This window comes from Micromonospora endolithica, from assembly GCF_003626595.1.
GTDB lineage: Bacteria > Actinomycetota > Actinomycetes > Mycobacteriales > Micromonosporaceae > Micromonospora > Micromonospora endolithica.
In genome coordinates this window covers 1-114667 of sequence record NZ_RBAK01000009.1, presented here as the reverse complement: position 1 = coordinate 114667, position 114667 = coordinate 1, and the positions used below count along the sequence as shown (strand labels likewise).

111 protein-coding genes, 1 rRNA gene and 1 riboswitch (1 of these 113 cut by a window edge) are annotated in these 114667 nt (G+C 72.9%); of the genes, 44 read left to right on the top strand and 68 right to left on the bottom strand.

All coding sequences use genetic code 11. From position 1 onward, the window contains the following. Together D7223_RS21980 and D7223_RS21975 are read right to left on the bottom strand one after the other, a co-directional pair. A protein-coding gene (locus D7223_RS21980; protein WP_186832322.1) for an NADH-quinone oxidoreductase subunit D crosses the window boundary here: on the bottom strand, positions 1–440 show its 5' end (the start). The gene continues 727 nt to the left of window position 1, outside the view; only the first 440 of its 1167 coding nucleotides appear in the window; the start codon lies at positions 438–440; the stop codon falls past the left edge of the window. Then, positions 437–1414, bottom strand: coding sequence for an SAM-dependent methyltransferase (locus tag D7223_RS21975; RefSeq protein WP_120730425.1), 978 nt, complete (start codon positions 1412–1414; stop codon positions 437–439). Before D7223_RS21975 ends, D7223_RS21980 begins: the two co-directional genes overlap by 4 nt. Positions 1415–1607: 193 nt before the next feature. On the opposite strand from D7223_RS21975, the gene D7223_RS21970 reads away from it, so the two are divergent. The 7 genes from D7223_RS21970 to D7223_RS21940 all read left to right on the top strand — a co-directional run bounded on the left by D7223_RS21970 (position 1608) and on the right by D7223_RS21940 (position 8393). Next, positions 1608–2552, top strand: coding sequence for a Rossmann-like and DUF2520 domain-containing protein (locus D7223_RS21970; RefSeq protein ID WP_120730309.1), 945 nt, complete (start codon positions 1608–1610; stop codon positions 2550–2552). Further along, positions 2549–3397 carry a pantoate--beta-alanine ligase gene (gene panC / locus D7223_RS21965; RefSeq protein WP_120730308.1) on the top strand — a complete coding sequence of 283 codons (849 nt, stop codon included), beginning with the start codon at positions 2549–2551 and terminating at the stop codon, positions 3395–3397. The genes D7223_RS21970 and panC overlap by 4 nt, the downstream gene beginning before the upstream one ends. A gap of 27 nt (positions 3398–3424) precedes the next feature. Continuing rightward, positions 3425–3853 carry an aspartate 1-decarboxylase gene (panD, locus tag D7223_RS21960; RefSeq protein WP_120730307.1) on the top strand — a complete coding sequence of 143 codons (429 nt, stop codon included), beginning with the start codon at positions 3425–3427 and terminating at the stop codon, positions 3851–3853. Positions 3854–3971: 118 nt separating this feature from the next. Then, positions 3972–4868, top strand: a complete 897-nt coding sequence (locus tag D7223_RS21955; RefSeq protein ID WP_120730306.1) for a septum formation family protein — start codon at positions 3972–3974, stop codon at positions 4866–4868. A 110-nt stretch (positions 4869–4978) separates the two neighbouring features. Next, a complete protein-coding gene (locus D7223_RS21950; RefSeq protein ID WP_120730305.1) occupies positions 4979–6673 on the top strand; it encodes an L-aspartate oxidase in 1695 nt (564 codons plus the stop codon). Continuing rightward, on the top strand, positions 6670–7566 hold the full coding sequence (gene nadC / locus D7223_RS21945) for a carboxylating nicotinate-nucleotide diphosphorylase (protein WP_120730304.1): 897 nt from the start codon (positions 6670–6672) through the stop codon (positions 7564–7566). Before D7223_RS21950 ends, nadC begins: the two co-directional genes overlap by 4 nt. 68 nt (positions 7567–7634) lie before the next feature. Beyond that, on the top strand, positions 7635–8393 hold the full coding sequence (locus tag D7223_RS21940) for a type III pantothenate kinase (protein ID WP_120730303.1): 759 nt from the start codon (positions 7635–7637) through the stop codon (positions 8391–8393). Between the two features lie 82 nt (positions 8394–8475). Here the strand turns inward: D7223_RS21940 and D7223_RS21935 are convergent, their stop codons facing one another. After that, positions 8476–9216 carry a class I SAM-dependent methyltransferase gene (locus tag D7223_RS21935; RefSeq protein ID WP_120730302.1) on the bottom strand — a complete coding sequence of 247 codons (741 nt, stop codon included), beginning with the start codon at positions 9214–9216 and terminating at the stop codon, positions 8476–8478. A gap of 91 nt (positions 9217–9307) precedes the next feature. Between D7223_RS21935 and lysS the strand changes: the two genes are divergently transcribed. The 4 genes from lysS to D7223_RS21915 all read left to right on the top strand — a co-directional run bounded on the left by lysS (position 9308) and on the right by D7223_RS21915 (position 15896). Continuing rightward, positions 9308–10816: a lysine--tRNA ligase gene (lysS, locus tag D7223_RS21930; protein ID WP_120730301.1), complete on the top strand. Its 1509-nt coding sequence runs from the start codon at positions 9308–9310 to the stop codon at positions 10814–10816. Positions 10817–10921: 105 nt separating this feature from the next. Beyond that, positions 10922–11272 carry a histone-like nucleoid-structuring protein Lsr2 gene (locus tag D7223_RS21925; protein WP_120730424.1) on the top strand — a complete coding sequence of 117 codons (351 nt, stop codon included), beginning with the start codon at positions 10922–10924 and terminating at the stop codon, positions 11270–11272. A gap of 471 nt (positions 11273–11743) precedes the next feature. After that, positions 11744–14275: an ATP-dependent Clp protease ATP-binding subunit gene (locus D7223_RS21920; protein ID WP_120730300.1), complete on the top strand. Its 2532-nt coding sequence runs from the start codon at positions 11744–11746 to the stop codon at positions 14273–14275. Between the two features lie 967 nt (positions 14276–15242). Further along, positions 15243–15896 (top strand): C39 family peptidase, encoded by a 654-nt coding sequence (locus D7223_RS21915; RefSeq protein ID WP_120725265.1) that lies wholly within the window; start codon positions 15243–15245, stop codon positions 15894–15896. Positions 15897–15959: 63 nt separating this feature from the next. Here D7223_RS21915 and dusB read toward each other — a convergent pair whose 3' ends face one another. Continuing rightward, the gene (dusB, locus tag D7223_RS21910; RefSeq protein WP_120730299.1) at positions 15960–17132 is read right to left on the bottom strand and encodes a tRNA dihydrouridine synthase DusB; all 1173 of its coding nucleotides are present in this window, start codon (positions 17130–17132) and stop codon (positions 15960–15962) included. 178 nt (positions 17133–17310) lie between these two features. Here dusB and D7223_RS21905 point away from each other — a divergent pair, with 178 nt between their 5' ends. Further along, a complete protein-coding gene (locus D7223_RS21905; protein WP_120730298.1) occupies positions 17311–18282 on the top strand; it encodes a type IV toxin-antitoxin system AbiEi family antitoxin domain-containing protein in 972 nt (323 codons plus the stop codon). 195 nt (positions 18283–18477) lie between these two features. Here the strand turns inward: D7223_RS21905 and D7223_RS21900 are convergent, their stop codons facing one another. The 3 genes from D7223_RS21900 to D7223_RS21890 form a co-directional block, all read right to left on the bottom strand. Further along, entirely contained in the window at positions 18478–19857 is a 1380-nt protein-coding gene (locus tag D7223_RS21900) for a glycine--tRNA ligase (protein WP_120730297.1), read from the bottom strand. A 116-nt stretch (positions 19858–19973) separates the two neighbouring features. Then, positions 19974–20552, bottom strand: a complete 579-nt coding sequence (locus D7223_RS21895; protein WP_238162157.1) for an Rv0361 family membrane protein — start codon at positions 20550–20552, stop codon at positions 19974–19976. 24 nt (positions 20553–20576) lie between these two features. Continuing rightward, positions 20577–20918 (bottom strand): antibiotic biosynthesis monooxygenase family protein, encoded by a 342-nt coding sequence (locus D7223_RS21890; protein WP_120730296.1) that lies wholly within the window; start codon positions 20916–20918, stop codon positions 20577–20579. Between the two features lie 28 nt (positions 20919–20946). Here D7223_RS21890 and D7223_RS21885 point away from each other — a divergent pair, with 28 nt between their 5' ends. The 7 genes from D7223_RS21885 to D7223_RS33075 all read left to right on the top strand — a co-directional run bounded on the left by D7223_RS21885 (position 20947) and on the right by D7223_RS33075 (position 25387). Continuing rightward, complete coding sequence (locus tag D7223_RS21885) at positions 20947–21204, top strand: hypothetical protein (protein WP_120730295.1); 258 nt, start codon at positions 20947–20949, stop codon at positions 21202–21204. 54 nt (positions 21205–21258) lie between these two features. Next, the gene (locus D7223_RS21880) at positions 21259–22260 is read left to right on the top strand and encodes a metal ABC transporter substrate-binding protein (protein ID WP_120730294.1); all 1002 of its coding nucleotides are present in this window, start codon (positions 21259–21261) and stop codon (positions 22258–22260) included. Next, complete coding sequence (locus tag D7223_RS21875) at positions 22257–23018, top strand: metal ABC transporter ATP-binding protein (RefSeq protein WP_120730293.1); 762 nt, start codon at positions 22257–22259, stop codon at positions 23016–23018. Before D7223_RS21880 ends, D7223_RS21875 begins: the two co-directional genes overlap by 4 nt. A 3-nt stretch (positions 23019–23021) precedes the next feature. Beyond that, entirely contained in the window at positions 23022–23894 is an 873-nt protein-coding gene (locus tag D7223_RS21870; RefSeq protein ID WP_120730292.1) for a metal ABC transporter permease, read from the top strand. Between the two features lie 37 nt (positions 23895–23931). Beyond that, positions 23932–24234, top strand: a complete 303-nt coding sequence (locus D7223_RS21865; RefSeq protein WP_120730291.1) for an ArsR/SmtB family transcription factor — start codon at positions 23932–23934, stop codon at positions 24232–24234. A 111-nt stretch (positions 24235–24345) separates the two neighbouring features. Continuing rightward, positions 24346–24951: a hypothetical protein gene (locus D7223_RS21860; RefSeq protein ID WP_120730290.1), complete on the top strand. Its 606-nt coding sequence runs from the start codon at positions 24346–24348 to the stop codon at positions 24949–24951. A 268-nt stretch (positions 24952–25219) separates the two neighbouring features. Continuing rightward, a complete protein-coding gene (locus tag D7223_RS33075) occupies positions 25220–25387 on the top strand; it encodes a hypothetical protein (RefSeq protein ID WP_186832171.1) in 168 nt (55 codons plus the stop codon). 206 nt (positions 25388–25593) lie between these two features. On the opposite strand, the gene D7223_RS21855 is transcribed toward D7223_RS33075, so the two are convergent. From D7223_RS21855 to D7223_RS21830, 6 genes are all read right to left on the bottom strand, one after another. After that, positions 25594–27612, bottom strand: a complete 2019-nt coding sequence (locus D7223_RS21855) for an acyl-CoA dehydrogenase family protein (protein WP_120730289.1) — start codon at positions 27610–27612, stop codon at positions 25594–25596. A 122-nt stretch (positions 27613–27734) separates the two neighbouring features. Further along, positions 27735–28238, bottom strand: a complete 504-nt coding sequence (locus D7223_RS21850) for a DUF6328 family protein (protein ID WP_120730288.1) — start codon at positions 28236–28238, stop codon at positions 27735–27737. A gap of 132 nt (positions 28239–28370) precedes the next feature. Next, positions 28371–29135, bottom strand: coding sequence for a sugar isomerase domain-containing protein (locus D7223_RS21845; protein ID WP_420330338.1), 765 nt, complete (start codon positions 29133–29135; stop codon positions 28371–28373). Between the two features lie 6 nt (positions 29136–29141). Next, on the bottom strand, positions 29142–29972 hold the full coding sequence (locus tag D7223_RS21840; protein WP_120730287.1) for an alpha/beta fold hydrolase: 831 nt from the start codon (positions 29970–29972) through the stop codon (positions 29142–29144). A 30-nt stretch (positions 29973–30002) separates the two neighbouring features. Then, complete coding sequence (locus tag D7223_RS21835) at positions 30003–30779, bottom strand: TIGR03943 family putative permease subunit (RefSeq protein WP_120730286.1); 777 nt, start codon at positions 30777–30779, stop codon at positions 30003–30005. Then, positions 30776–31780: a permease gene (locus D7223_RS21830; RefSeq protein ID WP_202864682.1), complete on the bottom strand. Its 1005-nt coding sequence runs from the start codon at positions 31778–31780 to the stop codon at positions 30776–30778. Before D7223_RS21830 ends, D7223_RS21835 begins: the two co-directional genes overlap by 4 nt. Positions 31781–32062: 282 nt before the next feature. Next, positions 32063–32168: riboswitch (TPP riboswitch) on the top strand. 73 nt (positions 32169–32241) lie between these two features. Here D7223_RS21830 and D7223_RS21825 point away from each other — a divergent pair. The 3 genes from D7223_RS21825 (at position 32242) to D7223_RS21815 (ending at position 35205) form a co-directional block, all read left to right on the top strand. Beyond that, positions 32242–32835 (top strand): ECF transporter S component, encoded by a 594-nt coding sequence (locus D7223_RS21825; protein ID WP_120730285.1) that lies wholly within the window; start codon positions 32242–32244, stop codon positions 32833–32835. Between the two features lie 136 nt (positions 32836–32971). Further along, on the top strand, positions 32972–34405 hold the full coding sequence (locus D7223_RS21820; protein WP_120730284.1) for an ABC transporter ATP-binding protein: 1434 nt from the start codon (positions 32972–32974) through the stop codon (positions 34403–34405). Further along, entirely contained in the window at positions 34402–35205 is an 804-nt protein-coding gene (locus D7223_RS21815; RefSeq protein WP_120730283.1) for an energy-coupling factor transporter transmembrane component T family protein, read from the top strand. Before D7223_RS21820 ends, D7223_RS21815 begins: the two co-directional genes overlap by 4 nt. A gap of 60 nt (positions 35206–35265) precedes the next feature. Here the strand turns inward: D7223_RS21815 and D7223_RS21810 are convergent, their stop codons facing one another. Continuing rightward, positions 35266–35499: a hypothetical protein gene (locus tag D7223_RS21810; RefSeq protein ID WP_120730282.1), complete on the bottom strand. Its 234-nt coding sequence runs from the start codon at positions 35497–35499 to the stop codon at positions 35266–35268. Between the two features lie 383 nt (positions 35500–35882). Between D7223_RS21810 and gndA the strand changes: the two genes are divergently transcribed. After that, on the top strand, positions 35883–37325 hold the full coding sequence (gene gndA, locus D7223_RS21805) for an NADP-dependent phosphogluconate dehydrogenase (RefSeq protein WP_120730281.1): 1443 nt from the start codon (positions 35883–35885) through the stop codon (positions 37323–37325). A 170-nt stretch (positions 37326–37495) separates the two neighbouring features. Here gndA and D7223_RS21800 read toward each other — a convergent pair whose 3' ends face one another. The 4 genes from D7223_RS21800 to recO form a co-directional block, all read right to left on the bottom strand. Beyond that, on the bottom strand, positions 37496–37741 hold the full coding sequence (locus tag D7223_RS21800) for a thioredoxin reductase (protein WP_238162156.1): 246 nt from the start codon (positions 37739–37741) through the stop codon (positions 37496–37498). 98 nt (positions 37742–37839) lie between these two features. Then, a complete protein-coding gene (locus tag D7223_RS21795; RefSeq protein ID WP_120730280.1) occupies positions 37840–38025 on the bottom strand; it encodes a hypothetical protein in 186 nt (61 codons plus the stop codon). A 64-nt stretch (positions 38026–38089) separates the two neighbouring features. Beyond that, the gene (locus tag D7223_RS21790; protein ID WP_192902349.1) at positions 38090–38890 is read right to left on the bottom strand and encodes an isoprenyl transferase; all 801 of its coding nucleotides are present in this window, start codon (positions 38888–38890) and stop codon (positions 38090–38092) included. An 8-nt stretch (positions 38891–38898) separates the two neighbouring features. Continuing rightward, positions 38899–39705 (bottom strand): DNA repair protein RecO, encoded by an 807-nt coding sequence (gene recO, locus D7223_RS21785; protein ID WP_120730278.1) that lies wholly within the window; start codon positions 39703–39705, stop codon positions 38899–38901. A 102-nt stretch (positions 39706–39807) separates the two neighbouring features. Between recO and D7223_RS21780 the strand changes: the two genes are divergently transcribed. After that, on the top strand, positions 39808–40584 hold the full coding sequence (locus D7223_RS21780) for a DUF4097 family beta strand repeat-containing protein (RefSeq protein ID WP_120730277.1): 777 nt from the start codon (positions 39808–39810) through the stop codon (positions 40582–40584). Here the strand turns inward: D7223_RS21780 and D7223_RS21775 are convergent. The 8 genes from D7223_RS21775 to D7223_RS21740 all read right to left on the bottom strand — a co-directional run bounded on the left by D7223_RS21775 (position 40571) and on the right by D7223_RS21740 (position 47871). Next, positions 40571–41659 (bottom strand): acyltransferase family protein, encoded by a 1089-nt coding sequence (locus tag D7223_RS21775; RefSeq protein ID WP_120730276.1) that lies wholly within the window; start codon positions 41657–41659, stop codon positions 40571–40573. The genes D7223_RS21780 and D7223_RS21775 overlap by 14 nt on opposite strands. 79 nt (positions 41660–41738) lie before the next feature. Then, the gene (era, locus tag D7223_RS21770) at positions 41739–42644 is read right to left on the bottom strand and encodes a GTPase Era (RefSeq protein ID WP_120730275.1); all 906 of its coding nucleotides are present in this window, start codon (positions 42642–42644) and stop codon (positions 41739–41741) included. Continuing rightward, on the bottom strand, positions 42641–43027 hold the full coding sequence (locus D7223_RS21765; protein ID WP_120730274.1) for a cytidine deaminase: 387 nt from the start codon (positions 43025–43027) through the stop codon (positions 42641–42643). The genes era and D7223_RS21765 overlap by 4 nt, the downstream gene beginning before the upstream one ends. Further along, complete coding sequence (locus D7223_RS21760; RefSeq protein WP_120730273.1) at positions 43020–44432, bottom strand: hemolysin family protein; 1413 nt, start codon at positions 44430–44432, stop codon at positions 43020–43022. Before D7223_RS21760 ends, D7223_RS21765 begins: the two co-directional genes overlap by 8 nt. Further along, complete coding sequence (gene ybeY / locus D7223_RS21755; protein ID WP_120730272.1) at positions 44408–44881, bottom strand: rRNA maturation RNase YbeY; 474 nt, start codon at positions 44879–44881, stop codon at positions 44408–44410. Before ybeY ends, D7223_RS21760 begins: the two co-directional genes overlap by 25 nt. 18 nt (positions 44882–44899) lie before the next feature. Continuing rightward, entirely contained in the window at positions 44900–45958 is a 1059-nt protein-coding gene (locus D7223_RS21750) for a PhoH family protein (protein ID WP_120730271.1), read from the bottom strand. 186 nt (positions 45959–46144) lie between these two features. After that, positions 46145–47515 (bottom strand): serine hydrolase domain-containing protein, encoded by a 1371-nt coding sequence (locus tag D7223_RS21745; protein WP_120730270.1) that lies wholly within the window; start codon positions 47513–47515, stop codon positions 46145–46147. Then, a complete protein-coding gene (locus D7223_RS21740; RefSeq protein WP_120730269.1) occupies positions 47512–47871 on the bottom strand; it encodes a histidine triad nucleotide-binding protein in 360 nt (119 codons plus the stop codon). Before D7223_RS21740 ends, D7223_RS21745 begins: the two co-directional genes overlap by 4 nt. 96 nt (positions 47872–47967) lie before the next feature. Here D7223_RS21740 and D7223_RS21735 point away from each other — a divergent pair, with 96 nt between their 5' ends. Together D7223_RS21735 and ppk2 are read left to right on the top strand one after the other, a co-directional pair. Next, positions 47968–48729, top strand: a complete 762-nt coding sequence (locus D7223_RS21735) for an SDR family NAD(P)-dependent oxidoreductase (protein WP_120730268.1) — start codon at positions 47968–47970, stop codon at positions 48727–48729. 61 nt (positions 48730–48790) lie between these two features. After that, positions 48791–49699, top strand: coding sequence for a polyphosphate kinase 2 (ppk2, locus tag D7223_RS21730; RefSeq protein WP_238162155.1), 909 nt, complete (start codon positions 48791–48793; stop codon positions 49697–49699). A gap of 101 nt (positions 49700–49800) precedes the next feature. Here the strand turns inward: ppk2 and D7223_RS21725 are convergent, their stop codons facing one another. The 3 genes from D7223_RS21725 to hrcA all read right to left on the bottom strand — a co-directional run bounded on the left by D7223_RS21725 (position 49801) and on the right by hrcA (position 52784). Then, on the bottom strand, positions 49801–50535 hold the full coding sequence (locus D7223_RS21725) for a 16S rRNA (uracil(1498)-N(3))-methyltransferase (RefSeq protein ID WP_120730266.1): 735 nt from the start codon (positions 50533–50535) through the stop codon (positions 49801–49803). Between the two features lie 2 nt (positions 50536–50537). Next, the gene (gene dnaJ, locus D7223_RS21720) at positions 50538–51686 is read right to left on the bottom strand and encodes a molecular chaperone DnaJ (RefSeq protein ID WP_186832358.1); all 1149 of its coding nucleotides are present in this window, start codon (positions 51684–51686) and stop codon (positions 50538–50540) included. 75 nt (positions 51687–51761) lie between these two features. Continuing rightward, positions 51762–52784: a heat-inducible transcriptional repressor HrcA gene (hrcA, locus tag D7223_RS21715; protein ID WP_120730264.1), complete on the bottom strand. Its 1023-nt coding sequence runs from the start codon at positions 52782–52784 to the stop codon at positions 51762–51764. Positions 52785–53038: 254 nt separating this feature from the next. On the opposite strand from hrcA, the gene D7223_RS21710 reads away from it, so the two are divergent. Beyond that, positions 53039–53650, top strand: a complete 612-nt coding sequence (locus tag D7223_RS21710) for a DUF4870 domain-containing protein (RefSeq protein WP_120730263.1) — start codon at positions 53039–53041, stop codon at positions 53648–53650. An 81-nt stretch (positions 53651–53731) separates the two neighbouring features. Here D7223_RS21710 and hemW read toward each other — a convergent pair whose 3' ends face one another. Further along, the gene (gene hemW, locus D7223_RS21705) at positions 53732–54955 is read right to left on the bottom strand and encodes a radical SAM family heme chaperone HemW (RefSeq protein ID WP_120730262.1); all 1224 of its coding nucleotides are present in this window, start codon (positions 54953–54955) and stop codon (positions 53732–53734) included. A gap of 20 nt (positions 54956–54975) precedes the next feature. Here hemW and D7223_RS21700 point away from each other — a divergent pair, with 20 nt between their 5' ends. The 3 genes from D7223_RS21700 (at position 54976) to D7223_RS21685 (ending at position 58011) form a co-directional block, all read left to right on the top strand. Then, positions 54976–55785, top strand: a complete 810-nt coding sequence (locus D7223_RS21700) for an enoyl-CoA hydratase-related protein (RefSeq protein ID WP_120730261.1) — start codon at positions 54976–54978, stop codon at positions 55783–55785. A 244-nt stretch (positions 55786–56029) separates the two neighbouring features. Continuing rightward, positions 56030–56887 (top strand): hypothetical protein, encoded by an 858-nt coding sequence (locus tag D7223_RS21690; protein ID WP_120730260.1) that lies wholly within the window; start codon positions 56030–56032, stop codon positions 56885–56887. 218 nt (positions 56888–57105) lie between these two features. Further along, the gene (locus tag D7223_RS21685; RefSeq protein ID WP_238162154.1) at positions 57106–58011 is read left to right on the top strand and encodes a phytanoyl-CoA dioxygenase family protein; all 906 of its coding nucleotides are present in this window, start codon (positions 57106–57108) and stop codon (positions 58009–58011) included. A 147-nt stretch (positions 58012–58158) separates the two neighbouring features. Here the strand turns inward: D7223_RS21685 and D7223_RS21680 are convergent, their stop codons facing one another. From D7223_RS21680 to D7223_RS21640, 9 genes are all read right to left on the bottom strand, one after another. Then, complete coding sequence (locus D7223_RS21680; protein WP_120730258.1) at positions 58159–58794, bottom strand: MOSC domain-containing protein; 636 nt, start codon at positions 58792–58794, stop codon at positions 58159–58161. Between the two features lie 132 nt (positions 58795–58926). Beyond that, the gene (locus tag D7223_RS21675; protein WP_120730419.1) at positions 58927–59748 is read right to left on the bottom strand and encodes a carbohydrate ABC transporter permease; all 822 of its coding nucleotides are present in this window, start codon (positions 59746–59748) and stop codon (positions 58927–58929) included. A gap of 89 nt (positions 59749–59837) precedes the next feature. Beyond that, on the bottom strand, positions 59838–60824 hold the full coding sequence (locus D7223_RS21670; RefSeq protein WP_120730257.1) for a carbohydrate ABC transporter permease: 987 nt from the start codon (positions 60822–60824) through the stop codon (positions 59838–59840). Further along, positions 60821–62110 (bottom strand): sugar ABC transporter substrate-binding protein, encoded by a 1290-nt coding sequence (locus D7223_RS21665; RefSeq protein WP_120730256.1) that lies wholly within the window; start codon positions 62108–62110, stop codon positions 60821–60823. Before D7223_RS21665 ends, D7223_RS21670 begins: the two co-directional genes overlap by 4 nt. Before the next feature lie 217 nt (positions 62111–62327). Next, the gene (locus D7223_RS21660; protein ID WP_120730255.1) at positions 62328–62615 is read right to left on the bottom strand and encodes a GlsB/YeaQ/YmgE family stress response membrane protein; all 288 of its coding nucleotides are present in this window, start codon (positions 62613–62615) and stop codon (positions 62328–62330) included. A gap of 547 nt (positions 62616–63162) precedes the next feature. Further along, complete coding sequence (locus D7223_RS21655; protein ID WP_120730254.1) at positions 63163–63447, bottom strand: GlsB/YeaQ/YmgE family stress response membrane protein; 285 nt, start codon at positions 63445–63447, stop codon at positions 63163–63165. 296 nt (positions 63448–63743) lie between these two features. Continuing rightward, a complete protein-coding gene (gene lepA / locus D7223_RS21650) occupies positions 63744–65621 on the bottom strand; it encodes a translation elongation factor 4 (RefSeq protein ID WP_120730253.1) in 1878 nt (625 codons plus the stop codon). 161 nt (positions 65622–65782) lie between these two features. Continuing rightward, positions 65783–66319: a DUF4240 domain-containing protein gene (locus D7223_RS21645; RefSeq protein ID WP_120730252.1), complete on the bottom strand. Its 537-nt coding sequence runs from the start codon at positions 66317–66319 to the stop codon at positions 65783–65785. Further along, positions 66316–66939 carry a DUF4240 domain-containing protein gene (locus tag D7223_RS21640; protein ID WP_158610921.1) on the bottom strand — a complete coding sequence of 208 codons (624 nt, stop codon included), beginning with the start codon at positions 66937–66939 and terminating at the stop codon, positions 66316–66318. The genes D7223_RS21645 and D7223_RS21640 overlap by 4 nt, the downstream gene beginning before the upstream one ends. A gap of 42 nt (positions 66940–66981) precedes the next feature. On the opposite strand from D7223_RS21640, the gene D7223_RS21635 reads away from it, so the two are divergent. Continuing rightward, positions 66982–67950, top strand: coding sequence for a phosphotransferase family protein (locus D7223_RS21635; protein ID WP_120730250.1), 969 nt, complete (start codon positions 66982–66984; stop codon positions 67948–67950). Positions 67951–68105: 155 nt separating this feature from the next. Continuing rightward, complete coding sequence (rpsT, locus tag D7223_RS21630) at positions 68106–68372, top strand: 30S ribosomal protein S20 (RefSeq protein WP_120730249.1); 267 nt, start codon at positions 68106–68108, stop codon at positions 68370–68372. 148 nt (positions 68373–68520) lie between these two features. Here the strand turns inward: rpsT and D7223_RS21625 are convergent, their stop codons facing one another. The 10 genes from D7223_RS21625 to pepN form a co-directional block, all read right to left on the bottom strand. Continuing rightward, positions 68521–68994, bottom strand: coding sequence for a hypothetical protein (locus D7223_RS21625; RefSeq protein WP_238162152.1), 474 nt, complete (start codon positions 68992–68994; stop codon positions 68521–68523). After that, on the bottom strand, positions 68991–69971 hold the full coding sequence (holA, locus tag D7223_RS21620; RefSeq protein ID WP_120730248.1) for a DNA polymerase III subunit delta: 981 nt from the start codon (positions 69969–69971) through the stop codon (positions 68991–68993). Before holA ends, D7223_RS21625 begins: the two co-directional genes overlap by 4 nt. A gap of 121 nt (positions 69972–70092) precedes the next feature. Beyond that, positions 70093–72591, bottom strand: coding sequence for a ComEC/Rec2 family competence protein (locus D7223_RS21615; protein ID WP_238162151.1), 2499 nt, complete (start codon positions 72589–72591; stop codon positions 70093–70095). Continuing rightward, entirely contained in the window at positions 72588–73613 is a 1026-nt protein-coding gene (locus D7223_RS21610) for a ComEA family DNA-binding protein (protein ID WP_238162150.1), read from the bottom strand. Before D7223_RS21610 ends, D7223_RS21615 begins: the two co-directional genes overlap by 4 nt. A 125-nt stretch (positions 73614–73738) precedes the next feature. After that, the gene (locus D7223_RS21605) at positions 73739–74497 is read right to left on the bottom strand and encodes an SDR family NAD(P)-dependent oxidoreductase (protein ID WP_120730247.1); all 759 of its coding nucleotides are present in this window, start codon (positions 74495–74497) and stop codon (positions 73739–73741) included. Positions 74498–74764: 267 nt separating this feature from the next. Continuing rightward, positions 74765–75622: a DegV family protein gene (locus D7223_RS21600; protein WP_120730416.1), complete on the bottom strand. Its 858-nt coding sequence runs from the start codon at positions 75620–75622 to the stop codon at positions 74765–74767. A 92-nt stretch (positions 75623–75714) separates the two neighbouring features. Continuing rightward, positions 75715–76386: a histidine phosphatase family protein gene (locus D7223_RS21595; RefSeq protein ID WP_120730246.1), complete on the bottom strand. Its 672-nt coding sequence runs from the start codon at positions 76384–76386 to the stop codon at positions 75715–75717. Further along, on the bottom strand, positions 76383–76790 hold the full coding sequence (gene rsfS, locus D7223_RS21590; RefSeq protein WP_120730245.1) for a ribosome silencing factor: 408 nt from the start codon (positions 76788–76790) through the stop codon (positions 76383–76385). The genes D7223_RS21595 and rsfS overlap by 4 nt, the downstream gene beginning before the upstream one ends. 110 nt (positions 76791–76900) lie before the next feature. Then, complete coding sequence (nadD, locus tag D7223_RS21585) at positions 76901–77497, bottom strand: nicotinate-nucleotide adenylyltransferase (protein ID WP_120730244.1); 597 nt, start codon at positions 77495–77497, stop codon at positions 76901–76903. A 54-nt stretch (positions 77498–77551) separates the two neighbouring features. Beyond that, complete coding sequence (gene pepN / locus D7223_RS21580) at positions 77552–80071, bottom strand: aminopeptidase N (RefSeq protein WP_120730243.1); 2520 nt, start codon at positions 80069–80071, stop codon at positions 77552–77554. Between the two features lie 68 nt (positions 80072–80139). Between pepN and D7223_RS21575 the strand changes: the two genes are divergently transcribed. Further along, entirely contained in the window at positions 80140–80358 is a 219-nt protein-coding gene (locus tag D7223_RS21575; protein ID WP_120730242.1) for a DUF397 domain-containing protein, read from the top strand. 113 nt (positions 80359–80471) lie between these two features. On the opposite strand, the gene D7223_RS21570 is transcribed toward D7223_RS21575, so the two are convergent. Further along, entirely contained in the window at positions 80472–80867 is a 396-nt protein-coding gene (locus tag D7223_RS21570) for a hypothetical protein (RefSeq protein ID WP_120730241.1), read from the bottom strand. Positions 80868–81250: 383 nt separating this feature from the next. Between D7223_RS21570 and D7223_RS21565 the strand changes: the two genes are divergently transcribed. Further along, positions 81251–82498, top strand: coding sequence for a cytochrome P450 (locus tag D7223_RS21565; RefSeq protein WP_120730240.1), 1248 nt, complete (start codon positions 81251–81253; stop codon positions 82496–82498). A gap of 57 nt (positions 82499–82555) precedes the next feature. Here D7223_RS21565 and D7223_RS21560 read toward each other — a convergent pair whose 3' ends face one another. Together D7223_RS21560 and D7223_RS21555 are read right to left on the bottom strand one after the other, a co-directional pair. Then, positions 82556–83725: a zinc-dependent alcohol dehydrogenase gene (locus D7223_RS21560; protein ID WP_120730239.1), complete on the bottom strand. Its 1170-nt coding sequence runs from the start codon at positions 83723–83725 to the stop codon at positions 82556–82558. Then, positions 83722–84357 (bottom strand): SRPBCC family protein, encoded by a 636-nt coding sequence (locus D7223_RS21555; RefSeq protein WP_120730238.1) that lies wholly within the window; start codon positions 84355–84357, stop codon positions 83722–83724. Before D7223_RS21555 ends, D7223_RS21560 begins: the two co-directional genes overlap by 4 nt. A 145-nt stretch (positions 84358–84502) precedes the next feature. Here D7223_RS21555 and D7223_RS21550 point away from each other — a divergent pair, with 145 nt between their 5' ends. Further along, positions 84503–85609 carry a glycosyltransferase family 2 protein gene (locus D7223_RS21550; protein WP_238162149.1) on the top strand — a complete coding sequence of 369 codons (1107 nt, stop codon included), beginning with the start codon at positions 84503–84505 and terminating at the stop codon, positions 85607–85609. 156 nt (positions 85610–85765) lie between these two features. Here D7223_RS21550 and D7223_RS21545 read toward each other — a convergent pair whose 3' ends face one another. The 3 genes from D7223_RS21545 to D7223_RS21535 are packed head-to-tail and all read right to left on the bottom strand — an operon-like array spanning position 85766 to position 87721. After that, positions 85766–86428: a DUF3618 domain-containing protein gene (locus D7223_RS21545; RefSeq protein WP_120730237.1), complete on the bottom strand. Its 663-nt coding sequence runs from the start codon at positions 86426–86428 to the stop codon at positions 85766–85768. Then, on the bottom strand, positions 86425–86877 hold the full coding sequence (locus D7223_RS21540; protein WP_420330337.1) for a phage holin family protein: 453 nt from the start codon (positions 86875–86877) through the stop codon (positions 86425–86427). The genes D7223_RS21545 and D7223_RS21540 overlap by 4 nt, the downstream gene beginning before the upstream one ends. A gap of 31 nt (positions 86878–86908) precedes the next feature. Further along, the gene (locus tag D7223_RS21535) at positions 86909–87721 is read right to left on the bottom strand and encodes a hypothetical protein (RefSeq protein WP_120730236.1); all 813 of its coding nucleotides are present in this window, start codon (positions 87719–87721) and stop codon (positions 86909–86911) included. 198 nt (positions 87722–87919) lie between these two features. Between D7223_RS21535 and D7223_RS21530 the strand changes: the two genes are divergently transcribed. Continuing rightward, positions 87920–88393 (top strand): DUF4383 domain-containing protein, encoded by a 474-nt coding sequence (locus tag D7223_RS21530; RefSeq protein WP_120730235.1) that lies wholly within the window; start codon positions 87920–87922, stop codon positions 88391–88393. A gap of 91 nt (positions 88394–88484) precedes the next feature. On the opposite strand, the gene obgE is transcribed toward D7223_RS21530, so the two are convergent. The 6 genes from obgE to D7223_RS21500 form a co-directional block, all read right to left on the bottom strand. Beyond that, entirely contained in the window at positions 88485–89966 is a 1482-nt protein-coding gene (gene obgE, locus D7223_RS21525) for a GTPase ObgE (protein WP_120730234.1), read from the bottom strand. A 93-nt stretch (positions 89967–90059) separates the two neighbouring features. Further along, positions 90060–90314, bottom strand: a complete 255-nt coding sequence (gene rpmA / locus D7223_RS21520; protein WP_088972745.1) for a 50S ribosomal protein L27 — start codon at positions 90312–90314, stop codon at positions 90060–90062. 11 nt (positions 90315–90325) lie between these two features. Next, positions 90326–90640: a 50S ribosomal protein L21 gene (rplU, locus tag D7223_RS21515; protein ID WP_067312477.1), complete on the bottom strand. Its 315-nt coding sequence runs from the start codon at positions 90638–90640 to the stop codon at positions 90326–90328. Positions 90641–90882: 242 nt separating this feature from the next. Then, entirely contained in the window at positions 90883–94008 is a 3126-nt protein-coding gene (locus tag D7223_RS21510) for an Rne/Rng family ribonuclease (RefSeq protein ID WP_120730233.1), read from the bottom strand. A 131-nt stretch (positions 94009–94139) separates the two neighbouring features. Continuing rightward, the gene (locus D7223_RS21505) at positions 94140–94859 is read right to left on the bottom strand and encodes a TIGR03936 family radical SAM-associated protein (protein ID WP_120730232.1); all 720 of its coding nucleotides are present in this window, start codon (positions 94857–94859) and stop codon (positions 94140–94142) included. An 86-nt stretch (positions 94860–94945) separates the two neighbouring features. Continuing rightward, positions 94946–96937 (bottom strand): TIGR03960 family B12-binding radical SAM protein, encoded by a 1992-nt coding sequence (locus D7223_RS21500; RefSeq protein WP_120730231.1) that lies wholly within the window; start codon positions 96935–96937, stop codon positions 94946–94948. A 140-nt stretch (positions 96938–97077) separates the two neighbouring features. Here D7223_RS21500 and D7223_RS33675 point away from each other — a divergent pair, with 140 nt between their 5' ends. Next, positions 97078–98406 (top strand): hypothetical protein, encoded by a 1329-nt coding sequence (locus tag D7223_RS33675; protein ID WP_238162148.1) that lies wholly within the window; start codon positions 97078–97080, stop codon positions 98404–98406. A 66-nt stretch (positions 98407–98472) separates the two neighbouring features. Here the strand turns inward: D7223_RS33675 and D7223_RS21490 are convergent, their stop codons facing one another. Both D7223_RS21490 and ileS read right to left on the bottom strand, forming a co-directional pair. Continuing rightward, complete coding sequence (locus D7223_RS21490) at positions 98473–99171, bottom strand: lysophospholipid acyltransferase family protein (RefSeq protein ID WP_120730230.1); 699 nt, start codon at positions 99169–99171, stop codon at positions 98473–98475. Between the two features lie 92 nt (positions 99172–99263). Continuing rightward, positions 99264–102404 carry an isoleucine--tRNA ligase gene (ileS, locus tag D7223_RS21485; protein ID WP_120730229.1) on the bottom strand — a complete coding sequence of 1047 codons (3141 nt, stop codon included), beginning with the start codon at positions 102402–102404 and terminating at the stop codon, positions 99264–99266. A gap of 385 nt (positions 102405–102789) precedes the next feature. Here ileS and D7223_RS21480 point away from each other — a divergent pair, with 385 nt between their 5' ends. The 5 genes from D7223_RS21480 to D7223_RS21460 all read left to right on the top strand — a co-directional run bounded on the left by D7223_RS21480 (position 102790) and on the right by D7223_RS21460 (position 107113). Then, entirely contained in the window at positions 102790–103803 is a 1014-nt protein-coding gene (locus tag D7223_RS21480; protein WP_120730228.1) for an ArsR family transcriptional regulator, read from the top strand. Positions 103804–103913: 110 nt separating this feature from the next. Next, on the top strand, positions 103914–104921 hold the full coding sequence (locus D7223_RS21475; protein ID WP_120730227.1) for an ABC transporter ATP-binding protein: 1008 nt from the start codon (positions 103914–103916) through the stop codon (positions 104919–104921). Next, complete coding sequence (locus tag D7223_RS21470) at positions 104918–105691, top strand: ABC transporter permease (RefSeq protein WP_238162147.1); 774 nt, start codon at positions 104918–104920, stop codon at positions 105689–105691. Before D7223_RS21475 ends, D7223_RS21470 begins: the two co-directional genes overlap by 4 nt. Before the next feature lie 11 nt (positions 105692–105702). Beyond that, positions 105703–106491 carry an ABC transporter permease gene (locus tag D7223_RS21465; RefSeq protein ID WP_120730225.1) on the top strand — a complete coding sequence of 263 codons (789 nt, stop codon included), beginning with the start codon at positions 105703–105705 and terminating at the stop codon, positions 106489–106491. Between the two features lie 181 nt (positions 106492–106672). Then, positions 106673–107113, top strand: a complete 441-nt coding sequence (locus tag D7223_RS21460) for a carboxymuconolactone decarboxylase family protein (RefSeq protein ID WP_120730412.1) — start codon at positions 106673–106675, stop codon at positions 107111–107113. Between the two features lie 68 nt (positions 107114–107181). Here the strand turns inward: D7223_RS21460 and ndk are convergent, their stop codons facing one another. Then, a complete protein-coding gene (ndk, locus tag D7223_RS21455) occupies positions 107182–107607 on the bottom strand; it encodes a nucleoside-diphosphate kinase (protein ID WP_120730224.1) in 426 nt (141 codons plus the stop codon). A 142-nt stretch (positions 107608–107749) separates the two neighbouring features. Between ndk and D7223_RS21450 the strand changes: the two genes are divergently transcribed. Continuing rightward, positions 107750–109363, top strand: coding sequence for a VOC family protein (locus D7223_RS21450; protein WP_120730223.1), 1614 nt, complete (start codon positions 107750–107752; stop codon positions 109361–109363). 51 nt (positions 109364–109414) lie between these two features. On the opposite strand, the gene D7223_RS21445 is transcribed toward D7223_RS21450, so the two are convergent. From D7223_RS21445 to D7223_RS21435, 3 genes are read right to left on the bottom strand one after another with little or no spacing between them, the layout of a single operon-like run. Further along, entirely contained in the window at positions 109415–109768 is a 354-nt protein-coding gene (locus tag D7223_RS21445) for a DUF4233 domain-containing protein (RefSeq protein WP_120730222.1), read from the bottom strand. Then, positions 109765–111099, bottom strand: a complete 1335-nt coding sequence (locus tag D7223_RS21440) for a bifunctional folylpolyglutamate synthase/dihydrofolate synthase (RefSeq protein WP_120730221.1) — start codon at positions 111097–111099, stop codon at positions 109765–109767. The genes D7223_RS21445 and D7223_RS21440 overlap by 4 nt, the downstream gene beginning before the upstream one ends. After that, a complete protein-coding gene (locus D7223_RS21435) occupies positions 111096–113714 on the bottom strand; it encodes a valine--tRNA ligase (protein WP_120730220.1) in 2619 nt (872 codons plus the stop codon). The genes D7223_RS21440 and D7223_RS21435 overlap by 4 nt, the downstream gene beginning before the upstream one ends. A 69-nt stretch (positions 113715–113783) precedes the next feature. Here D7223_RS21435 and D7223_RS21430 point away from each other — a divergent pair, with 69 nt between their 5' ends. Then, on the top strand, positions 113784–114467 hold the full coding sequence (locus D7223_RS21430) for a hypothetical protein (RefSeq protein WP_120730219.1): 684 nt from the start codon (positions 113784–113786) through the stop codon (positions 114465–114467). A gap of 75 nt (positions 114468–114542) precedes the next feature. On the opposite strand, the gene rrf is transcribed toward D7223_RS21430, so the two are convergent. After that, positions 114543–114659 (bottom strand): 5S ribosomal RNA (rrf, locus tag D7223_RS21425). Between the last annotated feature and the right edge of the window lie 8 nt (positions 114660–114667).

The window sequence follows — 114667 nt, the reverse complement described above, 5'->3', positions numbered from 1 at the left end:
GGGGTGATCGCGCCGATCTCCAGCGGGTACGAGCCGAGGAACATCAGGTGGTTGAGCACCCGGTTCAACTCGGCGAGGGCCATCCGCAGCCAGGTGGCCCGCTCCGGCACCTCCATGCCCATCAGCCGTTCCACCGCGAGCACCACGCCCAGCTCGTTGGAGAACGCCGAGAGCCAGTCGTGCCGGTTGGCCAGCACGATGATCTGCCGGTAGTCGCGTACCTCGAACAGCTTCTCCGCGCCCCGGTGCATGTAGCCGACGATCGGCTCGGCGGCCACCACCCGCTCGCCGTCGAGCACCAGCTTCAACCGGAGCACACCGTGGGTGGACGGGTGCTGCGGGCCGATGTTGAGCACCATGTCGGCGCCGAGCTGTTCCCCGCCCGCGCCGGTGCCGACGGTCAGCTCGCGGAGGTCGGCGTCGGTGGTCATGCCCGTCATCGTGCCACGAGTGGTCCGAGGGCGACGCCGACCGGCTGCCGGAGCCACCAGTGCCCGCCCAGGCCGGCCGGGTCGGTCAGCTCGGCCACCGCCGACGCGGCGGCCAGCGCCCGCAGGTACCCCGCCGGGTCCCGACCGGCCAGGCTCAGCGCCGGTCGCCCGCCGTCGGCCCCGAGCGCCCGCAGCGCCTCCCGCTGCGACCCCAGGGCGTACGCGCACCGGGCCACCCGCTCACCGGCGGAGGCGACGGAGTCCATGGCGACGTGCGCGGTGACGTCGCACGACCCGTCGGGTACCGGCGGCACCTGCCGCCCCGTCCGGTACCCGGTCAGCGTCCCGTCGACCGGCCGCCCGTCCCGCAGGTGCCCGTAGTCCACCGCCAACGCCAGTCCCCGGTCGACGTGGCGAAGAGCGTCCGCCCACGCCTCGTCCCGCGCCCGTCCGATCTCCACCCGCTCCCCGGTGGGCCACCAGGTCTCCCGCCAGGCGGCGTCGGCAGGGTCGAGCGGTTCGCCCACCGACTCCCTGCCGGCCGGGTCCACCTCCAGATATCGCCAGCCGTCCTCGGCCCGCACGGCGACGTCCAGGGGGACGTTGTCCAGCCATTCGGTGGCGACCAGCAGCCCCACGATCCTGTCGGGGATCTCGTGCACCCACTCGATCTCGGTGGGCAGGCCCGGTGGACGTGGGGCGCGTTCGACGGCGGTGAGGCGTACCCGCCGGGCCACCGAGGGGTCCGTTGCCCCGCGCAGTGCGACGAGCAGCTCCCCGCGACCGGCCCCGACGTCCACCACGTCCAGCCGGGCCGGGTGACCGAGGGCTTCGTCGACCGAGGTGAGCAACCGGTCCAGCGCGGTGGCGAACGACGGCGCGGCGTGCACGCTGGTGCGGAAGTGGGAGGCGGGACCGGAGCCGGCGACGAAGAAGCCGTCCGGACCGTAGAGCGCGACCTCCATCGCGTCCCGCCAGCGCATCGGGTTCACCCCGCCGACCCTACGGGTGCAAGGAAGGGCCCCCGCTTAACGCCTCCGGTAGAGCAGGGGTCCCTTGTTAACGCCGACCCGACCCCATTGGTGAAGGTTTTCACACCTTCTTGTTTCGACTCCGATGCCCCGGCGCATACTTGCGATCGACCGGTACCCCTTCTCGAGGACTGGATCGTGACCCATGAGCGCATCGCCGCGCCCGCGTCCCGGGCCCGCCGTACGGCCGGCCGACGCCGCGCTTCCCCGTGACCTGACCGTCGGCGTGATCGGCGCCGGCCGGGTCGGTGCCGTCCTGGGCGCCGCGCTCGCCGCCGCCGGTCACCGGGTGGTCGCCGCCGCCGCGGTCTCCGGTGCCTCCCGCGCCCGGCTGGCGCTCCTGCTTCCCGGTGTCGCGCGCCGCTCGGCCACCGGCGTCGCCCGCTGCGCCGACCTGCTGATCGTCGCGGTACCGGACGACGCCCTCGCCGGCGTGGTGGCCGGCCTGGCCGGCAGCGGTGCGCTGCGCCCCGGCCAGGTGGTCGCGCACACCTCCGGCGCGCACGGGTTGGCCGTACTGGCGCCCGCCGCCGAGGTCGGCGCCCGCCCGCTGGCCCTGCACCCGGCGATGACCTTCACCGGTACGCCGGACGACCTGCCCCGCCTGGCCGGCATCTCGTACGGGGTGACCGCCCCGGCGGAGCTGCGCCCACTGGCGGCCCGGCTGGTAGCCGACCTGGGCGGGGTGCCGGAGTGGGTCGCCGAGACGGACCGGCCGCTGTACCACGCCGCGCTGGCGCACGGCGCCAACCACCTGGTGACCCTGGTCAACGAGGCGGCCGACCGGCTGCGCGACGCCGGGGTGGGGCAGCCGGAGAAGGTGCTCGCCCCGCTGCTGCGGGCCGCCCTGGAGAACGCGCTGCGGCTCGGCGACGACGCGCTGACCGGACCGGTGTCCCGGGGTGACGCGGGCACGGTGGAGCGGCACCTGGCCCGGCTGGGCGAGGTCGCGCCGGAGTCCGTCGCCCCGTACCTGGCCCTGGCCCGGCGTACCGCCGACCGGGCCATCGCGGCCGGCCGGCTGCGCCCGGTGGACGCCGAGTCGTTGCTCGGCGTGCTGGCGGGCAGTTCCCGGGAGGTTGCCGCATGACGGATCTGGTGCACACCCGCGCGGAACTGGCCGCTGCCCGGGACGGGCTCAAGGGCACCGTCGGGGTGGTGATGACCATGGGCGCGCTGCACTCCGGACACGAGACGTTGCTGCGGGCGGCCCGGGAACGGGCCGACCACGTGCTGGTGACGGTCTTCGTGAACCCCTTGCAGTTCGGGCCGAACGAGGACTTCGACCGCTATCCGCGTACCCTCGACGCCGATCTGGAGATCTGCCGGCGGGCCGGCGCGGACCTGGTGTTCGCGCCCTCGGTGACCGACATGTACCCGGATGGCCAGCCCCAGGTCCGGGTCAACCCCGGCCAGCTCGGCGAGGACCTGGAGGGGCTGAGCCGTCCCGGCTTCTTCCACGGGGTGCTCACCGTGGTGCTGAAGCTGCTCCAACTCACCCGGCCCGACTTGGCGTTCTTCGGCGAGAAGGACTACCAGCAGCTCACCCTGGTCCGGCGGATGGTCCGGGATCTGGACGTGCCGGTGGAGATCGTCGGTGTGCCGACCGTTCGGGAGCCGGACGGCCTGGCGCTGTCCAGCCGTAACCGCTACCTGTCCCCGGCCGGGCGGCAGGCCGCGCTACGCCTGTCGGCCGCGCTGCGGGGCGGCGCCGAGGCCGCCGCGGCGGGCGCGGACGCGGGGGCGGTGCTGGCCGCCGCGCACGCCGCCTTCGGCACCGGTACGCCGGGCACCCGGCTCGACTACCTGGTGCTGACCGATCCGGATCTGGAACCGGGTCCGGTCACCGGGCCGGCGCGCCTGCTCGTGGCCGCCTGGGTCGGCGACACCCGGTTGATCGACAACGCCGCCGTTCACCTCGCGCCGCGTCCCTGACCACCACCACCCGCGAAAGGCGTTCCGATGTTCCGGACCATGCTCAAGTCGAAGATCCACCGGGCCACGGTGACGCAGGCCGACCTGCACTACGTCGGCTCGGTGACCGTGGACGAGGACCTGCTCGACGCGGCCGACCTGCTCCCGGGCGAGCAGGTGGCGATCGTGGACATCACCAACGGCGCCCGGCTGGAGACGTACGTGATCCCGGGCGAGCGGGGTAGCGGCGTGATCGGCATCAACGGTGCCGCCGCGCATTTGGTGCACCCCGGTGACCTGGTCATCCTCATCTCGTACGGCCAGTTCGACGACGCCGAGGCCCGCGCGTACCGCCCGAGGGTGGTGCACGTGGACGCGGACAACCGGGTCGTGGACCTGGGCGCCGACCCGTCCACCGCAGCCCCCGGCACCGCCGGCAACCCGATCCCCAACCCCCTGGCCGCCCTCCCCGCCTGACCCGCGCCGCCGAGACTCCTCTCGATGAGGGGCGGGTGCGGTCTGTCACCGGAAGGTCATTTCCGGTTACCCTGGGCGTGCCGTCGGGATCGACGGTCGTCGGCTGGGGGAGGCCGCGATGCGCCGTGCGTTCAGAGCCGTGGTCGCGGTGGTGGCCGTGGCGGCGTTGGTCACCGGATGCGGCACCGCCGGCGGGGTCGACGGCGACCTGACCGACGACTGGGCGGCCCTGCCCGCGCCCGGTCCGTTCACCCCCGCCGCCGGGGTCTGTCAGGAGGCCGACTTCACCGAGACGGTGGCGTTGCCCGCGTACACGCCGGTGGACTGTGGTGTCCCGCACCGGGTGGAGACGGTGCACGTGGGCTCCTTCCCGGCCGCCCGACCGGCTCCACCGCCGAGCGGGTCGACGGAGTTGCGCGGGGCGTTCGCCGAGTGCGACACCCGGGCCACCGGTTACGTCGGAGACGACTGGCGGGCGGGACGACTCCGCCTGGCCGTCGCGATCCCCACGGCGCTCGGCTGGACGGCCGGCTCGCGCTGGTTCCGGTGTGACCTGAGCGAGGTGGACACGGTCGAGGTCGGCGCGAAGGTGGTCGCCCGTACCGGCAGCCTGCGGGACGTGTTGAAGCGCGCCTCCCCGCTGCGACTCTCCTGTCAGCAGTCCCGGGGCGGGCGTACCGCCGGGTCCCTGACGCTGGTCCCGACGGACTGCGCCGCCCGTCACGACGCCGAGTTCGTCGGGGTGTGGCGGGCGCCCGACGGCCGGTACCCGACGAAGAGCGCCGACTGGGCCCCCCTCTACGACGGCTGCCGCACCGCGATCGGCCGCTACGTCGGCGTGCCCGACGACCCGACACTGCGCCTGCGCAGCGCGGTGGTGGTCCGCCCGCCGGGCGCCGGCCGCTGGCGGGTCGGCGACCGGGGCGTGCGGTGCTACCTGCGGCTCAGCGACCGGACGGTGACCGGCTCGCTGAAGGGCGTCGGCCCCGCCGGTTTCCCGGCCCGCACCCGCTGACCGGAGCACCGGACCGCCGGCCGGCCGGTGACGGCACGGCACGGCGTAGCCGAAACCACTCGTCCCGCCCCCCGCGCCCCGGCCGAGGATGCTTCGGGTTGACTGTGGGGATGGACCGACCGACCGCCGACCTGCCGACCCTGCCCCGTCTGCTGGCCGCGCCCGCGCCCGGCTGGGTGGAGACCACCGACGTGATCGTGGTCGGCTCCGGGGTGGCCGGGCTCACCGCCGCGCTGCACCTGCGGGAGGCGGGCCTGCACGTCACCGTGGTCACGAAGGTCGACATGGACGAGGGCTCGACCCGGTGGGCGCAGGGCGGCATCGCCGCCGTGCTCGACCCGCACGACACCCCGGCGGCGCACGCCTCGGACACCGAGGTCGCCGGGGTGGGGCTCTGCGACCCGGCGGCCGTACGGGTGCTGGTCGAGGAGGGGCCCACGCGGCTGCGCGAGCTGATGCGGATCGGTGCCGAGTTCGACCGCAACCCGGACGGGTCGTTGATGCTGACCCGGGAGGGTGGGCACCGGGCCGACCGGATCGTGCACGCCGGCGGTGACGCGACCGGGGCGGAGGTGCAGCGGGCCCTGCACGCCGCGGTCCGCCGCGACCCGTGGATCCGGCTGGTCGAGCACGCGCTGGTGCTGGACCTGCTGCGGGCGCCCGGGGACGGTCCGGACGGTCTCGGCCCCGCCTGCGGGATCACCCTGCACGTGCTCGGCGAGGGCAGCGAGGACGGCGTCGGCGCGATCCTGGGCCGGGCGGTGGTGCTGGCCACCGGTGGCCTGGGGCAGGTCTTCGCGGCCACCACGAACCCGGCGGTCTCCACCGGCGACGGGGTGGCGCTGGCGCTGCGGGCCGGCGCGGACGTCACCGACGTGGAGTTCGTCCAGTTCCACCCGACCGCGCTGATCGTGCCGGAGCACGCCCGGGTGGCCGGTACGGGCCACGCCCAGCAGCCGCTGGTCTCCGAGGCGCTGCGCGGCGAGGGCGCGCACCTTGTCGACGGTGACGGCAAGCGGTTCATGGTCGGGCAGCACGAACTGGCCGAGCTGGCTCCCCGGGACGTGGTGGCCAAGGGCATCCACCGGGTACTGCTGGCCACCGGTGCCGACCACGTCTTCCTCGACGCCCGGCACCTGGGCGGCGACTACCTGGCCCGGCGCTTCCCCACCATCGTCGCCTCCTGCCTGGCGATCGGGGTGGACCCGGCGACCGACCTGATCCCGGTCGCCCCGGCCGCCCACTACGCCTCCGGCGGCGTCCGCACCGACCTGCGCGGTCGCACGTCCATCCCCGGCCTGTACGCCTGCGGCGAGGTCGCCTGCACCGGGGTGCACGGCGCGAACCGGCTGGCCAGCAACTCGCTGCTGGAGGGTCTGGTCTTCTCCCGCCGGATCGCCGACGACATCGCCGCCGGCCTCCCCGAGCAGGCCCGACCGGCGGAGACCGGCGCCTGGGTGGGTGGCGCCGGCTGGGTGGTGCCGGCGGCGGCGACCCCCGCGCTGCAACGCGCGATGACCCGCGGCGCCGGGGTGCTGCGGTCGGCGGAGACGCTGGCCGCGACGGCCGTCACGCTGGGCGAGGTCGGTGCCGGGCGGGGTACGCCCCGGACCGCCGACTGGGAGGCGACGAACCTGGTGACCGTGGCGTCGACGCTGGTCGCGGCCGCCTCCGCCCGCCGGGAGACGCGGGGCTGCCACTGGCGGGAGGACTTCCCGACGGCCGACGAGCGGTGGCGGGGCCACCTGGTCGGCGCGATCGGGGCGGGAGGCGGGTTGACGCAGGAGTGGGAGGGCACCTCATGACGGAGGCGACCGAGCGGGCGCTGCGGCAGGCCGGCCTGGATCCGGCGCAGGTGCGGCGGGTGGTCGAGAACGCGCTCGTCGAGGATCTGGGGCCGGACTTCCGGGACGTGACCAGCGTCGCCACCATCCCGTACGAGCAGACGGACACCGCCGACGTGGTGGCCCGCGCCGACGGGGTGGTCGCCGGGCTGGCCGTGGCCGCCGCCGTGTTCGAGCTGGTGGGGGAGGTGACCGGGTCGGACCGTACGGTCGAGGTGTCGGTCGTGGCGCACGACGGCGCGCGGGTGGCGCGCGGTGACGTGCTGGCCACGGTGACCGGCCCGACCCGGCTGCTGCTCACCGCCGAGCGGACCGCGCTCAACCTGCTCTGCCGGATGTCCGGGGTGGCCACCCACACGCGGGCCTGGGCCGACGCGTTGGCCGGTACGAAGGCGATGGTGCTGGACACCCGGAAGACCACGCCGGGTCTGCGCGCCCTGGAGAAGTACGCGGTGCGCGCCGGTGGCGGCACGAACAAGCGGATGGGCCTGCACGACGTCGCGATGATCAAGGACAACCACAAGTTCGCGGCCGGGGGGATCACGGCGGCGTTCCGGCGGGTCCGGGAGACCTTCCCCGACGTGCCGGTGCAGGTGGAGGTGGACACGGTCGCCGAGGCGGCGGAGGCGGTCGAGGCGGGCGCGGAGTTCCTGTTGCTGGACAACATGACCCCGGCCCAGCTGCGCGAGGTGGTCGCCACGGTGGGGGACCGGGCCGAGCTGGAGGCCACCGGGGGGCTGACCCTGGCGGTGGCGGCCGAGTACGGCGCGACGGGTGTCGACTTCATCTCGGTCGGCGCACTGACGCACTCCTCGCCGATCCTGGACATCGCGCTGGATCTGCGTACCGGATGACCGTCCCGCGCCGGCCTGGCCGGACCCGGATCGCGCCGGCCCGTCCGGCCGTTGTCTAGGCTGCGTCCGTGCTGCTCTGCATCGACATCGGAAACACCAACACCGTGCTGGCGACCTTCGACGGCGACAAGCTGGTGCACTCCTGGCGGATCAAGACCGATGCCCGGTCGACGGCGGACGAGCTCGGCCTGATGTTCCGTGGCCTGCTCGCCGGGGACAACGTGGAGATCACCGGGGTGGCCGCCTGCTCCACCGTGCCGGCGGCGCTGCGCTCGTTACGGACCATGCTGACCCGCTACTACGCCGACCTGCCGAGCGTGATCGTCGAGCCCGGCGTGCGGACCGGCGTGCAGCTCGCCATCGACAACCCGAAGGAGGTCGGCGCGGACCGGGTGGTCAACACCCTCGCCGCGTACACCCTCTACGGCGGCCCGTCGATCGTGGTCGACTTCGGCACCACCACCAACTTCGACGTGATCAGCGGGCGGGGTGAGTTCCTCGGCGGGGCCTTCGCCCCGGGCATCGAGATCTCCTTCGACGCGCTCGCCGCCCGCGCCGCCCAGCTGCGCAAGGTGGAGGCGACCAAGCCCCGGTCGGTGATCGGCAAGAACACCGTGGAGTGCCTCCAGTCCGGCCTGTACTTCGGCTTCGCCGGCCAGGTGGACCGGATCGTCGAGCGGATGGCCGACGAGCTGGGCGAGGTGAAGGCGGTCATCGCCACCGGCGGGCTCGCCTCCCTGGTGATCAACGAGTGCCGGACGGTCACCCATCACGAGCCGATGATCACCCTGATCGGCCTCCGGATGGTCTACGACCGCAACAGGTAGGGAAGGGCCCCTTCTTAACGTCTCAGGTAGAGGAAGGGCCCCTTCTTAACACCGTGCGCACGCCGCCAAGCGCCCGCGACGCTCAACGTCGTCGCGCTCGGAACACCAGCGTGCGGTAGGGCAGCGCGATCGTCTTCCGCCCGGCGAGGTCGGGATGGGTGTCGAGCAGGTGGCGCAGCTCCCGGTCGATTTCGCGTCGCCGCTGCGGGGTCGCGGTGAGGTGGTACGAGCGGGTAGCCACCATCCCCACCAGGTCGTCCGGGGTCAGCGTGGTGGTGTGGGCGAACTCGGCCCACTCGGGCGCGGTGAGGCGCGGGCCGAAGTCGGTGACGTCCGCCAGCAGGCCGTCGACCGTGCCGCCGATCTCGGCGACCCGGTTCATCTCGTTCACCCAGCCGACCCGGTCGTCGCGCAGGTTCCACACCGGCGCGAACACCCCGCCTGCCCGCAGCACGCGGGCGATCTCCGGGTGTGCCCGCTCCCGGTCGAACCAGTGGTACGCCTGACCGACCAGCACCGCGTCGGCGTACCCGTCGGGCAGCGGCATCGACTCCGCGCTGCCGTCCCGGGCGGTCGCGCCCGGCGTGGCTGCCGTGAGCTGGGCCCGCATGTCCGCGTCCGGCTCGACCGGCGTCACCTCGTGGCCCAGGTCGCGTACCCCGCGGGTGAGGATGCCCGTGCCGGCCCCCAGGTCGACGACCTGGGCGGGTACGTCGAGACCCTGGAGCGCCCAGCGCAGCGCGTCCTGCGGGTAGCGCGGGCGGAAGCGGTCGTAGTGCGCCGCGGCGGCGCCGAACGAGAGCGCCTGAGTGGGGTCGGTCATGGCGGGCAGGTTATCCCGTAACGACCGCCTCGGCCCTTGAGTACGCTCGGTGCCTGAACCCGCCCGATGACTCCCGACGAGGAAGCGTGCCGTGACCGAGCAGACCCCCGTGCCAGTGGACCCCGCCGACGACCTTCCCGAGCAGATGAAGGTCCGCCGGGAGAAGCGGGACCGGATGCTCGCCGAGGGTGCCGAGCCCTACCCGGTCGGCTACCCCCGCACCCACACCCTCGCCGAGATCAGGGCGAGGTACGCGGAGTTGCCGACCGACACCGCCACCGGCGACCGGGTGTCGACCACCGGTCGGGTGATCTTCGTACGGAACACCGGCAAGCTCTGCTTCGCGACCCTGCGCGACGGCGACGGCACCGAACTCCAGGCGATGCTGTCCCTGGACCGGGTCGGCGCGGAGCGGCTGGAGGACTGGAAGCGCCTGGTCGATCTCGGTGACCACGTCGGGGTGACCGGCGAGGTGATCACCAGCCGGCGGGGCGAGTTGTCCGTGCTGGCCGACGAGTGGGCGGTCACCGCCAAGGCGCTGCGACCGCTGCCGGTGGCGCACAAGCCGCTGAGCGAGGAGGCCCGGGTCCGGCAGCGCTACGTGGATCTGGTCGTCCGTCCGCAGGCCCGGCAGATGGTACGCACCCGCGCCGCCGTCGTCCGCAGCCTGCGGGAGACCCTGCACGGGCAGGACTTCATCGAGGTGGAAACCCCGATGCTCCAGTTGCTGCACGGTGGGGCGACCGCGCGGCCATTCGTGACCCACAGCAATGCGCTCAGCACGGATCTGTATCTCCGAATCGCACCGGAACTGTTTCTCAAGCGCGCCGTGGTCGGCGGCGTCGACCGGGTCTTCGAGATCAACCGCAACTTCCGTAATGAGGGCATCGACTCTTCGCACTCGCCCGAGTTCGCGATGCTGGAGACCTACCAGGCTTACGGCGACTACGACACGATGGCCGAGCTGACCCGAAATCTCGTCCAGCGGGCGGCGGTCGCGGTGGCCGGCTCCACCGTGGTGACGCACGCCGACGGGCGGGAGTTCGACCTGGGCGGCGAGTGGCGGTCGATCACTCTCTTCGGGTCGCTTTCCGAGGCGCTCGGCGAGGAGGTCACCGTCCGCACCGAGCGCGCCCGCCTGGTCGAGTACGCGGACAAGGTCGGATTGTCGGTCGACCCGAAGTGGGGGCCGGGCAAGCTGGCCGAGGAACTGTTCGAGGAACTCGTCGTCCCGGGACTGGTCGAGCCCACCTTCGTGCGCGACTACCCGGAGGAGACCAGCCCGCTGACCAGGGCGCACCGCAGCGAGCCGGGGCTGGCCGAGAAGTGGGACCTGTACGTGCTGGGGTTCGAGCTCGGCACCGCGTACTCCGAGCTGGTGGACCCGGTGGTGCAGCGCGAGCGGCTGCTGGCCCAGGCGCAGCTCGCCGCCCGCGGCGACGACGAGGCCATGCGGCTGGACGAGGACTTTCTCCGGGCGATGGAGTACGGAATGCCGCCGGCCGGCGGTATGGGAATGGGAATCGACCGGCTCCTGATGGCGCTGACCGGCCTGGGAATTCGGGAAACGATCCTCTTCCCGCTGGTCCGCCCGGAGTAGTCGGCACCGGGTCGTTACCCCGTCCTATTGACGCGGCAAGCATCGGGCAGGTTATCGTTCTTGCGAAGTTCGCAGGATCAACCCTGCTCGAAAGGAATGTGGGACGTGGCCAAGCAAATCATTCATAAGCTGGTCGATGACCTGGACGGCGGGGACGCTGACGAGACCGTCAAGTTCGCCCTGGACGGCGTTCAGTACGAGATCGACCTGTCGAGCGCCAACGCCGCGAAATTGCGGGACGTATTCGCTCAGTACGTGGCCCACGGCACGAAGGTCGGCCGGGGTGGCGTGGTGGTCGGCGGACGGGCCGCCCGTGGTCGGGGCGGTGCCACCGCAGATCGGGAGCAGAACAAGGCGATCCGGGAGTGGGCCAAGAAGGCCGGCAAGGACATCTCCGACCGGGGCCGGATCCCGCAGGAGATCGTCGACGAGTACCACTCGAAGGCCGGTCACTAACCCTCCCGGAGGGGATGGACGACGGGCGACACGACGCCGGGCCGGAGCGGGACTCCGGGCCGGCGTCGCCGTATCCCCACCCCGGTCGGTCGGACGACCGGGAAGAACCGGGTGCCGGCGTACGTTGTCCACAGGCGGTGGAGAGTCTGTCCACAGCCTGTGGACAGGGCCCGCCGGGGCTGGTCCGGGCCGACGTGACGCCCGTCCGCCGGGTGCACCGGCTTCCGCCGGCCGCCCGAATTTCGCTCTGCGCGTAGCGGAGGGGCTACCGGAACAGCCTCTGAGCGCGGACGGTTGTGCAAAACGGCGCGTACGCGGCATCTGACGGGGACACACGACCTCAGCGGAGTCGGTCCGCAGCGATAGAGTAAGGAGGCACGGACGCCCGTCCCGGACGTCCGCGCACCGGCCCCGCCACGACTTCTTGACCATCAAGATCGAGTGCGCACGGCACGTGAGGAGCACGAGGGCATGTTCGAGCGGTTCACCGACCGAGCGCGACGGGTTGTCGTCCTGGCCCAAGAAGAGGCCCGGATGCTCAACCACAACTACATCGGTACGGAGCACATCCTGCTGGGCCTCATCCACGAGGGTGAGGGCGTCGCCGCCAAGGCTCTGGAGAGCCTCGGCATCTCCCTGGAGGGCGTGCGTCAGCAGGTCGAGGAGATCATCGGCCAGGGCCAGCAGGCGCCGAGCGGGCACATCCCGTTCACGCCGCGGGCCAAGAAGGTGCTCGAGCTGTCCCTGCGCGAGGCGCTGCAGCTCGGCCACAACTACATCGGCACCGAGCACATCCTGCTCGGCCTGATCCGTGAGGGTGAGGGCGTCGCCGCCCAGGTGCTGGTCAAGCTCGGCGCCGACCTCAACCGGGTCCGCCAGCAGGTGATCCAGCTGCTCTCCGGCTACCAGGGCAAGGAGCCCGCCGCCGCGGGTGCCGCGCCGGGCGAGGCCGCGCCGTCGACCAGCCTCGTGCTGGACCAGTTCGGCCGGAACCTGACCCAGGCCGCCCGCGAGGGCAAGCTCGACCCGGTCATCGGGCGCGAGAAGGAAATCGAGCGGGTCATGCAGGTGCTCTCCCGCCGGACCAAGAACAACCCGGTCCTGATCGGTGAGCCCGGCGTCGGCAAGACCGCCGTGGTGGAGGGCCTGTCCCAGAAGATCATCAAGGGCGAGGTGCCCGAGACCCTCAAGGACAAGCAGCTCTACACGCTCGACCTCGGCGCGCTGGTGGCCGGTTCCCGCTACCGCGGTGACTTCGAGGAGCGCCTCAAGAAGGTGCTCAAGGAGATCCGCACCCGGGGCGACATCATCCTGTTCATCGACGAGATCCACACCCTGGTGGGCGCGGGTGCCGCCGAGGGCGCGATCGACGCGGCGAGCATCCTGAAGCCGATGCTGGCCCGTGGTGAGCTGCAGACCATCGGCGCGACCACGCTCGACGAATACCGCAAGCACCTGGAGAAGGACGCCGCGCTGGAGCGTCGTTTCCAGCCGATCCAGGTGGGTGAGCCGTCGCTGGCCCACACCATCGAGATCCTCAAGGGCCTGCGGGACCGCTACGAGGCGCACCACCGCGTCAGCATCACCGACGCGGCACTCGTGGCTGCCGCCACCCTGGCCGACCGGTACATCTCCGACCGCTTCCTGCCGGACAAGGCGATCGACCTGATCGACGAGGCCGGTGCCCGGATGCGCATCCGTCGGATGACCGCGCCGCCGGACCTGCGTGACTTCGACGAGCGCATCGCCCAGGTCCGTAAGGACAAGGAGTCCGCGATCGACGCGCAGGACTTCGAGCGGGCCGCGCAGCTGCGCGACAAGGAGAAGCAGCTCCTCGGCCAGAAGGCGCAGCGCGAGAAGGAGTGGAAGGCCGGTGACCTGGACGTCGTCAGCGAGGTGGACGACGAGCAGATCGCCGAGGTGCTCGGCAACTGGACCGGCATCCCGGTCTACAAGCTGACCGAGGAGGAGACCTCGCGCCTGCTGCGCATGGAGGACGAGCTGCACAAGCGCGTCATCGGCCAGGAGGACGCGGTCAAGGCGGTCTCGAAGGCGATCCGGCGTACCCGGGCCGGCCTGAAGGACCCGAAGCGCCCGTCCGGCTCGTTCATCTTCGCCGGCCCGTCCGGTGTCGGTAAGACCGAGCTGTCCAAGGCGCTCGCCGAGTTCCTCTTCGGCTCCGAGGACGCCCTCATCCAGCTCGACATGTCCGAGTTCCACGACCGCTACACGGTCTCCCGGCTGGTGGGTGCCCCTCCCGGCTACGTCGGCTACGACGAGGGTGGCCAGCTCACCGAGAAGGTGCGGCGTCGTCCGTTCTCGGTGGTCCTCTTCGACGAGATCGAGAAGGCCCACCCGGACGTGTTCAACACGCTGCTCCAGATCCTGGAGGACGGTCGGCTCACCGACGGTCAGGGCCGGATCGTGGACTTCAAGAACACGGTCATCATCCTGACCACCAACCTCGGCACGCGCGACGTGGCCAAGGCGGTGTCGCTGGGCTTCCAGGCGTCGGAGGACTCCGAGTCCAACTACGACCGGATGAAGCAGAAGGTCAACGACGAGCTCAAGCAGCACTTCCGCCCTGAGTTCCTGAACCGGATCGACGACACCATCGTCTTCCACCAGCTGCGTCAGAACGAGATCCTCTCGATCGTCGACATCATGATCCAGCGGATCGAGACCCAGCTGCGCAACAAGGACATGGGCCTGGAGCTGACCGACAACGCCAAGAAGTACCTGGCGCTGAAGGGCTTCGACCCGGTGCTCGGTGCGCGTCCGCTGCGTCGCACGATCCAGCGCGACATCGAGGACAACCTGTCCGAGCGGATCCTCTTCAACGAGCTGACCCCGGGTCAGATCGTGGTGGTGGACTGCGAGGGCGACCCGAACGACATCGACAAGTCCAAGCTCGTCTTCCGGGGTGCCGACAAGCCGGTCGACGTGCCGGACGCCGTCCCCGCCGACCTGGGCGGCACTGCTGCCGCGGGCGCGGACGAGTAGGGCAACAGCACGAAAGGCGACGGCCCGGTGGCAGCAGCCACCGGGCCGTCGCCTTTGTCCGTCGCCTCTCCGTCACCAGGGCTCCAGGGCGGGCCGGCGGGGCAGGCGGCGATCTCCCTCGATTGCAGTGAAGTAGGGCTTTCAGGCACCGCCGACACCCCGACTTCAGTGAACCGGGGTGGAGCAGATGATCTCGACCGGGAGCGGGACCGGCCCGTCCGGACGCTGGGTCGGGGACCTCGGGCGGGGGGCCGGGCCGGCCTTCGCCGGACATCCGGTTGCGGATAGTCCGTCTCGGGTTGGTTGTCCGGTTCGCCGAGCGCCGGGCGTCGGGTCCGCCCCGGCCCGGGTGCTGGTCCTCGCCTACGGCGGGATGTCCGGTCCGGCACGCTCCCGCTATCAGCAGCCCTCCGTCTTGACCCCCGGCTCCCGGCCACGCCCTGGCCCCCGGCCGTGGCCGATCATGAGGTTAGCGGAGCAAGATGTCCGTTTCGGGCCCGCCAACCTCATGATCAGCACCATTCGTCTGGGGCGGGATGGGAGCGAGACCTCGGGACGGCGCGGCCGTCGAGGGGCGGTCTCGTTGTTCGCGGTGGGGTGCGGGTCCGGTTTGGGTGGGGTGTCGGGTGGCCGGGGCCACCCCGGGGGTGGAATCCGGGGCGGGGTCGGGTCGTTGTACATGGCAGGCCGCGCCACCTCGGGCGGCACAGCGCCTCACTGAGATGGGCCCGGCCCGGCGGGAATGATCGACCGCCTCCCGCGGTTACATCCCCCGGGCCACGCACCAGGGCCCGCCCCGGGAACCCCGGCGGGGAATGACCCCCCGGCCCCGGTCGTTACATCCCCCGGACCCGCGCAGGACACCACCGCCGCCGGGCCGGATCCCCCGAAACATCGCGGCATGCCACCGCAGAACCCCCCTTCTTGCGTGTGTCGCGCACCCCCGATGTGAAGGAGCACCCCCATCATGGCTACCACCCTGTTCCGCAAGGCCGCCCTCACCGCCGCCAGCGCCGCGTTCGTCGGCGGAGCCCTCGCCGGCCCCGCCACCGCCTTCGCCGCCCCCACCCACACCGCCAAGCCGGCCACCGCCGCGCAGCAGTCCGACCGCAAGGGTGAGCGGGAACTGAACGTCCGCTACGAAGCCCAGCCCAACTTCTACTACTGCGGCCCCGCCGCCGCCCGCAACGCCCTGTCCGTGCAGGGCAAGAACATCGACGTCGACGGCATGGCCAAGCTCATGGGCACCACCGAGGCCGGCACCAACTCCGTCAACGACATCACCCCCGTACTGAACAAGGAGACCGGCAAGAACGCCTACCGGTCCACCGAGATCAGCACCCCCAGCGCCGACGACAAGCAGACCGACAAGCTCCGCGACGACATCGTGCGCACCGTCGACGACGGCCGCGCCGTGGTCGCCAACATCGCCGGCACCGCCACCGACACCGACGGCACCACCCACGCCTTCGAAGGCGGGCACTACATCAGCGTCGTCGGCTACCGCGACAACGGCGAAACCGTCACCATCGCCGACTCCGCCAACCCCGACCAGGCCTCCTACCGGATGAGCATCGACAACCTCGCCGACTGGATCGCCACCCGCGGCTACATCTCCTGACCCACACCACCACCAAGGCCCGGCCCCCGATGGGGGCCGGGCCTTTCGGTGCCTCCGGAATGCTCAGCCGCCGGAGTCGTCCAGCTCCGCGCCCTCCGGGACGGTGTCGTCGTCGCGGCTGGCCAGCCAGCCCTCCGGCAGGAAGACCTTGCCGGGCGAGTTGGTCCGCCCCCGTGGCTGGCCGAGCGTCTCCACCGGGAACGGCACCGCCGGGTCCAACTTGCCGAGCAGGTCGTCGAGCTGGGCCAGACTCTCGATCATGGCCAGCGACCGGCGCAGTTCGCTGCCGACCGGGAAGCCCTTCAGGTACCAGGCGACGTGCTTGCGGAAGTCGGTACAGCCGTCCCGCTCTCCCCGGGCCGGGTTCCGGGCGCCCGCGGTGAACTGGTCGACCAACAGCTCCGCGTGCCGGCGCATGGTCGTGGCGACCTCGCCGAGGGCGGGCAGCCGCCGCTGCGGCCGGCCGTCGAACGCCGCCTCCAGATCGGCGAACAGCCACGGCCGACCGAGGCAGCCCCGGCCCACCACGACCCCGTCGACGCCGGTGTACGCGACCATCCGCAACGCGTCGTCGGCCTCCCAGATGTCACCGTTGCCCAGCACCGGCACGTCCAGCGACTGCTTCAGGGTGGCGATCGCGTCCCAGTCGGCGGTGCCCGAATAGCGCTGGGCCGCCGTACGACCGTGCAGGGCGACCGCCGCGACGCCGGCGTCCTGGGCGGCCAGCCCGGCCTCGACGTACGTCAGGTGGTCGTCGTCGATGCCCTTGCGCATCTTCACCGTGACCGGCACCCCGGCAGGCGACGCGGCGTCCACCGCGGCCCGCACCAGCCGGGCGAAGAGCCGCCGCCGCCACGGCAACGCCGAACCGCCACCCCGGCGGGTGACCTTCGGAACGGGGCAGCCGAAGTTGAGGTCGATGTGGTCGGCGAGGTCCTTCTCGACGACGATCCGCACCGCGGCGGCGGTGACCTCCGGGTCCGTGCCGTAGAGCTGGAGGCTGCGGGGGCGCTCGTCGTCACCGAAGGCGATCATGCGCAGCGTCTTCGGGTTGCGCTCGACCAGGGCGACCGTAGTGATCATCTCGCAGACGTAGATGCCGCCGCCCTGCTCCCGGCAGAGCTGGCGGAACCCGACGTTGGTGATGCCGGCCATCGGCGCCAGCACCACCGGCGGCCACACCTGGTGCGGCCCGATGGCCAACGGGCGCGCGGCCGGGGCGGTCGTCTCAGTCACCGCCCAAGTGTAAGGAAGGGCCCCTTCTTAACGCCTCGTGCAGAGGAAGGGCCCCCTGTTAACACGGCGCATATCACATCCGCCGCCCGCGCAGGGGCTGTCCACAGGCCCGCCCGCTGTCCACAGGCCGGCCGGGCGGGGCGGACGACCAGGCCGCCGGAAGCGCAGGCTGCGGCGCATGCGTGAGCAGACACCCGAGTTCGCCGAGACGGTGGAACGGCAACAACAGATCGTCACCCGCGCTCAGCTCCTGGCCGCCGGTTACGACGACATGTACCTGTACCGGCAGGCCCGCCGCGGCCTGTGGCAACGGGTCCTTCCGGCGACGTACGCGCTGGTCACCGGCACCCTCACCGACGAGCAGCGACGGATCTCCGCCGCGCTCTACGCGGGAGCGGCCGCGCAGGTGACCGGACTGGCCGCCCTGCTCTGGTACGGCTTCCGGCAGAGTCCGCGCACGGCGGACGTACACCTGATCGTGCCGCACCACGCGCGGCGCGCGTCGGCCGGTCACGCGGTGGTCGCGCGGGCCCTCGCCCTCGATCCGCGGGCCCGGCGGACGCCGCTGTACGCGGTCTGCTCGCCCGCGCGGGCCGTGGTCGACGCGGCCCGCGGGCTGCGTCAGCTCCGTCCGGTACGGGCGGTGGTCGCCGAGGCCGTGCAGGGCAACTTCACCGACCTCGCCACCCTCGACGAGGAGATCGGGCGGGCGCGGCGGAGTCGGACCGCCCTCGTCCGGAGGGCGTTCGCGGAGGTGGTCGACGGCACCCGGTCGGCGCCGGAGGCCGAGCTGCGGGACTGCCTCGCCGGCAGTTCCCTGCTGCCGGAGATCCTCTGGAACCCGCTCCTGCGAACCGCCCGCGGCGAGCGCCTGCCGACGCCGGACGGCTACCTGCCCGACGCGGCGGTGGCGCTGGAGATGGACTCGCGGGAGTACCACCTCAGCCCGGCCGACTGGGCGCGGACGCTGGATCGGCACAACGAGCTGAGCCGGCACGGGGCCCTGATCCTGCACTTCACGCCGGCTCAGCTGCGTCGTGATCCGGCGAGGGTGTGCCGGACGGTGGAGGACGCGTACGCGTCGCGCCGGGGTGCCGGTGCCGCGATCGGGATACGGGTCGCGTCCGGCGAGGCACCGCCCACGGCGTAGGCGCCGACACCGGGCACCGCGCGACCCGGGCGCGCGGTGCCGCGGGTGCGCGTCCGGGCCGGGCGCGGTGCCGCGGGTGCGCGTCCGGGCCGGGCGCGGTGCCGCGGGTGCGCGTCCGGGCCGCGCGCGGTGCCCGGTGTTAAGAAGGGGCCCCTCCTATACCGCAGGCGTTAATAAGGGGCCCTTCCTTACACCTCAGCAGCCGGGGAGGCGCTCGATCAGGTAGCGCTCGACCTGGTCCAGGGAGATCCGCTCCTGGGCCATGGTGTCCCGGTTCCGGACGGTGACGGCGTTGTCGTCCAGCGTGTCGAAGTCGACCGTCACGCAGAACGGGGTGCCGATCTCGTCCTGGCGACGGTAGCGGCGGCCGATGGCCTGCGAGTCGTCGAACTCCACCACCCACCGCTTGCGCAGCTGCGCGGCGAGGTCCTTCGCCTTGGGCGAGAGGGCCTCGTTGCGGGACAGCGGCAGCACCGCCACCTTCACCGGGGACAGCCGCGGGTCGAAGCGCATCACGGTGCGCTCCTCCATCTTGCCCTTGGCGTTCGGCGCCTCGTCGACGTCGTACGCCTCGAGCAGGAACGCCAGCACCGCGCGGGTGAGGCCGGCGGCCGGCTCGATGACGTACGGCGTCCAGCGCTCGTTCTTGGTCTGGTCGAAGTACGACAGGTCGACGCCGGAGTGCTTGCTGTGCGTGGACAGGTCGAAGTCGGTGCGGTTGGCGATGCCCTCCAGCTCCGCGAACTCGCTGCCACCGAACCGGAAGCGGTACTCGATGTCGACGGTGCGCTTGGAGTAGTGGGAGAGCTTCTCCTTGGGGTGCTCGTAGAAGCGCATGTTCTCCTCGGACAGGCCGAGGTCGAGGTACCAGTTCCAGCGCTCGGCCAGCCAGTACTCGTGCCACTTCTCGTCGGTGCCCGGCTCGACGAAGAACTCCATCTCCATCTGCTCGAACTCCCGGGTGCGGAAGATGAAATTACCCGGGGTGATCTCGTTGCGGAACGACTTGCCGGTCTGCGCGATGCCGAACGGCGGCTTCTTGCGCGCGGCGGTCGCCACGTTGTTGTAGTTCACGAAGATGCCCTGGGCGGTCTCCGGCCGCAGGTAGTGCAGCCCCTCCTCGCTCTCCACCGGGCCGAGGTAGGTCTTCATCAGGCCGTTGAACATCTTCGGCTCGGTGAAGGTGCCCTTGTTGCCGCAGTTCGGGCAGTTCAGCTCGGACAGCGAGGTCAGCGGCTTACCGTGCTTGGCCTCGTACGCCTCTTCCAGGTGGTCGGCCCGGAACCGCTTGTGGCACGACTGGCACTCGGTGAGCGGGTCGACGAACTCGGCGATGTGGCCGGAGGCCTCCCAGACCTTGCGGGCCAGGATGACCGCGGAGTCCAGGCCGACGACGTCCTCGCGCTGCTGCACCATCGTCTTCCACCACTGGCGGCGGACGTTCTCCTTCAGCTCCACGCCGAGCGGACCGTAGTCCCACGCCGACCGGGTGCCTCCGTAGATCTCGCTGGAGGGGAAGACGAAGCCTCGGCGCTTGGCGAGGCTGACGACGGCGTCGATACGGTCGGCTGGCATGTTTCCTCCTACGCCGGCTGGCGGCCGGCGGGGACTTGGGTGGGATGAACAGAGCAGGTCCGGGACAACGGTACGACCGGTGACGTCCCGGGCCCAGCAGAATACCGGGGGCGGGGTCAGTTGATCCCGCAGACCTCCATGCCGCCGGTCTGCCGGTCCTGTTCGAGGGTCACCTGCTGCCGCTCGCGGCCACCGCCGGCGAAGGTGACGTCGACCGGCACGGTGAGCGTGGTGGTATCCACCTGACCGACGGTGAACTGGGCCACCTGCGGCTCGTCGCCGACCCGGCGTTCGAAGTCGCGCCGCGACTCGCGCCGTTGGGCGGACTCGCAGAGCTGGTCGTACGCGGCACCGTACCGGCGCTGCACCAGCGCCTCGTAGTAGTCGGCGGAGGCCGCCCGGCCCTGCTCCTCGACCGCCTGCACGCCGGTCACGGCGAGACCGACCACGGCCGCGCCGCCACCGCCGCAGCAGATCAGGGCGGCCAGCGCCCCGGCGCCGAGCCCCAGCCAGAGGCGGGTGTTGCGGCCCTCCGTGGGCGGGGCGGCGAACGGCGGCGCCACGCCGGGGCCGACCGGCGGGGCGGGGACGCCCACCTCCGCCGGTGGACCGGGCACGACCGGGGGTCGCGCGCCGCCGTCCGGGCCGGGCAGCGGTGGGTACGGCGATCCGGCCGCCGGTCCGGGAACGTTCATGGGGAAAGGGTAGTGCCCCGGGGCTCAGCGGTAAGGGGCAGAGGCCCGATCACTCGGGGTCGCCACCACCTCGCCGCCGGGGGCGGCGCTGGCCAACGCCTCGTACGCGGACGGCTCGTCGACGGACTCGGCGAGCAGCGGCACGGCGGTGACCTTGACGTCGAAACCGCCCAGCGCCCGGCGGTAGGTGCCGACGGACTCCCACTCGGTGACCAGGCACCAGTGCCGCGGGTCGTCCAGCGCGCGCACCAGTTGACCGCGCAGGTAACCGGGTCGGGCGGCCAGGGCGGCGAGGGCGGCGTGCGCCCGCTCGGTGAAGTCGTCGGCGACATCGACGTCGACCACGAACCGGTTGGTCACCAGCACCGGGGTTCCTCCTCGTAGAGTCTGTGGGATGCAGCGTACGCAGAGGCCGATCGCCGCCCGGCTGGCCCGGGCGAACCCGACGACGGTGTTCCTGGTCACCCTGGTGCTGGTGCTCGTGGCGTTCTTCACCCCGGGGGTGGTCGGCGGCCTGCTCACCCTGCTGCTGGCGGCGGGTGTGATCGCGCTGCTGGTGACCACCTGGCCGGTGCAGACGCCGGCGACCCGGGTGATCCGGCTGCTGGTGCTCACCCTGCTGGTCACGGCGGGCCTGGCGAAGCTGCTCTGACATGCAAGCATGCGTTTTTGACAATGATTGTCGTACGCGCGGACAGTTGACCTCATGAACATCCGCTCCGCTCCGCGCGCCCTGGCCGCCGCCACCACCGCCCTGCTCGCCCTGGGCGGCGTCGCCGCCTGCTCCGACGACAACGGCGCCGCCGCCGGCGCCGACCCTCAGCGGGTCGACGTGGTGGCCGCGTTCTACCCGCTCCAGTTCCTCGCCGAGCGGATCGGTGGCGACGCGGTGTCGGTCACCAACCTGGTCAAGCCCGGCGCTGAGCCGCACGACGTGGAGCTGAACCCGGGTCAGGTCGGCGAGGTCGCCCAGGCGGAGCTGGTCGTCTACCTCGCCGGCTTCCAGCCGCAGGTGGACGAGGCCGTCGAGCAGAACGCCAAGGACCGCGCCTTCGACGTGGCCACCGTCCAGCCGCTGCGTGACGCCGCGGCCGACGCCCACGACCACGAGCACGAGGGCGAGGAGGCCGGCCACGCCGAGGAGTCCGGCGCGGCCGAGGAACCCGGGCACGCCGAGGAGGAGACCGGCGGCAAGGACCCGCACCTCTGGCTCGACCCGACCCGCCTGGCCACCGTCGGCGACAGGCTCGCCGAGCAGCTCGGCAAGGCCGACCCGGACCGGGCCGCCGACTACACCGCCCGGGCGAAGGAGCTGCGCACCGAGTTGGAGAAGCTGGACGGCGAGTTCACCGCCGGCCTGAAGACGTGCGAGCGCCGCGAGATCGTGGTCAGCCACACCGCCTTCGGCTACCTGACCGAGCGCTACCAGCTGGAGCAGATCGGCATCACCGGTCTCAGCCCGGAGAACGAGCCGTCGCCGCAGCGCCTCGCCGAGGTCGCCGAGGAGGCCAAGGAGCACAAGGCCACCACCATCTTCTTCGAGACCCTGGTCAGCCCGAAGGTCGCCGAGACCATCGCCGGTCAGGTGGGCGCGAAGACCGCGGTGCTGGATCCGATCGAGGGCCTGTCGACCGACGACGGGGGCGACTACCTTTCGGTGATGCGTACCAACCTGGCGACCCTGAGGACGGCGTTGAGCTGCTCGTGACATCCCCTGTCATCACCGTCACGCACGGGGTGGTCGGCTACGACGGCCGCCCCGTGCTCCGTGACGTCTCGCTGTCCGTGACCACCGGCGAGGTGGTCGCCCTGCTCGGCGCCAACGGCTCCGGGAAGTCCACGCTGATCCGCTCGATCCTCGGTCTGGTGCCGCTCAGCTCCGGGTCGGTCACCCTCTTCGACCGCCCGTTGCGGCGGTTCCGCCAGTGGCACCGCATCGGGTACGTCCCGCAGCGGCTGGGCGCCGGCAGCGGCGTACCGGCCACGGTCGGCGAGGTGGTGGCCTCCGGCCGGCTCGCCCGGCGGGGCGTACTGCGTCCGGCCGGTGCCGCCGACCGGGCCGCCGTCGACGCGGCGCTGCGCGCGGTCGGGCTGGCCGACCGCGTCCGGGACCCGGTCGCCACCCTCTCCGGCGGGCAGCAGCAACGCACCCTGATCGCCCGCGCGCTGGCCGGCCGGCCGGAGCTGCTCGTCCTCGACGAGCCCACCGCCGGGGTGGACGCGGAGAGTCAGGAGGCGTTCGCCGGGGCGCTGGGCGAGTTCGTCGACGGCGGTGGCACGGTCCTGCTGGTCGCCCACGAGCTGGGCCCGCTGCGACCGCTGATCAGCCGGGCGGTCGTCGTACACGCCGGGGTGGTCGTCCACGACGGCGCGGTGCCCGAGCCCGCCGGCCACCACGCCGAGCCCGACCACGACCACGTGCATCCGCACGGTCCCGACGAGCCCGCCGGGCTGTGGAGCAGCTGAGCGATGGAACTCTTCCAGTACCCCTACATGCAGCGTGCCCTGATCGGCGCGCTGGTCATCGGCCTGGCCGCGCCGGCGCTCGGCATCTACCTGGTGCAGCGGCGGCTGGCGCTGATCGGCGACGGGGTCGGGCACGTGGCCCTGACCGGTGTCGGTGCCGGTCTGCTGCTCAACCGGTCCCCGGTGCTGGTGGCGGTGATCGTCGCCACCGCCGGCGCGATCACCATCGAGCTGGTCCGGGCCCGCGGTCGTACCTCCGGTGACCTGGCCCTGGCGTTGCTGTTCTACGGCGGAATCGCCGGCGGCGTGATGCTGGTCGGGCTCTCCGACAGCACCAGCGCCAACCTCAACGCGTACCTGTTCGGTTCGCTGGTCACCATCCAGACCACCGACCTGATCACGATCGCGGTGCTCGGCGCGGCGATCCTGCTCACCATGCTGGGGTTGCGCCCGGCGTTGTTCGCGGTGTGCCACGACGAGGAGTACGCGCGGGTCTCCGGCCTGCCGGTCCGTACGCTCAACCTGCTGCTCGCGGTCGCCACGGCGGTCACCGTCACCATCGCCATGCGGGCGGTCGGTGTCCTGCTGATCAGCGCCCTGATGGTGGTGCCGGTGGCCGCCGCCCAGCAGGTGACCCGGGGGTTCCGCAGCACGATGGCGGCGGCGATGACGCTCGGCCTGTTCGCCGCCGGGTCCGGGGTGTGGGTGGCGGCCACCGCCGACACCGCGCCGGGGGCGTCGGTGGTGCTGATGGCGATCGCCTCGTTCGGCGTCGTCGCGGTCGTCGCGGCCCTCTGGCGGGCGCTGCGCCGACGGGCCGTTCCGTCCGCCGCACCGGCCGCCGAGCCGCACGAGGTCGTCCTGGAACGATCCTGACCAGGCCGGTGCCCGCGGTATTGGTTACCGTTACGGGGTGAGCAGCGGGTCAGGGTACGACACGTTCGAGGGTGCCAGCGAGCTGCTGCGCGCGCTCTCGGCGCCGATCCGGCTGGCCATCGTCAGCGAACTGGCCGGCGGGGAACGGTGCGTGCACGAGCTGGTCGACACCCTGGGCGCGCCGCAGCCGCTGGTCTCCCAGCACCTGCGGGTGCTGCGCGGGGCCGGCGTGGTACGTGGCTCGCGGCGCGGCCGGGAGATCGCGTACCAACTGGTCGACGAGCACGTCGCGCACATCGTGGCGGACGCGGTCAGCCACGCCGGCGAGGGCTCGATGTAAGGAAGGGTGTAAGGAAGGGCCCCTTCTTAACGCCTGGTGTAGTAAAAGGGCCCCTTCCTAACACCCCTGCGTGGGTGCCCCGCACCGCGCCGCCGTGGCACGCTGTCCCGCGTGAAGATCTACGCCGATCGCTTCCCGACCGCCGCCCGTCAGTTGATCACCGACCTCCTCGTCGTCGCCTGGGTGTACGCGGCGGTCCGCGGCGCACTGTGGCTGCACGACCTGGTGCAGAAGCTCGCCGTACCGGGACAGAAGCTGGAGGGCGCCGGCAGCGGCCTGGCCGACAACCTGGGTGAGGCCGGCGGGAAGGTCGGCCGGGTGCCGCTGGTCGGTGACGAGCTGACCGCGCCCTTCGAGCGGGCCGCCGACGCCGCCCGGTCGCTGGCCGAGGCGGGCCGCGATCAGCAGGAGTTGGTGGACCAGCTCGCCCTGGCCCTCGCCGTCGCGGTGCTGATCTTCCCGCTCGGCCTGGTCCTGTTCGGCTGGTTGCCGCTGCGACTGCGCTGGATGCGCCGGGCCGGCTCGGCCGCGAAGCTCGCCGCCGCGCCGGCCGGCCGGGATCTGCTCGCCCTGCGGGCGCTGGCCACCCAGCCCCTGGGCCGGCTCACCCGGATCGCGCCGGACGTCGCCGAGGCGTGGCGGCGCGGTGACGACGACACCGTCGACGCGCTGGCCGCCCTGGAACTGCGCCAACTCGGCCTACGCGGCGGCCGCTGACCCCGCCGCGCCGCCCCGCCCCGCGCGCTGCGCCGCCCCGCAGTCCTGCGCGCTGCGCCGCCCCGCGCCCCGCGCACTGAGCCGCCCCGCAGTCCTGCGCGCTGCGCCACCCCGCGCCCCGCGCACTGAGCAGGGTGCGGGGCTGCGCCGATCTGGAACTTGTGGTGGTGATCGGAGATCAACCAACCACGACAAGTCCCACATCGGCGCGACGTCGGAACGGCCTCGGGGCGCGGGCGGCCCCGGGGCGGGCGGCTAAGGTCTTCGGGTGTTCTTCTTCCTGGTCGTCATCGCCGTTCTGCTGCTCGGTTACGCCGGTTTCCTCCTGACGTTCGTCCGGCAGGGCCGCAAGATCCCGCCGGCGGCATACCTGGGGCTGGCCGTGCTCAACGGGCTGATCCTGGCCGCGGTGCTGGCCTGGGCCGTGTCCCGCTGACCAGACCAACCCGAGCCCGGGCCAACGGCCGGGCCAGACCAACGGCCGGGCCAGACCAACGGCCGGGCCAGACCAACGGCCGGGCCAGACCCGGCCCGGCCCGGCCCGCGACAGAGCCAGCCAGGCCAGCGGTAGAGCCGCGCCGACGGCCAAGCCCGACCAGCGGTAGAGCCGGGCCGACAACAGGCCGCCAGCGGCCGGGCGGGTCAGGACGGCGGCGGGATGCGGCGGCGGACGTCGCTGGCCTCCGAGGGACCCGGTGACCATCCGGCCACCCAGGGCAGGTCGGCCGGTGGGGTGAGTACGCCCTCCTCCAGTGCGGCGTAGCGGCCGGCGAGGATGCGCTTCGCGGCGGCCACGTCGACCGAGTCGGTGTTCTCCCAGAGGGCGGTGAACAGCGCGTCGACGCGGACCCGGGCCTGCCGGCAGAACAGGTCGGCCAGTTCCACGTTCTCCGGGCGGGTGTCCCGCTCGGCGTGCGCCCGGACGCAGACCGCGGACATCGCGAACAGCTCCGCGCCGATGTCCACCACCCGGCCGAGGAACGCCTGCTTGCGCTCCATCTTTCCCTGCCAGCGGGACATCGCGTAGAACGTCGACCGGGCCAGCTTGCGCGACGCCCGCTCGACGTGGCGCAGGTGGCCGGCGAGGTGGCCGTACTCGGCGTACGCACCGGGGGTCTGGCCCTTGCCGACCGCGAGGGTCGGCAGCCACCTCGCGTAGAACGCGCCGGCCCGTGCCCCGGCGCGGGCCTTGCGGCCGAGGCCGGCGTCCGGGTCGATGATGTCGCCGGCGACGGAGAGGTGCGCGTCGACCGCCTCCCGGGCGATGAGCAGGTGCATGATCTCGGTCGAGCCCTCGAAGATCCGGTTGATCCGCAGGTCGCGCAGCATCTGCTCGACGGCCGCCGGGCGCTCGCCCCGGGCCTGGAGCGACTCGGCGGTCTCATATCCCCGGCCACCGCGGATCTGGACCAGCTCGTCGGCGACCTTCCAGGCCATCTCGCTGGCGTAGAGCTTGACCAGGGCCGCCTCGATGCGGATGTCGTTGCGGTCGTCGTCGGCGAGCAGGCAGCACAGGTCCAGCATGGTCTCCATGCCGTACGTGGTGGCGGCGATGAAGGACAGCTTCTGGGCCACCGCCTCGTGCTCGCCCACCGGCCGGCCCCACTGGACCCGGTCGGCGGCCCAGTCGCGGGCCACGTTCAGCGCCCACTTGCCGGCGCCGACGCACATCGCCGGCAGCGACAGCCGGCCGGTGTTCAGCGTGGTCAGGGCGATCTTCAGTCCCTTGCCCTCGCCGCCGATGACGTTCTCGGCCGGCACCAGGACGTCGTGGAAGCGGGTGACGCTGTTCTCCAGGCCGCGCAGGCCGATGAAGGCGTTCCGGCGTTCCACCGTGATGCCCTCGGAGTCGCCGTCCACCACGAACGCGGTGATCCCGCCGCGCCGTCCCTCGGCGGCCGGTACCCGGGCCATCACCACCAGCAGGGTGGCCACCGTGCCGTTGGTGGCCCACAGCTTGACCCCGTTGAGCCGGTAGCCGGTGCCGTCCGGCGTCGGCTCGGCGGTGGTGGCCAGTCGGGCCGGGTCGGAGCCCACGTCCGGTTCGGTGAGCAGGAAGGCGGACACCTCACCGGCGGCGAGCCGGGGCAGGAAGCGCTGCTTCTGCTCGGCGGTGCCGAACATCTTGAGTGGCTGGGGCACGCCGATGGACTGGTGCGCGGAGAGGAGCGCGCCGATGGCCGGGCTGACCGAGCCGGCCAGCATCAACGCCCGGCAGTAGTGCAGGTTGCTCAGCCCGAGACCGCCGTACGAGCGGTCGATCTTCATGCCGAACGCGCCGAGCCGGCTCAGCCCCTGGAACACCTCGTCCGGGATGGACGCGTCCCGTTCGACGGCCGCACCATCCACTTCGGACGTTAAGTAGTCCCGCAGGTCGCCGAGGAACTCGTCGGCACGGGCGACGTCCGCCGGATCGGGTTGGGGCCACGGGTCGATCAGGTCGAGCCGGAGCCGGCCCAGGAAGAGTTCCTTGCCGAAGCTCGGCCGGTCCCAGGCGGACTCCCGGGCCGCCTCGGCGACCCGACGAGCTTCCTTCTCGGACACCTGGCCGGCCTCCGTCGGCAGGGGTCCGGCGCCACCGGCGGCGGTGACCCGATCGGTGGCCGGCTGGTCGGGGCCGGAACCGTCCGGCGCGGGTCGGCTGTTCTGGGTGGTGGTCACGGCTGCCCCCTCGAACCTCGGTCCGACTGCATCGACGTACGCGACACAGAAAACGCTACCCCCGGGTGTTACCCAGGGGTAGCGTTCGGTAAAGATCGAGTCGCGTCGTTTTCGTCGCCCGGTCAGTCTCCGCTGCCGGCACTCGGGTCGTCGTCCTCGTCGTCGACGTCGTCCTCACCCCAGTTGCGCCGGGCGAACGGCAGGATCACCCAGAAGGTGAGGAACCACAGGCCGGTCAGGGCGCTGAGCAGGAAGGCGATCGGCCGGTCCAGCACGAAGTCGGTGATCAGCAGGACCGCGGACACCATCGCGATCAGCATGAAGAAGAGCCCACCGCTGGCCATCCGGTGCGCGAACCGGACCATCTCCGGTTTGCGCCCCTGCCGGAACAGCGCCCGGTGGAACGCCACCGGCGAGATGATCATCGCGGTGGCGGCCGCCGCGGCGAGCAGCGCCACGATGTACACGTCCTTCTGGAAACCCGTCGTACGGGTGAAGCCGTTGCTGAACGGCAGGGTGAGCAGGAAGGCGAAGAGGATCTGCACCCCCGTCTGGGCGACCCGCAACTCCTGCAGCAGATCGGCGAAGTTGCGCTGCCAGCGCTGCTTCTCGGTTTCCTTGGACAACGCACAACCTCCGGTCAGACGTTACTGCCGCCGGGTGGGCCCGACGGCAGCATCGCTGATGCCCGATAGCGTTGATCGTGAAACCGGTTCGGACGCCGGCCGTTCACCCCTCCGACGCCGGCTGACCACCGGTCAGGAACCGCGGCGGATACGACCGGCGTACCGGGCCTCCAGGGCGTCGTTGTGCGCGTCGCCGCCGGCGATGTTGGCCGACAGGTAGACCGGGGGCCGCTCCCCCGCCGCCAGCAGCCGGGCCACCACCTCGACGGTGATCTGCTGCGCCAGCAACGCGGCGGTGATCGAGGAGACCGCGCCGACCGCGCCGCCGCCGGGCAACGGCAGGGTCGCGTCGCCGTACGGGGCGCCGTTGTCCAGGACCACGTCGGCGAAGTCGGCGAGCCGCCGCCCGGACGGGTGGCGGGACGTCATCCGGCCGGAGTGCTCGGCCGAGGTGATCGCGACCAGGCCGTGCCCCCTCTCCCGGACCAGCGCGGCGAACTCCACCATCGCCCCGTTGACCCCGGAGTTGGAGGCGAGCACGAAGACGTCCTGCGGGCGGACCGGGGCCAGCGCGTAGAGGCGGTGCGCCACCGACGGATCGCGTTCCAGCAGCGGCCCGAGCAGGTCGGGCGACTCACCGCCGCGCAGCACCAGATCCCGCAGGGCGATCCGGTTGGTCGGCACCAGCCCGCCGGCCCGGCCGGCGATCTCCATGGCGAGGGCCTCGGAGTGGCCGGTGCCGAAGGCGTGCACCACACCGTCGGCGCGGATCGCCGCGGCGATCAGGTCGGCGGCCCGCCCCACCGCCTCGCGCTGGCTCTCCGCCACCCGGCGCATCGTCGCGGTCACCGTCGCCAGGTAGTCGTCACCGCTCGGCGTCACGTCGTCTCCGTCCATCCGGGGTCAGGCCACCTCACGTACGCGGGCCAGGATCGCCTCGGCCAGCGGCGCGGGAGCCTGGTCCGGGATCCAGTGGCTGACCCCGGGCAGCGCGACGAACCGGTAGTCACCGGTCACCTGGCCGGCGCAGGCCTCGGCGGCGGTGCGCCCGACCGCGATGTCCCGGTCGCTCCACACGAACGTGGTCGGCACCGACACCTTCGGCGTGCCCGCCATCGCGGTGCGGGACATCGCCCGGTACCAGTTCAGCGCCGCCGTCAACGCGCCCGGTTCCCGCATCGGGTCGGCGTAGGTGGCCACCCGCCGGTCGTCGCCGACCCCGTGCAGCATTCGCCGCAGTCCGGTGGCGTGCAACGCCAGCAGCGCCTTCTCCGCCTTGCCTGGCTGGCGGAAGAGCACGATGTACGCCGAGCGCGCCTTCTGCTGCGGGTCGTTGGCCAGCGCGTACCCGAAAGCGGCCGGGTGCGGCACGGACACCGCGGTCAGCGTGCGGACCCGCTCCGGGTGCCGGGCGGCGAGGTCCCACGCGACGACGGCGCCCCAGTCGTGGCCGACCACGTGCGCCGCCGGCACGCCGAGGGCGTCCAGCACGGCCACCGCGTCGGCGACCAGTTCCGGCATCGCGTACGCCTCGACCGCCTCGGGCCGGGCGCCGGGCGAGTAGCCCCGCTGGTCGAGGGCGTACGTGCGCAGGCCGGCGGCGTGCAGGGCGGGCGCCACGCGGTCCCACTCGCCGCCGTGCTGGGGGAACCCGTGCAGCAGGAGCACGGGCTCGCCGTCCTCCGGCCCACCGGCGCGTACGTCGAAGGTCAGCCCTCGTGCCTCGATCCGCATGATCGGCAGCCTACCCAGGCCGGGTGACCGTCATTCGTACTGCCGCTTGGGCGCCGGCACCTGCGTCCAGGACTCGACGTCCAGGTAGGGGATCTCCGCGTCGTTGACCGGGTCCCGGGTGACCTGGTCGCTGTAGCGCCCGGTCACCTCCACCCAGGTGTCGTCCGCGAGGCCGGTGGGCGCGTTGCCGGTCATGCCCAGCTTCACCGGGCGGCCGTCGGCGGCGCAGCAGGAGAGCACCATCCGGGCGAGGATCGGCCGGCCGTCCGGGCCGGCGGTGATGAAGCCGGTGAGCCGCACCCGGCGGTCGCCGATGGAGGTGCCCTTGTCGAACAGCGCCCGGGAGGCGTAGTCCAGCACGCTCACCTGGACCGGGTCACCGGCGGGCAGCGGCGGGTAGTCCGACGGTTGCTGCTGGCTGGACAGGGCGGTGCCGGCCTGCCCGGCCGCGTACGACCCGAGGGCCGGCGGGGCGACCAGCAGCAGGCCGAGCACGGGCAGGATCAGCAGCCACCCGACGCGCGGCTCGTGGTGCCCGTGACCGTCGTCGTGCCCGTGCCCGTCGGGGTCGCCGGGGCCGTGGGAGCCGTCGGGTCCGGTCGCGCCGGCCGGGGCCGGGATGGGCCGGGCCGGGCGCAGCTCGTACCAGAGGGTCATGATCGCGGCGACCACCAGGAGGATCCCGGCGGCGACCAGGAAGGGACGCAGCCCCTCCTTGACGTAGTTGAGGTAGAGGTCGGTGAGGCTGGCGCGGATCACCGCACCGCCGAGCAGCAGCAGGATCACCGCCTGCGCCTGCCGGTTCACAGCAGCACCGCCCCGACGCCGACGGCGACCACGACGGCCACCACGAAGGTGGCCGGCGCGAACCGGGACGCGAACCGCCGGCCGAAGACGCCGGTCTGCATCGAGACGAGTTTCAGGTCGACCATCGGCCCCACCACCAGGAAGACGAGCCGGGACGTGAGCGAGAACTGCGACAGCGAGGCGGCGACGAAGGCGTCCGCCTCCGAGCAGATGGACAGCAGCACGGCGAGCACCGCCAGGGCCAGCACCGACAGCACCGGGTTGTCGGCGAGGGTCTGCAACCACCGCTCCGGCACCAGCACGTTGATGGTGGCCGCGGCCATCGCGCCGAGCACCAGGAAGCCACCGGCGTGGGTGACGTCGTGCCGGACCGCCGCCCAGAACGCCAGCCCGCGCGACCCGCTGTCCAACTCGGGGCGGCGGGGCAGCCGGATCCAGTCGGCGCGCCCCAGCCGGAGCCACAACCAGCCCATGACCATGGCGACGATCAGGCTGGCCACGCCCCGGGCGAGGACCATCTCCGGGTTGTTCGGAAAGGCGACCGCGGTCGCGGCGAGCACGATCGGATTGATCGCCGGGGCGGCGAGCAGGAAGGCCAGCGCGGCGGCCGGGGTGACCCCGCGCCGGATCAGCGAGCCGGCGATCGGGACCGCGCCGCACTCGCAGCCGGGCAGGACCACGCCGGCCGCGCTGGCCACCGGCACCGCGAGGGCCGGGTGCCGGGGCAGCGCCCGGGCCCAGAACGACCGGGGTACGAAGACGGCGATCGCCGCGGAGAGCAGCACCCCGAAGACCAGGAACGGCACCGCCTGCACCATGACCGAGACGAACACGGTGGTCCACGTCTGCAGGCGCGGCGACGAGAGCTGGCCGGCCAGCGGGTCCCGGAAGATGATCAGCAGGACGAGCAGCGCCGCGAGCACCTCGACCGAGCCGACCCGATCGCCGAGCCGGCGTCGGGGCCCGGCGGCGTCCGGTGGCTCGGTGACCCCCGCCGACACGTCCGGCGCGGGCACCCCGGTCGTCGGTTCCCGCTCCGTCGCGTCGTCGGGCCGGATGGAACGGTCGGTGTCCGGTGTCACGGGTGCATCCTTCTGCCGGGTGGCGGGGCCGGCGGGCTGAGACTACCGGCCGGAAGTCGAGTCCGTCGATGGATCGCGGCGACCCGGGCGTGGCGGCGCGCGGCGCGCCACCGGACCGGGGGGTCATCGGAGCCGGATGACCTGCGGAAAGATCACTTTGCCCGATGATCTTCGCAGGTGTTAGCGTCGACGAGACAACTTCACATCCGACAGGGGAGCGCACAGCGCTGAGAGTGCGGGCACCGCCCGCAGACCCTCGAACCTGATCTGGGTAATGCCAGCGCAGGGAGTTCGGTCGACCTCCAGCATCGTCGCCGTCCGGGCAGTTCCGGGCGCGGCGTGCGTCTTCTCCTGGTTCACCGTCTGGACTGGGAGCAATCATGAACGACCACACCGGCACCAACCGGTGGCGCACGATCGACATCGTCGTGGCCTCCGTCCTCGCCGTCGCCTTCGGCGTCATCTTCTGGGCCTGGGGCCTGCTCTGGACCGCCACCGAGGGCGCGTTCGCCTTCTTCCCGCCGGCGCAGGCTGTCCTCTACGGCATCTGGCTGCTCCCCGGCGTGCTCGGGGGGCTCGTCATCCGCAAGCCGGGCGCGGCCTTCTACTGCGAGTTCCTGGCCGCGTTCATCTCGGTGCTGCTGGGCAGCCAGTGGGGCACGGTGGCGATCCTCCAGGGCGCGTTCCAGGGCGTCGGCGCGGAGTTGGCCTTCGCCGCCTTCCGGTACCGCTCGTTCCGCCTGCCGGTGGCCCTGCTCTCCGGCGCCCTCGCCGGCCTGGCCGCGGCGATCTTCGACCAGGGCCGCTACTACGCGGCCCTGGACCTGTGGAGCGCCCGGGTGCCGATCTTCGTGATCACCGTGCTCAGCGCCACGGTCATCGCGGGGGCCGGCGCCTGGTACCTGACCCGGGCGCTGGCCCGCACCGGAGTCCTGGACCGCTTCCCCGCCGGCCGCGAACGAATCCCGGTCTAACCGCCCACCCCCCCGTGTTGATCAAGAAGTTTGCGTCAAGGAACGGCGTTTTTCTGACGCAAACTTCTTGATCAACGGCTGGGGGCGGGGTGGGTGGTGGGGGGGACGGGTGGGTGGGGCGGAGGGGGTGGGTGTGGTGGGGGCGGTGGAGCTGCGGGGGTTCGGGTGGCGGCACGCCGGGCGGCTCGCCTGGGCCGTACGCGGGCTGGACCTGCGGATCGAGCGGGGTGAGCGGGTGCTGCTGCTCGGGCCCTCGGGCGCGGGCAAGAGCACCCTGCTGGCCGCGCTCGCCGGCCTGCTGGCCGAGGACTCCGGCGAGCAGGAGGGCACCGTCGAGATCGACGGGCTGGACCCGCGCAAGGACCGCGAGCGCGTGGGCATCGTCTTCCAGGACCCGGAGACCCAGCTGGTCATGTCGCGCTGCGGCGACGACGTGGCGTTCGGGCTGGAGAACCGGGGCGTACCGGCCACCGAGATCTGGCCCCGGGTGGACGAGGCGCTGCGCCGGGTCGGCTTCCCCTACCATCGCGACCGCCCCACCGCCGCCCTCTCCGGCGGCGAGCAGCAGCGTCTGGCCCTGGCCGGCGCGCTCGCGCTGCGCCCCGAACTGCTGCTGCTCGACGAGCCCACCGCCAACCTCGACCCGGCCGGCGCCGCACTGGTCCGCGAGGCGGTGGCCCGGTCGGTGGACGCCGACACCACGCTGATCCTGGTGGAGCACCGGGTCGCCGAGGCGTTGCCGCTGGTCGACCGGGTGGTCGTGCTGGCACCGGGGGGCGGCGTCCGGGCCGACGGCACCCCGGAGGCGGTCTTCGGCGCGCACGGTGACGCGCTGGCCGCCGAGGGGGTCTGGGTGCCCGGCCGGCCGGTGCCGCCCCGCCGGGGCACCGCGCCCGCCGGCGACGTGTTGCTCACCGCCGACCGGCTCGGCCTGCCGCCCCGGCTGGCCGCCGTCGACCTGACCGTACGCGCCGGCGAGGCGCTGGCCGTGCTCGGCCCGAACGGCGCCGGCAAGTCCACCCTGGCGCTGCTGCTCGGCGGGCTGCTCAAGCCGGGTACCGGCCGGGTCGCCGCGTCGACCGAGCTGGCCGGGGCCGATGCCCGCACTGCCCCGCACCGCTGGCGGGCGCCCGCGCTGACCCGCCGGATCGGGTCGGTCTTCCAGGACCCGGAGCACCAGTTCGTCACCGGCACCGTCTTCGACGAGCTGGCGTTGGGCCCGCGCCGCACCGGGCGCACCGAGCCGGAGGTACGCGCCACCGTCGACGGGCTGCTGGAGCGGCTGCGGTTGACCAGGCTGGCGCGCGCCAACCCGTACACCCTCTCCGGTGGTGAGGCGCGGCGGCTGAGTGTGGCCACGGCCCTGGCCACCGCGCCCCGCCTGCTGATCTGTGACGAGCCGACCTTCGGCCAGGACCGGCGGACGTGGCGGGAGCTGGTCGATCTGCTCGCCGAGTTGCGTGACGCCGGGCACGGTCTGGTCACCGTCACCCACGACACGGAGTTCGTGGACGCGCTCGCCGACCGGCGGGTCCTGCTGGACCGGCCGACGGCCCAGGTGCCGTCGTGATCGGGCTGGTCGAGCCGGTGGCCCGGCCGGACGCGCCGCTGGCCCGGCGGAACCCGGTGGCGAAGCTGGCGGCGGCGCTGGTCTTCTCGGTCATCCTCATCGTCACCCTGGACCCGGTGGCCCCGGCGATCGCCATCGCCGTGGAACTCGCGGTGCTGCCGCTCTTCGGCGTGCATCCCCGGGTGCTGGCCCGGCGGGCCTGGCCGCTGCTGCTCGCGGGCGCCGGCATCCTGGTCACCCTGGTGCTGTTCGCCGCCGACCGCTCGGGGCGGATGCTGTTCGAGGCCGGGCCGGTCGTGGTCACCTCGGGGGTGCTGGTCACCGCGCTCGGGCTGGTGCTCCGGGTGTTCGCGGTCGCGCTTCCGGGGGTGATCGTCTTCGCCACCACCGACCCGACCGACCTGGCCGACGCGCTGGTGCAGAACGCGAAGGCACCGGCCCGTTTCGCCATCGGCGCGCTGGCCGCGTTCCGGCTGGTGCCGCTGCTCGGCCAGGAGTGGCAGATGATCACCCTGGCCCGCCGGGCGCGCGGCGTGGACGCCGGCCGCGACCCGGTGGCCCGGTTGCGACTCTTCGCCTCCACCGGATTCGCGCTGCTGGTCGGCGCGATCCGCCGGGGCACCCGGCTGGCGGTGGCGATGGACGCCCGCGGCTTCGACGCCGGCACCCCCCGCACCGTGGCGCGTCGCCAGCACTTCGGCGTCGCCGACGCGCTCCTGATCGCCGGCGCGACCGCGCTGGCGTCCGCGGCCGTCGCCACCAGCGTCCTGCTCGGCACCTTCCGCCCGCTGATCAGCTGACGAACCCGCCGCACGGCCCCCGGGGGCGGTGTCCGGTCGACACCGCCCCCGGCGTGCCGGTCAGCTGCGACGGAACGCGTACCGGCGGTTCTGTCCGGCCTGCTGACCGCGGCCGGTGACGCGCCGCCCGCCGGAGACCGGCGGACCGGCCTTCGGCGGCGTGGGCCGTCCGCCCGGCAACGGCGGTACCACCGGTGCGACCGCGACGTCGTCGAGGTTCACCGGGGTCAGGTCGTCGACCGACGGCGTCGGGTCGGGTGTACGGGACGTGCTGGCTCTGCGTCGGGCGGGCATCCGTGCCTCCTCCTCGGCGGACCCTCGCGGCGGCACCGGAGGGTCCACTGTGTGTGGTGACCGTCGGCGAGGACGGTCGGACGGGATCGGACTGCTCACCGGGACCGACCACGGACCACACCACCGACCGTGGGTCGGGTGGGGATGCGGACGCCCGGGAGCCTGCGGGCCCGCGGCACGGGGCGGCGGGCCGGCTCGGAGACGGGGCGTCACTTGCGCATGACCGCAGACTAGATCCCGGCGCGATCCCGCGCAGCCGAATTATCCGGCGACACCGGCCGCGACCCGCCGGTCACCACCCGTGGACGGCGTCGGGCACGGCGCGGCGGGGCGCGATACGGTCGCAGCGGCAGGAGTCTCGACGGCGGAGGGTGGCGAAACGCATGGCGGATCAGGCGACGGCGCAGATCGGCGTGACCGGGCTGGCGGTGATGGGCCGCAACCTGGCCCGCAACCTGGCGCGCAACGGCTTCACCGTGGCGGTGCACAACCGTTCACCGGAACGGACCCGCACCCTGGTCGCCGAGCACGGCGACGAGGGGACGTTCGTGCCGGCCGAGTCGCTGGCCGACTTCGTCGCGGCGCTGGAGCGGCCCCGCGCGGTGATCGTGATGGTCAAGGCGGGCGGTCCCACCGACGCGGTGATCGACGAGTTGGTGCCGCTGCTCGACGCGGGCGACATCGTGGTGGACTGCGGCAACGCGCACTTCGCCGACACCCGCCGCCGTGAGGAGGCGCTGCGGGAGCACGGGCTGCACTTCGTGGGCACCGGCGTCTCCGGCGGCGAGGAGGGTGCGCTGCTGGGGCCGAGCATCATGCCGGGCGGCTCGGCCGAGTCGTACCGCAAGCTCGGCCCGATCTTCGAGAAGATCGCCGCGCAGGTGGAGGGCACCCCGTGCTGCCGGCACGTCGGGCCGGACGGCGCCGGGCACTTCGTGAAGATGGTGCACAACGGCATCGAGTACGCCGACATGCAGCTCATCGCCGAGGCCTACGACCTGCTGCGGGTGGGCCTGTCGGCGGAGCCGGCGGAGATCGCCGAGATCTTCCGCGGCTGGAACTCCGGCGAGTTGGAGTCCTTCCTCATCGAGATCACCGCCGACGTGCTGGCGCACACCGACGCCGGCACCGGCCGGGCGTTCGTCGACGTGGTGCGCGACCAGGCCGAGCAGAAGGGCACCGGCCGGTGGACCGTGCAGATCGCCCTCGACCTGGGCATCCCGATCACCGGCATCGCCGAGGCCACCTTCGCCCGGTCGCTGTCCGGGCACGCCGACCAGCGCGAGGCCGCCCGCGCCGCGTTCGGCGACGTGGGCGAGAAGTGGCAGGTCAGCGACCGGGAGGCCTTCGTCGAGGACGTGCGGCGCGCGTTGCTGGCGAGCAAGATCGTGGCGTACGCGCAGGGCTTCGACCAGATCCGCGCCGGCAGCCGGGAGTACGACTGGGACATCGACCTCGGCGGCACCGCCACCATCTGGCGGGGCGGCTGCATCATCCGGGCCCGCTTCCTGGACCGGATCCGGCAGGCGTACGACGAGCAGCCCGAACTGCCCACCCTGCTGGTGGCGCCGTGGTTCGCCGACACCGTGCGCGACGGGGTGCCGAGCTGGCGGCGGGTGGTCGCCGACGCGGCCCGCGCGGGAGTGCCGGCGCCGGCGTTCGCGTCGTCGCTGGCGTACTTCGACGCCCTGCGCGCCGAGCGGCTGCCCGCCGCGCTGATCCAGGGCCTGCGGGACAACTTCGGCGCGCACACCTACCACCGGGTCGACCGCGAGGGCAGCTTCCACACCCTCTGGTCCGGTGACCGCACCGAAGTGGAGGGCTGAACGAATCTGTCCGGCAGGGCGGCCACTGCCCCGCTCGGACAGGAGGTGGGTCGGCGTCGGGTCCACGAGTTCGAGACGTGTTCCTGCGAACTCGCGGGGCCGGCGCCTCCCCCACCGATCGCTTCCACGGACGGAATCACCGTGGAGCCGAGGAGCAGACACTGACCGGGTCACCACGCCCGCTGGCCGGTCTCGGTGGGCGCCCAGGTCAGAGCCGGTTCTCCGGTGGCCAACTCGGCGATCTCCCCGGACCGCAGCTCCGGCGCGTGACCCAGCTCCCGGCAGTGCCGTTCGGCGATCTCGGCACAGATCCCGGCGACCTGGTCGCGGAGCGGGTCACCGAGGTCCACCGCGTCCAACGCCATGATCATCTTGTCCTGAAGGTCCCGCACGTCCCCGCCCCCGACCGTCGGCACGTCCTGTCCCGATCCTAGGTGGCGGTGAGCGACCCGGAGCCCGGATGCGCGACGGCGCCGTCCCCGGGGGTCGGGGGGACGGCGCCGTCGCGAGCCGGTCAGAAGAAGCGACGCCGCTTGGCCTTCTCGGGCCGCAGCATGTCCGCTCCCTTGGTGAGCAGTCGGGTGACCCCGGAGGGGCCACGGCGGGCCTCCAGCGTGTGACTCAGCCGGCGCGCGCCGGCCGCCGCCACGGGCACCGCGATTGCCATCACCGCCCACTGGGCAATGCGCTTCTGGATCATGTGGGTTCACCTCCGTCAGTGGCTGCTGAGAAAGGTGTTACCCCGTCGTGCCCGACGGTATGCCTCAGGTGGTGGGGGCCACCGGGTTCGGCAGCGCACCGCCGAAGCGGCGGTCCCGCTGGGCGTACAACTCGCAGGCGTACCAGAGGTGCCGGCGGTCGAAGTCCGGCCAGAGCGTGTCCAGGAAGACCAGTTCGGCGTACGCGGTCTGCCAGAGCAGGAAGTTCGAGATCCGTTCCTCGCCGGACGGGCGCAGGAAGAGGTCCACCTCCGGGACCTCCGGGTGGTAGAGATATTTCGCCACCGTCTTCTCGTTGACCTTCGCCGGGTCCAGCCGGCCGGCCGCGACGTCCCGGGCGATGGCCGCCGCCGCGTCGCCGATCTCGGCCTGCCCGCCGTAGTTGACGCAGAACTGGAGGGTCAGCGTCGAGTTGTCCCGGGACATCTCCTCGGCGGTCTGGAGTTCCGAGATGACGCTCTTCCACAGCCGCCCCGCGCGACCCGACCAGACGACCCGTACGCCCAGGTCGACGAGCTGGTCGCGGCGACGCCGGATGACGTCCCGGTTGAAGCCCATCAGGAAGCGGACCTCGTCCGGCGAGCGCCGCCAGTTCTCGGTGGAGAAGGCGTACGCCGACAGGTAGGGGATGCCCATCTCGATGGCGCCCTCCACGGTGTCGAAGAGGCTGTGCTCGCCCTGCTCGTGACCCTTCGTGCGGGGCAGGCCGCGGTCCTTGGCCCACCGACCGTTGCCGTCCATGACGATCGCCACGTGCCTCGGCACCGCGTCGGCCGGCAGCGCCGGCGGCCGGGCCCCCGACGGGTGGGGTGTCGGCGGCACCGGCGCACGCCGGCCGGCCCTCATCGATCGGATCACTCGGTCATCTCCCTGCTCGCACCGTCCGCGCCGGCCCCGGCACTCCGGTCGACCAGCGGCAGCGAGCGTAACGCGCGTTCCAGGTGCCACTGCAGGTGCGCCGCGACCAGGCCGCTGCATTCCCGGCGTACGCCGGTCTCGGTCGCGTCGGCGACCACCCAGTCACCGGTGGCCAGCGCGGACATCAGGTCGATGGTGGCCGGGGCGGGGTGGGCCGCCCCGGGCGGCCGGCAGTCCGGGCAGACCGCCCCGCCGGCGGGCACCGAGAAGGCCCGGTGCCGGCCCGGTGTGCCGCAGACGGCGCAGGCGGTCAGGGCGGGCGCCCAGCCGGCCAGGGTCATCCCGCGCAGCAGGTAGGCGTCGAGCACCAGCGTGGTGGCGTGCTCGCCGCGGGCGAGGGCCTTCAGCGCGCCGAGGGTGAGCTGGAACATCCGCAGCGACGGCTCCCGCTCGACGGGGGTGAGGCGTTCCGCCGTCTCGGCGATGGCACTGGCCGCCGTGTAACGCGGGTAGTCGCCGAGGAACCGCTTGCCGTAGAGGTCGATCCCCTCGACCTGGCTGACGGTGTGCAGCGAGCTGCCCTGGTTGCCCTTCGGGTCCCCGGCGAGTTGGAGGTCGACGTGGCCGAACGGCTCCAGTCGGGCCCCGAAACGGGAGGTGGTGCGGCGTACGCCCCGGGCCACCGCGCGCAACCGGCCGTGCCGACGGGTGAGCAGGGTGATGATCCGGTCGGACTCGCCGAGCTTCTGCACGCGCAGGACCACCGCGTCGTCGCGGTGGAGCTGTCGGCGGTACCCGGCCATCGGGTCATTCTCCCTCGGGGTGGAAAATCAGGGTCGGCTCGGGGTGCGCGCGCGGCCGGACCCCGATGCGCGGCGGCGGAAACCGGCCGTAGCGTCCTGGTCATGGCTCTGCACCGGACCCCCGTCGCGCTCGGCGCGGTCACCGCGCTCATCCTCCTCGCCGGGTGCGACAACCTCTCCTTCCGGCGGCTCGACTTCGACGCCACCGAGGCGGTCCGGATCACCGACATCCGGGTCCTGCCCGGCGCCGGTGACGTCGTGGTCCGGGCCACCGGCGAGGCCGGCAAGGTGCGGATCAAGCGGGTGGTCCGCTACCAGGGCGGCGAACCCGACCAGACGTACGAGATCAGCGGCTCCGAGCTGGTGCTGGACACCGAGTGCGGCCAGGAGTGCACCGTCTCCTACGACGTCACCGCCCCGCCCGGGGTCAACGTGCGGGGCGAGACCGGCTCCGGGAACGTCGACCTGAGCAAGGTCGGCGCGGTGGACGTCGAACTCGGCTCCGGCGACCTGCGGATCACCGCGCCGACCGGCCCGGTGCACGCCGAGACCGGCTCGGGGTCGGTGGAGGTGGACGACGCCACGGAGGCGGTCGTCCTGCGGGTCTCCTCCGGCGACATCACCGCCCGGCGGGCGCGGGGCACCGTGGACGCCGAGGCCCAGTCGGGGAGGGTGACCGTGCACCTGGCCACGGTGACCTCCGCCCGGGTGCACGCCAGCAGCGGGGACGTCGAGCTGGTGGTGCCGGCCGGCGCGTACCAGGTCCGCTCCACCGCGCGGTCGGGCGAGGCGAACCTCGGCGTGCCGCACACGCCGGCCGCCGCGGCGGTCCTCGACGTCGCCACGGGCAGCGGCGACATCACGGTCAGCCAGCGTTGATCTCGACGGTCTCCGGTTCTCGCGCGGTCCGCTGCCGGGGCACCGTGGCCCGGCCGACCCCGGGACGGTCCGGGCGGCGGCCGCCGGGGACCAGTTCCGGTGGCCGGCGGGCGGCCACGTCCTCCACCCAGCCCACCGCCGCGGTGACGATCCCGACGAGCACGAAGACCAGCACCACCCGGACGGCCAGGCCCACCGGGTCCTGGTGGGTCCAGCCCATCACGCCGACCAGCGGGGTGAGCAGGACCACGAACGGCATGTGCCACAGGTAGACGGTGAGCGCCCGCCGGTTGAAGATCGTCACCACCCGGCTGAACGCGGCGCTGCGGTCCACCCAGGCGGTGCTCGCCGGGCCCCGCCCGAGCAGCACCAGGACGAAGCCCGCCGACCAGAGCGCGTTGGCCAGCGGGTTGTCGTTGAGGTCGTATCCGCGCGGCCCCGGGTGGGTGACGATCCACGCCCCGCCGGCGGCGGTCAGGACGAGCGCCAACGGCAGCAGCACCCGGTTGGCGAGCCGGCGCAGCATCCCGGCCTGGTGCGCGAAGCCGAGCAGCCAGGCGCCGAAATACAGGGCGAAGTCCCGGGCCGGCGCCGGCGCGGCCGGCCACAGCCCCACCTGCAACACCAACAGCAGGGCGTACGGGGCCAGCAGGGTGGGCAGCGGCGCGCGCCGGAACAGCCAGTGGGCGACCGGTGAGGCGAGCACGAACCAGAGGTAGTCGCGCAGGTACCAGATCACGCTCAGCGCCAGGGCCCCCCACCCGTTGGCCGGCGGATCGGCGATCGGGAAGAGCCAGAGCAGCACCCGCGGCGTCAACGGCAGCCCGGTGAGCAGCATGGCCGGCACGAACACGGCGGCGACCACCCACAACGACGGCAGCAGCCGACGCAACCGGCGCAGCACCGCGCCCGGCCCCCACTTCTGCAGCGAGGCGGCCATCAGGGAACCGGCCAGGGCGAACATCACCGACATGGCCGGGAACACCAGGGTCAGGGTGGCCCAACCGGTGACGTGGTAGACGACGACACGGACGATGGCGAGGAAGCGGAGCAGGTCCAGGTATCGGTTACGCATCAGCCTGAATCTGTGGCCGGGGGCAGGAGGCCTGCTTCCTACCCTCCGTCGCGCCCCCGGCAAACAACCAGCGATCCGGTCAGAATCCCAGTTTGCGCAACTGCTTCGGATCCCGCTGCCAGTCCTTCGCGACCCGTACGTGCAGGTCGAGGTAGACGCGGCTGCCGAGAAGTTCCTCGATCTGCTTGCGCGCCCGGGTGCCGACGTCCTTGAGCCGGCTGCCCCGGTGACCGATGACGATCGCCTTCTGGCTGGGCCGCTCGACGTAGAGATCGGCGTAGATCTTGATGAGCTGGCCCTCGGGGATCATCTCCTCCACCACCACGGCGATGGAGTGGGGCAGCTCGTCCCGGACGCCCTCCAGGGCGGCCTCCCGGACCAGCTCGGCGACCATCACCTGCTCCGGGTCGTCGGTGAGCATGTCGTCCGGGTAGAGCTGCGGCGACGGCGGCAGGTAGCCGGTCATCACGTCGACCAGGGTGTCCACCTGGTGCCCGCTGACCGCGCTGACCGGCACCACGGCGGCGAACTCGCCCAGCTCGCTGACCGCCAGCAACTGCTCGGCCAGACGCTTCTTGTCGACCAGGTCGGTCTTGGTGACCACGGCCAGCACGGTGGCCTTCAGCTCACTCAGCTCGCCGGTGATGAACCGGTCGCCCCGGCCGACCGGCTCGTCCGCCGGGATGCAGAGGCCGATCACGTCGACCTCGCTCCAGGTGGCCCGGACCAGGTCGTTCAGCCGCTCGCCGAGCAGCGTGCGCGGCCGGTGCAGGCCGGGGGTGTCGACCAGGACGAGCTGTGAGGTGGGCCGGTGCAGCACCGCCCGGATGATGTGCCGGGTGGTCTGCGGCTTGTTGGACGTGATCGCGATCTTGGTGCCGACGATCGCGTTGGTCAGCGTCGACTTGCCGGCGTTGGGCCGGCCCACGAAACACGCGAAGCCCGCACGGTACGGCTGGTCCCCACTGTCGGGCGCGCCCGTCACCCGGTCACCGTGCCGAGGACGGTGCCGTCCGGGGCGGCCAGGTGGACCGGCGCGTCGGCGGACAGGTCGCGTACCGCCGCGTGCCCGGCGCCGTCCAGCGTCGACGCCTCGGTCACCACCACCGCCGCCTCCAGCCGGCTGGCCCCCGCCGCCGCCGCCGAGGCGACGGCGAGCTGGAGCGCGGTGATGGCCAGCGAAGGAAGGGTGACGCTGGCCGCCGCGTACGTCCGGCCGTCCTGGTCCCGGACCGCAGCGCCCTCCACGGCGCCGACCCGGGCGCGGGCACCCCGCGCGAGGACGACCAGCTTGCCGTCCTCGGCGCTCAGCGCGACGGGGTCGGACGGGCTCGGCCGGGCGGCCGGCGCGGCGGGTGACTCAGGCATCTGCGGGTTGCCTCTCCTCGGATCGGTCGGTGTCGCCCCGGGGCCCGGTCTGCTCACCGCGCCCCGGCTCGTCCTGCGGGTCGGTCGACTCCACCCGGCTGACCAGCACGGTGTCGATCCGGTTGCGTCGGCCGGTGGTGCCCTCGGCGACCAGCCGGAGGCCGGCCACCTCGACCTGCGCACCCGGGATGGGCACCCGGCCCAGGGACTGCGCGAGCAGGCCGCCGACCGTCTCCACCTCGTCGGTGGGCAGTTCGGTGTCGAACAGCTCGCCCAGGTCCTCCACCGGGAGCCGTGCGGTCACCCGCACCGCCCCGCCGTCGAGGTGCTCCACGGGCGGGCGCTCGACATCGTACTCGTCGGTGATCTCACCGACGATCTCCTCCAGGATGTCCTCGATGGTGACCAGGCCGCCGGTGCCGCCGTACTCGTCGACGACGATGACCAGGTGGTTGCGGGCCGCCTGCATCTCCGACAGCAGGTCGTCGACCGGCTTGGACTCCGGGACGAACGTCGCCGGGCGCATCAGCTCGGCCACCGGAAGGTCCCGGTCCTCGTCCGCGCCGCCCTGGGTTCGCCGGATGAGGTCCTTGAGGTAGAGCACGCCGAGCACGTCGTCGACGCTCTCGCCGATCACCGGGATGCGGGAGAACCCGGAGCGGAGGAACAGCACCAGCGCCTGGGCGAGGGTCTTCCGTTCCTCGATCCACACCATCTCGGTACGCGGCACCATCACCTCCCGGGCGATGGTGTCGCCGAGCGCGAACACGGAATGGATCATCTGCCGTTCGCCGTGCTCCACGACGCCCCGCTGCTCGGCCAGGTCGACCAGCTCGCGCAGCTCCACCTGGGTGGCGAACGGGCCCTCGCGGAAGCCGCGTCCCGGGGTGACCGCGTTGCCGATCAGGATCAGCAGGGAGGCCAGCGGGTTGAGCGCCCGGCCCAGCCAGCGGACCAGCGGGGCGACCGCGCGACCCACCGCGTACGCGTGCTGCCGGCCGACGGTGCGCGGACCCACCCCGACCACGACGAAGCTGACCACGGTCATCGCACCGGCGGTGACCAACGCGGCCCGCCAGCCGGCACCGAAGCTGTCCACCGCGACCAGCGCCACCAGGGTGGTGGCGGTCAGCTCGGCCAGCAGCCGCAGCAGCAACAGCAGGTTGAGGTGGCGTACGACGTCACCGGCGACGGCCTGGAGCGCGCGGGCGCCGCGGGCGCCCTCCCGGGCCAGCTCGGCGGCCCGCGCCGGGGATACCGCGGCGAGCGCGGCCTCGGTCATCGCGATCAGCCCCGCCAGGCCGACCAGGCCGGCGGCGAAGACGATCAGTTGCAGGTCGGGTAGGCCGGCCGCGCCGGCCGCCACTGTGTGGGAGGACATCACCGCGACCGGGTCGACCGCCAGCTGCCCAGCAGTCGGGCCTGGAGCGCGAACATCTCCCGCTCCTCCTCCGGCTCGGCGTGGTCGTAGCCGAGCAGGTGCAGCACGCCGTGCACGGTGAGCAGGTGCAGCTCGTCGGCGGCGGTGTGCCCGGCGGCGGCCGCCTGCTTGGCCGCCACCTCCGGGCAGAGGACGATGTCACCGAGCAGCGCCGGCTCACCACCGGCGGCGGTGCTCTCCCCCGGGCCGTGGTCGACGCTGCCCTCGTCCATCGGGAAGGCGAGCACGTCGGTCGGCCCGTCGCCGCCCATCCAGCGATGGTTCAGCTCGCTCATGTAGTCGATGTCGACGAGCAGCACGGACAGCTCGGCGAGGGGGTTGACCCCCATCTCGTCGAGTGCGTGCCGGGCCACGGCGAGCACGGCATCGGTGTCGACCTCGACACCCGACTCGTTGGCGATTTCGATGGACAACAGTCTTCCCTCGGTCCTCTAGCGGCGCCGGCCGGCCCGGCCGCCCTGGGCGGACCGCCCCGGCACGGCGTGCACGCCCTGCGCCTGCTGGTTCTCCCGCTCGGCGTCCCAGCGGGCGTACGCGTCGACGATCTCCCCGACCAGCCGGTGTCGCACCACGTCGGAGCTGGAGAGCTGGGCGAAGTGGACGTCCTCGACGTTTTCCAGGATGTCCCGGACCACCCGCAGCCCGCTGGTCGTCCCGCCGGGAAGGTCCACCTGGGTGACGTCACCGGTCACCACGATCTTGGAACCGAAGCCGAGCCGGGTGAGGAACATCTTCATCTGCTCGGGCGTGGTGTTCTGCGCCTCGTCCAGGATGATGAACGCGTCATTGAGGGTCCGGCCCCTCATGTACGCCAGGGGGGCGACCTCGATCGTGCCGGCCGCCATCAGCTTCGGGATCGACTCCGGGTCGAGCATGTCGTGCAGCGCGTCGTAGAGCGGGCGCAGGTAGGGGTCGATCTTCTCGTTGAGCGTCCCGGGCAGGAAGCCGAGCCGCTCCCCCGCCTCGACCGCCGGCCGGGTGAGGATGATCCGGTTGACCTGCTTGGCCTGGAGCGCCTGGACCGCCTTCGCCATGGCCAGGTAGGTCTTGCCGGTGCCGGCCGGACCGATGCCGAAGACGATGGTGTGCGTGTCGATCGAGTCGACGTATTTCTTCTGCCCGAGCGTCTTCGGGCGGATGGTGCGGCCGCGCCGGGAGAGGATGTTGAGCGTCAGGACCTCGGCGGGTCGCTCGGCGCCGCCCTGCTCGAGCATGCCGACGGTACGCCGGACGGCGTCAGTGGTCAGGGTCTCGCCTTTCTCGATGAGTTCGAGCAGCTCACTGAAGAGTCGCTCGGCGAGGGCGTTGTCCGCGGGGGTGCCGGTGATCGTGATCTCGTTGCCCCGCACGTGCACGTCGCTGGTGACCGAGCGCTCGACCAGTCGCAGGATCTCGTCACCCGCGCCGAGCAGGTTAACCATGATCTTGGAATCCGGGACGGTGATCCTGGTCTGCACCCGGGGCGGGCCGGGAGGTGGGGTGCCGGTCATAGGTCGGGCCGAAGGGCCCTGCGCCACCTGCTCTCGATCTCGGCGCCGGGCCTGCTGGCGCGGCGTGCGGACGTTACACCCATCGTATCGGTTCAACGGCGGCGGCACCGCGCTCATTTCCGCCGCCCCGGACGGCCGGCATGTTCACTGGGCGGCCCCACCCCGGACGCCCGGGACCGCCCCGGTTCAGGACCGGAAATCGTACCCGTCGAAGGACTCCTGGCGGCGGGTGAAGCGGTAGGTCGCCCAGTGCATCCGGGTCACCACGCCGGAGTCGTCCCGGGTCAACCGGAGCAACTCGCCGACCTCCCGACCGGAGACGGTCCGGTACACGTCCGGGCGGTCCGGCAGCGGGGCGAACACCGCCGGGGGTTTGCCCGCCGGGTCGCCCGCGCCCCGGGCCCGCAGCGTGCCGTCGTGCCAGGAGAAGACGTACTCGAAGCCCTCGCCCCACCAGCGGCCGAGCAGTCCGCGTACCTCCGGCGGGGCGGGCGGACCGGCCCGCCACGGCACGACGTCGGCCGGGTCGCGCTCGACCGCCGCCGCGAGCAGGCGGTGCGGAAGGTCGAAGACCTCCGCCGCGGTGCCCGACGAACCGAACACCGCCGCGCCCATCGCGCCGGCCGTGCCCTCCCCGCCGCGCCGGCCGTAGACGGCGGCCAGGAAGCCGGGCATCGCGCCGTCGTGGCCGACGTGCACGACCCGGTCACCTTGTGGGACCAGGATCAGGCCCAGCCCGAAGCCGCCGGACCAGAGCGTCTCGTCGGTGACCGTCAGCGGCCACCGCATCTCGTCGAGGGTGGTCGGGGCGAGGACGGCGCCCTCCGGGTCGAGCGCCGCCGGGTCGGCGAGGAAGGCCGCCCAGCGGGCCATGTCGGTCGCCGTGCTCCACAACTGCGCCGCCGGCGAGACCGCGCCGAAGTCGGTGGGTTGCTCCGGGTGGGCCTGGTCGGAGTACGCGTCGACGAGGAAGCCGGTGGCCGCGGTGGGCCCGGGAGTGACCGTGGTGCCGGTCAGCCCGAGCGGGCCGAGCACCCGCTCGTCCAGCACCTCCGCCCAGGTGCCGCCGCGCAGCCGGCCCACCAGCCGGCCGAGCAGCGCCATGCCCAGGTTCGAGTAGTGGTAGCGGCGGCCGGTCGGCAGCACCCGCTCGGCGCGCGCCAGCTCGGCCAGGAACGCCTCGGCGTCCGGCGCGCGCAGCGTGTCCCACACGTCGCCGTACGGCTCGCGTTGCAGGCCGGAGGTGTGCGACAGCAGGCGGCGCACGGTCAGCTCCCCGTGTGCCGGTAGCTCCAGGTGACGCTCCAGCGGGTCGTCCAGGTCGAGCAGCCCGTCGTCGCGGCACTGGAGGGTGAGCACCGCGGTGAACGTCTTGGTGACCGAGCCGATCCGGAAGGCCGTCTCCGGGCCGAGCGTGGTGCCGTTGCCGGTCTCCCCCACCTGGCAGGTCCAGAGCGGCCGGTCCGCGCGGTGCAACGCCGCCGCGACCGCCGGCACCCGGCCGTCCGCCTGCACCCGGCGCACCATCCGGGTCAGGTGCGCGGAGACCTCCGTCACGCCATGTCCCGGGCCAGCATCGGTCCCAGCGGCGCACCGCCGAGCACGTGCGCGTGCACGTGGAAAACCTCCTGGCCGCCGTACGCGCCGGTGTTGAACATCAGCCGGAAACCGTCGCCGAGCAGCCCCTCGTCCTCGGCCACGGCGGCGGCCGTGGCCAGCAGCTCCCCGGCGAGCGCCGGGTCGCCCTGGCCGAGGGTCGCCACATCGGCGTAGTGCTCCTTCGGGATCACCAGCACGTGCACCGGCGCCTTCGGATCGATGTCCCGGAACGCCAGCGTGGTGGCGGTCTCCCGGACGACGGTGGCCGGGATCTCCCCGGCGACGATGCGGCAGAAAAGACAGTCGTTTCCCACCCGGGCAGTGTAAGGAAGGGCCCCCGCTTAACGCCTCCGGTAGAGCAGGGGCCCCTTGTTAACACCCGTCGCCCGCGCTGCGGCAGGATGACCGGCGTGACTTCACGGGCGGTGCTGGTGACGGGGGCCTCGCGGGGCATCGGGCGGGCGGTGGCGGCGGCGTTCGCGACCGGGGGCGACCGGGTGGCCATCCACCACCGCGACTCCGCGGACCTCGCCGAGGCGCTGCGCGCGGACCTGCCCGGCGACGGTCACGTCGTGGTCCGCGCGGACCTCGCCGACCCGGACGCGGTACGGGAGATGGTGGACGACGCCGCAGGCCGGCTCGGCGGGCTCGACGTGCTGGTCAACAACGCCGGCGTGTTCGGGCCGGCGGACCCGCCGCACCCGGTGTTCGGCAGCTCCTACGAGCAGTGGCGCCAGCGTTGGCGGGAGGTGCTGGACACCAACCTGTTCGGCGCGGCGAACGCCTCCTGGTGCGCGGCCCAGCACATGCGCGAGCGGGGCGGGCGGATCGTCAACGTCTCCTCCCGGGGCGCCTTCCGGGGCGAGCCGGCCAATCCGGCGTACGGGGCGAGCAAGGCGGGGCTCAACGCGCTGGGCCAGTCGCTGGCGGTGGCCCTCGCGCCGTACGGCATCGCGGTCGCCACGGTCGCGCCCGGCTTCGTGGAGACCGACATGACCAACGAGCACCTGAAGTCGCCGCGCGGCGAGGCGGTCCGGGCGCAGAGCCCGTTCGGCAGGGTAGCCCGGCCGGAGGAGATCGCCGCGGCGGTGCACTGGCTGGCGTCGCCGCAGGCGCAGTGGGCCTCGGGCACGATCGTCGACCTCAACGGCGCGTCGTACCTGCGCAGTTGACAGCAAACTGACAGCCGGCGCGATGTCGGATGGGGTGTCTTCCAGGGTAAGGGTCTCCGACATGGCCGACACCGTGCTGGACCTCGCCGCCGACTACCGTGTGCTCGACGGCCACGACGACGATCCCGTCCTGCTCAACCCGGACGGCAGCCCGGTGGACACCTGGCGCGAGGACTACCCGTACGACGAGCGGATGGACCGCGACGAGTACGACCAGCAGAAGCGGCTGCTCCAGATCGAGCTGCTCAAGCTCCAGGAGTGGATCGAGGAGTCGGGCGAGCGGCTGGTGATCCTCTTCGAGGGCCGCGACGCCGCCGGCAAGGGCGGCACCATCAAGCGGTTCATGGAACACCTCAACCCGCGCGGCGCCAAGGTGGTGGCCCTGGTCAAGCCGAACGAGCGGGAGTCCACCCAGTGGTACTTCCAGCGCTGGCTGGCACACCTGCCGGCGGCCGGGGAGATCGTGCTGTTCGACCGGTCCTGGTACAACCGGGCCGGCGTGGAGCGGGTGATGGGCTTCTGCACCCGCCGGGAATACCTGGAGTTCCTCCGGCAGGCCCCGGAGTTGGAGCGGATGCTGACCCGCTCGGGCATCCGGCTGGTCAAGTTCTGGTTCTCGGTGTCCCAGAACGAGCAGCGCACCCGCTTCGCCGTCCGCCAGGTCGACCCGGTACGCCAGTGGAAGCTCTCGCCGATGGACATCGCCTCGCTGGACAGGTGGGACGACTACACCGAGGCGAAGGAGGCGATGTTCTTCTGGACCGACACCGCCGACGCGCCGTGGACGGTGGTGAAGAGCAACGACAAGAAGCGGGCCCGGCTGGAGGCGATGCGGCACGTGCTGAACCGTTTCGACTACGCCGGCAAGGACCTCGAGGTGGTGGGCACACCGGATCCGCTGATCGTCGGCCCGGCCGGGCTGGACCTGCGCCCGGACGACCAACCGGTCCAGGTCTTCCCCCGCCCGTGAGGCGTTAAGCGGGGGCCCTTCCTCTACCCCAGGCGTTAATAGGGGGCCCTTCCTTACACCCCTTCCTTACACCCCCTTCCTTACACCCCTTCCTTGCACCGCTACCAGCGGTGGAGGCGGGCGGACAGCACCGACAGCGCGGCCACCCCGGCGGTGGAGGTACGCAGCACGGACGGTCCGAGCCGCACCGGCCGGGCGCCGGCAGCGGCGAAGCCGTCCAGCTCGGCCTGGGTGATGCCGCCCTCCGGGCCGACCACCAGCACGATCTCGCCAGCGTCCGGCAGCGGCGCCACGGTCAGCGGTTCCTCGGCCTCCTCGTGTAGCACGAACGCGCCGGCCGCACCGGCGATGCGGCGACCCACCTGGGTGGTCGACTCGTCCGGTGCGCCGGCCACCACCGGCAGCCACGCCCGGCGGGCCTGCTTGGCGGCCTCCCGGGCGGTGGACGCCCATTTCTCCCGCGCCCGTACGCCCCGCTCGCCGCGCCACTGGGTCACCGAACGGGCGGCGGCCCAGGGCACGATCTCGTCCACGCCCACCTCGGTCATCGCCTGCACGGCCAGCTCACCCCGGTCGCCCTTGGCGATGCCCTGCACCACCACGAGACGGGGGACGGGCGCGTCGACGTACCCCCGGGAGACCACCTCCAGGTCGAGGGTGCCCCGGCCGACGGCGGTGACCGTGGCGGCGGCCGTGCCGCCCCGCCCGTCGGCGAGCAGCAGCTCCTCGCCGACGCGTAGCCGCTGCACGGTGGCGGCGTGGTGCCCCTCCGGGCCGTCCAGCACCAGCTGGTCGGCCGCGGGCAACGCCTCGACCAGGAACAGGGGCGCGGACACGGTCAGGGGTGACCGTTGAACGCGTCGCGCATCCGGGAGAAGAAGCCGCCCTGCTTGGTCAGCTCGGCGACCTCCTCGCCCCGCGTCTTGGCGAACTCGCGGAGCATCCGCTCCTGGTCCGCGTCGAGCTTGGTCGGGGTCCGCACGTCGAGGTGGACGTAGAGGTCGCCCCGGCCGGTGCCGCGCAGGTGGGGTACGCCCCGGGCGCGCAGCCGCAGGGTGCTGCCCGGCTGGGTGCCGGCCTTGACGTCGAGCGTCTCGTCGCTGTCCAACGTCTTGATGGTCAGCCGGGTGCCCAGCGCGGCGGCGGTCATCGGCACGGTCACCCGGCAGTGCAGGTCGTCGCCCTTGCGGGAGAAGACGTCGTGCGGGCGCTCGTGGATCTCCACGTAGAGGTCGCCGGCGGTGCCCCCACCGGGGCCCACCTCGCCCTGCTGCGCGAGCCGGATCCGCATGCCGTCCTCGACCCCGGCGGGGATCTTGACGGTCAGCGAGCGGCGGGTGCGCACCCGGCCGTCGCCGGCGCAGGTCGGGCAGGGGTGCGGGATGGTGGTGCCGTAGCCCTGGCAGACGGTGCACGGCCGGGCGGAGACCACCTGGCCGAGGAAGGTGCGCTGCACCGACTGGACCTCGCCCCGGCCGCCGCACGCCTCGCAGGTGGCCAGGTGGGTGCCGGCGGCCGTGCCGGCGCCGGAGCAGGTGGTGCAGAGCACGGCGGTGTCGACGGTGATCGGCGCCTCGACGCCGAACGCGGTCTCCTGGAGGTCGAGTTCCAGGCGCAGGATCGCGTCGGCGCCCGGCCGGGTACGCGGACGCGGCCCCCGGGCGCCACCGGCGGCGCCACCGAAGAACGCGTCCATGATGTCCTGGAAGCCGACGAACGGCCCCGCCCCACCGGGGCCGCCCGGCCCACCGGCACCCCCGCCGCCACCCGGTGCCAGCGGGTCACCGCCCAGGTCGACGATCTGCCGCTTCCGATCGTCCGAGAGGACCTCGTACGCGGCGTTGATGTCCTTGAACTTCTCCTGGGCCTCCGGATCCGGATTGACGTCCGGGTGGAACTGGCGCGCCAGCTTGCGGTAGGCGCGCTTGATCTCGTCGTCGGAGGCTTCCCGGCTCACACCGAGGATGCCGTAGTAGTCCCTGGCCACTGCGTTCCGTGTCCTCATGTTCGTCTCGCGGTTGCGCCGGTCGTCGGCCTCAAGCCGGCCGTCGGCCCTGACTGGTCAGTTCTGGGCCAGCAGATCGCCCACGTAGCGTGCCACGGCGCGCACCGTGGCGATGGTGCCGGGGTAGTCCATCCGGGTCGGCCCCAGCACACCGAGCCCACCGACGATGGTCGCCCCGGGGCCGTACCCGGTGCTGACCACCGAGGCGGCGCGGAGGTTGTCGACCTCGTTCTCGTCGCCGATCAACACCCGGGTGGTGCTCGGTTCCGCCTCGCCGATCAACTTGAGCAGCACGACCTCCTCCTCCAGCGCCTCCAGGATGGGGCGCAGGGAACCCTGGAAGTCGAGCAGGCCACCTCGGGTCAGATTGGCCGTGCCGGCCAGCGCGATCCGTTCCTCGTGCCGCTCCACCAGCGTTTCCAGCAGCACGGTGGAGAGCGTGGTCATCGCCCCGCGCAGGTGCGGGCCGGCCTCGTCGACCAGGGCCTGCACCAGTGGCGGGGTGTCCGACAGGCGGCTGCCGACCAGCTTCTCGTTGACCAGTCGGCGCAGGTCGGTGACGTCCTCGGCCGGGACCGGCGCGGGCAGCTCGACCAGCCGCTGCTCCACCCGGCCGGTGTCGGCGATCATGACCAGCATCAGGCGGGTGGTGGAGATCGGCACCAGCTCCAGGTGCCGCACCGAGGAGCGGGCGAGCGACGGGTACTGCACGACGGCGACCTGCCGGGTCAGCTGCGCCAGCAGCCGGACCGTGCGGTGCACCACGTCGTCCAGGTCGACCGCGCCGACGAGGAAACGCTCGATCGCCCGGCGCTCGGCCGGGCTCAGCGGCTTGACCCGGGACAACCGGTCGACGAAGAGGCGGTAGCCGCGGTCGGTGGGGACCCGGCCGGCGCTGGTGTGCGGCTGCCGGATGTAGCCCTCCTCCTCCAGCACCGCCATGTCGTTGCGCACGGTCGCCGGCGAGACGCCGAGCTGGTGCCGCTCGACCAGCGCCTTGCTGCCGACCGGCTCCTGGGTGGCGACGTAGTCCTCGACGATCGCCCGCAGCACGGCGAGTTTGCGGTCGTCGAGACCCATCCTCCCCACCTCCTGTCGCACGTCGGGCCGGGCGTGCCGGACGGCCCGGACAGCGGCCTGGCACTCGACTGTAGCGAGTGCCAGTCTACGTCGGCGGGGCCGAGGCCGCGATGATCGATGCCGGACCGCCGGTCCGGGTCCGAGGCCGCCGGGCGGGCCCCCGCGTACGGCGGAATCGCCAGGGCCGATCGTCCGGGCAACCCGGGCGGTGTCGCGCTGGTGCCCGGTTGCCGTCTGCACCTACCGTGACGTCCATGACTGAACCACCTCGCCCTCCCGGCTCGGGGGATCCGGACCCGACCGTGCCGTCGGCCTACCCCGGTCCGCCCGCCGACGAGCCCACCGCACCACTGTCCGGGGCACCGGGCACGGGAGGCTATCCCCCGCCCGGTGGCTATCCGCCACCTCCCGGTGACGCGCCGACGTCAGGCGGCTACCCTCCGCCCGGTGGCTACCCCCCGCCCGGTGGCTACCCGCCGGCCGGTGGATACGGCCCGCCCGCGGGCGGCTACGCCAGCAACGACGACAAGAACTGGGCACTCATCGCGCACTTCGGCGGCGCGCTCGGCGTGATCGTCGGCGGTGGCCTGCTCGGCTGGCTGCCGCCACTGATCGCGATGATGACCCGGGGCCAGCAGTCCCCGGGGCTGCGGGCGCACGCGGTCGCGGCGTTGAACTTCCAGATCACCTGGACCATCGTCTACCTGCTCAGCTGGGTGCTCGCCGGGATCACCTGCGGGCTGCTCTTCTTCGTCCCGCTGATCGTCTGGATCGTCCCGGTCATCTTCGGGATCATCGCCGGCGTCAAGGCCAACGAGGGCACCCTCTACCGCTACCCGATGACCTACTCGTTCGTGAAGCGCTGACACCCGCGCCGGCCGCTCCCCCGGCCGGCGCGATCGGGGTCCGGCCTCCCGTCCGACGGGGCGAGGAGGGGAGACCGGGCCCTACGGCAGCAGGTCGCGGACGACCGCGTCGGCCAGCAACCGGCCGCGCAGGGTGAGCACCGCCCGGCCGGACGCGTACCGGTCCGGGTGGAGCAGCCCGTCGGCGAGCGCCCGCCGGGCACCCGCCCGCCCGGCCTCGTCGAGCGCGTCCAGCGGCAGCCCGGAGGCGAGCCGCAGGCGCAGCATCACGTCCTCCATGTGCGCCTCGTCGGGCCCGAGCACCTCCCGGGCCAGGCCGGGCGACTGCCCGGCCGCCAGGCGCCGCGCGTACGCCGTGGGGTGCTTGACGTTCCACCAGCGCACGCCCCCGACGTGGCTGTGCGCCCCCGGGCCGAGGCCCCACCAGTCCGCGCCGGTCCAGTAGAGCAGGTTGTGCCGGCACCGGGCCGCGTCGCCCCTCGCCCAGTTGGAGACCTCGTACCAGGAGAGACCGGCCGCGCCGAGGGCGGCCTCCGCGGCCAGGTACCGGTCCGCGGCCACGTCGTCGTCGGGGTACGGCAGCTCGCCGCGCTGCATCCGGGCGGCGAGCCGGGTGCCGTCCTCCACGATCAGGGCGTACGCGCTGACGTGGTCCACGCCGGCGGCCACCACCTGGTCGAGGGAGGCGGCGAAGTCCTCCGCGCGCTCCCCCGGCGTGCCGTAGATCAGGTCGAGGTTGACGTGGTCGAACCCGACGTCCCGTGCCTCGCCGGCGGCGGCCACCGCCCGGCCCGCGCTGTGCTTCCGGTCCAGGACCGCCAGCACGCCCGGCGCGGCGGACTGCATGCCCAGCGAGATCCGGGTGTAGCCGGCGGCGCGCAACGTCTTGAGGGACTCGGGGGTCACCGACTCCGGGTTGGCCTCGGTGGTCACCTCGGCGTCGGCGGCCAGCCCCCAGGTGCGGTCGATGCCGTCCAGGATCCGGGCCAGGTCGTCGGCCGGGAGCAGGGTCGGTGTGCCGCCACCGACGAAGACGGTGTCCACCCGGGGCGGCGGGGTGTCGCCGAGCACCCGGGCGGCGAGTGTCAGCTCGGCCAGCACGGTGTCGGCGTACCCCTCCCGGCTCGCCCCACCGCCCAGCTCGGCGGCGGTGTAGGTGTTGAAGTCGCAGTAACCGCACCGACTGGCGCAGAACGGCACGTGCACGTACACCCCGAAGCCACGCGCGCCGACCGCGCGCAGGGCGGTCGGCGGCAGCGACCCGTCGACGGGGACGGATTCGCCTTCTGGAAGGACGCCGGGCATGGGCACTAGTGTGCCCTCACATGACCTCTCCCGACGCGCTCGTGCGGGTCTCCACGGCCCGTGGGGTGACCACCCTCACCCTGGACAGCCCGCACAACCGCAACGCGCTGTCCACCCCGCTGATGACGTCCCTGCTCGCCGGTCTCGCCGAGGCGGTCGCCGACGAGGCCGTCCGGGTGGTCGTGCTGGACCACACCGGCCCGGTCTTCTGTTCCGGCGCGGACCTGAAGGAGACCGCGGCGGCGTACGCCAGCGGGACGGTGCCGGCCGGGATGCTGGGTGACGTCCTCGCGGCCGTGTGGGAGTGCCCGAAGCCGGTGCTGGCCCGGGTAGCCGGCCCGGCGCGGGCCGGCGGGCTCGGCCTGATCGCGGCGGCCGACCTGGCGGTGTGCGCGCAGGAGGCGACGTTCGCCTTCACCGAGGTACGGATCGGCGTGGTCCCGGCGGTGATCTCGGCGACCGTGCTGCCCCGGCTGCACCCGCGGGCCGCCGCCGAGCTGTACCTGACCGGGGACACCTTCGACGGCCGGCGGGCCGCCGAGGTCGGGCTGGTCACCGCCGCGGTGCCCGCCGCCGAGCTGGACGCGGCGGTGGCCCGGTACTGCGACTCGCTGGTCCGAGGCGCCCCGGACGCACTCGCCGGGGCGAAGCAATTGCTGCGCCGCCCACCCGCCGCCGACCTGCGGGCCGAGATCGCCGAGCTGTCCGCGATCTCCACCCGGTACTTCCTGTCCGCGGACGGCATGGAGGGCGTCCTCGCCTTCCGGGAGAAGCGGCCGGCTCGCTGGGTGGCCGCCCTGGACGGGGATTCCGCGGAGGGTGCCGGCTGAGCGAGCCGCTCCCGGGCCGGGCCGGGACCGGGCGGGCCGGGACCGGGCGGGCCGGGACCGGGGCGGGCCGGGACCGGGGCGGGCGGCAGCGGATTCGGGTGAGGGACGCCGGTAATCGGGAACGTGGTCGGCGGTCGGCCGGGTCCGCCGACCGGCGCCACGCCCGGGTGAACGGGCGGGAACCGGTCGGACGACCCGTGTCGGCCGACGGGGGACGTACTCTTGTCGGACTGTCGATGTGGGGGTGCAGGTGCGAACTCGGGCAGTCGTGGCGGGTGGGGTCGTCCTCGTCCTGGTGGCGGTGGTCGGGATCCTCGTCTCGGTCCGGCAGTTCGGGGACAAGCTCCGCCTCCCGTTGAGCAGCCGCACGTGCACCGTGCGGGCGGACGGGACGGTGGCCCTCGACGCGGACCAGATGGCCAACGCGGCGACCATCGCGGCCATCGGCATCCAGCGCGGCATGCCGGAACGGGCGGTGGTGGTGGCGCTGGCCACCGCGTACCAGGAGTCCGGCCTGCGCAACCTCGCCGGCGGCGACCGCGACTCGGTGGGCCTGTTCCAGCAGCGCCCCAGCCAGGGGTGGGGCACGCCGACCGAGATCCGCGACCCCCGGTACGCGGCGAACCGCTTCTACGCGGCGCTGCGCAAGGTGCGCGGCTGGGAGAAGATGCGGGTCACCGACGCGGCGCAGAAGGTGCAGCGCTCCGCCTTCCCGGAGGCGTACCAGAAGTGGGCGGACGAGTCCGAGGTGCTGAGCCGGGCGCTGCTGGGCGAGGCCACCGGCGCGGTCGCCTGCACCGTGGGCGGCGACCCGCTGCGCCGCGGTCAGGTCGCCACGGCCGCCCTGACCCGTGGGCTGGCCCTGGACTGGGGGATGGCGACGAGCGCCGCCGCGGCCGACCTGACCAGCCTGACGGTCGCCGCGGCGGACGAGCGCGGCGGTTGGCGGTACGCGCACTGGCTGGTGTCGCACGCCCAGGACAACGGCGTACGGCGGGTCCGTTTCGCCGCCATGGAGTGGACGGCCGACGGCGGCACCTGGAACGCGGTGGACGGCACCCCGGAGCCCCGGGTGGTCGCCGAGGTCGTGGCCGACGCCTGAACGACCCCGATCTCCTTACCGGCAGTGACCGCACAATCGGTCAAAGGACCTCATAGCTGGCATTTTACCCGCCCTGATTGACCGTGGGTGCTCACCCCGCTCCGTGCGGTTCGCGCCGGGAGCGATACCACGACGGGCGCTCCCCCGCGGCCGAATCGGCACGTTACGATCGGCGGCCTGTGCCAGAAATGGTTTCACCTCATGGGGAGGGGTACGACGTGGCCTTCGACTACGGCGACCGCACCGGTTACGAACCGATCAGCGACACCGACCGCAAGGAGTTCCACGAGCAGGGCTTCCTTCTGCTGCGCAACGTCCTGACCGAGGACCACCGGGCGGCGCTCGAGGCGGCCGTCGACCGCGTCTACGCCGAGGAGCAGGCCAAGGGCAACACCACCAAGGACGGCACCCTGCACCTGCTGGGCTTCCTGGAGCGCGACGAACTCTTCGGCGACCTGCTCACCCACCCGATCGCCTTCCCCTACATGTGGGGCCTGGCCGGCTGGAACATCTACACCCACCACAACCACCTGGACGTCACCCCGCCGGCGCTCGAGCCGGAGAAGCCCTACTGGGGCTGGCACCAGGACGGCTACCGGCAGAACTCCGACCCGGAGACGATGGACCCGAACCTGCCCCGGCCGATGTTCTCGCTGAAGGTGGCGTACGTCCTGTCCGACCTGTCGGAGAACGGCCGCGGCGCGACCAAGGTGATCCCGGGCAGCCACCTGTGGAACTCGCTGCCCCGCCCGAAGGACACCTCGGTGCACAACCCGGACCCGGAGGGCACGGTGGAGATCACCGCGAACCCCGGCGACGCCTTCATCTTCGACCGCCGGCAGTGGCACTCCCGCTCGACGAACCTGTCGACGATCACCCGCAAGATGCTCTTCGTCGGCTACACCTACCGGTGGATCCGCCCGCTCGACGAACTGCACATCGACACCGACGGCGAGTGGTGGGCCAACCGCACGCCGGTCCAGCGCCAGCTCTGCGGTGAGGGCACCCACACCGCGAACTACTGGGGCATCAACTGGGACGGCTACATCGACGACGAGATCCCGCTGCGCAAGGAACTCAAGCAGCGCAACCTCCTCGACCGCAACGTCCCCTGGCTCCGCTGAGGGTGTAAGGAAGGGCCCCCCGTTAACGCCTGGCGTTGTACCGGGGGCCCTTCTTAACGTCCACCCCCGCCGGGAAGCAGCGGCGGGCGCGGCGGCGGGCCCGGCACGGTGGAGGGCTGGGCGCGGCAGGTGGGGGCGAGGCGGACGCTAGGCGCGTACCCGGCGACGGGCCTTCTCCCGGATCGCGTCCGGCAGGTCCTCGACGTCCAGCAGTCGGGGCAGCAGCTGCGGCTCCAGGTGCAGCGCCCGGAACACCTCACCGATCGTCACCCCGTGCGCCGGCCGGTCCACCACCTCGACCGGGTCGCCCGCGCCGATCTCGCCCTCGACGAGCACCCGCAGGTACGCCCCCGGCGTCGCCCGCGCGGTGAACCGCTTGATCAGGTCCGGCATGCCCCAGAAGCCGGCGAACGTCGTGCACGGCGTACGCGGTTTGGTCACCTGAAGCACGGCGGACCCGACACTCCACTGCTCGCCGATCACCGCACCGGTCACGTCGACCGCCCAGGTGGTGAGGTTCTCGCCGAACCCGCCCGGCCGGATGCCACGGCCGATCTCCGCCGCCCACCAGGCCGCGTCCTCCTCGGCGTACGCGTAGACCGCCTGCTCTGGGCCCCCGTGGTGGGCGCGCTCGCCGATGAAGTCGCCGGCCAGTCCACCGAGGCCGACCATGACCGGACCGTCCACCGGACGCTTGTCGATGCCGCTGCGACCGCTCGCGTCGCCGGCCCAGGCCGCCTCGGTCACGATGCCGAGGTTCACCGCTGCCACCCTGCCTGTCATGGCGGTCAGCCTAGTTCGCGCCGGGGCCAGGGCCGCGGCAGCGTGGTGCGGCAGCGCCGGCATGCTCCGCCCGTTGTTAGGAAGGGACCCTTCTACAACGCCAGGCGTTAACAAGGGTCCCTTCCTTACACCTCAGCCCTTGACGGCGCCGGCCACCAGGCCGGAGACCATCTTCCGCTGCACCAGCAGGAAGAAGACGATCACCGGGAGGGTGAAGATGGTGGAGGCCGCCATGACCGGTCCCCAGGCGGTGTCGTCCCGCCCGAAGAAGAAGGTCATCGCCACCGGCAGCGTGTAGCGGTCCTGGTCGTTGATGAACGTCAACGCGAAGATCAGCTCGTTCCAGGCGGTGATGAACGAGAAGATGCTGGTCGCCACCAGGCCGGGCGCGACCAGCGGGAACAGGATGCGGCGGAAGATCTGGGCCCGGCTCGCGCCGTCGATCGCCGCCGCCTCCTCCAGTTCCTTCGGCACCGCCGCGACGAAGCCGCGCAGCATCCAGACCGCGAAGGGCAGCGAGAAACCGAGGTACGTGAGGATGAGGCTGGGCAGCGTGTTGTAGAGCCCGAGCCGCTGGATCATCAGGAACAGCGGGATGACCAGCGCCTCCAGCGGGATCATCTGGACCACCAGCAGCATGATCAGGAAGCTGGTCCGCAGGGTGAACCGGAACCGGGCCACCGCGGTCGCCGCCAGCAGCGCGACCAGCCCACTGAGCACCACCGTGGCCACCGCGACCAGCACGCTGTTGAGGAAGAAGTCGGCGAAGGTCACTCCCGGGATCAGGTTCCCGGTGAGGATCTCCCGGTAGTGCTCCAGGGTGGGCTCGGCCGGGACCGGCCGGGGCGTACTGGAGAAGATCTCCGAACTCGGCTTCAGCGAGGTGGCGATCATCCAGTAGACCGGGAAGGCGGCGAAGAGCGCCACCAGCAGCCCGGCCCCGTTGAGGGCGATCCGCCGCGCGCGGCGCGTCCCCCGGCCGCCGCCGGCCCGCGTCCCGGTCGTCGATCCCGCCGGTGCCACGATCTCGGCCGCTGCCCGGGTCACGCGTCCTCCTCCTGCTTGAGCACCATCCGGACGTACAGGCCGGTCACCACCAGCAGGATCAGGGTGAGGATCACCGCGATCGCCGCGCCCAGGCCGTACTTCGGCGGTGGCGAGAACGCCTCCGCGTACGAGTAGACGGAGAGCATGAAGGTGGGCCGGTCCTGGGTGCCGCCGGCCAGGACGTAGTACTGGGTGAAGACCTTGAAGTCCCAGATGGTGGAGAGCACGATCAGGATGCCGAAGACCGGACGCAGCAACGGGACGGTGATCTTCCAGAACGCCTTCCACGGTCCCGCGCCGTCGACCCGGGCCGCCTCGTGCAGCTCGCTCGGCACGCTCTTCAGGCCGGCCAGCACGCTGACCGCGATGAACGGGAACGAGTGCCAGACCACCACCAGGGTGAGGATGGCGAAGAACAGCAGTGGTGAGTTGAACCAGCCGTAGCCGGTCCAGTCGGTGCGCCCGAACAGTGCCTGCGACAGCCCGTCGGGCAGCGCGTTGAAGAACCAGGTGACCAGGCCGCTGGTGTCGTCGAAAATCCACTTCCAGACGATGGTGCCGGTCAGCGCCGGAGTGGCCCACGCCAACATCACGCAGCTGGCCACGAACGCCGCCATCCGCCGGCCCAGCCGGTTGAGCAGCAGCCCGACCAGGGTGCCGAGGATCATGGTCAGCACCACGTTGGCCGCCGCGAACAGCACCGTGTTGCGCAGCACCGTCCAGAAGAACGGGTCACCCAGGACGTCGGCGTAGTTGCCCAGACCGGCCCACGGCCAGTCGCGGTCGCCGCGCAACTGGCGGACGTTGTCCAGCTTGAAGAACGACATCACCACCACCTGGCCGAGCGGCCAGAGCAGCAGTACGCCGATGATCACCGAGCCGGGCAGGAGCAGCAGGTAGGGGAGGCGGTCCACCGGGCGACGCCGCCGCGCGGGGGTCTCCCGCGCGGCGGTCGTCTCCGGCACCTCGGTCAGCGTGGTCACTTGGCGTTGAGGATGCTTTCCATCTCCGCGGCCGCGTCGGCGGTGGCCTTCTCGACCGTCTTCTGACCCTTCATGACCGAGCTGTTCATCGCCTGGGTCACCGTCTTGTTCCGGCTGACCTCCACCCACTTCGGGGTGAGCGGCGTGAGCTTGGTGCTCTTCAGCGTGGTGGCGAACGCCGCCATCACCTTGTCGTTGGCGTACTTGTCGCCACCCACCAGGTCCTGGTAGACGGGGAAGAAGCCGAGACTGTCGGCGAAGGCCTGGTCGTTCTTCTTGCTGAGCAGCACGGTGAGGTAGTCCCAGGCGAGATCCTTGCGCTCGCTGTCCTCCCAGAGGGCGAGGTCGGAACCACCGGCGAAACCGGGGGCCGGCTGACCGGCCGGGCCGGGGATCGGGAACGTACCCCAGACCTTCTCGATCTCGGGGTTGTCCTTCTTGATGGCGCCCTGCTGCCAGCTCCCGGCGAACGCCATCGCGGCCTTGCCGGTGGCGAACTGGGTCCGGGCGTCGATCTCGTTCCAACCGGCGGCGGCCGGCGGCGCCACCTTGTGCACGGTCACCAGGTCGGTCCAGAACTTGACCGCCTTCTGGGCCTCGGGCGTGTTGTAGCCGGACTTCCAGGTGTCACCGTCCTTGGTGGCGATCTCCGCGCCGGCGCCCCAGAGGAAGGAGTAGAAGGGCAGCTCGGAGTTGCCCGGCAGGGCCAGGCCGTAGGTGCCCGGCTTCTTCGCCTGCACGGCCTTCGCCACGCTGACCAGTTCCTCCCAGTTCGTCGGCGGCTTGACGCCCGCCTCGGCGAACCAGTCGGTCCGGTAGTAGATGGCCCGCACCCCGGCGTACCACGGCACGCCGTACTGCTTGCCGTCGAGCTGGGCGTTCTTGACCAGGTCCGGCAGGATGTCCTTGCCCTCGGCCCAGCCGTTCATCCGCCCGGAGATGTCGGCGAGCGCCTCCTGCGCCGCCCAGCCCTGGGTCTCGGTGTTGCCCAGCTCGGTGATGTCCGGCCCCTCGCCGCCGGCGAGCGCGGCCTGGAACTTCTTGGGCGCCTCGAGCCAGGGAATGTACTGGACCACCACGTCGGTGTCCGGGTGCTTCTGCCGGAACTCGGTCTCGACGCCGTCGAGGAACGAGGTCTGCGCCTCGCTGCCCTCGCCCATCATCCACACCGTCAGCTTGCTGTTGTCGGCGGCTTCGTCATCACCGGAACCACCGCAACCGGCCAGCACCATCGCGGCCGATGCCACGACGGCGGTGACCGGGGCCAGCCGCTTCCACCTGTTCACGCCACATCTCCCTCGCGCCGCTTGGCACTAACCTTCTCCGCCGCACCCTAGTAGGAAAAATTCCTTTACGACAGTGGGGACGTCCGGTGAAGCGAGGGCGACGGTACCGCAGACGACCGGACCGGGCCCGCCGGGTATCGGGGCAAAAGGGGCCATGGAGACATGAAAGGGCGCCCGACCTTCCGGTCGGGCGCCCTTTGTTCAGGCTGTGCGAGATTTACCGGTGGGTCACGCCCCGCCGGCGACCGCCGACACCGGCGACCAGGGCCACCGCGATCGCGGCGAGCGCGATCTGGAGCAGCAGCTCACGCCAGTCGATCCCGGAGGTCTCGGCGAAGCCCGACGCGCGGGCGATCACGGTACCCAGCAGCGCGGCGGCGACACCGATCACCATGTGCAGCCAGATCGGCATGTTCTGCCGTCCCGGTACGACCAGGCGGCCCAGCGCGCCGATGATCAGACCGACGATCAGCGCGGTGATGATGCCCCAGACGGTCAGCTCCACGGTCGTTCTCCTTCACGAGAAATGATGAGTCTGTGTGGTTGTCGTTCCTGTGCTGACGGATCAATTCCCGGTCGGCCGAAAATCCAAACCGACTTCGTGGTACGTCGAACCCGAGAACCTCCCAGACACCCCACCAACGACGCCGTCGGGCGGTCGACGACCGCCGCAGGAAGCGCCGCACGGCCCGGGGACCCAGCGGGTACGGCCCGGCGGCCCGACCGCGACACGGCCCGACCCGTTGGCTCGACGCACGCCCAGGGACGGCGGACAGTCGGTCGGCCATCATTTCTGTCAGAAGTATTCATGTCAGAGAGACATCACGCGCGAGGCCGTCATGCCAAGCACACGGCAGCAGCCGCTTCGCGGAAGCAGCGTGATCCCAGCAGCCCGGCGTCGCGGAAGCAACCCGGTCGCGGACCGGGCGGGACGCGGACGTACGACCCCGGGACGGCGTCCAGATGCACCACGGGCGCCCGACCAGGTGGTCGGGCGCCCGTGGTGGAGGTTCAGTTGTCCGCCGTCACCGGCGGGGTGAGGCTGCGCCGCGTCAGTGGGTGAGGCTGCGCCGCCGGCCAACACCGGCGACCAGGGCCACCGCGATGGCGGCCAGGACCACCTGGACGGCCAGCTCGGCCCAGTCGATGCCGGCGGTCACGGTGGCGATACCCATGGCCCGGGCCAGGACGGTGCCCAGCAGCGCGGCGCCGACACCGATCAGCATGTGCAGCCACATCGGCATGTTCTGCCGACCCGGCACGAGCAGACGGCCCAGCGCGCCGACGATGAGACCAACGACGAGCGCGGTGACGATGCCCCAGACGGTCAACTCCATGGTCGCTCTCCCTACGTACTGTTATCTCCGTTTTTGTGGCGTTCCTGCCGTGCCGACGAAGATTCCCGGTCCGCCGAAAATCCAAACCGACCGGATCCACATGAGCACTGCCAATCGTCGATGGGCCCGCCCGCCCGGAGCGGGCGTCGCCCCAGGTGAGACCGGGTGTGACCGGTCATTGGCCGCGCCCGGACAAGGCCGCAGAAATTTCCACCCGGAGGCGAGTACGCCCCGGGTGACCCGGACCCGTGGGTCCCGGCCGCACCGGGGCGTCGTCGTTCCCGTGGTAAGCGGAGCTACTTCTTGCCGGCCGGCTTACCGCCGTCGGAGTCGGACGAGAGCGCGGCGATGAAGGCTTCCTGGGGAACCTCCACCCGGCCCACCATCTTCATCCGCTTCTTGCCCTCCTTCTGCTTCTCCAGCAGCTTGCGCTTACGGCTGATGTCACCGCCGTAGCACTTGGCGAGCACGTCCTTGCGGATCGCGCGGATGGTCTCCCGGGCGATCACCCGACTGCCGATGGCGGCCTGGATCGGCACCTCGAACTGCTGACGCGGGATGAGGTTGCGCAACTTCGCCGCGATCGAGGTGCCGTAGGTGTACGCCTTGTCCTTGTGCACGATCGCGCTGAACGCGTCCACCGGCTCGCCGTGCAGCAGGATGTCGACCTTCACCAGGTCGGACGCCTGCTCGCCGGAGGGCTCGTAGTCCAGCGAGGCGTACCCCTTGGTCCGGCTCTTGAGCTGGTCGAAGAAGTCGAAGATGATCTCCGCGAGGGGCAGCGTGTAGCGCAGCTCCACCCGGTCGGCGGACAGGTAGTCCATGCCGAGCAGGCTGCCGCGACGTCCCTGGCACAGCTCCATCACCGCGCCGACGTAGTCGTTCGGGGTGAGCACGGTGGCCCGCACCACCGGCTCGTACACTTCGGCGATCTTGCCGGTCGGGTACTCGCTGGGGTTGGTCACCACGATCTCCTCACCGTCGTCGGTGATGGCCCGGTAGACCACGTTCGGCGCGGTGGAGATCAGGTCGAGGTTGTACTCCCGCTCCAGCCGCTCCCGGATGATCTCCAGGTGCAGCAGGCCGAGGAAGCCGCAGCGGAACCCGAATCCGAGCGCGCCGGAGGTCTCCGGCTCGTAGTCGAGCGCGGCGTCGTTGAGCTTGAGCTTGTCCAGCGCCTCGCGCAGGTTCGGGTAGTCCGAGCCGTCGATCGGGTAGAGCCCGGAGTAGACCATCGGCTTCGGGTCCTTGTAGCCCCCCAGCGCCTCGGCCGCCGGCCGGGAGTTGATGGTGACGGTGTCGCCCACCCGGGACTGGCGGACGTCCTTCACGCCGGTGATCAGGTAGCCCACCTCGCCGACGCCGAGCGCGTCGGCCTTCACCATCTCCGGTGAGATGACGCCGATCTCCAGCAGCTCGTGCACCGCGGCGGTGGACATCATCTTGATCCGGTCCCGGGCGCTGATCCGCCCGTCGATGACCCGGACGTAGGTGACCACGCCCCGGTAGACGTCGTAGACCGAGTCGAAGATCATCGCGCGGGCCGGGGCGTCGGCGTCGCCGACCGGTGGGACGAACTGCCGGACGATCTCGTCGAGAAGGTGCGGGACGCCCTCGCCGGTCTTGCCGGAGACCCGGATGCAGTCGGCGGGGTCGCCGCCGATCAGGTGGGCCAGTTCCTCGGCGTACTTCTCCGGCTGGGCGGCCGGCAGGTCGATCTTGTTGAGCACCGGGATGATGCGCAGGTCGTTCTCGAGCGCCAGGTAGAGGTTGGCCAGGGTCTGCGCCTCGATGCCCTGCGCGGCGTCGACCAGCAGCACTGCCCCCTCGCAGGCGGCCAGGGACCGGGACACCTCGTAGGTGAAGTCGACGTGCCCCGGAGTGTCGATCATGTTGAGCACCGCGTGCTCGCCGGCCCGGTCGCCCTCCCGGATGCTCCACGGCATCCGGACGGCCTGGCTCTTGATGGTGATGCCACGCTCGCGCTCGATGTCCATCCGGTCCAGGTACTGCGCGCGCATCTGCCGGGGATCGACCACACCGGTGAGCTGCAACATCCGGTCGGCCAGGGTCGACTTCCCGTGGTCGATGTGGGCGATGATGCCGAAGTTCCGGATGCGACCGGGGTCGGTGGCACCAGGAGCGTTCGCGCCGGGATCGAGCTTCGGTGGCACAGCGGTCCGTTCTGGTCGGCTGACGTGAGCGGGCCGGCGCGACGCCGGCCCCCTCTATGCTCCCACGTCGCCGTGCAAGGTCCGCTGCGCGGGCGATCCCCGGACGAACGTCACCCGCCGGGCACCCCGCCCGACCCGCTCACCCCGCCACCCCGACCCGCTCACTCAGCCGGCGGCTCCACGAACAGGGCGGCCAGCCTCGGCAGCCGCCGACGGGCCTCCTCCTCGTCGTCGAAGTCCCAGAAATCGTTGAGGTCCGGCTCCCGGGCGGCGGCCGGCGCGGCGGGCAGGTCGGTGGCAGTCGCCTTCCGGTATGCCTCCCACGGCGCGGCCAGCATGTCCTCGCACTCGAACTCCTCACCGCTGAGCGCGGCGGCCCGCACCTTCGGCAGCTCGGCCAGCGAGTCCGGGTCGGCGACCGCCCCGGCGAACACATCCCGGCCCTGGGTCATCAGCCAGCCCCGGAAGTATGCGAAGCCGTCGTCGGAGGCACCCCCGTTGATCAGGTAGGCCGCGCCCCACAGGTCGACCCGGTAGGAGGCGGCCAGCACCCGGCTCTGGTGCTGCGCGTACCCGGTGATCTCCTCCGGAGGCAGCTGGGCGAGCAGGGCGACGGTCCGCGCGGCGACCGCGTCCGGCTCGCCACCACCGCCGGAGCGCGCCCGGTCGATCAACTGCCAGAACTGGTCGGTCCTCATGGACTGGCAGTCTCCCAGACGCCCACGCCGGGCTCGGACTCCTCGGCCGGCAGCCGGAACATCGCGGCCAGCCGCGGGTAGCGTCGGCGCAGCTCGGCCGGATCGTCCAGGTCCCACTCCTCGTCGGCCGGGTCGGGTGAAGCCCTCAGCTCGCGTCCCCGCGCCTCGACGGCGGCGTCGAGCGCGTCGGCCGCGCCGGTGATCCGCTCGTAGGCCCGGTCGGCGACGTAGTCCAGCGCCTCCCAGTCGGGCCACTCGTCGTCGTCCCACGCGTCGACCGACCGCCGGGCCAGTCGCCGCACCTGCGGCACGTCGGCCAGCGCGTCCGGGTCGTCGACGACCCGCTCGAAGGTCGACCGACCCAGGCCGACCAGCCACGCCTGGAAGTAGTGGAAACCGTCGTCGGAGCAGAGCCCCGCGCAGACCAACGAGGCCGCGCCCCACAACACCCAGGTGTCGGCCCGGGCCCGGGCCTCGTCCAGCCGCAGCGCGAAGTCGACCGCGTCGTCGGCCGACCGCTCGGCGAGCCGGTCGGTGAGCCACGCCAGCCGCTCGTCGGGGTCGCCGGTGGCGGTGGCGGACGCCTCGACCAACGCCCAGAAATCCTCGGTTCCGATCACCTGGGCAGTATCGCGATGCGGTACGACATCCACCCGGCGACGATGGGGGGCGTGTCCCCGTACCCCGACAGAACCGGACGCCCGGCGTGGTCCGCGCTGCCGGCGGGCCTGCGCGCCGCGGTCGCCGAACGGCTCGGCGGCCCGGTGGTCGCGGTCCGCGCCGCCGCCGACGGCTTCACCAGCGGCTTCGCCGGCGTGCTGCGCACCGCCGGCGGCAACCGGGCCTTCGTCAAGGCCGCGGCGGACGTCGCGCACCCGCACCTGGTCGAGTGGTACGCCCGGGAGTGGGCGATCCTTGACCGGCTGCCGGTGGGCCTGCCGGTCCCCCGCCCGCGCTTCGCCGTGCACGCCGAGGGTTGGTCCGCGTTCGGCGTGGACGCCGTCGACGGCCGGTCACCCCGGGACGCCGACGAGCTGGCCGCCACCCTCGCCGGCTACGCCGACGTCGCCACCGCGCTGGCCGACCCGCCGGTCGACCTGCTCGCCCTGCGCCCACCCCACCTCGCCGACCTGGCCCGTGACGACCTCCTCCGCTGGGGCGACGTCGCCGCCGGCCGGGAGCCGTTCCCGGCGCTGCCGGCACCGCTGCGGCACCGGCTGCCCGAGTTGGTCGCGTTGGAGTCGCGCCTGCCCGCGTACGCCGCCACGCCCGGCCTCGTGCACGGCGACCTGCGCCCGGACAACGTCCTGATCGACCCGGCCGGCCGCGCCTGGTTCTGCGACTGGACGTGGCTCAGCCACGGGCCGGCCTGGTTCGATCTGGTGACCCTGCTCCTGCCCCACCACGAGGACCTCGGACCGGCGGTGGACTCCCTGGTGACCGGGCATCCGGCCGCGGCGGGCGCGGCGCCGGACGCGGTGGACGTCACGCTGGCGGCGCTGGCCGGGTACTTCCTCGCCACGGCCGCCGAGCCACCGCCACCGACGGCGTCCCCGGCCCTCCCCGCGCACCAGCGCCGCAACGGGGACCTGGCGCTCGGCTGGCTCGCCCGCCGGCAGGGCTGGGGGTGAGCGGGGACCGCCCCGACGGGTTGCCGGGCCCGTCGACGCGGGTCGTTTTGGCTCGCCGCCAGGCCACCTGGTAACCTGGCTCTTCGCGCAGCGATGACGCATGCTCTTCGCGCGCCCAAGCTGACCAACCCGAGCTAGTTAGACGAGGCTGTCGCGTGGCGAACATCAAGTCCCAGATCAAGCGCAACCGGCAGAACGAGAAGCGCCGGCTGCGGAACAAGTCGGTCAAGTCGTCGCTGAAGACCGCCGTCCGGAAGTTCCACGAGGCCGCCGAGGCCGGTGACGTCGAGAAGGCCACCGCCCTCATGCAGGAGGCGTCGCGCAAGCTGGACAAGGCGGTCAGCAAGGGCGTGATCCACTCGAACCAGGCCGCGAACCGCAAGTCCGCGATCGCCAAGCGCGTGGGTTCGCTCGCCGCCTGACGCGACGGGTCGATTCTGACCGTGAAGCCCCGGGGCGACCCCCCGGGGCTTCCGGCTGTCCGCCCCCGGGCGTGGCCGGTCAGGGTGCGGAGATCCTCGAACGAAACGGCCCCCCGAAGGGCCGGACAGCCGACCGTCCCGGCAGCTGTCAGCGGTGGTGGGGCCTTTCCGGCCGCCGCGCGGAGTCCGGGTGGTCACCCAGGGCCGTGCCGGTGGACCGGAAGCCGGCCGGCGGCGGATCCGTCGCCACCACGACGCCCGGCACGCTGTGCCGCATCCAGTCCACCCGGGCCGTGCCGATGGCCGGTTCCATCTGTTGGCGGAAGCGGTCCCGCTCCTGCTCGGGCACGAGCGCGGCGGACCGGACGACCCGCTCCGCCACCATGTCGTTGACCTTGACCATGGCGGCCACCGTGGCCGGCAGGATCAGCAACGACCACCAGGTGACCAGCTCGGCCAGGGCGAGCAGGGCGGCGAGCGCCACCGCCCCTTCGAAGAAGACGAAGCAGAGCACCCCGCCGGGGTTGACGACGCGTAGCCGCAGGACCCGGGCATAGAGCGGCCGACCTCGCTCCTCGTCGGCCACGACCGTGGCCCAGTGACCACCGGGTGGTCCGGTCACCGGGCGCCGCCCTGCCGAGCGGCGACGACCGAGAACACGGCCCGCTCCAGCGCGTACGCCCGGTCGTCGGACCCGCCCTTCACCGCCGCGTTGCACTCGGCGGCGGCCCGCATCGCCAGCACCAGTCCCTCCGGCGTCCAGCCGCGCCCCTGTCGCTGCGCCCGCTCGATCTTCCATGCCGGCATGCCCAGGCTGCTGGCCAGCTGGTACGGGCTGCCCCGCCCGGCGGACGCCACCCGCGCCACCGTGCGGACACCGTCGGCCAGGGCGTCGGCGATCGGCACCGGGTCGACACCCACGTGCAACGCCCAGCGCAACGCCTCCAGGGCCGCCGGCACGTCACCGACCATGGTGGCGTCGGCGACCGTGAACCCGGTCACCTCGACCCGCCCCCGGTAGTAGCGGGCCACCGTGTCCGCGCCGATCCGGCCATCGGTGTCGGCGATGAGCTGGGAGCACGCGGCGGCGAGTTCCCGCAGGTCGTTGCCGACCGCCGCGAGCAACGCCTCGGCGGCGTCGTCGGTGCACTTCCCGCCCGCCCGGCGGATCTCGTCGCGGACGAAGGCCACCCGCTCCCGGTGACCCTTCAGCCGGGCCGCCGGGACGACCGTCGCGCCGGCGGCCTTGAGGCCGTCGGCGAACGCCCTGCCCTTGGCCGCGCCGAGGTGCAGCACCACCAGGTGCACGTCCGGATCGGGATTCTTCGCGTACGCCAGCAGGGCCGCGACCAGGTCCTTGCGGGCGTCCTGGCCGGCGCGCAGCACGAGCAGCCGCCGCCCGCCGAACAGGGACGGGCTGAGCATCTCGGCGATCTCACCGACGGTCAGCGACCCGGCCTGGTACTCCCGGACGTCCACGTCCTTGTCGACGGCCCGCACCCGGGAGACGGCCTCGGCAACCGCGCGCGTGGCGAGCAGCTCCTCGTCCCCGAGGACGAGCAGAATGGGAGCGAGGCTGGCGGCGGTCACGCCGCCCATATTCGCACGGCCGGTGGCCGGCACCAGCCTGCTCCCGCGGACTCCGGCGGCACACCCCGCACTCAGCGCAAATCCAGACATTTAGCTTTCTTCATCTGTAAAGCCAGAAATCGGCATCGATCTACCCGCGAACGGATCCCGGCCGGACCCCCCGCACCACCACGGCCAGGCCGCTTCCCGCGACGACCACCGCTGCGTCACCGTCGGTGTCGGTACGCAACACCCGCGCCCCGCCCCTGCTCAACCTGCTCAGGACCGCCGGATTGGGATGGCCGTACGTGTTGCCCGCGCCGACCGGCACCAGGGCGACCGCCGGGCGGACCGCGTCCAGGAACGCCGGATCCTGGTAGGCCGACCCGTGGTGGGCCACCTTCAACACGTCCGCCCGAAGACCGCCCGGCGGCGGATGGTCCAGCAGGGCCCGCTGCTCCTCGGTCTCGGCGTCGCCGGTGAGCAGAAGACGAACCCCGGCGACCGTGGCGCGCAGCATCAGCGAGTTGTTGTTCGGGTCGGACCGGGTGCCGCGCAGCGGGTACGGCGGACCCACGACCGTCAGCTCCACCGCACCGGCCTGGTACCGCCAGCCCGCCGGTGCGGTCCGCACCTCGGCGGCACCCGACGCGGCGGCGGCGTGCACCAACTCCCGCCCGACGGCCGGGTCCGGCCACGACGGGGTGAGCACGACGCCGACCCGCCGACCCCGGAACACCCCCGCGACGCCACCGGTGTGGTCGACGTGGAAGTGACTGACCACCAGCAGCGGCACCTCGCGTACCCGAAGATCGCGCAGGCACCGGTCCACCGCGCCGGGATCCGGCCCGGCGTCCACCACCACCGCCCGGCCCGGCGCCACCGGCAGCACCACCGTGTCCCCCTGGCCCACCGCGCACGCGGCGACCACCCAGTTCGGCGGTGGCCACCCACCGGCGACCAGGCGTACCGGCAGGGCCCCGAGCACCACGGCGACCGTGATCACCAGCACCAACCGGCGGAGCACCGGGTACCGGGTGGCGACCAGCAGCCCCGCGCTCACCGTGGCCAGCAGCACCGCCCCGGTCACGCCGTCCGGCCAGGGCAGGGTGCCGGCCGGCAGCCGGGCCCCGTACCGCGCGACGGTCACCAGCCACCACGCCGGCCAGCTCGCCAGCCAGGCCAGGAACTCCGCGCCGGACGGCCAGACCGGCGACAAGGTCGCCGCCGCCACCCCGAGCACGGTCGCCGGGGCGATCGCCGGCACCGCCAGCAGGTTGGCCGGCACCGCGACCACACTGACCGTGCCGGAGATCCCGGCCACCACCGGCGCACAGGCGAGCTGCGCCGCCGCCGGCACCGCCAGCGCCTCGGCCAGTCCGGGCGGCACCCCCCGGTGGCGCAGCGCGTCCCGCCACCGTGGCGCCAGCAGCAGCAGTCCCCCGGTGGCCAGGACGGACAGCGTGAAACCGGCGTCGCCGGCCAGCTCCGGGTCGACCAGCACCAGGACGGTGACCCCGGCCGCCAGCGCGGGCAACGCCGCGCGGGGCCGGCCGGCGGCCAGCGCGGCCAGCCCGATCGCGCCCATCGTGGCCGCTCGGACGACGCTCGGCGAGGGACGCACCAGGATCACGAAGCCCACCAGGGCCACCCCGCAGAGCCCGACGGCCAGCCGGGGACCGGCCCGGGCCCACCGCGCGGCCAGCAACACCGCACCGACCACGATGGCCACGTTGGAGCCGGAGACCGCGTTCAGGTGGGTCATCCCGGTGGCGAGGAAGTCCTCCTGCACGGTCGGCAGGAGGTGGCTCGTGTCCCCGACCACCAGGCCGGGCAGCAGCCCACCCGGCTCGTCCGGCAGGGGTGCGCAGGCCCGTTGCAGACCCGCGCGGAGCACTCCGGCGGCCCGCTGCGCCGCCGGCGGCGTCGCCGGGCGGACCGGCCCTCCGGTGGCATTGAGCACGGCGGCGGTGAGGTCACCGCCGCGGGGCGGGGCGAGCCGGCCCCGGGCGGTCAGCCGCTGCCCGGGCAGCAACCCTCGCCAGCCCGGATCGGAGGCCAGCACGAGGACGCGGACGGACACGTCGACCCGTCGCCCGTCGGCACCGGTCAGGCTGACCGACCGGGACGGCACGAGCAGGGTGGCCGGACGTCCCACCACGCCCCGCACCGGACGCGGGTCGTCGCGGACGACCAGTACGGCGGTGACCACGGCGCGCGCCTCGACCAGGGACCGGACCTCGGCGGCGTCCCGGACGGCCGACCGCGCCGCGGTGGCGCTCGCGCCGCACACCACGCCGACGAGTACCGCCACCAGCGCCCAGCCGGACCGCCGGACCGGCGTCGACGGGCGGCCGAGGACACCGGCGAGGTGCAGTGCCACCAGGGTCCCCGCACCGGCGGCGGCCACCGCCACGAGCCCGGTGGTCGACGCCGTCAGGTGCAGGCCGGCCAGTGCGGCGAGCCACGTCGCCCCGGCCAGCCCGGCCAACCGCAGGTCCGGTGGACCCGCCGCCCGACCGTCCGCCGCGTGACCGTCACCCGCGTCGTCCCCGCCCCGGCCGGCGGCCCGGGTCGCCCGGGCCGGCGACGGAGCGAGGGCGGCCGGGGTGGCCCGGTCGGCCGGGATCGACGGTCGGCGGATCCTCACACCGTCACCAGGTCCTTGAGTTGCTCGTAGCGGGCGTCGCCGATGCCGTCGACCTGACGCAGGTCACCGACCGAGCGGAAGCCGCCCTGTTGTTGGCGGTGGCTGAGGATGCGCTGGGCCAGCACCGGACCGACCCCGGGCAGGGCGTCCAACTGGGCCAGGGTCGCCGTGTTGAGGTTGACCCGGCCGCCGGGACCCGGCGGACCGGCGTCCGGACCCGGCGGACCGCCCGGAGCGGCCCCGGCACCGGGTGGCGCCATCCCCGGCGGTGCGGTGACACCGACCAGGATCAGTTCCCCGTCGACGACCTTCCGGGCCGGGTTCACCATGGCCACGTCGACGCCGGGCAGCGGGCCACCGGCCGCCGTGACGGCGTCCCCGACCCGGGCGCCCGCGGGGAGCCGGACCAGCCCGGGCCGGCGTACCTTGCCGGCGACCGCCACCACCAGTTCGGCGGCCGGGTCGGTGCTCGCGTCCTGGTCGGGTGCGAGCGGTGACCCGACCGGGGTGGCGCTCGCCGCCGTACCGACCGCTTCGGTCTGCGGACGGGCCCGCCACGCCCAGAATCCCGCGCCGAGCACCACCAGGGCGGCCAGGACGGCGAGAGCGCGCACTCCCCGACGCCCGGGGTCGAACGCCGAGGGGCCGGACAGGCGGCGCGCCACCGGAGCCGCGTCGTCGTCACCGGACGCCCCGGACGGAGCGGGCACGGACGGAGCGGGCACGGACGGGCCGGATCCGAACGCGCCGGGTGCGGGCGTCCCCGAGATCGACCGCACGGATCCGGACGCGGGTCCCGACCCGGACGGGTCCGTTGCGGTGAACGGCGGGCCGCCGGGCCCCTCCGGGCACGCCATGGGCGGTTGCCTGTCCGAGGACGGCAGGTGGTCGCCCGCCGCCACGGCGAACCGGAGCGGGGTGCCCCGCGTCGGGCCGGCCGGCACCGCGCCCCGGGCACCGTCCGGTGCCGGCATCAACCGGCGCAGTCGCTGCCGTACCACCGTCTCGTCGTCGTCGGACACGGGCCGAGGCTAGGAGCGGCGCACCGTGCCTCGCCGGTCTCCGGGGTCACGCTGTGGACGACGGGGCCACCTGTGGACAACCGCCTGATCTTGTCGAACTGTGCTAGCGCGCCCTCCCGGGCAGGTCAGCGCGCCTCCGGGTCGAGGCCCAGGACGGCGCGTCCACCGTCGACCGGCAGGATCGCGCCGTTGACGAAGCTCGCCGCCGGGGAGAGCAGCCAGGCCACCGCCGCCGCGACCTCGTCGGTCCGGCCGATCCGACCGACCGGGTGCAGCCGTCGCAGTTCGGCGTCGACCCACTCCGCCTCGGCGGGTTCCCGGGAGGCCAGGAAGGCGGCGTGCCGCTCGGTGGCGATCGAGCCTAGGGCGACGGCGTTGCAGCGTACGCCGTGCGGTCCGTACTCGACGGCCAGCGCCCGGGTCAGCCCTTCCACGGCGGCCTTCGCGGTGGCGTACGGCAGGGCGCCCGGCACCGGACGGCGGGCCTGGTGCGACGAGACGTTGACGACGGCACCGGGGCTGCCGGCGGCGAGGAACCGGCGGACCGCGACGGCGGCGCCGACGACGGCGGGACGCAGGTTGGCGGCGATCAGGTCGAAGACCTCCCCCGCCGACGCGTCGTGCACCGAGGCGTCGCGGAACGACGCCGCGTTGTTCACCCAACCGGTGAGCTGGCCGGCCAGGTCCGCGGCGTGGGCGGCCACCCGGTCGTCGGCGGCGTCGCCGACCACGGCCGCCAGCCGGTCCGCCGCCGGATGCTCACCCACCCAGGCCACCGCCTCGGTGTCCCGCTCCACGACCACCACCCGGCCGCCGTCGGCGAGCAGCCGTTCCACGATCGCGCGGCCCACGCCGCGCCCGCCCCCGGTCACCACACAGGACATCCGACGACCTCCGCTCCGGCCGGCGACACGGCCCACCGCCCGACGCTAACCCGCGCCGGGGGCGCCCGCCCGGCATCGACCAGGCCCGGACCGCCCCGCGGCTGCTCGGGCCAGGTCGGCGCTCGTTGGGCCCGCCCCCCGGGGGAAGATCGACTCGCCCTCGGTGATGTCGGGGCCTCGAAGCGTCACGGATACCTCGACATCAGTAAAGACGAGTCGATCATGCCCGGCACGGCGACGGTGCCGGGGACGCGACGAGCGACCGGGTCAGGACCCGGGGAGTCGGCGGTGTACGACCACGCACGCCAGGCCGGGACCGGCGTGGGCGGCGACGACGGCACCGGCCTCGGAGACGTACGTGTCGCGCAGCCGGTCACCGAGCCGGTCGGTGAGGGCCTCCCGGAGCGCCTCGGCCCGTTGCGGGGCGGCGAGGTGGTGCAGGCCGAGGTCCACCTCGGCGTCGCCGGCAGCCTCGACGGCGAGGTCGACGAGGCGGGCGACACCCCGGCTGGCGGTACGCACCTTGTCCTTGAGCACGATCGCCCCGTCCGGCATGTGCATGATCGGCTTGACCGAGAGGGCGGTGCCGAACAGCGCCTCGGCGGCGTTGATCCGGCCACCTCGACGGAGGAACTCCAGCGTGTCGACGTAGAAGAAGATCGTGGTGCGGCCGATCGCGTCGACCGCGGCGTCGCGTACCTCCGGCACGCCCAGGCCCCGCGCGGCGGCCGTGGCGGCGGCGACGGCGGGAAAGCCGACCCCCATGCCGCAGGAGCGGCTGTCCACCACCGCGACGCGCTCGCCGAACTCGGCGGCGGCCAGCCGGGCTCCCTCCACCGTGCCGGACAGCTCGCCGGACAGGTGCACCGAGACGACCCCGTCGGCGCCGGAGTCGAGCAGGTGGCGGTACGTCCGGGCGAACTGCTCCGGGGCGGGCCGGGAGGTGCTCACCGACACCCGTCGGCCGCTCAGCGCGCGGGTGGCGTCCGCGGGGAAGGTCTCCACCCCCTCCAGCCCCTCCGCGCCGTTGAGGACGACGGTCAGCGGGACCACAGTCATGGGGTGGGTGAGCAGCAGGTCGGGCGGGAGGTAGGCGGTGGAGTCGGTGACGACCGCGACGGGCATGACCGGCACGCTAGCCGATCCGGCCCGGGACCGCCCGGGCCGGAGGGACGGCATCGCGCCGGAGCCGGACCGGGACCGCGCCGACCGGACGGTCAGACCGCGTCCGGGGACGCGGAGCCGGCGGCGCCCGCCGGGACGGCGGCACCGGCCGGCACGGGCGCGGTGAGCACACCCACGTTGTGCGCGCGCAGGTGCCAGCCACGGACGTCGTTGCGGCGCAGCTCGGTCCAGTGGCAGTTGGACAGCGACCCGACGGTACGCAGCACGGTGTGGTCCCACCCGAGCAGGTGGCCGACGCCCTGCCGGGCGCCGCCGCCGTGGGTGGCGACCACCACGGTGCCACCGGGGGCCGCGTCGGCCGCCTCCTGGAACGCCGCGCCGACCCGCTTGCCCAGGTCGTCCAGGCTCTCGATGCCGGAGCCCGGGTCGGGGTCGCCGGCCCGCCAGCGGGCGAACTCGTCGGGGTGCCGTTCGGCGGCCTCGGTCAGGTAGAGCCCCTGCCAGAGCCCGAAGTGACGCTCCCGCAGCCGCGGGTCGGTGCGGACCGGCAGCCCGGTGACGGCGGCCAGCGCGGCGGCGGTGTCCGCCGCCCGGCTCAGGTCGCTGGCCACGATGGCGTCCGGGCGCAGGGCGGCGAGCAGCGTGGCGGCGTCCCGGGCCTGCTGCCGGCCGAGGTCGTTGAGGGGTACGTCGGTCTGCCCCTGGACCCGGCTGGCGGCGTTCCAGTCGGTGTTGCCGTGCCGCCAGATGATCAGGCGGGTCATTCGGCGGTGGAGGTGGCGCCGGACTCCGCGTCGACCAGGTCGCGGTCGACGAACGGGATGGTCGGGCAGTCCTTCCAGAGCCGGTCGAGGGCGTAGAACTCGCGCTCCTCGGTGTGCTGGACGTGCACCACGATGTCGACGTAGTCGAGCAGCACCCACCGGCCGCCCCGCTCGCCCTCGCGCCGGATCGGCTTCGCCTTCTCCGGCAGTTCGAGCAGGCGTTCCTCGATGGCGTCGACGATGGCCAGCACCTGGCGCTCGTTCGGGGCCGAGGCGACCAGGAACGCGTCGGTGATGGCGAGTTGGTCGCCCACGTCGATGATGACGATGTCCTGTGCCTTCTTGTCGGCCGCGGCCTGGGCGGCGGCCATCGCCAGCTCGTGAGCGCGTTCCGAAACTGTCACCGTTCTCCTTCGATCAACCGTACGACCCCCCAAGCCTCTCACACACGGCGGCGTACCGACTCGTCAGTTGTGGCGCGTTAGCGGCATCAACCGATCGATAGCGGGACGTATCACCGCTGGTAGAGGCGCCGCTTGGCGATGTACTGCACCACACCGTCGGGAACGAGGTACCACACCGGCTCCCCCCGGGCCACCCGGGCGCGGCAGTTCGTCGACGAGATGGCCATAGCCGGGACCTGCACCAGGCTGACCGTGTCGGCCGGCACGTGCTTGTCGGTCAGCTCGAAGCCGGGCCGGGTCACCCCGACGAAGTGCGCCAGCTCGAAGATCTCGTCGAGGTCCTTCCAGGAGAGGATCCGCTCCAGCGCGTCGGCGCCGGTGATGAAGAACAGCTGCGCCTTGGGCCCGTACTCGCGGTGCAGGTCGCGCAACGTGTCGACGGTGTAGGTCGGGCCGCCCCGGTCGATGTCGACCCGGCTCACCTGGAAGCGCGGGTTCGACGCGGTGGCGATCACCGTCATCAGGTAGCGGTCCTCCGGCGGGCTGACCGGCTCGTCCGCCTTCTGCCAGGGCTGCCCGGTGGGAACGAAGACGACCTCGTCCAGGCCGAACCGGTCGGCCACCTCGCTGGCCGCGACGAGGTGCCCGTGGTGGATCGGATCGAACGTACCGCCCATGATCCCGATCCGCCGGATGTCTTCCTCCACTCCGCGATCCTAGGCCGCCGCGGGGCAGGGCGAGGCGGGGCGGGGGCGGAGCGGTCAGGCGGAGGCGGCGGCGACGGCGGTGCGGGCGACCAGGGCGCGGCGCAGGTCGTCGTCCGCGTCGGTCACCACCCGGCGCAGGCCGGGCGTGACGTCGTCGCGGGCCAACAGCGCCGCGGCCGCCTCCCGGGTGGTCTGCGCCACGGCGTAGCGGGGGAACGCCAGGCCCGCGACCCGGTCGGCCACCCAGGGCGTACGCGCCCGCGCGGCGGCCGGCATGTCCGCGAAGTACCGGGGCACGTACGCGGCGGTCAGCTCGGCCTGCTCCGGATGCCAGAAGCCGCCGGCGGTCGCCTCCACCAGCCGGTTGGACAGCGTGGTGTCCGACACGACGATCCGCCAGGCGGCCTGCTTGGCGTCGGCGTCGGGCAGCGCGGCCCGGCAGCCGGCGGCCCGCTCGGCGCCGGCCGCGCTCGGGTCGGCCGCGGCCTCGGCGGCGATCTCGGTCGCACCGGCCGCGCCCAGCACGACCAGCCGGCGCAGGACCGACCAGCGCAGCTCGGTGTCGACGGCCAGGCCGGCCGGTACCGCCCGGCCGGCGAGCCAGCCGGTCAGCAGGTCGACGTCGGTGGTCGCGGCGATCCAGCCCCGGGCGGCGGCGAGCTGCAACGACTCCCCGGCCGGCGCGCCGTCGAGCAGCGCCCGGCAGGCGTCGGCGACCTGGGCCAGCGCGGCGGCGCGGGCGAGCGGGTCGAGGTAGCGGTCGATCAGCGAGCGGCTCAACGTCAGCACGTCCTCCGCGATCACCACCTCGGTCTCGGCGGGCAGCGCCGCCGCGACGAGCCCGACCACGCCGGTGGCCACCGGACGTTCGGAGTCGGTGGCGGCGTCCAGCGCCTCGCCCCAGAGCAGCGCCCGGGCCAGCGGGTCGGCCAGGCCGGGCAGGACCAGCGGCACCGCCTCGGCGGACGCCGGATCGAGACGGATCTTGGCGAACGTCAGGTCGCCGTCGTTGGGCAGCAGCAACCGGGCGGCCGGCGCGCCGGCGAGGTCGGTCAGCACGGTACGGCCCGCCTCGGCGTCCGGGTCCAGGTCGACCTCGGTGCGGGTCACGGTGCCGTCGGCTCCGTACCGGCCGACGCCGATGCGGTGCGGGCGCAGCACCGGGTACGCCTCGGGGGCGGTCTGGGTCACCGCCACCTCGGTGTACCGGCCGTCCGCGTCGACGGTCACCTCGGCGCGCAAAGTGTTGACCTGCGCGGTACGCAGCCACCGCTGCGCCCACCCGGCCAGGTCCCGCCCGCTCGCGGTGGAGAGGCTGCCGAGCAGGTCGTCCAACGTGGCGTTGCCGAACCGGTGCGTGCTGAAGTGGGCGTTGAGGCCGGCGAGGAACGCCTCGTCGCCCAGCCACGCGACGAGCTGCCGGAGCACGCTGGCGCCCTTGGCGTACGAGATGCCGTCGAAGTTGAGCAGGCCCTCGGCGGCGTCGGCCACCTCCTCGGGGGCGACCGGGTGGGTGGAGGGGCGCTGGTCGGCGGCGTACCCCCAGGCCTTGCGACGCATCGCGAACGTGGTCCACGCCCCGTCGAAGCGGGTCGCCTCGGCGGTGACCCGGGTGCCCAGGTACTCCGCGAAGGACTCGTTCAGCCACAGGTCGTCCCACCAGCGCATGGTGACCAGGTCGCCGAACCACATGTGGGCCATCTCGTGGGCGATCGTGGTGGCCCGCAGCTCCCGCTGCGAGTCGGTGACCGCGGAGCGGAAGACGTAGTCGTCGCGGAAGGTGACCAGGCCGGGGTTCTCCATCGCGCCGGCGTTGAACTCGGGCACGAACGCCTGGTCGTACTTGCCGAACGGGTAGCGCTCGTCGAACAGCTGGTGGAAGCGGTCGAGGCACTGGGTGGTGATGGTGAGGATCTCGTCGATGTCCGCGTCCAGGTGCGGTGCCAGGGACCGGCGGCAGTAGACGCCGAGCGGGATGCCGTCGTGCTCGGCGCGGCGCACGTGCCACGGACCGGCGATGAACGAGAAGAGGTACGTGGACAGCGGCGCGGTGGTGGCGAACTCCCAGCGTCCCGCCGTCGGGGTGGCGGCCGGCGCGCCGTTGGCCGCCACCGTCCAGTGCTCGGGTGCGGTGACCGTGAGGGTGATCGGCGCCTTGAGGTCCGGTTGGTCGAACGCGGCGAAGATGCGCTGCACGTCGTCCAGGAAGGACATCGCGTAGAGGTAGGTCTCGCCGTCGGCCGGGTCGACGAAGCGGTGCACCCCCTCGCCGGTGTTGGAGTACGCCATCTCCGCGTCGACGGTCAGCGTGTTCTCCTCGGCCAGCCCGGTCAGCGCCAGCCGGTTGTCGTCCAGCGTGGCGGGGTCCAGGTCGGCGCCGTTGAGCCGTACCCGATCCAGGGTCGCGGGCTTGACCTCGACGAACGTCTCGGCCCCGGCGGCGGCCCGGAACCGGATCTCGACGTGCGACCGGAACCGGTCGCCGTCGGCGGTCAGGTCCAGATCCACCCGGTACGACTCGACGGTGATCGACGCGCCACGCGCGGTCGCCTCTACACGGCTCAGGCTCGGCATCCGCTTATCCTGCCCGATGGGGATCCATCCCCGGTCCCCGTGACCCCCTGGCACTGGAGGAATGACCGATGACTACGCACCCGAAGGGTGACTTCGACCTCTCCCGAGCGGTCTGGCAGCGGGCCGAGGGCGACACCTCCGAAAGCGCCGTCGAGGTCGCCTTCGTGGACGACCTGATCGGGATGCGCAACTCGGCCGAACCGGACGGCCCGGTGCTGGTCTTCACCCAGGCCGAGTGGGACGCCTTCGTCGCCGGGGCCCAGGACGGCGAGTTCGACCTGGACTGATCCGCCGGTCGACCCGGCCCTGGTCGACCCGACATCGCTGGCCCGGGGGTGTCCCGCCACGCCGGACACCCCGGGGCCAGGAGACGGGTCACCCGCCGCGTCCCCCGCGTCGGCTAGTCACCGTCGCCCCAGCCGAGGCCCCCCGGACCGGGCGCGTGGTGGAAGCCGGGATGGCCGGCCACGTCCACGCAGTGCTCCCCGTCCGGGCCGGCCGCGCCGCAGAAGAGCCGCTCCGCGAGGTGCCAGGCGCCGGCCGGGGAGAGCGCCGCCGCGCCCAGGGCCAGCTCGGGCCGGAGCAGGCTCAACGCCTCCGCGTAGCCGACCGCCAACTCCCGGGCGAGGCCCGGGTCGGCGGCCTCGAAGCCGAGGTGCGCGGTGAACCACCGCGCCGGTCGTGCCGCCCGGCGCGGTGGCCCGATCAGTGTCGCGCCCGTCGCCGCTCGTCCGGCGTCGCTCAGCGCCGCCCCCATCCGCTCCCGCCGCCAGTACGGCGACCCGTTGCCCCGCATGCAACCCTCCCCCGTGGACCTTCCCGGCATCGCTTCCACCCGCAAGCAAACCAGTTCCGTCCGCCCCTGGGAGGGGCCAGCGAGCACCAGTTGTCACCGGCCGGAACCGGGCCGGCCCGTGCCCGCCCCCGATTTCCCACATGATCGACTCGACGTCAGGGAAGTCGGGGCATCCGAGTGCCTACGACACCCCGATGTCACGGACATCGATTGATTCATCGGCCGGACCGGGCGGACCGGACCGGGGCAGGGCCGGCCGGGGCAGGGCCGGGGCGGGGCCGGGGCGGGGCAGGGCCGGGGCGGGGCCGGGCGGGACCGGGGCGGGGGGATTCAGGGGCGCTGGCCTGGGTAGACGTGGCCCGGGGAGACGACGAGGAGGCCCGATGGCGACGATCCCGGCGGAACGCGGCCTGGACAGCACCCTGGCCTTCCTGCGCGACGGGTACCGGTTCATCGGGGCCCGTTGCGACCGGCACGGCAGCGACATCTTCACCACCCGGCTGCTGCTGGAACGCACCATCTGCCTGCGCGGCCGCCCGGCCGCCGAGTTGTTCTACGACGCCGGGCGCTTCGCGCGGGCCGGTGCGCTGCCCAAACGGGGGCAACGGACCCTCACCGGGGTGGGCGGCGTGCAGGGACTGGACGACGTCGCGCACACCGACCGCAAGGGCATGTTCATGTCGATCATGACCTCGGACGCGATCCGGCGGCTCGGCCAGCTCTTCGACGACGAGTGGCGGGCTCGGCTGCCGGCGTGGGAGTCCGGTCAACCGGTGGTCCTGTTCGACGAAGTCAGCCGGATGCTCACCCGGGCGGTCTGCGCCTGGGCGGGGGTTCCGTTGGCCGACTCCGAGGTGGCCCGGCGTACCGCCGACCTGGAGGCGATGATCGCCGGCCCGGCGGTGATCGGGCCACCGCACTGGCGCGGGCTGTTCGGCCGGAAGCGGGCCGAACGCTGGGTCGGCGACATCGTCGAACGCGAGCGCGTCGGGACGCTGGAGGCACCGCCGGGCAGCGCGCTGCGGATCATCTCGGAACACCGGGATTCCGCCGGCCGGCTGCTCCCCCGCCGGATCGCCGCCGTGGAACTGCTCAACATCCTGCGCCCGACGGTCGCCGTGGACCGGTACGTCGTGTTCGCCGCGCTGGCGCTGCACGACCACCCGGCCTGGCGGGACCGGGTACGCGGCGACGACGCGACGACCGAGCAGTTCGTCCAGGAGGTACGCCGGTACTACCCCTTCTTCCCGGTCGCCGCCGCCCGGGTGCGCCGCTCGTTCGACTGGCAGGGGCACCACTTTCCCCGGGGCCGCCGGGTGCTGCTCGACCTGTACGGCACCAACCACCACCGCGCGCTCTGGCCGGAGCCGGAGCGGTTCCGGCCGGAGCGGTTCACCGGCTGGCGCGACGACCCGTTCGGGCTGATCCCGCAGGGCGGCGGTGACCACCACGTCGGGCACCGGTGCGCCGGTGAGTGGATCACCATCGAGTTGATGAAGCGGGCGGTGGCCACCCTGGCCGGCTCGATGAGCTACGACGTACCGCCGCAGGACCTGGCGGTGAGTCTGCACCGGATGCCGGCCCTCCCGCCCAGCGGATTCGTGATCACCAACGTGCGCCGCCTGGACTGAGCGGCGGGCGCGGCCCCCGGGTCCGGGAAGCCGCGCCCGCCGTCGTGGGAGAACCGGTCAGGGGTGCAGGACGCTCCGCAGGCAGGCGTCCTCCTTCTTCTCGAACATCTCGTAACCGCGTACGCCCTGTTCCAGGGACATCGGGTGGGTGGCCAGGTAGCCCGGGTCGATCTCGCCGGCGGCGAGCCGCTCCAGCAGCATCGGGATGTAGCGCTGGGCGTGCATCTGACCCATCCGCAGCACCAGCGCCTTGTTCATCGCCGCGCCCAGCGGGAACTTGTCCACCAGCCCGGCGTACACCCCGACGATGCTCACCGTGCCGCCCTTACGGCAGGCCATGATCGCCTGGCGGACCGAGGTCGGCCGGTCGGTCTGCAACCGGGCCGTCTGCTTCGCCTTGTCGTACGCGTACGCCGGACCGACGTCGTGCGACTCCATGCCGACGGCCTCGATGCACGCGTCCGGACCCCGGCCGCCGGTCATCTCCCGCAGCGCCTCCAGCACGTCGGTGTCCGCGTAGTTGACCGTCTCGACGCCCAGCCGGTCGGCGGCGGTGGCGAGCCGATCCGGCAGCCGGTCGATCATGATCACCCGCTCCGCGCCGAGGAGTTGCGCGGACCGGGCGGCCATCTGTCCCACCCCGCCGGCGCCCCAGACGGCCACCACCTCGCCACCGGTCAGGCCGCAGAAGTCGGCGGCCATCCACCCGGTGGGCATCGCGTCGGAGGCGAACACGGCGGCGTTGTCGGACACCCCCTCCGGGACCGCGAAGGCGCCGATGTCCCCGAAGGGCACCCGGACGTACTCGGCGTGGCTGCCGGAGAAGCCGCCCGCGGCGTGTGAGTAGCCCAGGATGCCGGCGGGTGAGTGGCCCCAGAGTTTCTCCGCGAACACCGGCTGCGGGTTGGAGTTGTCGCAGAGCGAGTACTGCTCGGTGCGGCAGTACCAGCAGCCGCCGCAGGCCACCACCGAGCCGACCACCACCCGGTCGCCGACCTTCAGCCTCCGGACGTCCGGCCCGGTCTCCACCACCTCGCCCATGAACTCGTGGCCGAGGATGTCGCCCTCGCGCATCGCCGGCACGAATCCGTTGATCAGGTGCAGGTCGGAGCCGCACACGCTGCTGGCCCGGACCCGGACGACGATGTCACCCTCGGCGCGGATGGTCGGCTCGGGCACGTCCCGCACCGCCAGCTTGCCGACGCCCTCCCAGCACAGCGCCCTCACGCCCGTCCTCCCGCCATCAGCTTCTCGCGCATCCGATCGGTGGCCTTCTCCTGTGCCGGCGTACGCCCGGAGGGGTCCCGCCGGGTGTTCAGGACCTGCCCGCACTCGATCAGCGACTTCACCCGGCGCAGGGTGTCCCGCAGCGCCAGGTCCGGTTCGTGGCTGGTGGCCAGGCCGAGGACCCGGCGCAGCGGCCCCGACCGGTAGCGCAGTTCGGTGCGGATCTCGGTGCCGCGGTCCATCGGCGCGGGGGTCAGCTCGACGGTGCCCTCCTGGGGCGGCCCGTCGGTCACCGCCCAGCGCAGCCGGCCGGGGCCCTCGACGGTGATCTCCGCCCGCCACTGCGCACCGCCATCGGCCGGGTCGGCGGCCACGCAGCGCCACCGGTCGTCACCGACCTGCTCCAGGATCGCCCACTCGGCCAGCGCGCGGTCCATCCGCTCCCGGTCGGTCCAGAAGCCGATCACCGCCGCCACCGGCCGGTCGACGGTGATCGCGCGGCGCACCACGTACCAGCCGTCCTGCCGGTCGGGTTGGTGCCGGCGTCGCCGGCTCGCCACCGCCCGGCCGACGCCGACCGCGGTCGCCGTGGTGACGCCGAGCAGCGCCCACCTCGTCCCGTTGCTGGTCATCACGTCTCCTCCACCCGGGGGCCCGGGGATGGACCACCCGCCTGCACGGTGCGCTACCCGGCACCGGAGCACTGAAACGACGGACCGTTTGATCCGCGGGTATCCGGGCACCTGCTGCGGGCACCCACCGGCACCGGGAGGGCAGTTGACCTTCGACGCGAGCGAGCGCCGGCGGCACGTCACGGGTGCCCACGCCCGGGCCGGCGGGCACGTCGCGGCCGGCGCGCCGGGCGACGCCCGGGGGCCGGCCGTCGGCGGCTGGTCGGTCGCACCGCCCCGCCGGCTTCCGATGGCGTACGTCCTGCCGCTGCGCTGGACCGACGACTCCGGTCTGTCCGAGCTGACCGGGTACCTGCGCCGGCTCGCCACCCTGGTCGACGTGACCGTGGTCGACGGGTCACCGCCGGCGGTGTTCGCCCGGCACGACGTGGCCTGGCGCGGCCTGGTCCGGCACCTCGCCCCCGACCCCGCCCGGTCCGGCGTGAACGGCAAGGTGTGTGGCGTGCTCACCGGGGTGGCCCACGCGGCGCACGAGCACGTGGTGATCGCCGACGACGACGTCCGGTACGACGAGGTGGCGCTGCGGGCCCTGCACGTCCTGCTGGACCGGGTGGACCTGGTCCGGCCGCAGAACTACTTCGCACCGCTGCCCTGGCACGCGTGGTGGGACACCGGGCGGACCCTGCTCAACCGGGCCCTCGGTGCCGACTACCCGGGAACCCTCGCGGTCCGCCGGAGCACCTTCCTGGCCATGGGCGGGTACGACCCGGACGTGCTCTTCGAGAACCTGGAGCTGATCCGGACGGTGCGCGCGTACGGGGGGACCGAGGCGGCGCCGGCCGACCTCTACGTACGCCGGCTCCCGCCGGAGACCGCCCACTTCCTGCGCCAACGGGTCCGCCAGGCGTACGACGACCTGGCCCAGCCGGCCCGCCTGGTGGCCTCGCTCGCGGTCCTCCCGGCGCTGGCCGCGGCGGTCGCGTTCCGCCGGCCGGGGCTGCTGCTCGGCGCGGTGGCGACCACGGTGGGCTTGGCCGAGCGGGGCCGGCGGCGCGGCGGCGGCGCGACGGTCTTCCCGGCCAGCACCGCGCTGGCCGCCCCGCTGTGGCTGCTGGAACGCGGCGTGTGCAGTTGGCTGGCCCTGTCCCGGCGGGTGTTCTCCGGCGGCGTGCGGTACGCCGGCACCCGCGTGCGCCGCGCCGCCCACTCCGAACGCACCCTCCGCCGGCAGCAAGGAAGGGCCCCTTCCTAACGCCTCGTGTCGTAACAGGGCCCCCTCTTAACGCCTCGTGTCGTGGCAGGGCCCCTTCTTGACGCGCCCGGCGGCAGGGGCGCGACAACGGCTCGCGGCCACCGCCCGGAACGTCCCCGGGTGGTGGCCGCGTGCTGTCGCGGGTGATGTCCTCGATCAGTACCGCACCTGGTCGCGGGACTGCTGCGCCTGGTCCTTGACGTCGTGCGCGGCCGACTGCGAGTCGTCCTTCACGGTCTGGGCGGCGTCCTGCGCGGTGGACTTCACCGACTGGGCGGCCTGCTGGGCCGGCTCGCGCAGTTCTTCCTTCAGCTCGTTGGCGACCTCGCCGAGCTTCTCCTTCACCACGCCGGTGTGCTCGCCGGCCTTCTCCTTGACCTGGGCCGCGACCTGCTGCTCGCGGCGGGTCGCGGGGATCAGCGAGGACGCCAGCCAGCCGACGCCGAAGGCGATGAGGCCGGCGGCGAGGGGGTTGCCCTCGGACTTCTGACGAATGACCTGCGGGGCGCGCTGCGCGGCGTCGCCCACCGACGAGGCGGCCGAGTGGGCCTTGTCGCTGACGGTGGAGGCTGCCGAGTGGGCCTTGTCGCTGACCGTGGAGGCCGCCGACGAGGCGCCGTGCTGGGTGCTGTGGCCGAGGTCCGACGCGGTTCCCATTACCTTGTCCCTCACATTCTGCAGCGCGCCGCGGGCCCGCTGCTTGCGGTCGTCGACGATGCGGGCGGGACTGACCTTGTACGCCAGCGCGTCCACATCGGAACTCAGGTTGTTCCGGGTGGCTTCGATCTCCCGGCGGATCTGCTCCGGATCGGTGCTCATCGGGTGACCTCCTGCGGGTGGGGCTTGAGCGCGTCGGGGATGCGCTGCACGCTCTCGTTGGTCTTCTTCAGGCCGCGCACCTTCTCGGCGTTCTTCTTGGCCATGGAGTAGAGGACGGCCGCGACGGCGCCCCAGATGACGGCCACGATCAGCGCCGCCCAGCCGGCGTCCATCACGTTGGACAGGCCGGCCCAGAGGGCGAGCGACAGGAACAGGGCCACCATGTAGCCGCCGAAACCGGCGCCACCGAAGAACCCGGCGGCCTTGCCCGCCTTCTTGCCCTCCTCGCGGATCTCCGCCTTGGCCAGCTCGACCTCCTGCCGCATCAGCGTGGACAGGTCGGTGGTGACGGAACGCATCAGCTCACCGATCGAGCTGTTGCGGACCTCGTCCGCGTCGTGCGGGTGGTACCCGGGGCCCGCCCCGGCTCCCTGCGTCGGCATGCTCACGCCGTCGCCTCCCTTCGGATGACCTGGTCGCTCACGGACGGTTGGTTCCGCTGGACGGCACGCCGGGCAGCGGGTCGGTCTGGCTCACCGGCGGCAGCGGCTGGCCGGTGCCACCGGCCGGGTCCGCGTAGCCGGTGGTGGTCCGCGGGTCCGGGTAGGCCGCACCCTGGCCGGAGTAGCCCGGCGTCGGCTCCGCGTAGGTGCCCGGGGTCGGGTCGAGGTAGCCGCCCGGCGGCACCGCGTCCGGCACCGCGCGCTGCGCGGGCGGCGGGGTGGGGATGACGGCGGTCCGCTCCGGGTCGTAGCCGGCGCCCGAGCCGTACGCGTGCTGACCGGAGTCGCCGGAGGCGGCGATGTTCTTGGTCAGCCGGCCGGCGAGCACACCGAGGACGGCGGCGCCGACGAGGAAGGTGCCGGGGTTGCGGCGGGCGTAGTCGCGTACCTCGTTGACGAGGTCGCCCGGCTCACGCTCCTCCAGCCAGCCGGCCACACCGTGCACGCGCTCCGCGGCCTGGTGGGCGAGTTCGGCCACCGGACCGGCCTGGCCGCTGCTCTGCGCCATCGAGCGCATCTCGTCGGCCAGTGAGCGGAGCCCGCCGGCGGCGCGTCGCTGCTGCTCACCGGTCTGGCTGGCGAGCTGGCTGCGGGCCTCGCCGTACAGGTTGCGGGCCTGGCGCCGGGTCTCGCCGACCACCTCACGGCCCTGCTCCTTGGCGGTCTCGGCGACCGCGCCGCCGGCGTGCTTGGCCTCGGTGCCGACCTGACGGGCCTGGTCCCGGACGCCGCCGCCGTTGGTCGACTCCTGCCCGTACGTGGAAGACGTGGGTGACAGATCGTAAGTCATGATTTCCCTTCCGCTCGGATAGTCGTCGCGGTTGTGCTGGGGGGAGACGGCGGCGGTTCCGCCGCCGTCGATTACTTCACCTACCCTGCGTTTTCGCTTCGACACCTGATCCGCCGTTTCTCTGCGACACGTCCGGCAGCGACAGGACAATGGAGGATCGTCACGGTCGGTGACCGGCGATCCACGGAGGTGACATCGATGGCACGCAGCCCACGCGGTCGGGGTCCCCGGCAGAAGGTGCAGCTGGCCGCCCTGGCCGCGGCCGGCGTCTTCCTGCTGATCGGGGTGCTCGGGTTCGTGCCCGGGATCACCACCCGGTACGGCGACCTGGACTTCGCCGGTCACCACTCGGAGGCGAAGCTGCTCGGCCTGTTCCAGGTGTCGATCCTGCACAACCTGCTGCACCTGGGCTTCGGGCTGGCCGGCCTGGTGCTGGCGCGCAGCGTCGCCGGGGCCCGGATCTTCCTGGCCGGCGGCGGCGCGCTCTACCTGGGGCTGTGGTTGTACGGGCTGGCCATCGACCGGGAGAGCGCGGCGAACTTCATTCCGGTCAACGACGCGGACAACTGGCTGCACCTGGCCCTCGGCTTCGGCATGCTCGCCCTCGGGCTGCTGCTGTCCAACCGGGCGGGCACCGGCGGCCGGCTGGACACGCCGATGGACCGCCCCTGACCAGCGCCGGAGCCACGCGGGCCGGCGCGCGAGGCGGTCACCGTCGGCGGCGACGGCAGCCGACGGACCGGCAGCGGGTGTACGCCTGCCGCTACTCGGTGTCGTCCCGGTCGGCGTCGAACGTGTCGTACGCGTCCTGGTCGGGCTTGCCGGTCTCGATCTCGTCCTCCGGACGTCGCCGGCGGGCCTTGCGGGCCTCCAGCCGCTCGGAGGCACGCGCCCGGGACGACTTCTCCTCCAGGCGCACGTCGGTGCCCCGGTTGCCGGGGACGAAGTCGGTCCCGGCGTAGAGGGTGGGCCGCCAGTCGAACTCGCGCTCGCCGATCCGCACCAGGTCGCCGGGCTCGGCACCGGCCTTGCCGAGCTTCTCCTCGACGCCCAGCCGGGCCAGCCGGTCGGCGAGGTAGCCGACCGCCTCGTCGTTGTCGAAGTTCGTCTGCCGTACCCACCGCTCCGGGCGGACGCCCCGGATCACCCAGGAGCCCTCGCCGGCCTCCTCGATGGTGAACCCGGCGTCGTCGACCGCCTGCGGCCGGATCACGATCCGGGTCGGCTCGGCCGGCGGTGCGGCGGTACGCGCCTGCTCCACCACCTCGGCCATCGCGTACGTCAGTTCCTTGAGCCCCTCCCGGGTGGCGGCGGAGACCTCGTAGACGCGGAAGCCGCGCTCCTCCAGGTCGGGGCGGACGATCTCGGCGAGATCCCGGCCGTCCGGCACGTCGACCTTGTTCAGCGCGACCAGCCGGGGCCGGTCGGCCAGGCCCCCGTACGCCTCCAACTCGGCCTCGATCGTGTCGATGTCGGCGACCGGGTCGCGGCCCGGCTCCAGCGTCGCGGTGTCGATCACGTGCACCAGCACCGAGCAGCGCTCGATGTGCCGGAGGAACTCCAGACCGAGGCCCTTGCCGGTGGCCGCGCCCGGGATCAGGCCGGGCACGTCGGCGACGGTGAAGGTGTGGTTGTCCACCCGGACCACGCCCAGGTTCGGCACGAGGGTGGTGAACGGGTAGTCGGCGATCTTCGGCTTGGCCGCGGAGAGCACCGCGATCAGCGACGACTTACCGGCCGACGGGAACCCGACCAGGCCCACGTCGGCGACGCTCTTCAACTCCAGCACCACGTCGAGCTGGTCGCCGGGCTCACCCAGCTCGGCGAAGCCGGGGGCCTTGCGGCGGGCGTTGGCCAGCGACGCGTTGCCCCGGCCGCCGCGCCCGCCCCGGGCCACCTCGAAGGTGGTGCCGGCGCCGACCATGTCGGCCAGCACGGTGCCGTCCGCGGTCTGTACGACGGTGCCGTTGGGCACCTTGAGCACGAGGTCCCGGCCGTTGGCGCCGTCCCGGTTGGAGCCGGCGCCGCCCTTGCCGTTGTCGGCCTTCACGTGCGGCCGGAAGTGGAAGTCGAGCAGGGTGGTCACCTGCGGGTCGACCACCAGCGACACGCTGCCACCGTGCCCGCCGTTGCCCCCGTCGGGCCCGCCGAAGGGCTTGAACTTCTCCCGGTGGATCGAGACACACCCGTGCCCGCCGTCGCCGGCCTGCAGGTGCAGGACGACCCGGTCAATGAACGTCGCCACGGGCGTCAATCCTTCCAGCGGGGCGGATGCCTCCGCACGAGAAAAGCAGAAGCGGGCCGGGACACGAGGTCCGCGGCCCGCAACGGCTGGGAACTACTGCTGCGGCACGATGTTGACGGTCTTGCGCCCGCGCTTGGTGCCGAACTGGACCGAGCCGGCGGCCAGCGCGAAGAGCGTGTCGTCGCCGCCGCGGCCGACCAGGTCACCGGGGTGGAACTTGGTGCCACGCTGACGGATGAGGATCTCACCCGCGCTGACGACCTGACCACCGAAGCGCTTCACGCCGAGTCGCTGGGCCGCGGAGTCACGACCGTTACGCGAGCTGGACGCACCCTTTTTGTGAGCCATTGGAGGACGACCTACTTCCCGCTGGAGATGCCGGTCACCTTGACCTGGGTCAACGGCTGGCGGTGACCCTGGCGCTTGTGGTAGCCGGTCTTGTTCTTGAACTTGTGGATCCGGATCTTCGGGCCCTTGGTGTGCGCGGCGATCTCGCCGGACACCGCGACCTTGGCGAGCTTGGCCGCGTCGGTCACCAGGTCGTCACCGTCGACGAGGAGCACCGCGGTGAGCTTCACCGCGTCACCGGGGGCACCGGTGAGCTTCTCGACCTCGATCACGTCGCCCTCGGCGACCTTGTACTGCTTGCCGCCGGTCTTGACGATCGCGTACATCGGAGGCGGACTCCCTGTCGTTGAGGCTGCTGGCTGGTCGTTCCCGCGGCGGCGCGCCGGGTAGCAGAAGCACGGCGGTGTGGGCGCGCGGGAACTCGGCACACCAAAGTGCGCCGCAGGCCAGCGTACGCCATCGTCGGCCGGACACCCAAACCGACCCCACCGCGGGCCCTCGGGCACGACCGAGCCCCTCCCCCGGGTGATCCGGGTGAGGGGCTCGGTCGCATGTTCGGCTCAGCGGGTCACGGCCGGGTACGCCGACGGGCGCCACCACGGCGGGACCGACGCCGGCCGGTGCCGCCCTCGGTCTCCTCGGTGTCGTCGTCGGAGAGCGCGTCCGGGTCGTCCGCCGCCGCCAGGCGGGCCGAGTCGCCCGTCTGGGCGTCGGCGACGTCCGCCGCGGCCGGGGTGTCCGTCTCGTACCGGGACAGGTCGTAGCCCATCGTGTCGTACTCCTCGGCGGCGGCAGTGGTGGCCGCGACGTCGGTCTCCGTGTCGGTGACCTCCACCACGGCCCGCTCGGCCGGCGCGTTCTTGCGCGCCCGGCGCCGCGAGGACGTCGACTGCTCGGCCGGCGCGGCGACGGCCGTGGCCACCGCCTTGACCTTCTCCCCCGCGCCGCCACCGGAACGCGGCTTCTCCGGCACCGGCTCGGTGTGGATGACCAGGCCCCGGCCCTTGCAGCACTCGCAGGTCTCGCTGAACGCCTCCAGCAGGCCGGCGGCGATCCGCTTGCGGGTCATCTGCACCAGGCCCAGCGAGGTGATCTCGGTGACCTGGTGCTTGGTCCGGTCCCGGCCCAGGCACTCGGTCAGCCGGCGCAGCACCAGCTCCCGGTTCGACTCCAGCACCATGTCGATGAAGTCGATCACCACGATGCCACCGATGTCGCGCAGCCGCAGCTGGCGGACGATCTCCTCGGCGGCCTCCAGGTTGTTCCGGGTGACCGTCTCCTCCAGGTTCCCGCCGGTGCCGGTGTACTTGCCGGTGTTGACGTCGACCACGGTCATCGCCTCGGTCCGGTCGATCACCAGCGATCCACCCGAGGGCAGGAAGACCTTCCGGTCCAGCGCCTTGATGATCTGCTCGTCGATCCGGTACTCGGAGAAGACGTCGGTGGTGCCCACGTGCCGCCGCAGCCGGGCGACCAGGTCGGGCGAGACGTGCGACAGGTACGACTCGACCATGCCGTACGACTGCTCGCCCTCGATCACCAGCTCGCGGAAGTCCTCGTTGAAGAGGTCCCGGACCACCCGGATGACCAGGTCGGGCTCCTCGTAGAGCAGCACCGGGGCGCCGCCCTCGGCGGCCTTGGCCTGGATGTCCTCCCACTGGGCCTGGAGCCGCTTGACGTCCCGGGCCAGTTCGTCCTCGCTGGCGCCCTCGGCGGCGGTCCGCACGATCACGCCCGCGCCGTCCGGCACCAGCTTCTTCAGCACGTCGCGCAGCCGCTTGCGCTCGTTGTCCGGCAGCTTGCGGCTGATCCCGGAGGCGTTGCCGTTGGGCACGTAGACCAGGTGCCGGCCGGAGAGCGCGATGTGGCTGGTGAGCCGCGCGCCCTTGTGGCCGATCGGGTCCTTGGTGACCTGCACCAGCACCGAGTCGCCGGAGCGGAGGGCGTGCTCGATGGAGCGGGCCCGCCCCTCCAGGCCGGTGGTGTCCCAGTTGACCTCGCCCGCGTACAGCACGGCGTTGCGCCCGCGCCCGACGTCGACGAACGCCGCCTCCATGCTCGGCAGGACGTTCTGCACCTTGCCCAGGTAGACGTTGCCGGCCATGGTGCCGGAGGAGTTCCGGGTGACGTAGTGCTCGACCAGCACGCCGTCCTCCAGGACGGCGATCTGGGTGCGGTCACCTCGCTGGCGGACCGCCATCACCCGGTCGACCGCCTCCCGGCGGGCCAGGAACTCCGACTCGCTGAGGATCGGCGGGCGGGTCCGGCGCTGCTCGCGGCCGTCCCGGCGGCGCTGGCGCTTGGCCTCCAGCCGGGTCGAGCCGGAGACGCCCTGCACCTCGTCGACGGTCTTGCGCGGCTCGCGGATCTTGACGACCGTCGGCACCCCGTCGTCGGCGGCGCCCTCGACGTCGCCGGTGCCCCGGCGGCGGCGACGTCGGCGCCGACGGGTCATCCCGTCGCCCTCGCCGTCGCCCTCCTCGGACTCCTCCTCCTCGGCGTCGTCCGCCTCGGCCTGCGCCGGCTCCTCGGACTCCTCGTCCTCGGCGTCGTCCGCGCCGCCCTTGCCCCGGCCCCGACCCCGGCGACCACGACGGCGGCGACGGCGGGCCGCCGCGCTCTCGTCCTCGTCGTCGTCCTCGGCGGCCTCGTCGTCGTCCTCGGCGGTGGGCTCCTCCTCGGCCTCGACGGGCTCGACCGCCTCGACCTGCTCCGCGTCGCGGCGACCCCGCCGGCGGCGCGTCGGCTCGGCCGGCGCCTCCTCGGCGGGCTCCTCGGCGACGACCGGAGCCGGCGCGGTGGTGGCCCGGACGACCGGGACGTCCTCCGGCTGGGGGGCCATGAACAGCACGGTGGGCGCGGACAGCGCGGCGCGACGGCGGCGGGTGCGCGGCTCGGCCGGCGGGGCGGCGTCGTCGGCCGGAGCGGACACGGCGACACCCGGGGGCACCTCGCCGGAGCGGCTCTCGGCACCGCTGTCGGCGACCGGAGCGGCGGCCGCGCCGGGGACCGGCTCGTCGGCGGCGCTCACCGGGGGCACGGCGGCGCCGAAGGCCGTACCGGCCTCGGGCTCGACCTCCTCGGCCTCGACCTCCTCGGTCGCGGCGAGCGGGGCGGGCACCGTCGGCTCTGCGATGCCGGCCACCTCGGCCGGGGTCTCCACGGCCGGCTCGGCCGCCGCGGGGACGGCCTTGCGCCGGCGGGTACGGGTCACCTTGACCGGGGGCACGACGTCCTCGGTGGTCGGCTCGGCCCCGTCCGCGACGACCGGTTCCACGGCGGCGGCCTTGGCGGTGGTGGCCTTGCGACGGCGGCGGGGCGTGGTGGCGGCGGCCCCGTCGAGGTCGCCGGTCACCGGGGCGAGGACCTCCGCCTGCGGCGACTCGCCACTGCCCACCGTCGGGTCGGCGCTGGCCTCGACCGGCGCGTCGGTCTGCTCCGGCTGGTTCAGCGGCGCCACCTTGCGGCGGCTGGCGCGCCGCCGGGTGGGCGTCTTGGGCTCCCCCAGGTCCGCGATGCCGCTGCCGGCGGCCTCGCTCGGCGCGGGACCACCGGCCGACTCGGTCGGCACCTGCGGCGGGGCGGACCGCTCCGCCGTGGGTGCGCCGGTGTCCCCACCGGTGGTGTGCTCAGCGGTGTCGCCGGCCGGCTGGGAACCGGTGCGTTCGCCGCCCTCGGGCTCGTTCTCGAGCATGGACGTTCTCCAGTTCTGGCTGCCCCGGGCGCGGGTGAGCGCTGCCACGCAGGGTCGCCGCAAAAGTGTTTCCGCCGGTCGCGCGAGTCGCGCGACCGCCGAAGTCTGCCTGCTTGAACACTGACCGACGGTCAGCGTCCACCGATGGCTGTCCCGTCGCGGTCCGCGTCCAACGGATCCGCGATCGCACCGTGCGCGGTCAGCGTGCCCTGTGCCAGCCGGATCACCTTCGGTGAGACCGGCGGCTCCAGGTCGGCCACCACGCGGAGGCCGGAAAGGACGTCATCGGGTCGTACGGACGGGGTGACCTGCCGCACGACCAGTTCGAGTATCGCACACGGTACGGCCGCCGCCCCGGAAGGCGTCTCCGTCGGGGGAACGACATCGATGGAGATGACTGCGGCACGGGCGTCGAAGGTGCGTCGCCCCTGCTTGGTCATGCGCTCGACGAGGACCTCGCCGGCGGCGGTGAAGGCGGCGACCGCCCGGTCCAGGACCGCCGGGTCGACCTCGGGCAGCTCGATGCGCCAGTGCGACGCCTCGATCCGGTCGGCCAGGCTCCCGCTGCCGGCCACCACCGCGTCCAGCACGTCGAGGCCGGGCGAGAGCGCGGCGTCCAGCGCCCGGCGCAACTGCTCCGGGTCGACCTCGGCACGGAGACCGATCTCCAGGTACTCGGCCTCGCTGGCCACCCCGGTCGGTGCCGCGCTGGCGTACGAGATCTTCGGGTGCGGGGTGAAACCCTGGGAGAAGGCGATCGGCACGCCGGCCCGGCGCAACGCCCGCTCGAAGGCACGGGCGAAGTCGCGGTGCGAGGTGAACCGCAGCGGCCCCCGCTTGGCGTACCGGATCCGGAGGCGCTGGACGACCGGCGCCTGCCCTCCCTCGGGCTGTGGTCTCTTGCTGATCGTCGTGCTCCTCGTTCAGTCAGGAAGGACTACTGCTGCGCGCCGGACGGCAGGCGGAGGCCACCGCCGTCGACCGGGGTCAGCGGCAGGAGCTTCCGGCCGGTGGGGCCGATCTGGATCTCGGTGTCCATCGACGGGCAGACGCCGCAGTCGAAGCACGGGGTCCACCGGCAGTCGTCCTGCTCGTACTCGGACAGCGAATCCTGCCAGTCCTGCCAGAGCCAGTCCTTGTCCAGGCCGGAGTCCAGGTGGTCCCAGGGCAGGACCTCCAGCTCCTCGCGCTGGCGGGTGGTGTACCAGTCGAGGTCCACGCCGAAGCCCGGCAGCACCTCGGCGGCGGCGTCGACCCAACGCTGGTACGAGAAGTGCTCGCTCCAGCCGTCGAACCGGCCGCCGCTCTCCCACACCTTCCGGATCACCGCGCCGACCCGGCGGTCACCACGGGACAGCAGTCCCTCGATCAGCGACGGCTCACCGTCGTGGTAGCGGAAGCCGATCGCCCGGCCCAGCGAACGGTCCGAGTTGATGGCCTGCTTGAGCATCTTCAGCCGGCCGTCGATGACCTCCGGCCGCTCCATCGCCGCCCACTGGAACGGGGTGTGCGGCTTCGGCACGAACCCGCCGATGGAGACGGTGCAGCGGATGTCCTTGGAACCGGTTGCGGCCCGACCGGCCCGGATGACCTCGTGGGCCATGTCGGCGATCTCCAGGACGTCGTCGTCGGTCTCCGTGGGCAGGCCGCACATGAAGTACAGCTTCACCTGCCGCCAGCCGTTGGTGTACGCGGTGACCACGGTGCGGATGAGGTCTTCCTTCGACACCATCTTGTTGATCACCTTGCGGATCCGTTCCGACCCGCCCTCCGGGGCGAAGGTCAGACCGGTGCGCCGCCCGTTGCGGGACAGCTCCTGCGCCAGGTCGATGTTGAACGCGTCCACCCGGGTCGACGGCAGCGACAGCGACACGTTGGTGCCCTCGTACTGCTGGGCCAGGCCGGAGCACATGTCGCCGATCTCCGAGTGGTCGGCCGACGACAGCGACAGCAGACCCACCTCGTGGAAGCCGGAGAACTCCAGCCCCTCCTTCACCATCTGGCCGACGGTGGTGATCGAGCGCTCCCGCACCGGGCGGGTGATCATGCCCGCCTGGCAGAAGCGGCAGCCCCGGGTGCAACCCCGGAAGATCTCCACCGCGTACCGCTCGTGCACCGTCTCGGCGAGCGGGACCAGGGGCTTCTTCGGGTACGGCCAGGCGTCCAGGTCCATCGTCGTGCGCTTGTGCACCCGGAACGGCACGTCCGCCCGGTTCGGCACGACCCGCTGGATCCGGCCGTCCGGCAGGTAGTCGACGTCGTAGAAGCGCGGCACGTACACGCTCTCCGTACGGGCCAGCCGCAGCAGCAGCTCGTCCCGGCCACCGGGCGAGCCCTCCGCCTTCCACTCCCGGACGATCGCGGTGATCTCCAGGACCGCCTCCTCGCCGTCGCCGAGCACGGCGGCGTCGATGAAGTCGGCGATGGGCTCCGGGTTGAACGCGGCGTGCCCGCCGGCCACGATCACCGGGTCGTCGTCGGTGCGATCGGCGGCGAGCATCGGGATGCCGGCCAGGTCGATCGCGGTGAGCAGGTTGGTGTAGCCCAGCTCGGTGGAGAAGGAGACGCCGAAGACGTCGAACGCGCGGACCGCGCGGTGCGCGTCGACGGTGAACTGCGGCACGCCCTGGGCGCGCATCAGCGCCTCCAGGTCCGGCCAGACCGCGTACGTGCGCTCGGCGAGCACGTCGGGCAGCTCGTTGAGCACCTCGTAGAGGATCTGCACGCCCTGGTTGGGCAGCCCCACCTCGTACGCGTCCGGATACATCAGCGCCCACCGGACGGTCGCCGCGTCCCAGTCCTTGACCACCGCGCCCAGCTCGCCACCGACGTACTGGATGGGCTTGGTCACCTGGGGCAGCAGCGGCTCCAGCTGGGGCCATACGGAATGGGCCGCGGCCGGGCGCGGCGTGGTCGACGGGACGCTCATGGAACCAAAGGGTACGCGGCCACCCGGCGGTGACCGCGCGCACGCCGCCAATGGCTCCCACCGCCGGCGCTCGCCGCGGATTCGTCGCGGGTGGCACGCCGGTACTAACCTCGCAACGGGCGCGAGAGGAGATTGCCGCCATGCCGGAGCCGCAGCCGGGAGCAGACCGGCCGGCCGACGGGAACACCTCGGACCCACAGCGGGACCGGGATCCGGCGGTCGCCGAGGAGGTCACGCCCTCCCCCGTACCGCCGGGTGACGGGCCCCGCACGGGCCCGGAGGGCACCCGTGAGCTGGACACCGACGAGCCGGCGGAGACCGATCGGTCCGCCGACGGCCCGCAGGGCACGCGTGCGCTGCCCGCCGACGGCCCGCAGCCGACCGACGGCCCGCAGGGCACCCGCGCGCTGCCCGCTGACGGCCCCGAGGGCTCCGTCGCGCAGCCGCCCGCGTCGAAGTGGAGCGGGTCCGCCGCGGTGCCACCCCCACCGGCCCGCCGGCGTGGCTGGGGCGAGTCGGCCGAGCCGACCCCGGTGCCCCCGCTGCCCGAGCACCAGGAGCCGGTCGACCCGTGGGCGGGCGTCGACACCAGCGGCTGGGAGCTTCCCTCGGCGGAGATGCCGCAGCTGCCGCCGCCGACCCTGCCCTACCCCGCGCCGCCCGCGACCCGCCCGTACTCCGGACCACCCGCGACGCCCACCCCCCAGCCGCCCCCGGTCGGGTACCCGGCCCCGCAGGCGCCGCCGGCCTACCCGGCACCGGCGCCCCGTCCGGTCCCCACGCCGCCGGCCTACCCCGCGCCGCGCCCGGCTCCGGCTCCGGCTCCGACCAAGCAGAAGAAGCGCCGGGGAGCGCCGCCACCGTCCGCGCCGCCCGGCTGGCAGGACCCCAAGGGGTACGCCCCGAAGCCGCGTCGCCGGCGACGCCGCTGGCCCTGGCTGCTGCTGTTCACCATCGCCTGCTGCTGCGGCTGCCCGGCCTGGTTCGGCGTGCCGATGGCGACCCAGTACCCGGTCGACGCCGCGCTGCCCGCCGAGGTGCGTGACCTGCGCCTGCGCGAGGACAGCCGCAGCACGCGGACCGCCAAGGAGCTGGAGGCGCAGGTACGCGCGGCGCACTGGCTGTCCGAGGACACCTTCGCCGGCGTCTACACCACCCCGAACGGCAAGCGGGTGACCGTCTTCGGCGGCACCGGTTTCCGGTTCACCCCGGAGTCGGACGCCGAGGCCGAGATCGGCCGGCTGCGCGAGCAGTACGCGCTGGGCACCGCGAAGGCGGTCGACACCGGCGTACGCGGCCGGTACGACCGTTGCGCGGTGGGCCGCGCCGACGGCGGCGACGTGGTGGTGTGCACGTCGGTCGACCACGGCAGCATCACCACCGCGGTCTTCACCCGGCTCTCGCTGGACGACAGCGCGGCCCTGCTCTCCGAACTCCGCACCCAGATCGTCACCACGCAGAAGGGCTGACCCCCGCGGCCCCGCCCGCCCTCGCGCGGGGCGCACCCCGCAGGGCGGGACGCGGGCCGGGGTGGGTCAGACCGCGCCGGGCTCGCCGGCGATCGGCGGGTGGGCGCGCGGCGGGGCGTAGCGCGGGACGTACTCCTGGCCGGTGAGCTTCTGGATCTCGCCCATCAGCTCGTCGGTCATCTCCCGCAGCGAGGTCCGGTCGTCCGGCCGCCCGGTGAAGTCGAGCGGCTTGCCGAACCGGATGGTGATCTTGGCCCGGCCGGGGCGGGGCACCCGCGCGCCGATCGGCTGGGCCTTGTCGGTGCCGATCATGCCGACCGGGATGACCGGTACGCCCGCGGCGAGCGCCAGCCGGGCGGTGCCGGTCCGTCCCCGGTACAGCCGCCCGTCGGGTGACCGGGTGCCCTCCGGATAGATCGCGACCAGGTCACCACCGCGCAGCGCGGGGATCGCGGCGTCGAACGCGGACAGCGCCGCCCGCCCGCCGGCCCGTTCCACCGGGATGGCGCCGAGACCGGTGAGGACGAACCGCTGGAGGGCGCCCTTCGGACCGGCGCCCTTGTAGTACTCCGACTTCGCCCAGAAGGCCAGGTGCCGGGGCACGACCGTGCCGAGGAACAGCTCGTCGGCGACCGACAGGTGGTTGCCCGCGAAGATCGCGCCGCCGGTCTCCGGGATGTGCTCCAGTCCCTCCACGGTCGGTCGGAACGCCAACCGCAGCGTGGGCGCCACGGTGAGCTTGCCGATGGTGTAGAGCAGCGGCACTGGTCCTCCGGCAGATCGTGTGCTGAACGGGCGGTGTCACGGTAGCGGACGCCCGCCCGCCACCCCGATACAGGTGGCGGGCGGTTCCACTGCTACACCCGGCGGACGGCGACGGTCACCCGGTCGCCCTCGCCGACCTCGCCGGTGAAGCCCTGCACCCCGTCGGCGAAGTCGACCGAGTCGGCGAGCACCTCCCGGGCCACGAAGTCGGTGAACGCGGCGACCGCGGCGCGGACCTCCTCGGAGGCCGACACCAACAGCACGATCCGGTCCGACACGTCCAGGTCGGCGTCGCGGCGGGCCTGCTGCACCACCCGGACGACGTCCCGGGCCAGACCCTCGGCGGCCAGCGCCGGGGTGACCTCGGTGTCCAGCACCACCACGCCGTCGGGCAGCGGGGCGGAGTGCTCGGCGTCGGCGGCGACCAGGCGCAGCTCGTACTCGCCCTCGGCCAGGGTGACCCCGGCGGCGACCGGCGAGCCGTCGACCAGCTCCCACTCCCCCGCCTTGACCGCCTTGATCACCTGCTGGACGGACTTGCCGACCCGGGGACCCAGCGCCCGGGGCACCACGGTCAGCACCTGCTGGCAGTAGCTGTCCACCGCGTCGGTGAACTCCACCTCCTTGACGTTGACCTCGTCGGCGACCAGGTCACCGAACGGGCGCAACCGCGCCGCCACCGGCGTGGCCACGGTCAGCTTCGCCAGCGGCAGCCGCACCCGCAGCCCCTTGGCCTTGCGCAGCGACAGCGCCGCCGAACAGACCTCCCGGGTGGCGTCCATCGCCGCGACCAGGTCGTGGTCGGCCGGGAACTCCTCCGCCACCGGCCAGTCGGTCAGGTGCACCGACCGCTCACCGGTCAGCCCGCGCCAGATCTCCTCCGCGGTCAGCGGCGCCAGCGGCGCCACCACCCGGCAGAGCGTCTCCAGCACCGTCGACAGGGTGTCGAACGCGTCGGCGTCGCCGGACCAGAACCGGTCCCGCGAGCGGCGCACGTACCAGTTGGTCAGCGCGTCCAGGTAGGACCGGACGGTGGCGCAGGCACCGGAGATGTCGTACGCGTCCATCTGCGCGCCGACGGTCGACACCAGCTCGTTCGTCTTGGCCAGCACGTACCGGTCGAGCAGGTGCGTCGAGTCCGTCCTGCGGCGGGCGGTGTGCCCGTCGGCGTTGGCGTAGAGCGTGAAGAAGTACCACACGTTCCACAGCGGCAGCAGCACCTGCCGCACGGAGTCCCGGATCGCCCCCTCGGTGACCGGCATGTCGCCGCCGCGCAACACCGGTGACGACATCAGCATCCAGCGCATCGCGTCCGAGCCGTACGCGTCGAACACGTGGTAGACGTCCGGGTAGTTGCGCAGGCTCTTGGACATCTTGCGCCCGTCGGAGCCGAGCAGGATGCCGTGGCTGATGCAGTTGCGGAACGCCGGCCGGTCGAACAGCGCGGTGGCCAGCACGTGCATGGTGTAGAACCAGCCGCGCGTCTGTCCGATGTACTCGACGATGAAGTCGCCCGGGTAGTGGTGCTCGAACCAGTCGGCGTTCTCGAACGGGTAGTGCACCTGGGCGAACGGCATCGACCCGGACTCGAACCAGCAGTCCAGCACCTCCGGCACCCGACGCATCATCGACTGCCCGGTCGGGTCGTCCGGGTTGGGGCGGACCAGGTCGTCCACCGCCGGCCGGTGCAGGTCGGTCAGGCGTACGCCGAAGTCCCGCTCGATGTCTTCCAGCGAGCCGTACACGTCCAGCCGTGGGTAGGTCGGGTCGTCGGACTTCCACACCGGGATCGGCGAGCCCCAGAACCGGTTCCGGCTGATCGACCAGTCCCGGGCGTTGGCCAGCCACTTGCCGAACGAGCCGTCCTTGATGTGGCCGGGCGTCCAGTTGATCTGCTGGTTCAGCTCGACCATCCGGTCCTTGAACCGGGTCACCGCGACGAACCACGACGACACCGCCTTGTAGACCAGCGGGGTGTCGCAGCGCCAGCAGTGCGGGTACGAGTGGGTGTAGGTGTCCTGCTTGAGCACCACCCCCCGCTCCTTCAGCTCCCGGATCACCGGCTTGTTGACGTCGAAGACCTGCTCACCCTGGTACGGCGGAACGAGCGCGGTGAACCGGGTGTGGTCGTCCACCGTGACGATCGTCGGGATGCCGGCGGCGTTGCAGACGTTCTGGTCGTCCTCACCGAACGCCGGGGCCAGGTGCACGATCCCGGTGCCGTCCTCGGTGGTCACGAAGTCCGCGCCGAGCACCTGGTAGGCGTTCTCGCCGGCCCGCTCGACGAGGAAGTCGAACAGCGGGGTGTAGCGGCGCCCGGCCAGGTCCCGGCCGTACACCGTGCCGACCTGCTCGTACCCTTCCAGCTCCTTGGCGTACGCGGCCAGCCGCGCCGCGCCCACGACGAACCGGTCGCCGTCGCGTTCCAGCACCGCGTACTCGATGTCCGGGCCGACCGCCAGCGCCAGGTTCGACGGCAGGGTCCACGGCGTGGTGGTCCAGACGCCCAGCCGGACCGGCCCGCGGACCAGCTCCGGCGCGGACTCGTCGGCGGTCAGCCCGAACCACACCGACAGGGTGGGGTCGTGCCGGTCCCGGTAGACGTCGTCCATCCGGGTCTCGGTGTTCGACAGCGGCGTCTCGCACCGCCAGCAGTAGGCCAGCACCCGGAAGCCCTCGTAGATCAGGCCCTTGTCGTGCAGGGTCTTGAAGGCCCACATGACGCTTTCCATGTAGTCCAGGTCGAGGGTCTTGTAGTCGTTGGCGAAGTCGACCCAGCGGGCCTGCCGGGTGACGTACCGCTCCCAGTCCTGGGTGAACTCCAGCACCGAGGCGCGGCAGGCCTCGTTGAACCGGGCCACGCCCAGGTCGAGGATCTCCGCCTTGCTGGTGATGCCGAGCTGCTTCTCGGCCACCACCTCGGCGGGCAGGCCGTGGCAGTCCCAGCCGAAGCGCCGCTCGACGTGCCGCCCGCGCATCGTCTGGTAGCGCGGCACCACGTCCTTGACGTACCCGGTGAACAGGTGGCCGTAGTGCGGCAGGCCGTTGGCGAACGGCGGACCGTCGTAGAAGACGTACTCGTTCTTCCCCTGGTCACCGGCCGGCCTCGCCTCGACGGAGGCCTCGAAGGTCTTGTCGGCCGTCCAGTGCTCCAGCACCCGGCGCTCGACCGCGGGCAGGTCCGGGCTCGCCGCGACGCCGGCGGCGGTCGGGTCGTGCAACGGATAGGCCATCGGGGGTCGCTCTCCTCGCGCAGCTCACTCGTCTGTGGTCTGCGAGGACGAGCCCTCTGGGTACGCCTCGACGGCGTGACCCGAGCGCCCGCGGTACCACCCCGCTTGGCGGTCAGGATCGACCGCCCGCTCGTTGGTCGGCTGTGACGGGCCGTCCCGTCCGGTTCTACTGGGCCGGTCACCCGGCTGTTCTTCCGGAGGCTCGCCGGTGATGGCCGGGTCGACGCCTGTGCGGTAAAGCGTACTCGACCCGCGGCGAAGATCGCCGCCGAGTAACCGGTGCAAGGAAGGGCCCCCGCTTAACGCCTCCGGTAGAGGAAGGGTCCCCGCTTAACAAACGAGCGCGCATCCCAGCCGGCCCTCCCCGGGCACTACGCTCGACCCCGTGATCCGGATCCGACTGGACGAGCCCACCCTCGCGCGTACCCGGATCGCCACCAGCCCGCTGTGGGAGGTGCTGACCAGCCTGTACGTGCTGCACCGCAACCCGGGCGAGGCGCCCTGGCCGTACACCGGCTGGGCCCGGCACGCCCGGCGGGTGCTCGCCGAGGTGCCGGCGACCGCGCCGGTCCGGCTGTTGACCATCAGCTCCCGCGCGCCGGACTTCCTCACCCCGATCCCCTCGTCGGCCAGTCCCACGTTGGCCGAGCAGCTCGCCGAGCTGCGCGCCACGCCGGCGGAGGTGATCGCGGAGCAGATCCCCCGCTACCACCGCCCCGACGACCTGCCCGCCTGGCTGCGGACGTTCGTCACCGACCGGCGGGCCGCCCTGGACCGGCTCGCCGACGGCGTCGAGGCCTACTGGAACGCGGCGATCGCCCCCTGGTGGCCGGCGATGCGGGCGGCGCTGGACGAGGAGGTGCTGCACCGGGCCCGTGCGCTCGCCGCCGACGGCCCGGACGCGCTGCTGGCCCACCTGCACGAGCGGGTGCGCTGGGAGAAGCCGGTACTGACCCTGGTCAAGCCGCTGGAGCAGCACTTCGAGGCGGTCGACCAGCGGCTGCTGCTGGTTCCCCTGATCTTCTCCCGGGGCGCGCTGACCTGCTCCACCGACCATCCGGAGGTCGTCGCCGTCTCCTACCAGGCACGCGGCGCGGCGCTGCTCGCCGAGGGCACCCCCGCCCCGGCCACACCCGCCGGCACCGACCGGCTGGCCGTGCTGGTCGGTCGGGGGCGGGCCCAGGTGCTGCGGGCGTTGACCCGCCCGGCCACCACCGCGGGTCTGGCCGCCACCCTCGGGCTGGCACCGAGCACCGTCTCCGAGCAGCTCGCGGCACTGCTCACCGCCGGGGTGGTGCATCGCCGCCGGGTCGGGCGGCGGGTGCTCTACGGCCTGGAACCGGCCGGCCTGGCCCTGGTCCAGCTCATCGGGGACGAGCCGGTGACCGCCTCCGCCTGAGCATTCGGTCCGATCCGAATTCGTTTCCCCGCCCCGCTGCCGGTCCCTAGATTCGCCGGCATGAGCGAGCGGAGCGAGCGAATCGTCAGGCTCAGCGCGGCGGTGCCGGCATGAGCGAGTACGCGATCGAGGCGGCCGGGCTGCGGCGGACGTACCGCAGCCGGACCGGATGGTTACGACCTCAGCGCCGGGAGGTGGAGGCGGTCCGCGGCGTCGACCTGACGGTCGGCAACGGGGAGCTGTTCGGCCTGCTCGGACCGAACGGCGCCGGCAAGACGACAACCATCAAGCTGCTGAACACACTGCTCATCCCGACCGCCGGCACCGCCCGGATCTGCGGCTTCGACGTGGTCCGGCAGACCCGGGAGGTACGCCGGCGGATCGGGTACGTCTTCGGCGGCGACCGGGGCCTCTACGACCGGCTCTCCGCCCGGGACAACCTGCGCTACTTCGCCGAGCTGTACGGGGTGCCCGGGCGGGAGCAGAAGCGGCGGATCGCCGAACTGCTGGAGCTGGTCCGGCTGGCCGGCCGGGAGAACGAGCGGGTCGAGGGCTACTCCCGCGGCATGCGGCAGCGGCTGCACATCGCCCGGGGCCTGCTGCACCGCCCGCGGGTGCTCTTCCTCGACGAGCCGTCGATCGGGGTGGACCCGGTGGCCGCCCGGGAGCTGCGGCAGACCGTCGCAGACCTGGCCGCCACCGGCACCACCGTGCTGCTGACCACGCACTACATGGCCGAGGCGGACGAGCTGTGCGGGCGGATCGCGGTGATCGCCGGTGGCCGGATCCAGGCCCTCGGTACCCCGGCGGAGCTGCGCCACCACGCCGACGGCCGGCGGGTGCTGGAGGTCGAGGCGTACGGGGTGACCGACGAACGCCTGGCCGCGATCCACGCCCTGCCCAGGGTGCGGGAGGCGAGCCTGGAGGTGATCGGCGCCGCGCAGGTGCTGGCCGTGCAGTCCGACGCGGGGGTGGACGTGCAGGCCGACGTGCTGCGCGAGCTGGACGGCGTCCGGCTGGGCCGGGTCACCGCCCGGCAGCCGACGCTGGAGGACGCATACGTGGCGATCGTCAACCGGGTCGACGAGCGCCGGTCGCCCGAGGCGGTGCCGGCGTGAGGACCCTGCGCATGATCGCGGTCGGCGCGCTGCTGCACGCCAAGCAGCTGAGTCGGTCGCCGTTCGAGATCGCCACCGCGTTGATCATCCCGGTGGTGCAGGCGACCCTCGCGGTCTACCTGTTCCGGGCCGGCGGCGAGCCGGGACGACTGCTGGAGGCCGCCGTCGGGGCGGGCCTGATGGGGGTGTGGTCGTCGGTGCTGTTCGGCTCCGGCGGCGCGATCCAGAACCAGCGCTGGCAGGGCACCCTGGAGATGATCATGTTGGCGCCGAGGCCGCCCGCGCTGGTCGTCCTGCCGATCACCCTGGCCACCGCGATCACCGGGACGTACGCGATGGTCGCGACCCTGGCCTGGGGCCGGCTGCTGTACGGCATCCCGCTGACCTTCGCCGACCCGGTCGCGTTCGCCGTGGCGGTGCCCGGCTGCATCGTCGGGCTGGGCATGTTCGGCCTGCTGCTCGCCTCGACGTTCGTGCTGATGCGCAACGCCAACGCGCTGACCAACACGCTGGAGTACCCGATCTGGCTGGTGTCCGGAATGCTCGTGCCGATCACCGTGCTGCCCGGCTGGACCGGGCCGGTCGCGGCCGTGCTGCCGACCACCTGGGGTGCGCGGGCGGTCCGCGAGGCGGCCACCGGCAGCGGGCCGGTCTGGCCCTCACTCGGGATCTGCCTGGCGATCAGCCTCGCCTGCCTGGTGCTCGGCGCGCTGATGATGACCCACGTGGAGCGTCGGGCGCGGGCCGCCGCCACGCTGGCGCTGGCCTGAGGAGGCGAGGAATGACCGACCTGTTCCGTCTGGTGGGCACCGGCGGCGTGATCGCCTACCGGGCGCTGTTCAACTGGACCACGCCGGCGATGTTCGTCGGCACCCTGCTCGTCGGGCCGCTGTTCCAGCTGCTCTTCTTCGCCTACCTGGGCCGCCAGCTCGGCGTGGCCGACGACCGGTTCTACATCGTCGGCAACGCGGTGCTCGCCGCCACACTGGCCTGCGTGTTCGGCGGGACCATGGCGGTCTCCAACGAGCGGCGCTTCGGCACCCTCGGGCACGTGCTGCTGTCGCCGCGCAGCCGCACGGCGGTGTTCCTCGGCCGGGTCCTCCCGTACGCTGGCAACGGCCTGCTGATCGCCGTGACCACGCTGACCGCGGCCTCGTTCCTGCTCGGCCTGCGGGTGCCGGTGTCGGCACTTCCCGCCCTGCTGCTCACCCTGGCCGTCGCGGCGCTGTCCTGCGGCTTCTTCGGCCTGGCGCTCGGCGCGGTCGGCCTGCGCTTCCGCGACGTGTGGCTGGTGTCCAACGTGTCGGTGGCGCTGCTGCTCCTGCTCACCGGGGTCAACGTGCCGGCCGCCGAGCTGCCGGCCGGGATGCGGGTGGCGGGCCAGCTGCTGCCGATCACGCACGGGGCCGAGGCGGCTCGAAGGCTGGTCGCCGGGGAGGGCTTCGGCTCCGCGACCGGCCCCCTCGCCGCCGAGGTGGCGGTCGGCCTGGCGTACGCCGTCCTCGCCGCCGCCCTCCTCAAGATCTTCGAAGCCGAGTCCCGCCGCCGGGCGTCCCTGGACACCCTCTGACCCCACCCCCACCCCCACCCCGCGCTGATCATGAGGTTGACGGGTGCGTTGATCTCCGAACCACCCGTCAACCTCATGATCGCCCGGCTCTGGTGGCCCAGGTCACCGCCCGGTTCCGTCACGGCGGGTCGGGCTGGTCCGTCGAGTGGGCGTCATGCACACCGCGGACCAGGAGGTTGTCATGCAGCGGATGAACCCGGCGCAGGTGGCGCCGGAGGCGTACCAGGCGGTACTCGGAATGGAGCGGTACGTCCGGCAGAACGTCGACCACACCGTGCTGGAGCTGGTGAAGCTCCGGGCGTCGATGCTCAACGGCTGCGCGTACTGCGTGGACCTGCACACGCGCGACGCGCTCGCGGCGGGCGAGTCGAGCCGGCGGCTCTTCGCGGTGGCGGCCTGGCGGGAGGCGCCCTTCTTCGACGAGCGGGAGCGCAACGCGCTGGCGCTTACCGACGCGGTCACCCGGCTCGGCGAGCACGGCGTACCGGACGACGTGTGGGACGCGGCGGCCAAGGTGTGGCCGGAGAAGGAGCTGGCGGACCTGCTGATGGCGATCGCCACGATCAACGTGTGGAACCGGATCGCGATCACCTGCCGCACCGAGCTTCCGCCGGACGCCTGACCGACCGGGCGCGAAAATGTCGACGGCCGGCGCGCGGGGTTCCGCGCACCGGCCGTCGTCAGGTCTGCTCAGCCCAGCTCGGGGAACCAGAGCCCGATCTCGCGCTTGGCGCTGTCGGTGGAGTCGGAGGCGTGCACCAGGTTCTCCCGGTTGGACAGGGACAGGTCGCCCCGGATGGTCCCGGCGGCGGCCTTGCGGCCGTCGGTGCTGCCGATCATGCCCCGGACCACCTCGATCACCTGGTCGCCGGAGAGCACCAGGGCCACCAGCGGACCGCTGGTCATGAACGCCTTCAGCGGTGGGTAGAACGGCTTGTCCACGTGCTCGGCGTAGTGCTGGTCGGCGAAGTCCCCGTCCAGGGTCCGCGTCTCCATCGCCTCGACCCGCAGCCCCTTACGCTCGAAACGGGAGAGGATCTCGCCGACCAGCCCGCGGCGGACCGCGTCGGGCTTGATCAGCACGAGCGAGCGCTCGGCCGGGCTGGTGCTGGACACGCTGGGTTCCTCCTGTGCGCGGAAGCCGGTCGGTCTGGGTACGGTCAGCCTAGCGACCCGGTCCCGGCGCCGGCGCGGCGGCCGGTCCTTCCCCCGATCGCCGATCCGGCCTAGCCTGGCCCTGACCCCCGGGAGGTCCACAGTGGCGAATGGCGGGAACCGACCCATCGCACCGGTCCGAAAGCTGATCGGCGCGGTCCTGGCCACCGTCGCCGGCTTCGTGATCCTCTTCGGCCTCGGCATGACGAGCTGGGCCATCGTGGCGCTCGGCGTCGCGGTGCTGGTGCTGGCGATCGCGCTGGCCACGGTACGCGGCGGCGGCCGGACCTGGGTGATCGGCGAAGGCACGGTGCACAGCGCCTCCGAGCCACCCACCCAGTACGCCTTCGGCCGCTGCGAGCTGCAACTGGTGATCGACGCGCCCGGCCTGCCACCCCGGTCCAAGAAGATCATCGAGCCTCGGGTGCCGGTCGCCAAGTGGCCGTCGCTCGGCCAGTCCCTGCCGATCCGGGTCGCGCTGGACGACCAGCGGCACGTCCGGGTGCTGTGGGACGAGGTGCCCACCCACGCCGAGACGGCGGCAGCCGTCGCCGACCTGCCCCCCGAGTACGCGGGCCCGGACCCGGTCGACGAGATGCTCATCGCCCAGGAGGCGCCGCCGTGGGCCGGCCGGGCACCGGACGACGACCTCCGCGACCCGCTGGCCCCCGACCCGCTGGACGACGACCGGGGCTTCCCGTCCGGGGAACGCGAGCCGGTGGTGCTGCACCAGCGCCCCGGTGAGCCGGTGGTGCTGGAGGGCACGCTGGTCGAGCCCGGCGTCGGCGGTCCCCTGCCACGTCGGGCCACGCCGACGCCCCGGTCCCCCGCCGAGGAGCACTTCGACCCGCCCACCAGCGGCTTCGCTCCCTCGGCACCGGCCGACCCGTTCGACCCGCCTACCGAGCGGGCGGACCCCTCCGATCAAAGCGGGACCGATCGTGCGGAACCCTCCCCGCCCCGGGACCCGTTCGCGCGGTCGGCCGATTCCTTCGCCCCGTCGACCGGTCCCGCTGACCCGTTCGCCCCGTCGACCGGCCCCGCCGACCCGTTCGAGCCGACCGCGGACCGGCTCGAGGGCACGCCGGGTGACAGGCGGCCCGATCCGACCGTGCCGGTGGAGACGATCGACGCCGATCCGGGCGCGGAACCGGCCGCCGCGCGCCGCTTCCGGGTGCCGGCACCGTCCGATCCGCTGGACCCGCTGGACCTGCCGCTGGACGACCCCGCCCCGCCGCGCGGGACGAGGCCCGGCGACGGCGCCAGCGCGGAGGACCTGGACGCGGTGATCTTCGGTACGACACAGGCGGGTACCGCCCCGGCCGGCGCCGGGACGACGGACCCGCCGATCGCCGGCGTCGGTGTGACGCTGCTCGTCACCGACCTGACCCGCTCCCTGCGCTTCTACCAGGACCTCGGTTTCACCGAGGTGGACCGGGGATCCGGCAACGCCGTCCTCGCCTCCGGGGCGACCCGGCTGGTCCTTCGGGAGATCACCGAGGCGGTGCCGGTGAGCCGTCGGCTGGTGCACGTGAACCTCGAGGTGGACGACATCGAGAGCGCGTACGACCGGCTGCGCGGCTCGGGCGTCCGCTTCACGTACGCCCCCCGGGTGGTCAACCGGGGCACCAGGCTGGAGGTCTGGGCGGCGGCCTTCCGCGACCCGGACGGTCACGGCATCGCCCTGACCCAGTGGCGCGAACGCGCCGACGCCTGAGCCGAGCACCACGCGCCGCCGGATCCACATGGTCCGGCGGCGCGGCTCCGCTCAGCCCAGAATGGTCCGGCGCACGTGCAGCGCGTACGCCCACACCAGGGCGAAGATGACGCCCAGCGCGAACAGCGACCAGTGCAGCAGGCCGGCCAGCAGGAGCAGCCCCTGCAGGACGGTGCCCGCGTTCCAGGCCCAGGGCCGGCGCATCAGGCCGGCGAGCAGCACCGCGGCGACGGCGAGGGCGACCACGGCGCCGATCGCGGCACCGCCGAAGTCGCCCCCGACGACCCGGATCGGCTGGATCGCGAGCAGCAGCACCAACGCCTCCAGGGCCAGGGTGCCGGCACCCAACCCGCGTACGGCCCGCTGCGGGTCACGCAGCCCGGACCGCCGCTGCGGCCCGGTCATCGCTTCAGCAGCCGACGGGCGTCGGCCACGGTCACCACCGACCCGGTGACGATGATGCCGACCCCGGAGAGCTCACCGGGGACGTCCTCCTCGGCCAGGGCCACGGCCGCCTCGATGGCGTCCGGCATCTCCTCGGCCACCTCGACCCGCTCCGGCCCGAACACCTCGGCGGCGAGGTCGGCCAACTCGCCGGCCGGCATCGCCCGCGGCGAGCTGTTGCGGGTGACCACCACCTGGTCGACCACCGGTTCCAGCAGCTCCAACAGGCTGGCCGCGTCCTTGTCGGCGAGCACACCGAGCACCGCCACCAGCTTGCTGAACGCGAACTCCTCCTGCAACGCGGTGACCGTCGCCGCCATGCCCTGCGGGTTGTGCGCCCCGTCGAGCAGGATCGTCGGCGCGGTCCGGACCTTCTCCAGCCGGCCGGGCGAGGTCGCGGTGGCGAAGCCCTCCCGGACCGCCTCCACGTCGAGCTGCCGCTTGGCGCCGGCACCGAGGAACGCCTCCACCGCCGCGAGCGCCACCGCCGCGTTCTGCGCCTGGTGCGCGCCGTGCAGCGGTACGAAGATCTCCTCGTAAACCCCACCCAGCCCCTGGAGGGTGAGCACCTGCCCGCCGACGGCGACCGCCCGGCGCAGGACGCCGAACTCGGAGCCCTCCCGCGCGACGGTCGCGCCGACCTCGGCGCAGCGCTCCAGGATCGGCCGGGCCGCCTCCTCCTCCTGGGCCGCCGCGATGACCGTGGCGCCCTTGTGGATGATCCCGGCCTTCGCCAACGCGATGTCCTGGAGGGTGTCGCCGAGCCACTCGGTGTGGTCCAGGCCGATCGGGGTCAGCACCGCGACCCCGGCCTGGATCACGTTGGTGGCGTCCTCGGCGCCGCCCAGCCCGACCTCCACCACGGCCACGTCGACCGGCGCGTCGGCGAACGTCGCGAACGCCAGCGCGGTGGTCATGTCGAAGTAGGTCAGGGGTTCGGCGGACCGCTGGTCGACCAGCTCGGCCAGCGGCTTGACCTCGCGGTACGTGGCGGCGAACCGCTCCTCGCCCACCGGCTCGCCGTCCAGGCTGATCCGCTCCCGGACGGTCTCCAGGTGCGGGCTGGTGTAGCGGCCGGTGTGCAGGCCGAAGGCCCGCAACAGCGAGTCGATCATCCGGGCGGTGGAGGTCTTGCCGTTGGTGCCGGTCAGGTGGATCGACGGGTACGCCCGCTGCGGGCTGCCCAGCAGGTCCAGCAGGGACTCGATCCGGTCCAGCTCGAAGACCATGCGGGTGAAACCGCGGCCGGCCAGTTCGGCCTCGACGGCGGCGAAATCGGTGCGGTCGGTCACGAGGAAAGCGCCTCCAGAGCGGCGTCGATGCGGGCCAGGTCGGCCTGGGCGGTGGCGAGCCGATCCCGGATCTTGGCGACCACCGGCTCCGGGGCCTTGCCGACGAACGCCGGGTTGTCGAGCTTCGCGCGGGCCTGCGCGGCCTCCTTCTCGGCCGCCGCCCGGTCCTTGGTCAGTCGGGCCCGCTCGGCGGCCACGTCGATCGAGCCCCGGGTGTCCAGCGCGACGGACACGTCACCGGCGACCGCCAGGGTGGCACTGGCCTGGAAGTCGTCCCCGGCCGGGTCCAGCCGGACCAGCGACCGGATCAGCGGCTCGTGCAGGCCGACGCCGGCGCCGGCGAGGCCGTCCAGCCGGGCGGACACCCGCTGGGTGGGCCGCAGCCCCTGGTCGGACCGGAACCGGCGGATCTCGGTCACCACCCGCTGCACGGTGCCGACCTCGACCTCCGCGGCGTCGTCCACCAGCGTACGGTTGGCCACCGGCCAGGCGGCGGTCAGCAGCGTCTCGCCGCCGGTCAGCGCGATCCACAGTTCCTCGGTGACGAACGGGATCACCGGGTGCAGCAGCCGCAGCAACTGGTCCAGCACGTGCCCGAGCACCCGGCGGGTGGCCTCCGCGGCCGGCCCGCCCTCGGCGAGCACCGGCTTGCTCAGCTCCACGTACCAGTCGCACACGTCGTCCCACGCGAAGTGGTAGAGCAGGTCGCAGACCTTCGCGAACTCGTACGCCTCGAACTGCTCGTCCACCTGGGCGGTGACGTGCGCCAGCCGGGACAGGATCCAGCGGTCGACCGTGGACAGCTCAGCGGCGGGCGGCAGCCCTCCCCCGGTGTGCGCGCCGTTCATCAGCGCGAACCGGGTGGCGTTCCAGAGCTTGTTGCAGAAGTTCCGGGAGCCCTGGCACCACTCCTCGCTGACCGGCACGTCCCCGCCGGGGTTGGCGCCCCGGGCCAGGGTGAACCGGGTCGCGTCGGCGCCGAACCGGTCGATCCAGTCCAGCGGGTCGACGACGTTGCCGAACGACTTCGACATCTTCTTGCCGTGCTCGTCGCGGACCATGCCGTGCAGGGCAACCACGTCGAACGGCTGCTTCCCGTCCATCGCGTACAGGCCGAACATCATCATCCGGGCGACCCAGAAGAACAGGATGTCGTAGCCGGTGACCAGGACGCTGGTCGGGTAGAACTTCGCCAGCTCCGGGGTCTGCTCGGGCCAGCCGAGGGTGGAGAACGGCCAGAGGCCGCTGGAGAACCAGGTGTCCAGGACGTCCTCGTCCTGGTGCCAGCCCGAACCGGTCGGCGGCTCCTCGTCCGGGCCGACGCAGACGATCTCGCCGTCCGGGCCGTACCAGACCGGAATCCGGTGACCCCACCACAGCTGTCGCGAGATGCACCAGTCGTGCATGTTGTCGACCCAGGCGAAGTAGCGCTTGGCCAGCTCCGCCGGCTCGATCTTCACCCGACCGTCGCGTACGGCGTCACCGGCGGCCTCGGCCAGCGGCGTGGTGTTGACGAACCACTGCAACGACAGTCGTGGCTCCACGGTCGTCCGGCACCGCGAGCAGTGCCCCACCGCGTGCGTGTACGGCCGCTTCTCCGCCACGATCCGGCCCTGCTCGCGCAGCGCGGCGACGATCGCCGGCCGGGCCTCGAAGCGGTCCAGCCCCTGGAACGGACCGTGCGCGGTGATCACGCCCCGCTCGTCCATGATCGTGAGCGACGGCAGGTCGTGCCGCTGGCCGATCTCGAAGTCGTTGGGGTCGTGCGCGGGGGTCACCTTGACCATGCCGGTGCCGAACGTCGGGTCGACGTGCTCGTCACCGACGATCGGGATCCGCCGGCCGGTCAGTGGCAGCTCGACCTCGGTGCCGATCAGGTGCCGGTAGCGCTCGTCCTCGGGGTGCACGGCAACCGCCGTGTCGCCGAGCATCGTCTCGGCCCGGGTGGTGGCCACCACGACGTCGTCGCTGTAGCGGATCGACACCAGCTCGCCGTCGTCGTCGGTGTGCTCCACCTCGATGTCGGACAGGGCGGTCAGGCAGCGCGGGCACCAGTTGATGATCCGGTTGGCCCGGTAGATCAGGCCGTCGTCGTAGAGCTTCTTGAACATGGTCTGCACGGCCCGGGACAGGCCCTCGTCCATGGTGAAGCGTTCGCGGTCCCAGTCGACCGAGTCACCCAGCCGCCGCATCTGGCCGAGGATCGCCCCACCGGACTCCGCCTTCCACTGCCAGACCCGCTCGACGAACTTCTCCCGGCCGAGATCGTGCCGGGACAGCCCCTGGGCGGCGAGCTGCCGCTCCACCACGTTCTGGGTGGCGATGCCGGCGTGGTCCATGCCGGGCAGCCACAACGCCTCGAAGCCCTGCATCCGCTTACGCCGGACGAGGGCGTCCTGCACGGTGTGGTCGAGCGCGTGGCCCATGTGCAGCGAGCCGGTCACGTTCGGCGGCGGGATCACGATGGCGTACGGGGGCTTGTCGCTGTCGGCCGACGCCCGGAAGCGACCGTCGGCTACCCACTGCTCGTACCGTCGCTGCTCTACCTCGCCGGGCTGGTACTGGCCGGCGATGGTCGGGGCGTCGGGGCGTTGGGCATCCAGTCTCTCGGTCACCCTGGAAGTCTACGGAGGGCTTCGGCGGACCTGACGTGCGCCACCTGCCATTCGCGTACGGTGTCGGCTATGTCCGACGCACATCTCACCGAGCGCCCGGTGCACGACGACCGCGATCCGATCGACCTGACCGAGGAGCCGATCCGGCTCAGCGGCGGTGAGGACGACGCCACCGACGGCGACCGGCCGGCCGGATCGCGGCGCCGCCGGTGGGCGTGGACGGCCGCGGCCATGGTGGGAATCGTGGGGGCCGGCGTCATCGGGGTCGCCGGGTGGCGGATGGCCCAGCAGAAGGACACCGAGATCACCCAGCCGGACCGGGTCGCCGGGCTCACCCGCGACGACAGCGAACGGGCCCGCAGCACCGCCGACTACCTGCGCAGCGGCTTCGCCGCCGACATCGACCTGGACCGCAGCTTCGGTGCGGTCTACCGGGACCCGTCCGACGAGCGCCGTTCGGTGCTCGTCTTCGGCGGCACCACGCTGCTCTGGCAGCCCGAGCGGGATCTGGACAGCCTGTTCACACTCATGGCGGACGAGACGGGCGCGGTGACCGGTCTGCGGAAGATGCCCGAGGGGCGCCTCGACGGCGTGCTCAAGTGCGGCACCACCAGTGGGGAGGGCGGCGACTTCGCCGTCTGCGGCTGGGCCGACCACGGCAGCGTGGTGATGGCGATGTTCCCCGGTCGTTCGGTGGACGACGCCGGTGGCCTGCTGAGGACCATGCGCGAGCAGATGCAGTCCCGCCGCTGACGGCCTTGCGCCGTGGCCCGGGTGGGAAACGCGTTCAGGGCCACCCCTGGTGGGGTGGCCCTGAACGGAATGTTTGTCCGGCGGTGTCCTACTCTCCCACACCCTCCCGGGTGCAGTACCATCGGCGCTGGAGGGCTTAGCTTCCGGGTTCGGAATGTGACCGGGCGTTTCCCCTCCGCCATGACCGCCGTAACTCTATG

Excerpts from the sequence above, each read along its gene's own strand:
- D7223_RS21565 (WP_120730240.1), top strand. The coding sequence starts at position 81,251 with ATGGCGACGATCCCGGCGGAACGCGGCCTGGACAGCACCCTGGCCTTC.
- holA (WP_120730248.1), bottom strand. The coding sequence starts at position 69,971 with ATGGGCGGCGTGACCGCCGCCAGCCTCGCTCCCATTCTGCTCGTCCTC.
- D7223_RS21845 (WP_420330338.1), bottom strand. The coding sequence starts at position 29,135 with ATGGACGGAGACGACGTGACGCCGAGCGGTGACGACTACCTGGCGACG.
- D7223_RS21635 (WP_120730250.1), top strand. The coding sequence starts at position 66,982 with ATGGGGGGCGTGTCCCCGTACCCCGACAGAACCGGACGCCCGGCGTGG.
- D7223_RS21900 (WP_120730297.1), bottom strand. The coding sequence starts at position 19,857 with ATGCCAGCCGACCGTATCGACGCCGTCGTCAGCCTCGCCAAGCGCCGA.
- ileS (WP_120730229.1), bottom strand. The coding sequence starts at position 102,404 with ATGGCCTATCCGTTGCACGACCCGACCGCCGCCGGCGTCGCGGCGAGC.
- hrcA (WP_120730264.1), bottom strand. The coding sequence starts at position 52,784 with ATGGGTCTCGACGACCGCAAACTCGCCGTGCTGCGGGCGATCGTCGAG.
- rplU (WP_067312477.1), bottom strand. The coding sequence starts at position 90,640 with ATGTACGCGATCGTCAAGACCGGCGGCAAGCAGTACAAGGTCGCCGAG.
- D7223_RS21500 (WP_120730231.1), bottom strand. The coding sequence starts at position 96,937 with ATGAGCGTCCCGTCGACCACGCCGCGCCCGGCCGCGGCCCATTCCGTA.
- D7223_RS21445 (WP_120730222.1), bottom strand. The coding sequence starts at position 109,768 with ATGACCGGGCCGCAGCGGCGGTCCGGGCTGCGTGACCCGCAGCGGGCC.
- D7223_RS33675 (WP_238162148.1), top strand. The coding sequence starts at position 97,078 with ATGCCGGAGCCGCAGCCGGGAGCAGACCGGCCGGCCGACGGGAACACC.
- D7223_RS21920 (WP_120730300.1), top strand. The coding sequence starts at position 11,744 with ATGTTCGAGCGGTTCACCGACCGAGCGCGACGGGTTGTCGTCCTGGCC.
- D7223_RS21905 (WP_120730298.1), top strand. The coding sequence starts at position 17,311 with ATGCGTGAGCAGACACCCGAGTTCGCCGAGACGGTGGAACGGCAACAA.
- D7223_RS21555 (WP_120730238.1), bottom strand. The coding sequence starts at position 84,357 with ATGACCAGCAACGGGACGAGGTGGGCGCTGCTCGGCGTCACCACGGCG.
- D7223_RS21880 (WP_120730294.1), top strand. The coding sequence starts at position 21,259 with ATGAACATCCGCTCCGCTCCGCGCGCCCTGGCCGCCGCCACCACCGCC.
- D7223_RS21775 (WP_120730276.1), bottom strand. The coding sequence starts at position 41,659 with ATGCGTAACCGATACCTGGACCTGCTCCGCTTCCTCGCCATCGTCCGT.
- D7223_RS21795 (WP_120730280.1), bottom strand. The coding sequence starts at position 38,025 with ATGATCCAGAAGCGCATTGCCCAGTGGGCGGTGATGGCAATCGCGGTG.
- rpmA (WP_088972745.1), bottom strand. The coding sequence starts at position 90,314 with ATGGCTCACAAAAAGGGTGCGTCCAGCTCGCGTAACGGTCGTGACTCC.
- D7223_RS21430 (WP_120730219.1), top strand. The coding sequence starts at position 113,784 with ATGTCCGACGCACATCTCACCGAGCGCCCGGTGCACGACGACCGCGAT.
- hemW (WP_120730262.1), bottom strand. The coding sequence starts at position 54,955 with ATGCCCGGCGTCCTTCCAGAAGGCGAATCCGTCCCCGTCGACGGGTCG.
- D7223_RS21680 (WP_120730258.1), bottom strand. The coding sequence starts at position 58,794 with ATGACAGGCAGGGTGGCAGCGGTGAACCTCGGCATCGTGACCGAGGCG.
- D7223_RS21600 (WP_120730416.1), bottom strand. The coding sequence starts at position 75,622 with ATGCCCGTCGCGGTCGTCACCGACTCCACCGCCTACCTCCCGCCCGAC.
- D7223_RS21530 (WP_120730235.1), top strand. The coding sequence starts at position 87,920 with ATGGCACGCAGCCCACGCGGTCGGGGTCCCCGGCAGAAGGTGCAGCTG.
- D7223_RS21975 (WP_120730425.1), bottom strand. The coding sequence starts at position 1,414 with ATGCGCTGGCGGGACGCGATGGAGGTCGCGCTCTACGGTCCGGACGGC.
- D7223_RS21605 (WP_120730247.1), bottom strand. The coding sequence starts at position 74,497 with ATGTCCTGTGTGGTGACCGGGGGCGGGCGCGGCGTGGGCCGCGCGATC.
- D7223_RS21810 (WP_120730282.1), bottom strand. The coding sequence starts at position 35,499 with ATGCCCGCCCGACGCAGAGCCAGCACGTCCCGTACACCCGACCCGACG.
- D7223_RS21870 (WP_120730292.1), top strand. The coding sequence starts at position 23,022 with ATGGAACTCTTCCAGTACCCCTACATGCAGCGTGCCCTGATCGGCGCG.
- D7223_RS21790 (WP_192902349.1), bottom strand. The coding sequence starts at position 38,890 with ATGAGGGCCGGCCGGCGTGCGCCGGTGCCGCCGACACCCCACCCGTCG.
- D7223_RS21655 (WP_120730254.1), bottom strand. The coding sequence starts at position 63,447 with ATGGAGTTGACCGTCTGGGGCATCGTCACCGCGCTCGTCGTTGGTCTC.
- D7223_RS21570 (WP_120730241.1), bottom strand. The coding sequence starts at position 80,867 with ATGCGGGGCAACGGGTCGCCGTACTGGCGGCGGGAGCGGATGGGGGCG.
- ppk2 (WP_238162155.1), top strand. The coding sequence starts at position 48,791 with ATGGCCGACACCGTGCTGGACCTCGCCGCCGACTACCGTGTGCTCGAC.
- D7223_RS21645 (WP_120730252.1), bottom strand. The coding sequence starts at position 66,319 with ATGAGGACCGACCAGTTCTGGCAGTTGATCGACCGGGCGCGCTCCGGC.
- D7223_RS21465 (WP_120730225.1), top strand. The coding sequence starts at position 105,703 with ATGACCGACCTGTTCCGTCTGGTGGGCACCGGCGGCGTGATCGCCTAC.
- D7223_RS21545 (WP_120730237.1), bottom strand. The coding sequence starts at position 86,428 with ATGAGCACCGATCCGGAGCAGATCCGCCGGGAGATCGAAGCCACCCGG.
- nadC (WP_120730304.1), top strand. The coding sequence starts at position 6,670 with ATGACGGAGGCGACCGAGCGGGCGCTGCGGCAGGCCGGCCTGGATCCG.
- panC (WP_120730308.1), top strand. The coding sequence starts at position 2,549 with ATGACGGATCTGGTGCACACCCGCGCGGAACTGGCCGCTGCCCGGGAC.
- D7223_RS21840 (WP_120730287.1), bottom strand. The coding sequence starts at position 29,972 with ATGCGGATCGAGGCACGAGGGCTGACCTTCGACGTACGCGCCGGTGGG.
- D7223_RS21935 (WP_120730302.1), bottom strand. The coding sequence starts at position 9,216 with ATGACCGACCCCACTCAGGCGCTCTCGTTCGGCGCCGCCGCGGCGCAC.
- gndA (WP_120730281.1), top strand. The coding sequence starts at position 35,883 with ATGGCGGATCAGGCGACGGCGCAGATCGGCGTGACCGGGCTGGCGGTG.
- D7223_RS21780 (WP_120730277.1), top strand. The coding sequence starts at position 39,808 with ATGGCTCTGCACCGGACCCCCGTCGCGCTCGGCGCGGTCACCGCGCTC.
- D7223_RS21700 (WP_120730261.1), top strand. The coding sequence starts at position 54,976 with ATGACCTCTCCCGACGCGCTCGTGCGGGTCTCCACGGCCCGTGGGGTG.
- recO (WP_120730278.1), bottom strand. The coding sequence starts at position 39,705 with ATGGCCGGGTACCGCCGACAGCTCCACCGCGACGACGCGGTGGTCCTG.
- D7223_RS21915 (WP_120725265.1), top strand. The coding sequence starts at position 15,243 with ATGGCTACCACCCTGTTCCGCAAGGCCGCCCTCACCGCCGCCAGCGCC.
- D7223_RS21885 (WP_120730295.1), top strand. The coding sequence starts at position 20,947 with ATGCAGCGTACGCAGAGGCCGATCGCCGCCCGGCTGGCCCGGGCGAAC.
- D7223_RS21950 (WP_120730305.1), top strand. The coding sequence starts at position 4,979 with ATGGACCGACCGACCGCCGACCTGCCGACCCTGCCCCGTCTGCTGGCC.
- D7223_RS21825 (WP_120730285.1), top strand. The coding sequence starts at position 32,242 with ATGAACGACCACACCGGCACCAACCGGTGGCGCACGATCGACATCGTC.
- D7223_RS21765 (WP_120730274.1), bottom strand. The coding sequence starts at position 43,027 with ATGCCTGAGTCACCCGCCGCGCCGGCCGCCCGGCCGAGCCCGTCCGAC.
- panD (WP_120730307.1), top strand. The coding sequence starts at position 3,425 with ATGTTCCGGACCATGCTCAAGTCGAAGATCCACCGGGCCACGGTGACG.
- D7223_RS21595 (WP_120730246.1), bottom strand. The coding sequence starts at position 76,386 with ATGACCCGCCTGATCATCTGGCGGCACGGCAACACCGACTGGAACGCC.
- D7223_RS21895 (WP_238162157.1), bottom strand. The coding sequence starts at position 20,552 with ATGAACGTTCCCGGACCGGCGGCCGGATCGCCGTACCCACCGCTGCCC.
- D7223_RS21970 (WP_120730309.1), top strand. The coding sequence starts at position 1,608 with ATGAGCGCATCGCCGCGCCCGCGTCCCGGGCCCGCCGTACGGCCGGCC.
- D7223_RS21750 (WP_120730271.1), bottom strand. The coding sequence starts at position 45,958 with ATGACCGGCACCCCACCTCCCGGCCCGCCCCGGGTGCAGACCAGGATC.
- D7223_RS21955 (WP_120730306.1), top strand. The coding sequence starts at position 3,972 with ATGCGCCGTGCGTTCAGAGCCGTGGTCGCGGTGGTGGCCGTGGCGGCG.
- pepN (WP_120730243.1), bottom strand. The coding sequence starts at position 80,071 with ATGCCGAGCCTGAGCCGTGTAGAGGCGACCGCGCGTGGCGCGTCGATC.
- D7223_RS21475 (WP_120730227.1), top strand. The coding sequence starts at position 103,914 with ATGAGCGAGTACGCGATCGAGGCGGCCGGGCTGCGGCGGACGTACCGC.
- D7223_RS21710 (WP_120730263.1), top strand. The coding sequence starts at position 53,039 with ATGACTGAACCACCTCGCCCTCCCGGCTCGGGGGATCCGGACCCGACC.
- D7223_RS21575 (WP_120730242.1), top strand. The coding sequence starts at position 80,140 with ATGACTACGCACCCGAAGGGTGACTTCGACCTCTCCCGAGCGGTCTGG.
- D7223_RS21535 (WP_120730236.1), bottom strand. The coding sequence starts at position 87,721 with ATGACTTACGATCTGTCACCCACGTCTTCCACGTACGGGCAGGAGTCG.
- D7223_RS21460 (WP_120730412.1), top strand. The coding sequence starts at position 106,673 with ATGCAGCGGATGAACCCGGCGCAGGTGGCGCCGGAGGCGTACCAGGCG.
- D7223_RS21510 (WP_120730233.1), bottom strand. The coding sequence starts at position 94,008 with ATGCTCGAGAACGAGCCCGAGGGCGGCGAACGCACCGGTTCCCAGCCG.